At 57.8% G+C, this 113471-nt stretch carries 110 protein-coding genes, 2 pseudogenes and 1 riboswitch (1 of these 113 running past the window's edge); of the genes and pseudogenes, 46 read left to right on the top strand and 66 right to left on the bottom strand.

All coding sequences use genetic code 11. The annotated features are described in order from the left end of the window. Window positions 1-261, top strand: partial view of a flagellar brake protein YcgR gene (gene ycgR, locus AB6V08_RS16040; protein ID WP_368543815.1) — the 3' end only. Its footprint begins 471 nt before the window's first position; only the last 261 of its 732 coding nucleotides appear in the window; its start codon lies beyond the left edge, outside the window; it ends in the stop codon at window positions 259-261. 39 nt (window positions 262-300) lie between these two features. Here the strand turns inward: ycgR and emtA are convergent, their stop codons facing one another. Next, on the bottom strand, window positions 301-912 hold the full coding sequence (gene emtA / locus AB6V08_RS16035; RefSeq protein ID WP_234674550.1) for a membrane-bound lytic murein transglycosylase EmtA: 612 nt from the start codon (window positions 910-912) through the stop codon (window positions 301-303). Between the two features lie 108 nt (window positions 913-1020). Here emtA and ldcA point away from each other — a divergent pair, with 108 nt between their 5' ends. After that, the gene (gene ldcA / locus AB6V08_RS16030; RefSeq protein WP_368543814.1) at window positions 1021-1935 is read left to right on the top strand and encodes a muramoyltetrapeptide carboxypeptidase; all 915 of its coding nucleotides are present in this window, start codon (window positions 1021-1023) and stop codon (window positions 1933-1935) included. A 97-nt stretch (window positions 1936-2032) separates the two neighbouring features. Next, a complete protein-coding gene (locus AB6V08_RS16025) occupies window positions 2033-3766 on the top strand; it encodes a potassium/proton antiporter (RefSeq protein WP_368543813.1) in 1734 nt (577 codons plus the stop codon). Here AB6V08_RS16025 and AB6V08_RS23255 read toward each other — a convergent pair. The 3 genes and pseudogenes from AB6V08_RS23255 to AB6V08_RS16015 all read right to left on the bottom strand — a co-directional run. Beyond that, window positions 3698-3850 (bottom strand): annotated as a pseudogene (locus AB6V08_RS23255) (hypothetical protein); the annotation flags it as partial. The gene AB6V08_RS16025 and the pseudogene AB6V08_RS23255 overlap by 69 nt on opposite strands. Beyond that, window positions 3811-4881 carry a catabolic alanine racemase DadX gene (gene dadX / locus AB6V08_RS16020; protein WP_368543812.1) on the bottom strand — a complete coding sequence of 357 codons (1071 nt, stop codon included), beginning with the start codon at window positions 4879-4881 and terminating at the stop codon, window positions 3811-3813. The pseudogene AB6V08_RS23255 and the gene dadX, both read right to left, overlap by 40 nt. Window positions 4882-4890: 9 nt before the next feature. Then, window positions 4891-6189: a D-amino acid dehydrogenase gene (locus tag AB6V08_RS16015; RefSeq protein WP_368543811.1), complete on the bottom strand. Its 1299-nt coding sequence runs from the start codon at window positions 6187-6189 to the stop codon at window positions 4891-4893. Between the two features lie 321 nt (window positions 6190-6510). Between AB6V08_RS16015 and AB6V08_RS16010 the strand changes: the two genes are divergently transcribed. Continuing rightward, entirely contained in the window at window positions 6511-8043 is a 1533-nt protein-coding gene (locus tag AB6V08_RS16010) for a SpoVR family protein (protein ID WP_368543810.1), read from the top strand. Between the two features lie 77 nt (window positions 8044-8120). On the opposite strand, the gene fadR is transcribed toward AB6V08_RS16010, so the two are convergent. Next, a complete protein-coding gene (gene fadR / locus AB6V08_RS16005; RefSeq protein ID WP_368543809.1) occupies window positions 8121-8840 on the bottom strand; it encodes a fatty acid metabolism transcriptional regulator FadR in 720 nt (239 codons plus the stop codon). 200 nt (window positions 8841-9040) lie between these two features. On the opposite strand from fadR, the gene nhaB reads away from it, so the two are divergent. After that, a complete protein-coding gene (gene nhaB, locus AB6V08_RS16000; protein WP_368543808.1) occupies window positions 9041-10579 on the top strand; it encodes a Na(+)/H(+) antiporter NhaB in 1539 nt (512 codons plus the stop codon). Between the two features lie 143 nt (window positions 10580-10722). Next, on the top strand, window positions 10723-11253 hold the full coding sequence (dsbB, locus tag AB6V08_RS15995) for a disulfide bond formation protein DsbB (protein WP_368543807.1): 531 nt from the start codon (window positions 10723-10725) through the stop codon (window positions 11251-11253). A 124-nt stretch (window positions 11254-11377) separates the two neighbouring features. Here the strand turns inward: dsbB and AB6V08_RS15990 are convergent, their stop codons facing one another. From AB6V08_RS15990 to AB6V08_RS15980, 3 genes are all read right to left on the bottom strand, one after another. Then, the gene (locus tag AB6V08_RS15990) at window positions 11378-11818 is read right to left on the bottom strand and encodes a YcgN family cysteine cluster protein (protein ID WP_368543806.1); all 441 of its coding nucleotides are present in this window, start codon (window positions 11816-11818) and stop codon (window positions 11378-11380) included. Between the two features lie 93 nt (window positions 11819-11911). Continuing rightward, window positions 11912-12571: a fumarylacetoacetate hydrolase family protein gene (locus tag AB6V08_RS15985; protein WP_368543805.1), complete on the bottom strand. Its 660-nt coding sequence runs from the start codon at window positions 12569-12571 to the stop codon at window positions 11912-11914. Window positions 12572-12618: 47 nt separating this feature from the next. Further along, complete coding sequence (locus AB6V08_RS15980) at window positions 12619-12894, bottom strand: YcgL domain-containing protein (protein ID WP_368543804.1); 276 nt, start codon at window positions 12892-12894, stop codon at window positions 12619-12621. 124 nt (window positions 12895-13018) lie between these two features. Here AB6V08_RS15980 and minC point away from each other — a divergent pair, with 124 nt between their 5' ends. The 3 genes from minC to minE are packed head-to-tail and all read left to right on the top strand — an operon-like array spanning window position 13019 to window position 14832. Then, on the top strand, window positions 13019-13726 hold the full coding sequence (gene minC, locus AB6V08_RS15975) for a septum site-determining protein MinC (RefSeq protein WP_368543803.1): 708 nt from the start codon (window positions 13019-13021) through the stop codon (window positions 13724-13726). A gap of 23 nt (window positions 13727-13749) precedes the next feature. Further along, window positions 13750-14562, top strand: a complete 813-nt coding sequence (gene minD, locus AB6V08_RS15970) for a septum site-determining protein MinD (protein ID WP_234674499.1) — start codon at window positions 13750-13752, stop codon at window positions 14560-14562. Between the two features lie 3 nt (window positions 14563-14565). Then, window positions 14566-14832 (top strand): cell division topological specificity factor MinE, encoded by a 267-nt coding sequence (minE, locus tag AB6V08_RS15965; RefSeq protein ID WP_003859937.1) that lies wholly within the window; start codon window positions 14566-14568, stop codon window positions 14830-14832. 84 nt (window positions 14833-14916) lie between these two features. Here the strand turns inward: minE and rnd are convergent, their stop codons facing one another. From rnd to AB6V08_RS15940, 5 genes are all read right to left on the bottom strand, one after another. Further along, the gene (gene rnd / locus AB6V08_RS15960; RefSeq protein ID WP_368543824.1) at window positions 14917-16044 is read right to left on the bottom strand and encodes a ribonuclease D; all 1128 of its coding nucleotides are present in this window, start codon (window positions 16042-16044) and stop codon (window positions 14917-14919) included. A gap of 71 nt (window positions 16045-16115) precedes the next feature. Then, on the bottom strand, window positions 16116-17801 hold the full coding sequence (gene fadD, locus AB6V08_RS15955) for a long-chain-fatty-acid--CoA ligase FadD (RefSeq protein WP_368543802.1): 1686 nt from the start codon (window positions 17799-17801) through the stop codon (window positions 16116-16118). 203 nt (window positions 17802-18004) lie between these two features. Next, window positions 18005-18586 carry a Slp/YeaY family lipoprotein gene (locus tag AB6V08_RS15950; protein WP_368543801.1) on the bottom strand — a complete coding sequence of 194 codons (582 nt, stop codon included), beginning with the start codon at window positions 18584-18586 and terminating at the stop codon, window positions 18005-18007. 37 nt (window positions 18587-18623) lie between these two features. Then, window positions 18624-19319: a tRNA (adenosine(37)-N6)-threonylcarbamoyltransferase complex dimerization subunit type 1 TsaB gene (gene tsaB, locus AB6V08_RS15945; protein WP_368543800.1), complete on the bottom strand. Its 696-nt coding sequence runs from the start codon at window positions 19317-19319 to the stop codon at window positions 18624-18626. Between the two features lie 66 nt (window positions 19320-19385). Continuing rightward, the gene (locus AB6V08_RS15940) at window positions 19386-21296 is read right to left on the bottom strand and encodes an ATP-dependent DNA helicase (protein ID WP_368543799.1); all 1911 of its coding nucleotides are present in this window, start codon (window positions 21294-21296) and stop codon (window positions 19386-19388) included. A gap of 132 nt (window positions 21297-21428) precedes the next feature. On the opposite strand from AB6V08_RS15940, the gene AB6V08_RS15935 reads away from it, so the two are divergent. After that, entirely contained in the window at window positions 21429-21773 is a 345-nt protein-coding gene (locus AB6V08_RS15935; protein ID WP_023312193.1) for a RidA family protein, read from the top strand. Window positions 21774-21775: 2 nt separating this feature from the next. Here the strand turns inward: AB6V08_RS15935 and AB6V08_RS15930 are convergent, their stop codons facing one another. Continuing rightward, on the bottom strand, window positions 21776-21958 hold the full coding sequence (locus AB6V08_RS15930; RefSeq protein ID WP_368543798.1) for a YoaH family protein: 183 nt from the start codon (window positions 21956-21958) through the stop codon (window positions 21776-21778). Between the two features lie 61 nt (window positions 21959-22019). On the opposite strand from AB6V08_RS15930, the gene pabB reads away from it, so the two are divergent. From pabB to AB6V08_RS15910, 4 genes are all read left to right on the top strand, one after another. Beyond that, on the top strand, window positions 22020-23348 hold the full coding sequence (gene pabB, locus AB6V08_RS15925) for an aminodeoxychorismate synthase component 1 (RefSeq protein WP_368543797.1): 1329 nt from the start codon (window positions 22020-22022) through the stop codon (window positions 23346-23348). Window positions 23349-23351: 3 nt separating this feature from the next. Next, on the top strand, window positions 23352-23930 hold the full coding sequence (locus AB6V08_RS15920) for a CoA pyrophosphatase (RefSeq protein ID WP_368543796.1): 579 nt from the start codon (window positions 23352-23354) through the stop codon (window positions 23928-23930). A gap of 184 nt (window positions 23931-24114) precedes the next feature. Continuing rightward, window positions 24115-25479, top strand: a complete 1365-nt coding sequence (gene sdaA, locus AB6V08_RS15915) for an L-serine ammonia-lyase (protein WP_368543795.1) — start codon at window positions 24115-24117, stop codon at window positions 25477-25479. 132 nt (window positions 25480-25611) lie between these two features. Beyond that, window positions 25612-27210, top strand: a complete 1599-nt coding sequence (locus tag AB6V08_RS15910; RefSeq protein WP_368543794.1) for an EAL domain-containing protein — start codon at window positions 25612-25614, stop codon at window positions 27208-27210. Window positions 27211-27216: 6 nt separating this feature from the next. On the opposite strand, the gene yoaE is transcribed toward AB6V08_RS15910, so the two are convergent. Then, the gene (gene yoaE, locus AB6V08_RS15905) at window positions 27217-28776 is read right to left on the bottom strand and encodes a CNNM family cation transport protein YoaE (RefSeq protein ID WP_368543793.1); all 1560 of its coding nucleotides are present in this window, start codon (window positions 28774-28776) and stop codon (window positions 27217-27219) included. Then, complete coding sequence (locus tag AB6V08_RS23250; protein WP_439649888.1) at window positions 28764-28922, bottom strand: protein YoaL; 159 nt, start codon at window positions 28920-28922, stop codon at window positions 28764-28766. Before AB6V08_RS23250 ends, yoaE begins: the two co-directional genes overlap by 13 nt. 316 nt (window positions 28923-29238) lie before the next feature. Between AB6V08_RS23250 and manX the strand changes: the two genes are divergently transcribed. The 5 genes from manX (at window position 29239) to mntP (ending at window position 33396) form a co-directional block, all read left to right on the top strand. Next, window positions 29239-30201, top strand: coding sequence for a PTS mannose transporter subunit IIAB (manX, locus tag AB6V08_RS15900; protein ID WP_368543792.1), 963 nt, complete (start codon window positions 29239-29241; stop codon window positions 30199-30201). A 47-nt stretch (window positions 30202-30248) separates the two neighbouring features. Continuing rightward, window positions 30249-31049, top strand: a complete 801-nt coding sequence (locus AB6V08_RS15895) for a PTS mannose/fructose/sorbose transporter subunit IIC (protein WP_368543791.1) — start codon at window positions 30249-30251, stop codon at window positions 31047-31049. Window positions 31050-31061: 12 nt separating this feature from the next. Further along, window positions 31062-31913, top strand: coding sequence for a PTS mannose transporter subunit IID (locus tag AB6V08_RS15890; protein WP_006810994.1), 852 nt, complete (start codon window positions 31062-31064; stop codon window positions 31911-31913). 56 nt (window positions 31914-31969) lie between these two features. Next, on the top strand, window positions 31970-32428 hold the full coding sequence (locus AB6V08_RS15885) for a DUF986 family protein (RefSeq protein WP_368543790.1): 459 nt from the start codon (window positions 31970-31972) through the stop codon (window positions 32426-32428). A 198-nt stretch (window positions 32429-32626) separates the two neighbouring features. After that, a riboswitch (yybP-ykoY riboswitch) is annotated at window positions 32627-32828 on the top strand. 1 nt (window position 32829) lies between these two features. Beyond that, window positions 32830-33396, top strand: coding sequence for a manganese efflux pump MntP (gene mntP, locus AB6V08_RS15880; RefSeq protein ID WP_368543789.1), 567 nt, complete (start codon window positions 32830-32832; stop codon window positions 33394-33396). On the opposite strand, the gene rlmA is transcribed toward mntP, so the two are convergent. The 7 genes and pseudogenes from rlmA to mgrB all read right to left on the bottom strand — a co-directional run bounded on the left by rlmA (window position 33393) and on the right by mgrB (window position 38623). Next, entirely contained in the window at window positions 33393-34208 is an 816-nt protein-coding gene (gene rlmA / locus AB6V08_RS15875) for a 23S rRNA (guanine(745)-N(1))-methyltransferase (RefSeq protein WP_368543788.1), read from the bottom strand. The two genes, mntP and rlmA, sit on opposite strands and share 4 nt — an antisense overlap. A gap of 67 nt (window positions 34209-34275) precedes the next feature. Then, a complete protein-coding gene (gene ftsI, locus AB6V08_RS15870) occupies window positions 34276-35994 on the bottom strand; it encodes a peptidoglycan glycosyltransferase FtsI (protein ID WP_368543787.1) in 1719 nt (572 codons plus the stop codon). A 218-nt stretch (window positions 35995-36212) separates the two neighbouring features. Then, the gene (gene cspE / locus AB6V08_RS15865) at window positions 36213-36422 is read right to left on the bottom strand and encodes a transcription antiterminator/RNA stability regulator CspE (protein WP_001062678.1); all 210 of its coding nucleotides are present in this window, start codon (window positions 36420-36422) and stop codon (window positions 36213-36215) included. A gap of 12 nt (window positions 36423-36434) precedes the next feature. Further along, window positions 36435-36579 (bottom strand): annotated as a pseudogene (locus tag AB6V08_RS15860) (DUF2627 domain-containing protein). 525 nt (window positions 36580-37104) lie between these two features. Next, the gene (locus AB6V08_RS15855) at window positions 37105-38094 is read right to left on the bottom strand and encodes an MBL fold metallo-hydrolase (RefSeq protein ID WP_368543786.1); all 990 of its coding nucleotides are present in this window, start codon (window positions 38092-38094) and stop codon (window positions 37105-37107) included. 23 nt (window positions 38095-38117) lie between these two features. Then, window positions 38118-38405, bottom strand: coding sequence for a YebO family protein (locus AB6V08_RS15850; RefSeq protein WP_368543785.1), 288 nt, complete (start codon window positions 38403-38405; stop codon window positions 38118-38120). Between the two features lie 74 nt (window positions 38406-38479). After that, window positions 38480-38623 carry a PhoP/PhoQ regulator MgrB gene (gene mgrB / locus AB6V08_RS15845; RefSeq protein ID WP_368543784.1) on the bottom strand — a complete coding sequence of 48 codons (144 nt, stop codon included), beginning with the start codon at window positions 38621-38623 and terminating at the stop codon, window positions 38480-38482. 159 nt (window positions 38624-38782) lie between these two features. Here mgrB and AB6V08_RS15840 point away from each other — a divergent pair, with 159 nt between their 5' ends. Next, window positions 38783-39022, top strand: a complete 240-nt coding sequence (locus AB6V08_RS15840) for a YobH family protein (protein ID WP_368543823.1) — start codon at window positions 38783-38785, stop codon at window positions 39020-39022. A gap of 62 nt (window positions 39023-39084) precedes the next feature. Here AB6V08_RS15840 and kdgR read toward each other — a convergent pair whose 3' ends face one another. Beyond that, window positions 39085-39876 (bottom strand): DNA-binding transcriptional regulator KdgR, encoded by a 792-nt coding sequence (gene kdgR / locus AB6V08_RS15835; protein WP_368543783.1) that lies wholly within the window; start codon window positions 39874-39876, stop codon window positions 39085-39087. 177 nt (window positions 39877-40053) lie between these two features. On the opposite strand from kdgR, the gene AB6V08_RS15830 reads away from it, so the two are divergent. Further along, on the top strand, window positions 40054-41427 hold the full coding sequence (locus tag AB6V08_RS15830) for an MFS transporter (RefSeq protein ID WP_368543782.1): 1374 nt from the start codon (window positions 40054-40056) through the stop codon (window positions 41425-41427). A 49-nt stretch (window positions 41428-41476) separates the two neighbouring features. Here AB6V08_RS15830 and htpX read toward each other — a convergent pair whose 3' ends face one another. The 4 genes from htpX to AB6V08_RS15810 form a co-directional block, all read right to left on the bottom strand. Continuing rightward, complete coding sequence (gene htpX, locus AB6V08_RS15825) at window positions 41477-42358, bottom strand: protease HtpX (protein WP_368543781.1); 882 nt, start codon at window positions 42356-42358, stop codon at window positions 41477-41479. Between the two features lie 193 nt (window positions 42359-42551). Continuing rightward, window positions 42552-44600, bottom strand: a complete 2049-nt coding sequence (prc, locus tag AB6V08_RS15820; protein ID WP_368543780.1) for a carboxy terminal-processing peptidase — start codon at window positions 44598-44600, stop codon at window positions 42552-42554. Window positions 44601-44619: 19 nt separating this feature from the next. Continuing rightward, window positions 44620-45309 carry an RNA chaperone ProQ gene (gene proQ, locus AB6V08_RS15815; RefSeq protein WP_368543779.1) on the bottom strand — a complete coding sequence of 230 codons (690 nt, stop codon included), beginning with the start codon at window positions 45307-45309 and terminating at the stop codon, window positions 44620-44622. A 96-nt stretch (window positions 45310-45405) separates the two neighbouring features. Beyond that, window positions 45406-45903 carry a GAF domain-containing protein gene (locus AB6V08_RS15810; RefSeq protein WP_368543778.1) on the bottom strand — a complete coding sequence of 166 codons (498 nt, stop codon included), beginning with the start codon at window positions 45901-45903 and terminating at the stop codon, window positions 45406-45408. A gap of 133 nt (window positions 45904-46036) precedes the next feature. Between AB6V08_RS15810 and yebS the strand changes: the two genes are divergently transcribed. From yebS to AB6V08_RS15790, 4 genes are all read left to right on the top strand, one after another. Then, a complete protein-coding gene (gene yebS, locus AB6V08_RS15805) occupies window positions 46037-47320 on the top strand; it encodes a membrane integrity lipid transport subunit YebS (RefSeq protein ID WP_368543777.1) in 1284 nt (427 codons plus the stop codon). Beyond that, a complete protein-coding gene (locus tag AB6V08_RS15800; protein ID WP_368543776.1) occupies window positions 47289-49922 on the top strand; it encodes a PqiB family protein in 2634 nt (877 codons plus the stop codon). The genes yebS and AB6V08_RS15800 overlap by 32 nt, the downstream gene beginning before the upstream one ends. A 76-nt stretch (window positions 49923-49998) precedes the next feature. Continuing rightward, the gene (gene rsmF / locus AB6V08_RS15795; protein WP_368543775.1) at window positions 49999-51441 is read left to right on the top strand and encodes a 16S rRNA (cytosine(1407)-C(5))-methyltransferase RsmF; all 1443 of its coding nucleotides are present in this window, start codon (window positions 49999-50001) and stop codon (window positions 51439-51441) included. Between the two features lie 106 nt (window positions 51442-51547). Continuing rightward, window positions 51548-51787 (top strand): YebV family protein, encoded by a 240-nt coding sequence (locus AB6V08_RS15790; protein ID WP_368543774.1) that lies wholly within the window; start codon window positions 51548-51550, stop codon window positions 51785-51787. 34 nt (window positions 51788-51821) lie between these two features. Here AB6V08_RS15790 and pphA read toward each other — a convergent pair whose 3' ends face one another. Next, a complete protein-coding gene (gene pphA / locus AB6V08_RS15785) occupies window positions 51822-52466 on the bottom strand; it encodes a protein-serine/threonine phosphatase (protein ID WP_368543773.1) in 645 nt (214 codons plus the stop codon). A gap of 178 nt (window positions 52467-52644) precedes the next feature. Between pphA and AB6V08_RS15780 the strand changes: the two genes are divergently transcribed. After that, entirely contained in the window at window positions 52645-53586 is a 942-nt protein-coding gene (locus AB6V08_RS15780) for a VirK/YbjX family protein (protein ID WP_368543772.1), read from the top strand. A 42-nt stretch (window positions 53587-53628) separates the two neighbouring features. Beyond that, window positions 53629-53859 carry a hypothetical protein gene (locus AB6V08_RS15775; protein WP_368543771.1) on the top strand — a complete coding sequence of 77 codons (231 nt, stop codon included), beginning with the start codon at window positions 53629-53631 and terminating at the stop codon, window positions 53857-53859. Window positions 53860-54011: 152 nt separating this feature from the next. Here AB6V08_RS15775 and AB6V08_RS15770 read toward each other — a convergent pair whose 3' ends face one another. The 3 genes from AB6V08_RS15770 to yobA are packed head-to-tail and all read right to left on the bottom strand — an operon-like array spanning window position 54012 to window position 55613. Continuing rightward, window positions 54012-54350 (bottom strand): YebY family protein, encoded by a 339-nt coding sequence (locus AB6V08_RS15770; RefSeq protein WP_368543770.1) that lies wholly within the window; start codon window positions 54348-54350, stop codon window positions 54012-54014. A gap of 14 nt (window positions 54351-54364) precedes the next feature. Then, window positions 54365-55237 (bottom strand): copper homeostasis membrane protein CopD, encoded by an 873-nt coding sequence (gene copD, locus AB6V08_RS15765; protein ID WP_368543769.1) that lies wholly within the window; start codon window positions 55235-55237, stop codon window positions 54365-54367. Window position 55238: 1 nt separating this feature from the next. Further along, window positions 55239-55613: a CopC domain-containing protein YobA gene (gene yobA, locus AB6V08_RS15760; protein WP_368543768.1), complete on the bottom strand. Its 375-nt coding sequence runs from the start codon at window positions 55611-55613 to the stop codon at window positions 55239-55241. A gap of 137 nt (window positions 55614-55750) precedes the next feature. Here yobA and AB6V08_RS15755 point away from each other — a divergent pair, with 137 nt between their 5' ends. From AB6V08_RS15755 to exoX, 3 genes are all read left to right on the top strand, one after another. Beyond that, window positions 55751-55981, top strand: a complete 231-nt coding sequence (locus tag AB6V08_RS15755) for a DNA polymerase III subunit theta (protein WP_368543767.1) — start codon at window positions 55751-55753, stop codon at window positions 55979-55981. Between the two features lie 110 nt (window positions 55982-56091). Then, a complete protein-coding gene (locus tag AB6V08_RS15750) occupies window positions 56092-56742 on the top strand; it encodes a nitrilase-related carbon-nitrogen hydrolase (RefSeq protein WP_368543766.1) in 651 nt (216 codons plus the stop codon). A gap of 24 nt (window positions 56743-56766) precedes the next feature. Beyond that, window positions 56767-57429 carry an exodeoxyribonuclease X gene (exoX, locus tag AB6V08_RS15745; RefSeq protein WP_368543765.1) on the top strand — a complete coding sequence of 221 codons (663 nt, stop codon included), beginning with the start codon at window positions 56767-56769 and terminating at the stop codon, window positions 57427-57429. Here exoX and ptrB read toward each other — a convergent pair. Then, on the bottom strand, window positions 57411-59486 hold the full coding sequence (gene ptrB / locus AB6V08_RS15740; RefSeq protein WP_368543764.1) for an oligopeptidase B: 2076 nt from the start codon (window positions 59484-59486) through the stop codon (window positions 57411-57413). The two genes, exoX and ptrB, sit on opposite strands and share 19 nt — an antisense overlap. A gap of 87 nt (window positions 59487-59573) precedes the next feature. Further along, window positions 59574-60224, bottom strand: coding sequence for a tellurite resistance TerB family protein (locus tag AB6V08_RS15735; protein WP_368543763.1), 651 nt, complete (start codon window positions 60222-60224; stop codon window positions 59574-59576). A 171-nt stretch (window positions 60225-60395) separates the two neighbouring features. On the opposite strand from AB6V08_RS15735, the gene purT reads away from it, so the two are divergent. Next, window positions 60396-61574: a formate-dependent phosphoribosylglycinamide formyltransferase gene (gene purT, locus AB6V08_RS15730; protein WP_368543762.1), complete on the top strand. Its 1179-nt coding sequence runs from the start codon at window positions 60396-60398 to the stop codon at window positions 61572-61574. 50 nt (window positions 61575-61624) lie between these two features. Here the strand turns inward: purT and kdgA are convergent, their stop codons facing one another. The 3 genes from kdgA to zwf all read right to left on the bottom strand — a co-directional run bounded on the left by kdgA (window position 61625) and on the right by zwf (window position 65825). Further along, on the bottom strand, window positions 61625-62266 hold the full coding sequence (gene kdgA / locus AB6V08_RS15725; RefSeq protein WP_368543761.1) for a bifunctional 4-hydroxy-2-oxoglutarate aldolase/2-dehydro-3-deoxy-phosphogluconate aldolase: 642 nt from the start codon (window positions 62264-62266) through the stop codon (window positions 61625-61627). A gap of 38 nt (window positions 62267-62304) precedes the next feature. Further along, window positions 62305-64116 carry a phosphogluconate dehydratase gene (gene edd / locus AB6V08_RS15720; RefSeq protein WP_368543760.1) on the bottom strand — a complete coding sequence of 604 codons (1812 nt, stop codon included), beginning with the start codon at window positions 64114-64116 and terminating at the stop codon, window positions 62305-62307. Between the two features lie 233 nt (window positions 64117-64349). Beyond that, entirely contained in the window at window positions 64350-65825 is a 1476-nt protein-coding gene (zwf, locus tag AB6V08_RS15715) for a glucose-6-phosphate dehydrogenase (RefSeq protein ID WP_368543759.1), read from the bottom strand. Between the two features lie 355 nt (window positions 65826-66180). On the opposite strand from zwf, the gene AB6V08_RS15710 reads away from it, so the two are divergent. Continuing rightward, window positions 66181-67050 (top strand): MurR/RpiR family transcriptional regulator, encoded by an 870-nt coding sequence (locus AB6V08_RS15710; RefSeq protein WP_368543822.1) that lies wholly within the window; start codon window positions 66181-66183, stop codon window positions 67048-67050. Between the two features lie 114 nt (window positions 67051-67164). Beyond that, entirely contained in the window at window positions 67165-68607 is a 1443-nt protein-coding gene (gene pyk, locus AB6V08_RS15705) for a pyruvate kinase (protein WP_368543758.1), read from the top strand. A 45-nt stretch (window positions 68608-68652) separates the two neighbouring features. On the opposite strand, the gene lpxM is transcribed toward pyk, so the two are convergent. The 3 genes from lpxM to znuA form a co-directional block, all read right to left on the bottom strand. Then, complete coding sequence (gene lpxM, locus AB6V08_RS15700; RefSeq protein WP_368543756.1) at window positions 68653-69624, bottom strand: lauroyl-Kdo(2)-lipid IV(A) myristoyltransferase; 972 nt, start codon at window positions 69622-69624, stop codon at window positions 68653-68655. A 119-nt stretch (window positions 69625-69743) separates the two neighbouring features. Further along, window positions 69744-71063 (bottom strand): murein DD-endopeptidase MepM, encoded by a 1320-nt coding sequence (mepM, locus tag AB6V08_RS15695; protein ID WP_368543755.1) that lies wholly within the window; start codon window positions 71061-71063, stop codon window positions 69744-69746. Between the two features lie 15 nt (window positions 71064-71078). Then, window positions 71079-72023 carry a zinc ABC transporter substrate-binding protein ZnuA gene (gene znuA / locus AB6V08_RS15690; protein WP_368543821.1) on the bottom strand — a complete coding sequence of 315 codons (945 nt, stop codon included), beginning with the start codon at window positions 72021-72023 and terminating at the stop codon, window positions 71079-71081. 77 nt (window positions 72024-72100) lie between these two features. On the opposite strand from znuA, the gene znuC reads away from it, so the two are divergent. Next, the gene (gene znuC, locus AB6V08_RS15685) at window positions 72101-72856 is read left to right on the top strand and encodes a zinc ABC transporter ATP-binding protein ZnuC (RefSeq protein WP_368543754.1); all 756 of its coding nucleotides are present in this window, start codon (window positions 72101-72103) and stop codon (window positions 72854-72856) included. After that, on the top strand, window positions 72853-73638 hold the full coding sequence (gene znuB, locus AB6V08_RS15680; RefSeq protein WP_368543753.1) for a zinc ABC transporter permease subunit ZnuB: 786 nt from the start codon (window positions 72853-72855) through the stop codon (window positions 73636-73638). Before znuC ends, znuB begins: the two co-directional genes overlap by 4 nt. Window positions 73639-73697: 59 nt before the next feature. Here znuB and ruvB read toward each other — a convergent pair whose 3' ends face one another. From ruvB to aspS, 6 genes are all read right to left on the bottom strand, one after another. Next, window positions 73698-74708: a Holliday junction branch migration DNA helicase RuvB gene (gene ruvB, locus AB6V08_RS15675; protein ID WP_023312235.1), complete on the bottom strand. Its 1011-nt coding sequence runs from the start codon at window positions 74706-74708 to the stop codon at window positions 73698-73700. Window positions 74709-74716: 8 nt separating this feature from the next. Then, the gene (gene ruvA / locus AB6V08_RS15670; RefSeq protein WP_368543752.1) at window positions 74717-75328 is read right to left on the bottom strand and encodes a Holliday junction branch migration protein RuvA; all 612 of its coding nucleotides are present in this window, start codon (window positions 75326-75328) and stop codon (window positions 74717-74719) included. Window positions 75329-75531: 203 nt separating this feature from the next. Further along, a complete protein-coding gene (gene ruvC, locus AB6V08_RS15665) occupies window positions 75532-76053 on the bottom strand; it encodes a crossover junction endodeoxyribonuclease RuvC (RefSeq protein ID WP_006176048.1) in 522 nt (173 codons plus the stop codon). 34 nt (window positions 76054-76087) lie between these two features. Continuing rightward, window positions 76088-76828, bottom strand: coding sequence for a YebC/PmpR family DNA-binding transcriptional regulator (locus AB6V08_RS15660; protein ID WP_047345933.1), 741 nt, complete (start codon window positions 76826-76828; stop codon window positions 76088-76090). A gap of 27 nt (window positions 76829-76855) precedes the next feature. Beyond that, complete coding sequence (gene nudB / locus AB6V08_RS15655) at window positions 76856-77299, bottom strand: dihydroneopterin triphosphate diphosphatase (RefSeq protein WP_368543751.1); 444 nt, start codon at window positions 77297-77299, stop codon at window positions 76856-76858. A 1-nt stretch (window position 77300) separates the two neighbouring features. Next, window positions 77301-79073, bottom strand: coding sequence for an aspartate--tRNA ligase (gene aspS / locus AB6V08_RS15650; RefSeq protein ID WP_368543750.1), 1773 nt, complete (start codon window positions 79071-79073; stop codon window positions 77301-77303). Between the two features lie 266 nt (window positions 79074-79339). On the opposite strand from aspS, the gene AB6V08_RS15645 reads away from it, so the two are divergent. Genes AB6V08_RS15645 through cmoB form a run of 5 tightly spaced genes read left to right on the top strand, consistent with a single transcriptional unit; the run spans window position 79340 to window position 82920 of the window. After that, window positions 79340-79906, top strand: a complete 567-nt coding sequence (locus AB6V08_RS15645) for a hydrolase (protein WP_368543749.1) — start codon at window positions 79340-79342, stop codon at window positions 79904-79906. Continuing rightward, on the top strand, window positions 79903-80721 hold the full coding sequence (locus AB6V08_RS15640; RefSeq protein WP_368543748.1) for a DUF72 domain-containing protein: 819 nt from the start codon (window positions 79903-79905) through the stop codon (window positions 80719-80721). The genes AB6V08_RS15645 and AB6V08_RS15640 overlap by 4 nt, the downstream gene beginning before the upstream one ends. A 51-nt stretch (window positions 80722-80772) precedes the next feature. Further along, entirely contained in the window at window positions 80773-81168 is a 396-nt protein-coding gene (locus tag AB6V08_RS15635) for an MAPEG family protein (protein WP_368543747.1), read from the top strand. A gap of 40 nt (window positions 81169-81208) precedes the next feature. After that, a complete protein-coding gene (gene cmoA, locus AB6V08_RS15630; protein ID WP_368543746.1) occupies window positions 81209-81952 on the top strand; it encodes a carboxy-S-adenosyl-L-methionine synthase CmoA in 744 nt (247 codons plus the stop codon). Then, window positions 81949-82920 carry a tRNA 5-methoxyuridine(34)/uridine 5-oxyacetic acid(34) synthase CmoB gene (cmoB, locus tag AB6V08_RS15625; protein ID WP_368543745.1) on the top strand — a complete coding sequence of 324 codons (972 nt, stop codon included), beginning with the start codon at window positions 81949-81951 and terminating at the stop codon, window positions 82918-82920. The genes cmoA and cmoB overlap by 4 nt, the downstream gene beginning before the upstream one ends. A gap of 258 nt (window positions 82921-83178) precedes the next feature. Here the strand turns inward: cmoB and cutC are convergent, their stop codons facing one another. Continuing rightward, window positions 83179-83922, bottom strand: coding sequence for a copper homeostasis protein CutC (gene cutC / locus AB6V08_RS15620; RefSeq protein ID WP_368543744.1), 744 nt, complete (start codon window positions 83920-83922; stop codon window positions 83179-83181). Between the two features lie 69 nt (window positions 83923-83991). Beyond that, window positions 83992-84561: a VOC family protein gene (locus AB6V08_RS15615; RefSeq protein WP_368543743.1), complete on the bottom strand. Its 570-nt coding sequence runs from the start codon at window positions 84559-84561 to the stop codon at window positions 83992-83994. A gap of 239 nt (window positions 84562-84800) precedes the next feature. Between AB6V08_RS15615 and argS the strand changes: the two genes are divergently transcribed. Then, complete coding sequence (argS, locus tag AB6V08_RS15610) at window positions 84801-86534, top strand: arginine--tRNA ligase (RefSeq protein ID WP_368543742.1); 1734 nt, start codon at window positions 84801-84803, stop codon at window positions 86532-86534. 46 nt (window positions 86535-86580) lie between these two features. On the opposite strand, the gene AB6V08_RS15605 is transcribed toward argS, so the two are convergent. From AB6V08_RS15605 to flhB, 7 genes are all read right to left on the bottom strand, one after another. Continuing rightward, window positions 86581-87018, bottom strand: coding sequence for a DUF3421 domain-containing protein (locus tag AB6V08_RS15605; protein ID WP_368543741.1), 438 nt, complete (start codon window positions 87016-87018; stop codon window positions 86581-86583). Window positions 87019-87064: 46 nt separating this feature from the next. After that, the gene (locus AB6V08_RS15600; RefSeq protein ID WP_368543740.1) at window positions 87065-87352 is read right to left on the bottom strand and encodes a hypothetical protein; all 288 of its coding nucleotides are present in this window, start codon (window positions 87350-87352) and stop codon (window positions 87065-87067) included. Window positions 87353-87565: 213 nt separating this feature from the next. Beyond that, complete coding sequence (bglB, locus tag AB6V08_RS15595; protein WP_368543739.1) at window positions 87566-88705, bottom strand: beta-galactosidase BglB; 1140 nt, start codon at window positions 88703-88705, stop codon at window positions 87566-87568. 4 nt (window positions 88706-88709) lie between these two features. Next, window positions 88710-90293: an MFS transporter gene (locus AB6V08_RS15590; RefSeq protein WP_368543738.1), complete on the bottom strand. Its 1584-nt coding sequence runs from the start codon at window positions 90291-90293 to the stop codon at window positions 88710-88712. Between the two features lie 258 nt (window positions 90294-90551). Then, entirely contained in the window at window positions 90552-90944 is a 393-nt protein-coding gene (gene flhE, locus AB6V08_RS15585; protein WP_368543737.1) for a flagellar protein FlhE, read from the bottom strand. Further along, window positions 90944-93025 carry a flagellar biosynthesis protein FlhA gene (gene flhA / locus AB6V08_RS15580; RefSeq protein ID WP_368543736.1) on the bottom strand — a complete coding sequence of 694 codons (2082 nt, stop codon included), beginning with the start codon at window positions 93023-93025 and terminating at the stop codon, window positions 90944-90946. The genes flhE and flhA overlap by 1 nt, the downstream gene beginning before the upstream one ends. Then, window positions 93018-94169, bottom strand: coding sequence for a flagellar biosynthesis protein FlhB (gene flhB / locus AB6V08_RS15575; protein ID WP_368543735.1), 1152 nt, complete (start codon window positions 94167-94169; stop codon window positions 93018-93020). Before flhB ends, flhA begins: the two co-directional genes overlap by 8 nt. Window positions 94170-94666: 497 nt before the next feature. On the opposite strand from flhB, the gene AB6V08_RS15570 reads away from it, so the two are divergent. The 4 genes from AB6V08_RS15570 to AB6V08_RS15555 all read left to right on the top strand — a co-directional run bounded on the left by AB6V08_RS15570 (window position 94667) and on the right by AB6V08_RS15555 (window position 99733). After that, window positions 94667-95200: a fimbrial protein gene (locus AB6V08_RS15570; protein ID WP_368543734.1), complete on the top strand. Its 534-nt coding sequence runs from the start codon at window positions 94667-94669 to the stop codon at window positions 95198-95200. A 143-nt stretch (window positions 95201-95343) separates the two neighbouring features. After that, window positions 95344-96036, top strand: coding sequence for a molecular chaperone (locus tag AB6V08_RS15565; protein ID WP_368543733.1), 693 nt, complete (start codon window positions 95344-95346; stop codon window positions 96034-96036). Window positions 96037-96045: 9 nt separating this feature from the next. Beyond that, window positions 96046-98598 carry a fimbria/pilus outer membrane usher protein gene (locus AB6V08_RS15560; protein WP_368543732.1) on the top strand — a complete coding sequence of 851 codons (2553 nt, stop codon included), beginning with the start codon at window positions 96046-96048 and terminating at the stop codon, window positions 98596-98598. Beyond that, entirely contained in the window at window positions 98588-99733 is a 1146-nt protein-coding gene (locus AB6V08_RS15555; RefSeq protein ID WP_368543731.1) for a fimbrial protein, read from the top strand. The genes AB6V08_RS15560 and AB6V08_RS15555 overlap by 11 nt, the downstream gene beginning before the upstream one ends. 46 nt (window positions 99734-99779) lie before the next feature. Here the strand turns inward: AB6V08_RS15555 and cheZ are convergent, their stop codons facing one another. From cheZ to AB6V08_RS15500, 11 genes are all read right to left on the bottom strand, one after another. After that, a complete protein-coding gene (gene cheZ / locus AB6V08_RS15550) occupies window positions 99780-100424 on the bottom strand; it encodes a protein phosphatase CheZ (protein WP_368543730.1) in 645 nt (214 codons plus the stop codon). A gap of 10 nt (window positions 100425-100434) precedes the next feature. Continuing rightward, window positions 100435-100824, bottom strand: a complete 390-nt coding sequence (cheY, locus tag AB6V08_RS15545; RefSeq protein WP_368543729.1) for a chemotaxis response regulator CheY — start codon at window positions 100822-100824, stop codon at window positions 100435-100437. A 17-nt stretch (window positions 100825-100841) separates the two neighbouring features. Continuing rightward, entirely contained in the window at window positions 100842-101891 is a 1050-nt protein-coding gene (locus AB6V08_RS15540; protein ID WP_368543728.1) for a chemotaxis response regulator protein-glutamate methylesterase, read from the bottom strand. After that, a complete protein-coding gene (cheR, locus tag AB6V08_RS15535) occupies window positions 101888-102754 on the bottom strand; it encodes a protein-glutamate O-methyltransferase CheR (protein WP_368543727.1) in 867 nt (288 codons plus the stop codon). Before cheR ends, AB6V08_RS15540 begins: the two co-directional genes overlap by 4 nt. Window positions 102755-102773: 19 nt before the next feature. Then, window positions 102774-104375, bottom strand: coding sequence for a methyl-accepting chemotaxis protein IV (gene tap, locus AB6V08_RS15530; RefSeq protein WP_368543726.1), 1602 nt, complete (start codon window positions 104373-104375; stop codon window positions 102774-102776). 44 nt (window positions 104376-104419) lie between these two features. Beyond that, window positions 104420-106087: a methyl-accepting chemotaxis protein II gene (gene tar / locus AB6V08_RS15525; RefSeq protein WP_368543725.1), complete on the bottom strand. Its 1668-nt coding sequence runs from the start codon at window positions 106085-106087 to the stop codon at window positions 104420-104422. Between the two features lie 84 nt (window positions 106088-106171). Then, a complete protein-coding gene (locus AB6V08_RS15520; protein ID WP_368543724.1) occupies window positions 106172-107137 on the bottom strand; it encodes a spore coat protein U domain-containing protein in 966 nt (321 codons plus the stop codon). Further along, the gene (locus AB6V08_RS15515) at window positions 107134-109518 is read right to left on the bottom strand and encodes a fimbria/pilus outer membrane usher protein (protein WP_368543723.1); all 2385 of its coding nucleotides are present in this window, start codon (window positions 109516-109518) and stop codon (window positions 107134-107136) included. Before AB6V08_RS15515 ends, AB6V08_RS15520 begins: the two co-directional genes overlap by 4 nt. Then, a complete protein-coding gene (locus AB6V08_RS15510; protein WP_368543722.1) occupies window positions 109494-110198 on the bottom strand; it encodes a molecular chaperone in 705 nt (234 codons plus the stop codon). Before AB6V08_RS15510 ends, AB6V08_RS15515 begins: the two co-directional genes overlap by 25 nt. 73 nt (window positions 110199-110271) lie before the next feature. Further along, the gene (locus AB6V08_RS15505) at window positions 110272-110820 is read right to left on the bottom strand and encodes a spore coat U domain-containing protein (protein ID WP_368543721.1); all 549 of its coding nucleotides are present in this window, start codon (window positions 110818-110820) and stop codon (window positions 110272-110274) included. A gap of 14 nt (window positions 110821-110834) precedes the next feature. After that, window positions 110835-111407, bottom strand: a complete 573-nt coding sequence (locus AB6V08_RS15500) for a spore coat U domain-containing protein (RefSeq protein WP_368543720.1) — start codon at window positions 111405-111407, stop codon at window positions 110835-110837. Between the two features lie 430 nt (window positions 111408-111837). On the opposite strand from AB6V08_RS15500, the gene AB6V08_RS15495 reads away from it, so the two are divergent. Next, window positions 111838-113097: a dicarboxylate/amino acid:cation symporter gene (locus AB6V08_RS15495; protein ID WP_368543719.1), complete on the top strand. Its 1260-nt coding sequence runs from the start codon at window positions 111838-111840 to the stop codon at window positions 113095-113097. Window positions 113098-113471: the final 374 nt, after the last annotated feature.

Genomic DNA, 113471 nt, shown 5'->3' with positions numbered 1-113471 from the left:
GTTAAACCCGAAGGGCTGGTCGAGGGAATGCGTTTCTCGCAGGTGGAGCTGGATATGGGCGGCTGGGGGCGGTTCTATTTTGATGCCCAGCTGATTGCCATCAGCGAGCGCAAGGTGGTCGACAGCAAAAACGAAACCATTACCACCCCGCGGCTGAGCTTCCGCTTTCTGAACGTCGGGCCGGGCGCCGAGCGCGAACTACAGCGCATTATTTTCTCGCTGGAGCGAGAAGCGCGGGAACGAGCGAATAAAGTGCTTTAACGGAGGTCGGGCAGCATCACCTGCCGCCCGACGGCGGGATTACATGGCATCCATCGCTTTCTGAACTTTCCAGATGTAGCGCGGAGCCTGCGGTGCCGGATGGTTTTTCACCACGTGGTCGAAGAACTCGTCCTTGTCCATGCCGTTGATCTCTTCAATCGCCTCTTTGCGATCCGAGGAGAAGGTTCTGAGCAGCGCGCCCGCGCCGTTAACGTAAGAGACCACCAGCGCGTACTGCATCACCTCAGGATCTTCAATGCCTTTCAGAATGCCGTGTTCCAGAATGCTCAGATACGCGGTGCCCATGGAGATGTTGCGCTCCGGGTTTTTCAGCTCGCTGGTGGACGGCTGCCCGCTCCAGCCCATATAGCGGTAAACCTCTTTCCCTGCGGTGGAGGCTTTCAGCTGCATCAGGCCCACCGCGTTAGATTTACTGACCAGCGTCGGGTTACCGCCCGACTCCACCGCAATGATCGCCGTCACCAGACGCGGGCTGACGCCCCAGGCTTTACCGGCTTGCTCACTTATCGGCATCCACTGCATCGCCCGCTTCACGGGCACTTCAGGGTTCCACGGCGGATTTTGATAGTCATGTTTTGAACTACAGCCAGCGAGCAACACAATCAAAAAAGCAAACCATCTCAATTTCACGTCATCTATCCTTATAGCCGATCGTCGCGGTGACTCTGCCCCTTGAAGCGGGACACGTACAGGCGGCATGATATAGGCATTTAGTTTCTCATTCAGCAAGGAATTGCCATGTCTCAGTTTCATCTCATCGCGCCGTCGGGCTACTGCATTAATCAGGACGCCGCCGCACGGGGAATTCAGCGCTTACTGGAATCGGGTCATCGGGTAGAAAATCAGACGATTGTACCCCGCCGGTCGCAGCGTTTTGCCGGAACGGAGACGCAAAGGCTGAGCGATATCAACGGGCTGGTGAACCTGAAGGGTGAGAACACCATCGTGCTGGCGGTGCGCGGCGGCTACGGCGCCAGCCGCCTGCTGGAGAGCATTGACTGGGCGGGGCTGGCGACGCGTCAGCAGCAGGATCCGCTGCTGATCTGCGGGCACAGCGATTTTACGGCGATCCAGCTTGGTCTGCTGGCCCTGCATAACGTCATCACCTTTAGCGGGCCGATGCTGGCGGGCAATTTCGGCGCCCCGGAGCTGGACGCCTTTACGCAGGAGCACTTCTGGCGCGCCCTGCAAAACCCGACGTTCAGCGTTGAATGGCAGGGCAACGGGCCGCACTGGGAGTGTGAGGGGCAGCTGTGGGGCGGTAACCTGGCGATGCTGGTGTCGCTTATCGGCACGCCGTGGCTGCCGCAAATCGAGGACGGCATCCTGGTGCTGGAAGATATCAACGAGCATCCGTTCCGCGTCGAGCGAATGCTGCTCCAGCTTTATCACGCGGGCATTCTAGGCCGCCAGTCGGCGATCGTGCTGGGCAGCTTTAGCGGCTCTGCGCCCAATGATTACGACGCGGGCTATACGCTGGAGACGATGATCGATTTCATTCGCTCCCGGCTGGATATTCCGGTGATTTCCGGGCTGGATTTTGGTCACGAACAGCAAACCGTCACCCTGCCGCTGGGCGCGCAGGCGGCCCTGATCCACAATAATTCGGGCACCCGGTTAACAATCAGCGGTCATCCGGTCATAAAGGCATAAAAAAGCCGTTAAACCGCCTTAATAAAACGCTGTTTCTGTCGTTAATATGTTAGGGTTTTTAATAACAGATTCAGCTTAAGGTGGGAGTAAGACAACATTGGATGCCGCAGCGATAATCAGCCTGTTCATTTTGGGTTCCGTACTTGTAACCAGCAGTATTTTATTAAGTTCATTCTCATCGCGTCTTGGCATACCCATTCTGGTCATTTTCCTTGCCATCGGCATGTTAGCCGGGATTGACGGCATCGGCGGTATTCCCTTCGATAACTACCCTTTCGCCTACATGATCAGTAACCTCGCGCTGGCGGTCATTCTGCTCGACGGCGGAATGCGCACCCAGGCGAGCTCGTTCCGCGTGGCCCTGGGCCCGGCGCTGTCGCTGGCGACCGTGGGCGTGCTGATCACCTCCGGGCTGACGGGGATGATGGCGGCCTGGCTGTTCCACCTGAATATCATGGAGGGGCTGCTGATCGGCGCCATCGTCGGCTCAACGGATGCCGCGGCGGTCTTCTCCCTGCTCGGCGGAAAGGGGCTGAACGAGCGCGTGGGCTCGACCCTTGAAATTGAATCCGGCAGTAACGATCCGATGGCGGTGTTCCTGACCATCACCCTGATTGAGATGATCCAGCAGCACGAAAGCGGCCTGAGCTGGATGTTCGCCTGGCATATCCTGCAGCAGTTCGGCCTCGGGATTATCATCGGCCTCGGCGGGGGCTATCTGCTTCAGCAGATGATCAACCGCATCTCCCTGCCAGCGGGCCTGTACCCGCTGCTCGCCCTGAGCGGCGGGATTTTGATTTTCGCCGTCACCACCGCGCTGGACGGCAGCGGCATTCTGGCGGTCTACCTGTGCGGCTTCCTGCTCGGCAACCGCCCGATCCGCAACCGCCACGCCATTTTGCAGAACTTTGACGGACTGGCCTGGCTGGCGCAAATCGGCATGTTCCTGGTATTGGGCCTGCTGGTGACGCCGTCCGACCTGCTGCCTATCGCCATTCCGGCGCTGATCCTCTCGGGCTGGATGATTTTCTTCGCCCGCCCGCTGTCGGTCTTTGCCGGGCTGCTGCCGTTTCGCGGGTTCAACCTGCGCGAGCGCGTATTTATTAGCTGGGTGGGGCTGCGCGGCGCGGTGCCGATCATCCTTGCGGTCTTCCCGATGATGGCGGGGCTGGACAACGCCCGACTGTTCTTTAACGTTGCGTTCTTCGTGGTGCTGGTGTCGCTGCTCTTCCAGGGAACCTCCCTCGGCTGGGCGGCGAAAAAGGCCAAAGTGGTCGTTCCTCCGGTCGGCTGGCCTGTCTCCCGCGTGGGGCTGGACATTCACCCGGAAAACCCGTGGGAGCAGTTCGTCTACCAGCTGAGCGCCGACAAATGGTGCGTGGGCGCGTCGCTGCGCGACCTGCATATGCCTGCCGAAACCCGCATCGCCGCCCTGTTCCGCGACAATGTTCTGCTCCACCCGACGGGCAGCACCCGCCTGCGCGAAGGGGATATTCTGTGCGTGATTGGCCGCGAGCGCGATTTGCCCGCCCTCGGCAAGCTGTTCAGCCAGTCACCGCCCGTGGCGCTTGACCAGCGCTTCTTCGGTGATTTTATTCTGGAAGCCAACGCCAAGTTTGCCGACGTGGCGCTGATTTACGGTCTGGACGAGGGGCTGGAGTATCGCGACAAGCAGCAAACGCTGGGCGAGATTATCCAGCAGCTGCTCGGCGCCGCACCGGTCGTGGGTGACCAGGTGGAGTTTGCCGGGATGATCTGGACGGTTGCCGAGAAGGAAGATAACGCGGTGCGTAAGGTCGGCGTCAGGCCGATGGAAGAGGAATCCGAGTAGCGAAGTTTTGCCGGGCGGCGTTCGCGCCGCCCGGCCAGCTAACGTTACACCGTCACAACCGGCACTCTCGGTGCCAGCGCGCACATCAGCTCATACCCCACCGTACCCGCCGCAGCGGCCACGTCGTCGATTTTCACCTCGTTGCCCCACAGCTCCACCGGGGAACCAATGCCCGCCTGCGGGCACGGGGTTAAATCTACCGCCAGCATGTCCATTGAGATGGTGCCCACCGTCCCGGTGCGCACGCCGTCCACCCACACCGGGGTTCCCGTCGGCGCGACGCGCGGATAGCCGTCGGCATAGCCGCCCGCCACAATCCCGATGCGCTGTTCGCCCGCGGCGCGGTAGCGGCTGCCGTAGCCGACCGTGTCCCCCGCTTTGAGCGTCTGAACGCCGAGGATCTCGCTGCGCAGGGTCATGACCGGCTTCAGGCCGCTGTTGGCAACGTCCTGCCACTGCCCGGACGGGGACGCGCCGTACAAAACGATCCCCGGACGCACCCAGTCAAAGTGCGCCTCCGGGTGCCAGAGCGTCGCCGCGGAGTTAGACAGCGAGCGCGGGCAGTTCAGCCCTTCCGCCGCCTGCTCTACGCGCACCATCGCCTCGTCAATGCCGTCCGGTTTTTCCGCATCGGCAAAGTGCGCCATCAGCGTCATTTCGCCGACGTTTTTCAGCGCCCGAAGCTGCTGCCAGACGGTATGCACGCGCTCGGGCTGGAAGCCCAGGCGGTTCATCCCGCTGTTCATCTTGAGATAAATATCGAGCGGCGCGTGCAGCTTCGCGTCCTGCACCGCCTTGATTTGCCAGTTGCTGTGGATGCTGGTGGTCAGTCGGTACTTATCGAGCAGCGGCAGGTCGTCGGCGTGGAAGAAGCCTTCCAGCAGCAGGATCGGCCCTTTCCAGCCGCGCTCGCGCAGCAGAATCGCCTCTTCCAGATTCAGCAGGGCAAAGCCGTCGGTCGCCCCCAGCGCGCTCCAGACGCGGTCGATGCCGTGACCGTAGGCGTTGGCTTTTACCACTGACCATACGCGTGAGCCTGGCGCAGCCCGGCGGACAATCTGAAGGTTATCCTTCAGAGCCTGAAGATCCAGCTGGGCCAGAATAGGACGGGACATAACAGCTCCTTAATTATGCGCGCCGTGCAGGTGCTGGACGCGGGACGGGGTAAACCCCGATTGATAGCGCGCGGCACTTAAATCGTCAAACGGAATGGCAGGCGTGCGCCCGGAAATCAGGTCGCTCAGCAGCTGGCCGGAGCCGCAGGCCATCGTCCAGCCGAGGGTGCCGTGCCCGGTGTTGGTCCACAGGTTTTTATACGGCGTGCGGCCAACAATCGGCGTGCCGTCCGGCGTCATCGGGCGCAGGCCGGTCCAGAACGTCGCCTGCTCGACAAAGCCGCCGCGCGGGAAGAGATCGCCCACCACCATCTCCAGCGTTTCGCGACGCGGCTGCAGCAGCTCGGTGTTAAAGCCAACGATCTCCGCCATGCCGCCGACGCGGATGCGGTTATCGAAACGGGTAATGGCGATCTTGTAGGTTTCATCCAGAATGGTGGAAACCGGCGCGCCGCTCTCCTCTTTGACCGGGATGGTCAGCGAGTAGCCTTTCAGCGGGTAAACCGGGATATCGAGAATGCCTTTCAGCATGGCGGTGGAGTAAGACCCGAAGGCCATCACGTAGGCATCAGCTTTGATCACCTCTTCGCCGCACTTCACGCCGTAAATCTTTTCCCCTTCCGACAGCAGCTTGTCGACGGAGGTGTTGTAGCGGAATTTTACCCCCGCCTGCTCGCACATGGCCGCCAGACGCTGGGTAAACAGCTGGCAGTCGCCGGTTTCGTCGTTCGGCAAGCGTAAGCCGCCCGTCAGCTTGTGCGCCACTTCCGCCAGCGCCGGTTCAACCTGCGCCAGCTGGCTGGCTTCCAGCAGCTGATACGGCACGCCAGCGTCTTCCAGCACGGCGATATCGCGGGTGGCGTTTTCATACTGCTGCGCGGTGCGGAACAGCTGTAAGGTGCCGCCCTGACGCCCTTCGTACTCAATCCCGGTCGAGGCGCGCAGCGCTTTCAGGCAGTCGCGGCTGTATTCGGCCAGGCGCACCATGCGGCCTTTGTTTTGCATGTAGTGGCGGGTGTCGCAGTTGCGCAGCATCTGCCACATCCATTTGAGCTGGAACTGCGTGCCGTCGAGGCTGATCGCCAGCGGCGCGTGGCGCTGGAACATCCATTTGATGGCCTTTAACGGCACGCCCGGCGCCGCCCACGGTGCCGCGTAGCCCGGCGAGATCTGTCCGGCGTTCGCCGCACTGGTTTCCAGTGCCGGGCCGGGCTCCCTGTCGATGACGGTCACCTCGTGTCCCGCCTGACTTAAATACCAGGCGCTGGTCACGCCAACGACGCCACTTCCCAGTATGACAACACGCATAGCCACTCCATAATGTGCAAAAGAACAATCTTCTAATTACAGATTGATAACCTAGTTGAAAATATTATTCAACATACGACTTTTTTATGGTGACTTGCCTCACATCTTCCGCGGCCTGCGGGGATGGGGCTTATTTGGGATCTCCTGCTGCGCGTTATTTTTAACCAGTATAAAGTTCTGAGAAGGCGCCCTTTTTTACGGGATCAAAAACGCGAAATCGCAAAGAAAAAATTTCTGCGCCAGCACGCTTTTGAATGCGGTGTTCTATGCTTGAAAAGAGGCTCTCCAGACAGAGAGAGCACCAACAACGAGGGCGCGCTAATGGCTACTATTGATTCCATGTCTAAGGACAGCACCCGTCTGAGCGATGGACCCGACTGGACCTTCGAGCTGCTGGATGTCTACCTGGCCGAGATCGACCGGGTGGCGAAACTGTATCGCCTGGACACCTATCCTCATCAAATTGAAGTCATTACGTCCGAACAGATGATGGACGCCTACTCCAGCGTCGGGATGCCGATTAACTACCCCCACTGGTCGTTCGGGAAAAAATTCATCGAAACCGAGCGGCTGTACAAACACGGTCAGCAGGGTCTGGCGTATGAAATCGTCATTAACTCCAACCCGTGTATCGCCTATCTGATGGAAGAGAACACCATTACCATGCAGGCGCTGGTGATGGCCCACGCCTGCTACGGGCATAACTCGTTTTTCAAGAACAACTACCTGTTCCGCAGCTGGACGGACGCCAGCTCCATCGTCGATTACCTGATCTTCGCCCGCAAATACATTACCGACTGCGAAGAGCGCTACGGCGTGGACGAGGTGGAGAAACTGCTCGACTCCTGCCACGCGCTGATGAACTACGGCGTTGACCGCTATAAGCGTCCGCAGAAGATCTCGTTGCAGGAGGAGAAAGCGCGGCAGAAAAGCCGCGAGGAGTATCTGCAAAGCCAGGTGAATATGCTGTGGCGCACCCTGCCGAAGCGGGAAGAGGAGAAAACCGTGGCGGAGGCGCGTCGCTATCCGTCCGAGCCGCAGGAAAACCTGCTCTACTTTATGGAGAAAAACGCCCCGCTGCTGGAGCCGTGGCAGCGTGAGATCCTGCGCATCGTGCGCAAGGTGAGCCAGTATTTCTATCCGCAAAAGCAGACCCAGGTGATGAACGAAGGCTGGGCGACGTTCTGGCACTACACCATCCTTAACCATCTGTATGACGAAGGGAAAGTCAGCGAGCGGTTTATGATGGAGTTCCTGCACAGCCACACCAACGTGGTGTTCCAGCCCGCCTACAACAGCCCGTGGTACAGCGGCATTAACCCCTACGCCCTCGGGTTTGCCATGTTCCAGGACATTAAGCGCATCTGCCAGTCGCCGACGGAAGAGGATAAGTACTGGTTCCCGGACATCGCCGGTTCCGACTGGCTGGAAACGCTGCATTTCGCGATGCGCGACTTTAAGGACGAGAGCTTTATCAGCCAGTTTATGTCGCCGAAAATCATGCGCGACTTCCGCTTCTTCACGGTGCTGGATGACGATCGCAATAACTTCCTGGAGATTTCAGCGATTCACAACGAAGAGGGCTACCGGGAGATCCGCTCTCGCCTCTCGTCCCAGTACAACCTGAGCAATCTTGAGCCAAATATTCAGGTCTGGAACGTGGATCTGCGCGGCGACCGTTCGCTGACGCTGCGCTACATTCCGCACAACCGCGCGCCGCTGGATAAGGGGCGTAAAGAGGTGCTGAAGCACGTGCACCGTCTGTGGGGCTTTGACGTGCTGCTGGAGCAGCAGAACGAAGACGGCAGCGTGGAGCTGCTGGAGCGCTGCCCGGCGCGGCTGAATACGCTGTAGCGCCACCGGGCCTACAAGACACGTAGGTCTGGCCGCCACCCGACGAAAAAAAACCTCTCACATGAGAGGTTTTTCTTTTAGCGGCTCTGAATCGCTAAATCACCCGGCAGCGTTTTCTGCATCCGGTGCCAGATTTCACCGGAGTCGCGCCCGTAGCGGCGCACGGTGTCATACACCTGGTCGTGCTGGCCGGAAGAACAGACTTCGCTCAGCTTGTGATAGAACCCCAGCGCGAGGCTGCGCGCTTCCGGGTTGGCAAAGTAGTGGCGACCAATGCGGGTATACAGCCCTTTCATGCCGTTCAGGATCAGGCCGTAGATCGGGTTGCCGGAGGCAAACGCCAGGCCGCGGAACACGTTGTAATCGAGGGTGGCAAACGCATCTGCGTGATCTTCCACCTCGTTCGCTGTAGCCAGCACCGCAAGGGCGTCTTCCGGATGCTGACGGAACGCGGTGCGGATAAAGATGGTGGCGATGTTGGTACGCACGGACAGCAGGTTGTCGATAAGCTGCGGAACGCTTTCGTGATCCAGACGCGCGAGGGTTTCCAGAATGTTCAGCCCGGAAGTTTCCCAGAAGTTGTTCACCTTGGTCGGCTTGCCGTGCTGAATCGTCAACCAGCCGTCACGCGCCAGGCGCTGTAAAACTTCTCTCAGCGTGGTACGAGTGACGCCAATCAGTTCAGAGAGTTCGCGTTCAGCTGGCAGAATGGATCCAGGAGGGAAACGATTATTCCAGATACTTTCAATGATGTACTCTTCCGCGAAACCCGCCGGGCTCTGCGCCTTAATGACCATAGTGAGATTTCCATTACACAGCTTTAGCAAATGGCACTCATCATACCAGAGGCACGGAAAGGCAGATAGCGCGGCAGCGAGAGAAAAAGGGATCGCCGTTTCATTTTTGTGAAATTTACAAATCCGCCTTGTTACCTCTTGCTGAACAATTTTTGCGTATACTCTGTGTCTGGTTTAATTGACGGTGAAGGACGTCTGTCGTGGAAATATCATTTGGGCGCGCGCTGTGGCGCAATTTTTTAGGTCAATCACCGGACTGGTACAAACTCACTCTGCTGGTCTTTCTGGTCGTTAACCCCGTCGTTTTTCTTCTGAGCCCGTTTACCGCCGGCTGGCTGCTGGTGGTGGAGTTTATCTTTACCCTCGCCATGGCGCTGAAATGCTACCCGCTTCTGCCGGGCGGCCTGCTGGCCATCGAGGCGGTGGTTATCGGGATGACCAGCGCCGAACACGTAAAAGCAGAGCTGGCCTCGAATCTGGAAGTGCTTATGCTGCTGATGTTTATGGTGGCGGGCATCTACTTTATGAAGCAGCTGCTGCTGTTTATTTTCACCCGGCTGCTGCTGAGCATTCCTTCTAAAATCGCGCTGTCGCTGGCGTTTTGCCTCGCAGCCGCGTTTCTTTCCGCCTTTCTGGACGCCCTGACGGTCGTGGCGGTGGTGATCAGCGTCGCCGTGGGGTTTTACGGGATTTATCACCGCGTGGCCTCGTCGCGCCAGGATGACGATTTGCAGGATGACAGCCACGTGGATCGTCACCACCGCGAGGTGCTGGAGCAGTTCCGCGCGTTTCTGCGCAGCCTGATGATGCACGCGGGCGTGGGCACGGCGCTAGGCGGCGTGATGACGATGGTGGGCGAGCCGCAGAACCTGATTATCGCCAAAGCGGCGGGCTGGAATTTTACCGAGTTTTTCCTGCGCATGGCGCCCGTCAGCGTGCCGGTTTTCGTCTGCGGCCTGCTGACCTGCTTCCTGGTTGAGCGGTTTAAAATCTTTGGCTACGGCGCAACGCTGCCCGAACCGGTGCGCCAGGAGCTGCATAAATTTGACCAGCAAAGCCGCAGCCAGCGCACCCGACAAGATACCCTGCGGCTGCTGGCGCAAGGCGTTATCGGCATCTGGCTGATCGCTGCCCTGGCGTTTCACCTGGCCGAGGTCGGGCTCATCGGGCTCTCGGTGATCGTTCTGGCCACCTCGTTCTCCGGCGTGACGGATGAACACGCCATCGGCAAAGCCTTTACCGAAGCGCTGCCGTTTACCGCGCTGCTGGCGGTGTTTTTCGCGGTCGTGGCGGTGATTATCGATCGGCAGCTCTTTTCCCCGATTATAGCGTTCGTCCTGCAGGCGGCGCCCGACGCCCAGCTCTCCCTCTTCTATCTGTTTAACGGCCTGCTGTCGTCGATTTCCGATAACGTGTTTGTCGGGACGGTGTACATCAACGAGGCGAAAGCGGCAATGGAGCATGGCGCCATCAGCGCCGGTCAGTTCGAGCTTTTGGCGGTGGCAATTAATACCGGCACCAACCTGCCGTCGGTCGCCACGCCTAACGGACAGGCCGCGTTCCTGTTCCTGCTGACCTCTGCCCTCGCCCCACTTATACGACTTTCTTATGGAAGAATGGTGTGGATGGCGCTGCCCTACACCCTGGTGTTAACCCTGACAGGATTGCTGTGCGTCAAAATTACCCTCATTCCTTATACGCAGTGGTTGATACAAGCAGGTATACTTGCGGCGCAGTAAGGCAGAGATATCGGGCAGTTAGCTGCCCGTTTGCGTTTTCGCATGATAAACATCCGATTACGCTTTATTTCGCAAGGCACAGGTGGCGCAGGAAACGAATTCGTTTACACTGCGCTTTCTAAGCATGTTCCAGGGAAATGATTATGTTGAGATTTTTAAACCAGTGCTCGCGCGGTCGCGGAGCGTGGTTGTTGATGGCCCTGACCGCCTTTGCGCTGGAAATGGTCGCTCTGTGGTTCCAGCACGTGATGGGTCTTAAGCCTTGCGTACTGTGCATCTACGAGCGCTGCGCGCTGTTCGGCATCATGGGCGCGGGCCTGGTTGGCGCGATTGCGCCAAAAACCCCGCTTCGCTACGCCGGGATCGCTATCTGGATCTACAGTGCCTGGAAAGGCATTGAGTTGTCCTGGCAGCACACCATGATGCAGCTGCATCCGTCACCGTTCATGACCTGCGATTTTGCCGCCCGCTTCCCGAGCTGGCTGCCGCTGGACAAATGGCTGCCGCAGGTGTTCGTGGCGTCCGGCGACTGCTCCGTGCGCCAGTGGGAATTCCTGACGCTGGAGATGCCGCAGTGGCTGGTGGGCATTTTCGCGGCGTACTTCGCGGTCGCGCTGCTGGTGCTGATTGCCCAACCGTTCAAGCCGAAGAAACGCGATTTGTTTGGTAGGTAAAAGCATAACGGCAACCGAGGTTGCCGTTTTTTGTGTTTGCGCCCTCTCCCGTGGGAGAGGGTTGGGGTGAGGGCATCAGGCCGCACAAACAAAATTAAAACCCGCCTCGGCGGGTTTTTTACTGTCAGCGGTTAGGGTGATTCATGATGTGATCTTCCCAGTCCCGCACCTCGGACTCTTTCACCGCGATGTGGCGCACGGAGATGCGCTCGCCGTGCATCGCCGCTTTGGAGCCGGTCAGCAGCGGATGCCACTCCGGCAGCCCTTTCCCTTCCGCCAGCAGGCGATAGGCGCAGGTGTGCGGCAGCCATTCAAAGGTCGGCAAATTATCGCGGGTTAATTTGATGCAGTCCGGCTCAAACTCGAAGCGGCGCTCGTAGTTGCGGCACTGGCAGGTTTTAATGTTCAGCTGTTTGCAGGCCACGTTGGTGAAATAGATTTCGTCCGTGTCTTCATCCATCAGCTTGTGCAGGCAGCACTGCCCGCAACCGTCGCACAACGACTCCCACTCTACGTCGGTCATTTCATCGAGCGTCTTGCTTTGCCAGAAAGGGATTTCGTTCATCAGGATGTCCACACGTCAAAAGAAAGCGCACCTTATAACGAGTCTGGCACGTTGATGCAAGTTTTGCCGCCTTTCGCAGGCGGCAAGATGCTTTTACAGCACGCGGGTTTTCAGCGACTGGCCGTCAAAGCTGACGTCCAGCTCGTCGCCGCTGTTAAGGGGGCCAACGCCTTCCGGCGTGCCGGTGAGGATCACGTCACCCGGCTTGAGGGTAAAGAAGCGGCTCATGTAGGCAATCAGCGGCAGGATCTTGTGGATCATGTCGGCGGTGCTGCCCTGCTGGCGGATCTCGCCGTTAACCTTCAGGGCAAGCTGCGTGTCCTGCGGATTTCCGGAAAACTCGCTCACCGGGATAAAGCCCGAAATCGGACAGGAATTATCAAAGCCTTTCGCTTTTTCCCACGGCTGCCCGGCTTTTTTCATTTTGCCCTGCACGTCACGCAGGGTGAGATCCAGCGCCACGCCGTATCCGGCAATGGCTTTTTGCACGTGCTCTTCAGAGGCCTGGCGCAGGGTGGCGCCAATCAGCACGGCAAGCTCTACTTCGTGATGAACGGAGCCGAGACCCTGCGGCAGCGCCAGCGGCTGGCGGATATCGCAAAGGGCTGTCTCGGGTTTAATAAACAGAACCGGCTCTTCTGGCGTGGCGCTGCCCATCTCCTGAATATGCTTTGCATAATTGCTGCCCACGCAGACAACTTTGCTGACGGGATAATCCAGTAATGCACCTTGCCAGTTATGATGTTGATACATTTACGACCCCTGAACGGTTGATGTGTTGTTCCCGAGCGCACCCGGGGTTATTTCGCTCCGTTACCCTCAAGATGCTGTTTTAATAAATTCTCGGGTGGTGGCGGAAGCTGTAAATAATAGCCTTGTTCAGATAATGCTGATTTAACTTTTTCGAGATCGGCATTCACCAGTTTCTTACGCCCGTCCAGCGGCAGCAGCATCGCCAGCTGTGGACGACCGAAGCTTTTCATTAATTCTTCAGGCAAGCGGGAAAAATCGTCTTTCTTTTCGACATAAAGGTAGGTCTGGTCGCGGCTTGTACTTCTATAGATCACACAAAACATGTTTTTACTCTGAAATAATGGGTGGTTGCTTGCCTCAATATACTCCTGACTATAACATGCCTGGTACTCTTCGGAATATCGCAACGACCGCGTTGTGGTTAATAGCAAATTGAGTAAGGCCAGGATGTCAAACACGCCCATCGAGCTTAAAGGCAGTAGCTTCACCTTATCAGTGGTTCATTTGCATGATGCAAAACCCGAGGTTATTCGTCAGGCGTTAGAAGACAAAATCGCGCAGGCTCCCGCTTTTCTGAAGCACGCCCCCGTCGTGGTCAACGTTGCAGGTCTTGATGCCCCGGTGAACTGGAAACTTCTCCAGCAGGCGGTGACATCTACCGGGCTGCGCATTGTCGGCATCAGTGGCTGTAAAGACGCTGAGCTTAAGGCCGAAATTGACCGCGCCGGTCTGCCGATCTTAACGGAAGGTAAAGAAAAAGCCCCGCGTCCGGCACCCGTTGCCGCCGTCGCGCCCCCTCCTCCGGTGCAAAACGTTACCCCCGTCACAAAAACGCGATTGATTGATGTGCCGGTTCGTTCCGGTCAGCGAATTTATGCACCAAACTGTGATCTGATTGTTACAAGCCACGTCAGCGCTGGCGCTGAACTCATTGCAGACGGCAATATTCACGTTTACGGTATGATGCGTGGACGCGCACTCGCGGGCGCAAGTGGCGATCGGGAAGCACAAATATTTTGTAGTCACCTGACGGCGGAACTGGTTTCCATCGCAGGTGAATATTGGCTGAGCGATAAAATCCCAGCCGAATTTTATGGCAAAGCGGCTCGTCTGCGACTGGCAGACGACGCGTTGACCGTTCAACCGTTGAATTGATCCCTTTTTAACAAGGAATTTCTATGGCACGCATTATTGTTGTTACTTCGGGTAAAGGAGGCGTTGGCAAGACCACCTCCAGCGCGGCCATCGCTACTGGTTTGGCCCAGAAGGGAAAGAAAACCGTCGTTATCGATTTCGATATCGGCCTGCGTAACCTGGACCTGATCATGGGCTGTGAGCGTCGTGTGGTGTATGACTTCGTGAACGTCATTCAGGGCGATGCCACGCTTAACCAGGCGCTGATTAAAGACAAGCGCACTGAGAACCTCTACATTCTCCCGGCTTCCCAGACGCGTGATAAAGACGCCCTGACCCGCGAAGGCGTGGAAAAGGTGCTCGACGATCTGAAGAAAATGGAGTTCGACTTCGTGGTCTGCGACTCCCCTGCCGGTATCGAAACCGGCGCGCTGATGGCGCTCTACTTCGCCGATGAAGCGATCATCACCACCAACCCTGAAGTTTCGTCCGTGCGTGACTCTGACCGAATTCTCGGTATCCTCGCCTCCAAATCCCGCCGCGCGGAAAATGGCGAAGAACCGATCAAAGAGCACCTGCTGCTGACCCGCTACAACCCGGGTCGCGTGAATAAAGGTGACATGCTAAGCATGGAAGACGTACTGGAGATCCTGCGCATCAAACTGGTTGGCGTTATCCCGGAAGATCAGTCCGTGTTGCGCGCATCAAACCAGGGCGAGCCGGTTATCCTGGATGCAACGGCAGATGCAGGTAAAGCTTACGCCGATACCGTTGATCGTCTGCTGGGAGAAGAACGTCCTTTCCGCTTCATTGAAGAAGAGAAGAAAGGTTTCCTCAAACGCCTGTTCGGAGGATAAGTTATGGCATTACTGGACTTTTTTCTCTCGCGGAAAAAAAGCACCGCCAACATCGCAAAAGAACGCCTGCAAATCATCGTCGCGGAGCGTCGTCGTAGCGACGCCGAGCCTCACTACCTGCCGCAGCTGCGTAAGGACATCCTGGAAGTGATCTGTAAGTACGTGCAGATTGACCCGGAGATGGTCACCGTGCAGTTGGAGCAAAAAGACGGGGATATTTCGATTCTGGAGCTGAACGTGACGCTGCCAGAAGCGGAAGAGTCGCGTTAATCCGTTTGTAGTTTTAGGCCGGACAAGCATCGCGCCGCCCGGCAATCCCCCCGGTGGCGCTACGCTTACCGGGGGGACAATGCTTTAGCGTGGATACCCTTCCAGCAGCTTATTCAGGCGATCGGCCATCAATTCTCCGCGCCAGCCCGCCACCATTTCCGGCAGTCCATTCTGCGGCTTCAGCTTCCAGTGCCAGTTCAGCAGCTGATTAATCTGGCGACGCGACGCCAGCAGTTCAGCCCCGAGCTTGCTTTCTGCCGCCACGTCCTGCACCAGCGCTTTGATATCTTTAAACGCCTTGCGGTAACCCGGCATGTCCATCAGGTTCAGCAGCGGCTCAGGCAGCGCCTCATCCGGCGTTTGCTGGGCTTTTTCCACCAGCGCCAGCAGCGTTTTACCGTGGAAGCGGATCTCGCTGCCGGACAGGCCGATGCTGTCCAGCTCGCCCATGCTGCCCGGCATATAGCGCGCCACGGCCCACAGGTGCTCTTCGCGTACCACAAAGTTAACCGCCAGGTCGCGCTCGCGGGCTTTACGCAGGCGCCAGTCGGCCAGCAGCTGTAAGCAGGCCAGCTGACGGGTGCGCAGCTGCCAGGCGTTGCTGATTTCGCGCCAGGCGTCTTTCGGGTCGAGGATCTCCTGACGACGCTGCTGCGTCATGCGGCATTCGTCGAGCGCCGCAGACAGCCAGCCGGACGCCTCGGCTTCCTGCATCAGCTTCCCGGCAATCGGCAGCAGATAGAACACGTCCGCCGCCGCGTATTCCAGCTGACGTTCGGTCAGCGGACGCGCCAGCCAGTCGGTGCGGGATTCGCTCTTATCCAGCGCGATGCCGGTGTACTCCTCCACCATCGCCGCAAAGCCCCAGGAGAGCGGACGATTGCTGAACGCCGCCAGGATCTGAGTATCAATCAGCGGCTGCGGCATGATGCCAAAGGTGTTAAGAAACACTTCCAGATCTTCACTGCCCGCGTGCAGGTACTTGGTGACGCGGGTGTCGAGCAGCAGCTCGCGCATTGGCGACCAGTCGGTGATGCCGAGCGGGTCGATCAGCGATACATGTTTTCCGTCGTACATCTGGATCAGACCTAGCTGCGGGTAGTACGTCCGGGTGCGGACAAACTCGGTATCCAGGGCGATGGCAGGAAAGTCGCGCGTAACCTCGCACAGCGAAGCCAGCTCGTCGTTGGTGGTGATCATCTGGTAATTCAAAACGGTTTCTCTTTTGTTTGCGCCCATAAAAAACGCCGGCTAAACCGGCGTCAGGGCGATTAGCATGAAGCTTATGCCTTATTGTCTACTTTGGCACGGGCTTCGTCACGTAATTCTCGTCGTAATATCTTCCCGACGTTGGATTTCGGCAGCTCGTCGCGGAACTCCACCAGCTTCGGCACCTTGTACCCGGTCAGCTGGCGACGACAGAAGGTTATCAGCTCTTCTTCGGTCAGGGAGGAATCTTTTTTGACGACAAAAATCTTCACCGCCTCGCCGCTGCTGCCGGAAGGCACGCCAACCGCCGCCACTTCCTGCACGCCGTTGTGCTGCATCACCACGTCTTCAATCTCGTTAGGATAGACGTTGAAGCCGGACACCAGGATCATGTCTTTTTTGCGGTCGACGATGCGCAGGAAACCTTCGTCGTCCATCACGGCGATATCCCCGGTATGCAGCCAGCCGTCTTTGATGATTTCATCGGTAGCGTCCGGGCGCTGCCAGTAGCCGAGCATCACCTGCGGGCCTTTCACGCACAGCTCGCCCGGCTCGCCCGGCGGCACTTCGTTGTCGTCGTCGTCCACCAGCCTGGCTTCCGTCGACGGCACCGGCAGGCCGATGCTGCCGCTGTGATAGTCGATATCGTGCGGGTTGACGCTCACCAGCGGCGCGCACTCCGTCAGGCCGTAGCCCTCCAGCAGATATTGCCCGGTCAGCTTCACCCAGCGCTCCGCCACCGCCTGCTGCACCGGCATACCGCCGCCCGCAGAGAGATGCAGCGTGGAGAAATCAAGCTGCTGGAACTCTTTGTTGTTCAGCAGCGCGTTGAACAGGGTATTTACCCCGGTCATGGCGGTGAACGGGTATTTCGCCAGCTCTTTGACCAGCCCCGGAATATCGCGCGGGTTGGTGATCAGCACGTTCTGCCCGCCCAGCTCGATGAACAGCAGGCAGTTCATGGTCAGGGCGAAGATGTGATACAGCGGCAGCGCGGTGATCACCAGCTCTTTGCCCGGATGCAGCAGCGGCCCGTAGGTCGCATTCACCTGCTCAAGGTTCGCGAGCATGTTGCGGTGGGTCAGCATTGCCCCCTTCGCCACGCCCGTGGTTCCGCCGGTGTACTGCAGGAACGCGAGATCCTCTGCCACCACTTTCGGCTTAACGTACTGCATCCGGTAGCCCGCATGAAGCGCGCGGCGGAAGGAGATGGCGTCCGGCAGATGGTATTTCGGCACCAGGCGCTTGACGTATTTCACCACGAAGTTAACCAGCGTCCCTTTCGCGGTGGAGAGCTGATCGCCCATGCGCGTCAGGATGACGTGTTTAACCTGGGTTCTGTCGACGACTTTTTCCAGCGTGTGGGCAAAGTTCGAGACAATCACAATCGCCGCGGCACCGCTGTCGTTCAGCTGGTGCTCCAGCTCGCGCGGGGTGTAGAGCGGGTTAACGTTGACGACAATCATTCCCGCTCTCAGGATCCCAAACAGCGCCACCGGGTATTGCAGCAGGTTTGGCATCATCAGCGCGACGCGGTCGCCCTTCTGCAGCCCCAGGCCTTCCTGGAGATAGGCCGCAAATGCCCGGCTGCGCTCCTCCAGCTTGCGGAAGGTCATGACTTCGCCCATGTTCACAAACGCGGGCTGGTCAGCGTAGCGCCGCACCGAGTGCTCAAATAATTCCACCAGGGATTGATAACGGTCAGGATTGATCTCCGCAGGCACATCTGCGGGATAACGGTTAAGCCAAACCTTCTTCAATGCATCACCTCTGAAATGAGTATTCGTCGTCATCACAGCCCCGATAATAAACAGTTTGTTAACATTATATTAACTCAGCGTACCAGTTTATTAATTGTTCGGATTTAAGGTTGCGAAGCGCGTCACTCTTTTTTTCTGCTTTGTCCGTAAAAAAACAGAGACAGCGGCTGGGCCGCTGTCTCTTTCCTACTAATAACAGTAACTTATTCTGTTACGATGGTTTGAACCTGCGCGGGACCCGGGTTGTACCAGCCCCAGCCGGGGTAGCCATAGCGGTAAGGATGCGGACCCCACATCCACGGATCGATAGGCTGCGGCGGCATAATAACCTGCTGCGCAAGGTGCCAGCGCTTGTATCCGTTCACCTGCATGGTCATGAATTTATACGGCGTGTTGCCGATTTTGCCCTGCGCCGTGCCGGTGATCGGGCCGACCACCGTGACCAGCTGACCGCGGAAATCGACCGGGTCAAGGAAGCCGCTGACGTCGGCATAGATACGTCCGCGCGACGCTTCACCCAGCATCGGACGCGCGCCGTCGTCCAGCGTCACGGTGGCGATTTCCAGACGGGTTTTGCCCTGCTGGTTAACCACCTCAACCACTTTGCCGCCAAAACGCGCTTCCTGGCCGACGTACAGCTCAGGCGCATTCATCACGCGCACCAGATCCTGCTGAGGCGTTGGGCTCGATCCCTTAATCGCATCAGGAACGGTAACGCACCCGCTCAGTGCTACAGCAACAGCCCCCGCCAGTAAAAGGCGTACTACCTTCGTTTGAACCGCCATGGTGCGACTCCTTTTTCTCAGTTCCTGTTACTGAGATTCACTCGCGGCCCGGAAGTTTCTTCCACGCGACGGTGTTTCGCAAATAAACTGGCTCAGCCTGTTCAACTGCAACGGTTTTTCCGGCGGCGAACAGCTGGCAGGCAAGCGGCAGCATGTCTTCTGCGGCGGGCAGCAGGATCTCGCCGTCAACGAGCGTAATCCCGGTATCCTTCGCCATTTCCGGCCAGGCAGGCCAGCCGGTGCCGACGGTTGCCCATTCCCCTGACAGATTTTTCAGACGTTCGGTGACCGCTTCCGGTTTGAGCACGGCTTCGGTCTCTTCCCCGTGCCAGACGCCCTGCTCGTCGCGGGTATATTCCGCCCAGTAGACTTCGCCCATGCGCGCGTCGATAGCCGCCAGCACGCGGGTTGCGCCGGTTTTGCGCCATGCGCCCTGGGCCATTGTCGCGAGGGTAGAAACGCCGATCATCGGCAGTTCGGCGCCAAGGGCCAGTCCCTGCGCGATGCCGATTCCGATACGCACGCCCGTAAAGCTGCCCGGGCCGCGGCCATAGGCCAGCGCATCAAGGTCGGTTAAGGCGGTATTGCCCCGGGTGAGGATCTCTTTTACCAGGGGCAGAATTCGTTGGGTGTGTTCCCGTGGGCACTCTTCGAAATGAGCACACATAGCACCGTCGTTCCACAGGGCTGCTGAGCAGGCCTCTGTGGCGGTATCGATAGCCAGAATTCGCATGAGTCGTCGCGCTCTCGCAGTGGTCAGTCACAAAATGGCGCGCATCTTAGCACACTCCGGGGAAAATTACTCCGCCGTTGGGTTCGCGAGGAAGCGAACCGCGCGTTTAATATCCCGGGTGCGCGGCGCCGGAGGCAAGCTCGCGAGGAAGGTCGCGCCGTAAGGACGCATCACCAGACGGTTGTCGCAAATCACCAGCACGCCCCGGTCGTCCACGTCGCGAATGAGTCGCCCTACCCCCTGCTTGAGCGTAATCACCGCGTCGGGAAGCTGCACTTCGTCAAAGGGATCGCCGCCGCGCAGACGGCAGTCTTCCATTCGCGCCTTGAGCAGGGGGTCGTCCGGAGAGGTAAACGGCAGCTTGTCGATGATCACCAGCGACAGCGCATCTCCGCGCACGTCCACCCCTTCCCAGAAGCTGCTTGTCGCCACCAGCAGCGCGTTGCCGGCGCTGACGAACTGCTGCAAAAGCTGCCCCTTGCTGGTTTCCCCCTGAAGCAGGACGGGAAGCGTCATGGTGGCGCGGAACTGCTCGGCCAGGTCGCGCATCATGGCGTGGGAGGTGCAGAGCATAAAGCAGCGGCCGTTGTTGGCCTCGATCATCGGCTTCAGCATCGCCGCCAGATGCCGCGCCGCGCCGGGCTGGTTGGGCAGCGGCAGGTTGCGCGGAACGCAGAGCAGCGCCTGCTTTTGGTAGTCAAACGGGCTCGGCAGCAGCAGGGACTCGGCATGCTCGATGCCCAGGCGCTCGGTAAAGTGGTGCAGATCGTCGTTCACCGACAGGGTCGCCGAGGTGAAGATCCAGCTTCCCGGCTTCTCTGCCATCACCTCTTTGAACTTATCCGCCACGCTCAGCGGCGTCAGCGCCAGCGTGAAGTGTCGCGAGGTGCATTCGTACCAGTAGCTGAACCCCGGCTGGTTGATCTCTTTGAGCCGCTTGAGACGCCCGCGATAGACCGCCGCGCGCTCAAAGGCGGCATCCAGCAGCGCGGAACGCCCGAGGGACAGTTTTGCCACGTCGTAGCACAGCTCCAGGGCGTCATCGAGCAGCAGCAGCGCCCGCTGGATGTTTTTATCCGCCAGCAGCTCCCGCAGGTTGCCGCGATAGCCCGGCTCCCCAAGCTGCAGGCGGAAGTCCTGCGCGCTTTGCGCCAGGCGGTCGGCGCATTTTTGCAGCTGCTGGGTGTCTTTTAACTCCGTGCGGTAGGCGATGGTGAAATCTTTGGCTAAGTCCAGCAGCTGGCGGCTGGAGATCGACTGGCCGAAATACTGGCTGGCGATATCCGGCAGCTGGTGCGCTTCATCGAAGATCATCACGTCGGCTTCGGGAATCAGCTCGCCAAAGCCGCTGTCTTTTACCACCATATCAGCGAGGAACAGATGGTGGTTTACCACCACAACATCGGCCTCCATCGCGGTTTTACGCGCCTTCACCACAAAGCAGTCTTTATACAGCGGGCAGTCGCTGCCGAGGCAGTTGTCGTTGGTGCTGGTGACCAGCGGCCAGGCCTGGGAATCTTCCGCCACGCTCGCGCAGGTGCTGATATCACCGTCTTCGGTCTGATTGGCCCAGGCGCGCAGCACGATCACGTCGCTCAGGGTTTGCACCGGGAGATCGCCCCCGGCCAGCGCCTGCTGCTCAAGCCGTTCCAGGCAGAGATAGTTCGAGCGCCCTTTCAGCAGCGCCAGGCGGCCTTTGTACTTCAGCGCCTTCGCCACCGTCGGCAGGTCGCGGCTGTAGAGCTGGTCCTGCAGCGCTTTCGAGCCCGTAGAGACGATCACTTTCTTTTTTGCCCGCAGCGCAGGGGCGAGATACGCGTAGGTTTTGCCCGTACCGGTGCCCGCCTCAACCACCAGCGGCTGCGCGTTTTCGATAGCGCGCGCAACGGCGTGCGCCATATTGCGCTGCGGCTCACGCGGCTTAAAGCCGGGGATTGCCTGCGCTAACTGACCCTCTAAGGAAAAATCGTCTGCCACGGTGCTCTCTCACTGTATTTTTGCACAGGGATTATGTCAGTCCGCCCTCGCCAGTGCCACCCCAAATAGTGACGAGGGAAGAACAATATGGCAGTCTTGCCGCCTGAAACGAAAAATAACGAGGAAACGTTTATGACAATCGTGCGCATTGATGCCGAAGCCCGCTGGTCAGATGTGGTCATCCATAACCAGACGCTCTACTACACCGGCGTGCCTGCAAACCTGGACGCGGATGCCTTCGAGCAGACCGCTAACACCCTGGCACAGATTGACGCGGTGCTGGAAAAACAGGGCAGCGATAAATCCAGGATTCTGGATGCGACCATTTTCCTGGCCAATAAAGAAGATTTTGCGGCGATGAACAAAGCCTGGGACGCGTGGGTCGTGGCGGGTCACGCGCCTGTACGCTGTACCGTACAGGCCACGCTGATGAAGCCAGAATATAAGGTTGAGATTAAGATTATCGCAGCCGTCTAAGGCTACTCTTCGTCTTCATCTTCAAAACGCGCCACGATCCGCTCGCCGGTATGGGTGGCGCGCAGTTCATCGGCAACCTGGGCGATTGCCTGGCCGCTGCTCATGCCCTGGGACATCAGCTCCTGAATTCGCTCAACCGCTTTCTGCTGCTGGTCGTGGCTCAGAGAAGGTAAACCTGCAAACATCGTCAACTCCTGCTAAATTATTCGCGCTAATTATTTCACGCTGCCCGGTAGTATGCCACACATGAACATGCGCTCCCCCACTGTTATTACCTTACCCTGGCGCTCTGACGCCGCCGAGTTCTGGTTTGCCCGTCTGAGCCACCTGCCTTTTGCGATGCTTTTGCACTCCGGTCACGCGGATCATCCCTACAGCCGCTTTGATATTCTGGTTGCCGACCCGGTGCAGACGATAACCACCGACGGCCTGTCGGCAGCGGACGATCCGCTGGCGCGGCTTCAGCAGGCGGTCGATGCGCTGGGTCTCACCGCGACGCCGAATCCCGATCTGCCGTTCCAGGGTGGCGCGCTCGGCGTGTTTGGCTACGATCTGGGGCGTCGCTTTGAAAAGCTGCCTGACATCGCCCAGGACGATATCCCGCTGCCGGACATGGCCGTGGGGCTGTACGACTGGGCGCTGATTGTGGATCACCATAAACAAACGGTGTCTCTGCTCAGCCATCGCGATGCTCATGCGCGCCTGGCGTGGCTCGAGGTGCAGGCGCCCGCCGCCGCGCCTGATTTCAGCCTGACCTCTGCGTGGCGCTCGAACATGAGCGCGCAGGAGTACGCGGATAAATTCGCCCGCGTTCAGGCCTATTTGCAGAGCGGCGACTGCTATCAGGTGAACCTCGCCCAGCGTTTTCAGGCGACGTATCGGGGCGACGAGTGGCAGGCGTTTACCCGCCTCAACGCCAGCAACCGCGCGCCGTTCAGCGCCTTCGTGCGCCTTGAGCACGGCGCGATCCTGAGCCTGTCGCCGGAGCGGTTTATCCATCTGGCCGAGGGGACGATTCAGACGCGCCCGATCAAAGGCACCCTGCCGCGGCTGGCGGATCCGCAGGCCGACCGCCGGCAGGCCGAAACGCTCGCCGCGTCGCCGAAAGACCGGGCGGAGAATCTGATGATTGTCGATCTGATGCGTAACGACATTGGCCGCGTTGCCGAGCCGAGCAGCGTGCGCGTTCCCGAGCTGTTCGTGGTGGAGCCCTTCCCGGCGGTGCATCATCTGGTGAGCACCATTACCGCCCGCCTTCCGGCGGCGCGTACCGCCTGCGATCTGCTGCGCGCCGCGTTTCCGGGCGGCTCCATCACCGGCGCCCCCAAGGTGCGGGCGATGGCGATTATCGACGAGCTTGAGCCGCACCGTCGCAACGCCTGGTGCGGCAGCATCGGCTACCTGAGCCTGTGCGGCACCATGGATACCAGCATTACCATCCGCACCCTGACCGCCTGCGGGGGAAATATCTACTGCTCGGCGGGCGGCGGCATTGTTGCCGACAGCCAGGTCGATGCGGAATATCAGGAAACCTTTGATAAAGTTAACCGGATCCTGAAACAACTGGAGAAATAACGGGTGGAGAAAGACAACCTCACGCTGGATGATTTCCTGTCGCGCTTTCAGCTTTTACGTCCGCAGGTGAACCGGGAAACGCTGAACCAGCGCCAGGCGGCGGTGCTGATCCCGGTGGTGCGCCGCGAACAGCCGGGCCTGCTGCTGACCCAGCGCTCGGCGAATCTGCGCAAGCACGCCGGACAGGTGGCCTTCCCCGGCGGCGCGGTAGACAGTACCGACGCCTCCTTAATCGCCGCCGCCCTGCGGGAAGCCCAGGAGGAAGTGGCGATCCCGCCCGACGCGGTGGAGGTTATCGGCGTACTGCCGCCGGTAGACAGCGTGACCGGTTTTCAGGTGACGCCGGTGGTCGGCATTATTCCCCCCAACCTGCAATACCATGCCAGCGTGGATGAGGTCTCTGCGGTGTTTGAAATGCCGCTGGAAGAAGCCCTGCGTCTGGGCCGCTATCACCCGCTGGATATTCATCGTCGCGGGCACGATCATCGGGTGTGGCTTTCCTGGTATCAGCATTATTTTGTCTGGGGCATGACGGCGGGGATCATTCGTGAGCTGGCGCTGCAAATCGGCCTGAAGCCTTGACTATACTTTACATTTGACCCGCATCGACCCGATTTGCGATCCCTGTCGCGCTATTAGCAAAACAGGTGTTAAGCATTAGTTTAATTCATGTGAATAGTTAAGCCGAGGTCGGTGTTCCCTCTTACACTATGCGCAGTTATAACATCGTTACTGGAACCCCGGTAACCCTGTCAGGAGTGTGAAAGTGATTAGTATATTCGACATGTTCAAAGTGGGAATTGGCCCGTCTTCTTCCCACACTGTAGGCCCAATGAAGGCCGGTAAACAGTTCGTCGATGATCTGGTCGAAAAAGGATTACTGGAAAGCGTTACCCGTGTTGCCGTGGACGTCTACGGCTCCCTGTCCTTAACGGGTAAAGGCCACCACACCGATATCGCCATTATTATGGGTCTGGCAGGCAACATGCCGGACACTGTTGATATTGATGCCATTCCGGCATTTATCCGCGACGTTGAAACCCGCGGTCGCCTGCTGCTGGCTAACGGCAAGCACGAAGTGGATTTCCCGCAGGATGACGGGATGCGTTTTCGCAGCGACAACCTGTCCCTGCACGAAAACGGCATGACCATCCACGCCTTTAGCGGCGATAACGAGATTTACCGCAAAACCTACTACTCCATCGGCGGCGGCTTTATCGTTGACGAAGAGCATTTCGGCAAAGACAGCGTGGGCGATGTGTCCGTGCCGTATCCGTTCAAATCCGCGGCCGAAATGCTGGGGTACTGCAAAGAGACTGGCCTGTCGCTTTCCGGCATGGTGATGCAGAACGAGCTGGCGCTGCACAGCAAAAAAGAGATCGAAGACTATTTTGCCAACGTGTGGCAGGCCATGCGCGCCTGTATCGATCGTGGTATGAACACCGAAGGCGTGCTGCCTGGCCCGCTGCGCGTGCCGCGCCGCGCCTCTGCCCTGCGCCGTATGCTGGTGACGACCGATAAGTTCTCCAACGATCCGATGAACGTAGTGGACTGGGTGAACATGTTTGCCCTGGCCGTGAACGAAGAAAACGCCGCGGGCGGTCGCGTGGTGACTGCGCCAACCAACGGCGCGTGCGGGATCGTCCCTGCGGTGCTGGCCTATTACGACCACTTCATTGAGCCCGTGACGCCGGATATCTATATCCGCTATTTCCTCGCGGCGGGCGCGATTGGCGCGCTGTACAAAATGAACGCGTCTATCTCCGGCGCGGAAGTTGGCTGCCAGGGCGAAGTGGGCGTGGCCTGTTCTATGGCGGCGGCGGGTCTGGCCGAGCTGCTGGGCGCGAGCCCGGAGCAGGTATGCGTGGCGGCGGAAATCGGCATGGAGCACAACCTCGGTCTGACCTGCGACCCGGTTGCCGGTCAGGTTCAGGTGCCGTGCATCGAGCGTAACGCGATTGCCTCCGTTAAGGCGATCAACGCCTCTCGTATGGCGATGCGCCGCACCAGCGAGCCGCGCGTTTCGCTGGATAAGGTTATCGAAACCATGTACGAAACCGGTAAAGACATGAACGCCAAGTACCGCGAAACCTCGCGCGGCGGCCTTGCCATCAAGGTGCAGTGCGACTAACGCTCTCCTCCTCGCCCATCCGCAGCGGATGGGCGAATTTATTTCTGCCCTCTCGTCGCGGTTCCATTTCCCCACTACACTTTCTCTGTTGCTTCCGGCTTTGGGTGCTGGTGGCGTATCAGGCGATTGTTCATGCAAACTGCGCAGACGATCATAAAAAACTACCGCCGAAAACGCGTTATCGTCTGTGTCACGGTCGCGCTTCTTACGCTCATCCTCACGCTGGGCATTCGCTTTATTTCACAGCGTAATTTAAATCAGGAACAGATCCTCAGCTTTACCCGCCACACGGTGCACTCCCTTGATAAGGTAATGCTTTCCCTCGAAACCCGTCGCGAAGCGCTGGTGTCGCTGGTGGGCCAGCCCTGCGCGCAGGCGCATCTTGAGCTGCGAAAGCAGGCCGCCATTTTGCAAACCATCCGCGCTATAGCCCTGGTCAAAGACGGCGTGCTGTACTGCTCAAGTATTTTCGGCAGCCGGGACGTGCTGGTGCGCCAGGTTCAGCCCCGCCTGCCCGCCAGCGAGCCGCAGCTGTTTTTGTCCACCGACCATATGCTGCTTAAGGGCAGCCCGATCCTTATCCAGTGGTATCCCATATCGCCAGGCGGTGAAGACGGGGTGATGGAGATCGTGAATATCGACCTGATTACCCAAATGATGCTCGAGCCGCAGCGCCCGCTGATCACCGACGTGGTGCTGACGGTGGGCGATCGTTCCCTGCGCTACGGGCAGAAGGTGACCGATACCGCGAACGCCGGCGAGGGCGACGCGCTGCTGAGTAAAACCTCGGCGCGCTTCCCCTTTAGCGTCACGGTGAGCGGCCCGGGGCCGGGCAGCCTGGCGCTGAAACATCTGCCGACCCAGCTCCCGCTGGCGCTGATGCTAAGCCTGCTGCTGGGGTACGTCGCGTGGCTTGCCACCGCCCGGCGCATGAGCTTCACCTGGGAAATCAACATGGGGCTGGCGGCGCGGGAGTTTGAGCTGTTCTGCCAGCCGCTGGTAAATGCCCGCACGCAGGACTGCGTGGGGGTAGAAATTTTACTGCGCTGGAATAATCCGCGTCAGGGCTGGATCTCCCCGGAAGTGTTTATCCCGCTCGCCGAGGAGCACAACCTGATCGTGCCGCTCACCCGCTACGTGATTGCTGAAACGGTGCGCCAGATCGGCTATTTCCCCGCGTCGCCCGGCTTTCATATCGGCATCAACGTGGCGGCCAGCCATTTCCGCCGCGCCACGCTTTTGCAGGATCTCAACCGGGGCTGGTTCAGCGCTCACCCGGTTCAGCAGTTGATTGTCGAGCTGACCGAGCGCGACGTGCTGACCGACGTGGACTACCGCATCGTGCGGGAGCTGCACCGTAAAGGGGTCAAGCTGGCTATCGACGATTTCGGCACCGGCAACAGCTCGCTCTCGTGGCTGGAAAAGCTGCATCCGGATGTGCTGAAAATCGATAAGTCATTCACGACGGCTATCGGCACCGACGCGGTGAACTCAACGGTGACGGATATCATTATCGCGCTGGGGCAGCGGCTGAACATCGAGCTGGTGGCGGAAGGGGTAGAAACCGAGGAGCAGGCGCGGTATTTGCGGCGCCACGGGGTGCATATCCTGCAGGGATTTTTCTATGCGCGGCCGATGCCGCTGCGGGAGTTTCCGAAGTGGCTGGCGGAGAGTAGCCCTCCGCCAGCGCATCATAACGGGCACATCGTGCCCCTGATGCCGTTACGCTAGAGCGCGTTATTCTTCTTCATCGTGCGCGGATTGCTCTTTAACAATACGCACCAAATCAACGCGATAGTCGTTGGCTTCAACGATCGTAATGTGCAGCGGCGGCAGTTCAATCACGTCGCCCACGCGCGGAATTTGACCGTTAACGGAGATAACCAGACCCGCCACGGTGGCAATGTCTTCTTCGTCGTTAACGACGTTTTCCACGCCCAGCGTGTGGGACAGCGCGTGAAGGTCGGTCGCCCCTTTGACCAGCCAGCCGTCGCCGTCGGCAACGATTTCCGGCGTTTCGTCCGCGTCCGGGAATTCACCGGCGATGGCTTCCAGCACGTCCAGCGGCGTAACCAGCCCCTGCACCACGCCAAACTCGTTGGTCACGATCACGAAGCTGCCGCGGGCACGACGCAGCACGCCCAGCAGGTTGATAGGATCCAGCGTTTCCGGCACCACAATCGCAGGCGAGGCTGCGGCGATGGCTTCGACGTTACCGCCCTCTTCCAGCGCGACCAGCATCTCTTTCGCACGCACAACGCCGACAATCTCGTCCAGCTCGCCGCGGCAGACCGGGAACAGGCTGTGCGGAGAAGAGAGCAGCTGCTGGCGAATTTCCGCTACGCTCAGATTGGCATCCACCCAGCTGATTTCGCCGCGCGGCGTCATGATGCCGCGCAGGGAGCGGGAGGCCAGCGAAAGCACGCCGTTGATCATATAGCGTTCTTCTTCAACAAATGCCCCTTCCGGCACCGGCACGTGGCTACGGTTTTCCGAATCCGGCTGAACGTTAACCTGACGGCGACCGCCCATCAGACGCAAAATGGCGTCGGCGGTACGGGCGCGCAGCGGTTGGGTCGACTGCTGCTTAATAAAGTTACGACGCGCAATCTGGTTAAACAGCTCGATAAGAATCGAGAAGCCGATCGCCGCGTACAGGTAACCTTTCGGAATATGGAAGCCAAACCCTTCTGCGACCAGGCTCAGGCCGATCATCAGCAGGAAGCTCAGACAGAGTACAACGACCGTCGGGTGCTGGTTGACGAAACGCGTCAGTGGCTTAGACGCCAGCAGCATTACCGCCATCGCAATCACAACGGCAGCCATCATCACCGGCAGGTGGTTCACCATGCCGACCGCGGTAATTACCGCATCCAGCGAGAAGACCGCATCAAGCACCACGATTTGCAGGACAACGACCCAGAAGCTGGCATAGCCTTTCCCGTGCCCGTCATCGTGCTGGCGGTTTTCGAGCCGTTCATGCAGCTCGGTTGTCGCCTTGAAGAGCAAGAATATCCCCCCCACCAGCATGATCAGGTCACGGCCGGAGAAGGTGTAATCCATCACGGAGAACAGCGGTTTGGTGAGCGTGACCATCCACGAGATCACGGACAGCAGCGCCAGTCGCATAATCAGCGCCAGCGACAGGCCGATCAGACGCGCTTTATCACGCTGCTTCGGCGGCAGTTTGTCCGCAAGAATGGCGATAAACACCAGGTTGTCGATGCCGAGAACGATCTCCAGCACCACCAGCGTGAGTAATCCCACCCAGATTGACGGGTCCATTAAGAATTCCATGACAAGCTCCTGCTAAAGGAATGACGAAACGGTGCCCCAGACAAAGTGGGCAAATCAATAGTAGACAGAATCGATGCGTGGCGAGAATCGCCGGTGAATGAGGCTCGAGATGGCCTGAAAGGTGACTGACGTCGGTGACGGTCCATACGGTGGGCTAGGCCCTATACTCCTGATCGGTTAAACGGAGGCTAAACATATCAGAGGCAATGAGATTTTGGCAAAGATTTACTTTCCTTTGCAAACATCTGTAACACAAGTGCATTACCGTACAGAAAAATCTGTAATGCGTGGCTAAATTACGGATCTTCATCACATAAATTATTTTTTCACTATCTAAAATAAATCGCGGAAGTCTTAGTTAATTTAACTCGAACCCTTATCTGAATCGATTCGGTTAGCCAAATACGATTCTCAGTACGACTGCCTGGCAGACGTATAAATGATAATAAAAGGAGGTAGCAAGTGACCATTGCTATTGTCATAGGCACACATGGTTGGGCTGCAGAACAGTTACTCAAAACGGCAGAAATGCTGTTGGGCGAGCAGGAAAACGTCGGCTGGATCGATTTCGTTCCCGGTGAAAACGCCGAAACGCTGATTGTGAAATACAACGCTCAGCTTGAGAAGCTGGATACCAGCAAAGGCGTGTTATTTCTCGTCGATACATGGGGCGGCAGCCCGTTCAACGCTGCAAGCCGCATTGTCGTCGATAAAGAACATTACGAAGTCGTCGCCGGGGTGAATATCCCCATGCTGGTGGAAACCTTCATGGCGCGTGACGATAACCCAAGTTTTGATGAGCTGGTGGCTCTGGCTGTTGAAACCGGTCGCGAAGGCGTGAAAGCGCTGAAAGCGCAGCCGGTGGTAAAAGCCGCCCCTGCTGCTGCCGCACCAAAAGCCGCGGCGCCAGCGAAGCCAATGGGCCCGAACGATTACATGGTCATTGGCCTGGCGCGTATCGATGACCGTCTGATCCACGGACAGGTTGCCACACGCTGGACCAAAGAAACCAACGTTCAGCGCATTATCGTGGTCAGCGACGAAGTTGCCGCTGATACCGTTCGCAGCACCCTTCTGACCCAGGTTGCACCGCCGGGCGTAACCGCGCACGTGGTGGATGTCGCCAAGATGATCCGCGTTTACAACAACCCGAAATATGCCGGTGAACGCGTGATGCTCCTGTTTACTAACCCGACAGACGTCGAGCGCATTGTTGAAGGCGGCGTGAAAATCACCTCCGTTAACATTGGTGGTATGGCTTTCCGTCAGGGTAAAACCCAGGTGAACAACGCGATTTCAGTCGATGCGAAAGATATCGAGGCATTCAACAAGCTGAATGCGCGCGGTATTGAGCTGGAAGCCCGTAAGGTTTCCACAGACCAGAAACTGAAAATGATGGATTTGATCGGCAAAGTAGGGAAATAAGCCCGCGCCGGTTTTTCACATAATGTTTATGTAATAGGAGAAGTACAATGGAGATTACCACTCTTCAGATTGTGCTGGTGTTCATCGTCGCGTGTATTGCGGGTATGGAATCCGTACTTGATGAATTTCAGTTCCACCGCCCGCTGGTGGCCTGTACGCTGATTGGTGCCGTTCTCGGTGATATGAAAACCGGTATCATCATCGGTGGTACGCTGGAAATGATCGCCCTCGGCTGGATGAACATCGGTGCGGCGGTTGCGCCTGACGCCGCGCTGGCATCCATTATTTCTACCGTTCTGGTTATCGCCGGTCACCAAAGCATCGGTGCAGGTATCGCCCTGGCCATCCCGCTGGCGGCCGCAGGTCAGGTTCTGACCATCATCGTGCGTACTATCACCGTTGCGTTCCAGCACGCGGCAGATAAGGCGGCGGAAAACGGCAACCTGACGGCGCTGTCCTGGATCCACGTTTCCTCCCTGTTCCTGCAGGCCATGCGTATCGCTATCCCGGCGGTCATCGTGGCTATCTCTGTCGGTACCAGCGAAGTTCAGGGTCTGCTGAACGCCATCCCTGAAGTCGTGACCAGCGGTCTGAACATCGCCGGTGGCATGATCGTGGTGGTAGGTTATGCGATGGTTATCAACATGATGCGCGCAGGCTACCTGATGCCATTCTTCTACCTTGGCTTCGTTACCGCTGCCTTCACCAACTTCAACCTGGTTGCGCTGGGTGTGATTGGTGCGGTCATGGCTATCCTGTACATCCAGCTCAGCCCGAAATATAACCGCACTGCGGGCGGCCCGGTACAGGCAGCAGCGAATAACGATCTCGATAACGAACTGGACTAGCAGGTGAGCGAAATGGTTGATATGACAAAAACTACCACTGAGAAAAAACTCACTCCGGGTGATATTCGTGGCGTGTTCATTCGTTCAAACCTGTTCCAGGGTTCATGGAACTTCGAACGTATGCAGGCGCTGGGCTTCTGCTTCTCGATGGTGCCGGCGATCAAACGTCTGTATCCGGAAAACAACGAAGCACGTCGTCAGGCGATTAAGCGTCACCTGGAATTCTTCAACACCCATCCCTACGTTGCAGCCCCGGTTCTGGGCGTAACCCTGGCGATGGAAGAGCAGCGCGCTAACGGCGCAGAGATCGACGATGGTGCCATTAACGGTATCAAAGTGGGTCTGATGGGGCCGCTGGCAGGCGTGGGCGACCCAATCTTCTGGGGTACCGTTCGTCCGGTCTTCGCGGCACTCGGCGCGGGTATCGCGATGAGCGGCAGCCTGCTGGGCCCGCTGCTGTTCTTCATCCTGTTCAACGCCGTGCGTCTGCTGACCCGTTACTACGGCGTGGCATACGGCTACCGTAAAGGCGTGGACATCGTTAAGGACATGGGCGGCGGCTTCCTGCAAAAACTGACCGAGGGGGCGTCAATTCTCGGCCTGTTTGTGATGGGGGCCCTGGTAAACAAGTGGACGCACGTGAACATCCCGCTGGTGGTATCGACCATCACCGGTCAGGATGGCCAAACTCGCGTCACCACCGTGCAGACCATCCTGGACCAGCTGATGCCGGGCCTGGTGCCGCTGCTGTTGACCTTCGCCTGTATGTGGCTGCTGCGTAAGAAAGTTAACCCGCTGTGGATTATCGTTGGCTTCTTCGTCATCGGTATCGCGGGCTACGCTGTCGGCCTGCTGGGTCTGTAAGACATTGCGTGTCATGCCGGGGGCTTCTGCCCCCGGTTTTTTTATCTGGAGGATGAATGATTGCCACGGACATCGTACTGGTTCTGTTTATAGCCGCCCTTCTCGCTTACGCCATTTATGATGAGTTCATCATGCCCCGTCGCCACGGTGAAACACTGCTCACCATCCCTCTTCTGCGCCGTAATCGTATTGATGCCGTTATCTTTGCCGGTTTACTGCTCATTCTGATTTACAACAACGTCATGAGCCACGGTGCTTTATTAACCACATGGTTATTATGTGCACTGGTATTAATGGCGGTCTATTTGTTCTGGGTGCGCGCGCCGAAGATAATCTTTAAAAGTCAGGGATTCTTCTTTTCTAATGTGTGGATAGAATATAACCGTATTAAAGAGATGAATTTATCTGAGGATGGGGTGCTGGTGATGCAATTAGAACAACGCCGCCTGCTCATCCGCGTTAAGAATATTGACGACCTGGAAAGAATATACAAATTACTCGTTAAAACTCAATGAGTTGAATTTATAGCAGTGGCTATATATTGCGTTAATTTCGCGCAATCAATATAGCCTTAGCTATATTAAACGCGGCAATATACTTATATTTATTAACGTTAAGTTTACGCTTAAATCTAAATGAAAATCGTTATCAACAACGATCGGGAAATAATACCCGCGCATTGTTGTTTTATATTCTAAAAATATGTTAAGGTTGCGCCCGTCGTTGGGGAGTAGCCGATTTCCTGTCTGCCAGGAAATGTACGTGTCAACATACTCGTTGAAAAACGTGGCACGTACGGATCGTTTCTGCACGCTGGCTGTGTACGAAATGTTCAGGCGAGACCATAGATACATTAACTGCTGTTTACTGGGGGCAGTGATGTGTCATATGGATATTTCCCGGTCTGGACGCTCTTATGAATATCTCAGCAACAATTCTTCTCGCCTTCGGCATGTCGATGGATGCATTCGCAGCATCTATAGGTAAAGGCGCCACGCTGCACAAACCAAAATTCTCAGAAGCACTCCGCACGGGCTTAATATTTGGCGCCATTGAAACGCTGACCCCGCTGCTTGGCTGGGGCCTTGGCATGCTGGCAAGCCAGTTCGTTCTGGAGTGGAACCACTGGATCGCGTTTGTGCTGCTGGTTTTCCTCGGCGGTCGAATGGTCATCGAAGGTTTTCGCGGCAACGGCGACGAAGACGAAGAGCCGCAGCACCGCCACGGCTTCTGGCTGCTGGTCACCACAGCTATCGCAACCAGCCTCGACGCCATGGCGGTTGGGGTAGGTTTAGCCTTCCTTCAGGTCAATATCATCGCCACTGCGCTGGCCATCGGCTGCGCCACGCTGATCATGTCCACGCTGGGTATGATGGTCGGTCGTTTTATCGGCCCGCTGCTGGGCAAACGCGCCGAGATCTTAGGGGGTATCGTGCTGATTGGCATTGGTGCCCAAATCCTGTGGGCACACTTCGCCGGCTAAACCTCGCGCTGCCAGCAGTGGATGCTGAAATCCGTCTGGCAGCGAAACATCTCCTGCTCCGCTAACGTTTCCCACACTTCAGGCTTTGCGCGCCAGGCGAATGGCGTCATTTGCAGCAGCGCGACCGCTTCGTCCCCTTTCAGGTTCATCTCGTACGCAACCGCATGCTCCTGCTCCAGGCTAAAGCCCGGCAGTTGCTCCGAGTGCGGAGCGTGCAGGCGCACCTCGTCGTAAATCAGCCCTTTCAGCTCCATCAGATGCCGCGGTCCCGGCGTGACGGTCACAACCCAACCGCCAGGCTTCACCACGCGCGCCAGCTCTTCGGCCTTGCACGGGGCATAAATGCGGACAATCGCGTCCATGCTGGCGTCGTCAAACGGCAGACGGTGGCTGGATGCCACGCAGAACGTCACGGCAGAATAGCGTTTTGCCGCCGCCCGGATCGCCACTTTAGAGACATCCAGCCCAAAGGTTTCAGCACCTTTCGCGCGCACCACCTCTGCAAACGTCGCCGTGTAGTAACCCTCACCGCAGCCGATATCCAGCATTGCCGTCGGGTTTGCCGTCAGGCTTTCCGCCAGTATCTGTGCCACCTTGTCCCGCAGGGGCTGGTAATGACCGGCGTCCAGAAACGCGCGGCGCGCCTGCATCATCTCCGCGCTGTCGCCCGGATCCCGGGAGCGCTTGTGCTGCACCGGGAGAAGATTCACATACCCCTCTTTCGCCATATCAAACTGATGTCCCTGCGGACAGGTAAAGCTTTTATCAGAACGCGACAACCGCGCGTGGCAAAGTGGACAACTGAAGGACATGGACGCTCCGGGGCAATCATAAAGGGCGAAAGTGTACCGCTATTCGCCGGGGTTATAAACGCCTGGCTTAACGCATGACGATCAGGTGGTCAGAATCCGGCGCTAAACCATCCGGTTTGACGTTCTCAAGGCGGAGCACGTTGCCCATGATTTCGCTGAAAACGGGTGCCGACACCGCGCCGCCGTAATAATCGCCGTTTTGCGGATCGTTAATCACCACCACCAGCGCGAAGCGAGGATTGCTGGCGGGTGCCACGCCTGCGGTGTAGGCCACGTATTTATCGACATATTTACCGTCGTCACCGATTTTCTTCGCGGTGCCGGTTTTCACCGCCACGCGGTAGTCGCGCACGGCGGCCTTGATCCCGCCGCCGCCGGGCAGCGCGACGCTCTCCATCATATGTTCAACTTCGTGGGCAATCTCCTCGGACATCACCCGGTGGCCGATCACCGGCGGGTCGATGCGGGTTATCGACAGCGGACGCTCAAGGCCGAAGCTGCCGATGGTGGCGTAAACGTGGGCAAGCTGCAAAGGCGTGACCATCAGGCCGTAGCCAAACGCGAAGGTGGCGCGATCGAGCTGGCTCCAGTATTTGCGCTGGGGCAGCAGGCCGGCGCTTTCTCCGGTCAGGCCAAGCCCGGTGTTGGTGCCAAAACCGAAGTTTTTATAGGTGTCGAGCAGCCGCTGAATCGGCATCGCCAGCGACAGGCGCGACACGCCCGTATCGCTCGATTTTTGCAGGATCCCGGTCATGGTCAGTTCCGGGTAATAACCCACATCCCGGATCCGGTGCCCGTCCAGCGTGTACGGATGGGTATCTATCACGCTGTCTGGCTGAACGAGCCCCTGCTGCAGGGCGGTCATCAGCACCAGCGGCTTAACGGTGGAGCCGGGCTCGAAGGTGTCGCTGATGGCGCGGTTGCGGAAATCATTCAGCGTTGCGCCATCGCGGTTGTTGGGGTTGAAGTCCGGGAAGCTCGCCATCGAGAGGATTTCTCCCGTCTGCACGTCAATCAGCACCGACGCGCCTGATTCGGCTTTGTTCCACGCGACGGCGTTGTCCAGCGCGTCCTCGGTGATGGTTTGCAGGCGCTCGTCGATGCTCAGCTGAATGTTGTGCGCAGGCACCGCCGCCACTTCGGTGAGATTCTCAACAACGCGTCCGTAGCGGTCTTCCCTCACCTGCCGCACGCCGGGTTTCCCCTGCAGTTGGGCGTTAAAACTCTTCTCCACGCCCTCAATGCCCTGACCGTCGATATTGGTAAACCCAATGAGGTTGGCGGCGACGTGCCCGGCGGGATAAAAGCGTCGCGATTCGTCGCGTAAATTGATACCGGGAAGATGAAGCTTATCGATCCACTGCGCCTGTGAAGGATCAACCTGGCGCGCCAGATAGATAAAGCGCCCCTGAGGATTGCTGTTTATGCGCGCAGAAAGCGTGCCGAGAGAGAGATGCAGCGCACTGGCCAACGCCTGCCAGCGATCGTCATAGCCCACGCCCCCTTTCGCCAGCACCGTTTTGGGATCGGCCCACACGGCTCTGACCGGCACGCTGACCGCCAGGGGGCGATTTTCCCTGTCAACAATCATCCCGCGGGGCGCGTCAATCGCCACCTCGCGCAGCGAACGCATATCTTCCTGCTTGACGAGATTATCGGGTTTGATGATTTGCAGCCAGGCAACGCGGCCCAGCAGGAAAGCCAGACTACAAAAAATAGCGAGACAAAGCAGAGCAAAACGCGCCGGGGTAAAGTTACCGGCAGTCGTTATCGTTTTCTTTTTCACCAGAACCCCAGGTCCGTTAAATAACGCCCTGATTTAACGGGAAAAGGCAGGCTGACGTAGCGAAAACAATGCTAATAACCTCGCAGCTTTGCAACAAGTTACTAACGAGGCGCACATTCGTAATATTTTGAAAGATAAGGCAATAAAAAAGCCCCGCACAGGCGAGGCTTTATATCTGAGATCGAAGCGCATACGCACTTCAGTCAGCAGTGGTTCGATCAGATAGCAGTTACGTTAACTGCAGCTGGGCCTTTCTGGCCGTCCTGAATTTCGAACTCAACGTTCTGGCCTTCAGCCAGAGTTTTGAAGCCGTTACCCTGGATTGCAGAGAAGTGTACGAACACGTCTTTGCTGCCGTCAGCAGGAGTAATGAAACCAAAACCTTTAGACTCGTTGAACCACTTAACTTGACCTTTAATCTTTGCCATTTGCAAAATTCCTTAGAGTGTTTTCTTAGCCCGCAGGCATTGACTTAGATAAAACTGAGACATTACTGCTTGAGGCACTAATATAAGGTTCGGCAGAGAAGCGGTATTCAACGACAACGTGTTTACTCAGGACTTCTTTACTGAAAATGCCACACATAAACAGAACTGTACCTCGTTTGACCCAAAACGTGTTATCACATACAACGTTAATTATGGCAAGCCATTTTTAAACGTGTCTCGATCCGCCGCACAAATTCAGGCATGGCCCTGCTACTCTCTGCACAATTATGCGCAGGGCTAGCAAGACACAATGCCGGACCTCACTGCCACAGCGCTGCATCCGCAACCGCTGTAATCTAAGACTTTTTTACCATAGCTCATACATTTGAGATCGTCCAGTTTTGGCAAAACTTTCCTCAGCGTAATGATTGAGTTAGAACAATTTGTGAAAAGTTATGCTTAAATCATTGCAACGCAACAGCGCAGGTTTAATCAAAAAACATGTTAATAAGTTCTTTCTGACTGTATTAAATTTCGCCATTTAATAAATAACGTTATGCACCAAAATAATGAAATTTTTATGACTCTGCCTCAAAAGAAGGCAAGAAAAACGTTTCGATAAAAATAGAACTCTTGTTGAGACTTTAAAATACAGAATATATGTAGCGAAGCGGCATTCCGTTTAAAAGGATAAATATTCGCCAATTTTCAGTATCCTGAATGAATGATTAACTGGTGCTAAATTATCAAGGGCGATAGTTAACTCCTGCACAGGTTCTTCGAGCGATTCGTCCCCCAGTTCAAACACGCCCCAGTGGATAGGAAACGCCAGCGGAGCCCCCAGCTGTTGCCACAGTGCCACCGCGGATTGCGGATCCATATGATGGACGGACATGAACCAGCGTGGTGCATACGCCCCGACGGGTAGCGCCGCGGCGTCAATATTGCCGAGCCTTTCCGGAATGGTGAGAAGCTCCGGGGTGTACCCCGTATCGCCGCTAAACCAGAAGCGATGGCGTCGACTTTCAAAAACCCATCCGCACCACAGGGAGCGATTGCGATCCCACGGGGTGCGCATACTCCAGTGCTGCGCGGGAACCGCGGTGACGGTCATGCCCTGCCAGCTTAAGCTCTGCCACCAGTCGAGCTCGACCACCTGCTTTGCGCCACGACGGCGAAACCAGCTGCCGAGGCCTAACGGGACAAAGAGGTTCAGATCGGGAAAGCGGCGCAGAAGCTGCCGGACGGTGGCGGCATCAAGGTGATCGTAATGGTTATGCGAAATAACCAGGGCGTCCAGCCGTGGGAGGCCGTCGACGGTTATCGCAGGCGGCGTTTTACGCTCCGGTCCCGCAAAACGCAGCGGCGAGGCACGGCGGGAAAAGACCGGGTCAATCAGGAGATAGTTACCGTCCATGCGCAGCAGCGTGCTGGCATGACCGAGCCACCAGACGCCGTCTTCATTCAGGGTATTTATTTCGGCAGGCTGCCACCACTGGCGGATAAACGCGTCGTAGCCGAGTGCAGGCGGTTTGGGTAAGCCGGCCAGCTTACGTTCGTTACGCCAGCGCTCGACGTCGCCTTTTTGATGGCCTGCGGGGAGGGTATTGCGAAAACCAGAGGAGGTGTGATGCTTCAGGGAGGGGTCATACCAGGGATTTTTCCAGACCACAGCCACCTCCCGTGAATGACGCTTTAGCGTTCCGCCACCAGGCGAATAAAATCGTCTTCTTCTTTCTCTTCAACGGCCGCCGCTTTTGGCGCGTCTTTTTCTTCTGGTTCGTTTGCTTCACACAGACGACGCAGGAGCGCAGTCTGACGTTTCTGCTGATCGAGCAATGCTTCCAGTAATTCGATCTGCTCGTTGGTGCGTGAGCTGGCGCGATTAACGAAGAACCACAGAACCAAACCCACAACCAGCACGACCAACGACATCACCAGGGACGCCAGACTCAGCAGCCCTGAACTCAGTAACTCACCCATTTCACCACCTCAATAAAAACGTCCATTTTACCACTGGCGCGAAGGAAGGAAATCACCTTGAGAAAAAATGCGTCTTACCACGGAATAAATTTATTGATCGCACAAACGCCACTGAAAAACTGTACATCCTGATCGCACATCACATTTATCGTCTGCGTCCACAAGACCACGCACGCTATCAATACGACGACCAGAATTACCCAGCGTATTTTTTTCACTCCACACTCCGTCTTATGACCTGATGTAACCAGGTTATCACGGTTATCTTAAACAGCGGCTAACTGTACCGTCATCAGCGGCTTTTAGGAATTCTGCACTTGTTACAAATAGCAAACCGTTTACGCTTACTGTATGACAACTAAGAAAAAGAGGCGATGATGCGTTTAATCATTCGTACTATTATTGCGCTGGCCATTGTCTGGATTGGTCTTTTATTAACGGGTTATGGCGTGCTTGTGGGAAGCACCGAAAATGCCGCAGGTTTAGGTATCCAGTGTAAGTATTTAACCGCCCAGGGAATGAGTACAGCACAGTACATTCATTCCGACAGCGGTATTATTGGGCTAACGAACTGCCCGGTACTGCGTAAAACCGCCGTAGTGATTGATAACGGCTAACCTCAGAAACGTGAACCATAAAAAACGCCGCGCAAGACGCGGCGTTTTTACGTTATCAGGCATTAAAACGGATAGTCGTTATAGCCCATCTGCTCGGAGATTTTACGCGCTGCGGTGTGCAGCATCGCAACGTACTCGTGCAGACGCTCCTCAGAGAAACGCAGCGTCGGGAAGGAGATACTCAGCCCGGCGATAACCACGCCGAAGCGGTCAAACACGGGTACGCCGATGCAGCGCAAGCCTTCTTCCTGCTCTTCGTTATCTTCACCGTAACCCTGCTCACGCACTTTATCGAGAACCGTTAACAGCTCGTCCGTGGTGGTGATGGTGCGCTCGGTGCTGCGTTTGTACTCAACGCCTTCGAGGATCTGCTCGACTTCTTCGCGATCGCGCCAGGCCAGCAGCACTTTACCAATGGCGGTGCTGTAGAGCGGGTTGCGGCGACCGATGCGAGAATACATGCGCAGGTTGTACATGGAGTCGATTTTGTGGATATAGACAATGCTGTCTTCGTCCAGCGCGCCCAGGTGTACGGTCTCTTTCGTCAGGCGGGAAAGCTCGCGCATCTGAATATCCGCGCTGCGAATCAGATCGACGTTTTGTAACGCGCGGGCACCCAGTTCGAACAGCTTCAGGGTCAGAGAATACTTCTCAGATTCGCCTTCCTGCGCGACGTAACCTAAGGACTTCATGGTTTGCAAAAAGCGATAAACGGTGCTTTTCGACATCATCACGCGCTGCGATAACTCTGTAATACCAATTTCACGCTCTTCTCCGAGCGCCTGCAAGATGCCAAACACCTTCAGCACGGAAGAAACAGAATCTGGCTGCTTATCCAAATCTGCGATTGCCATTTATCACCTCATGGAGAGTGTTTTATAAAAATCAGAACCTGTTTTTATTATAAATTCCCGTCATGCTACCTGCAATCAATCCTCGTTTACTTCGTTACAAATCTGCGACATAAACCGAAATAACAATGCTAAAATAGTTACTCTGAGAATAATTTCACCTTGAGCTTTTCATTTTCCATGGAAAAAAATCCTTCTGATGGACTGCCCCTACCCCAGCGGTACGGCGCCATTGCGACCATTATTATTGGTATTTCGATGGCCGTTCTGGACGGTGCCATCGCCAACGTTGCTCTGCCAACCATTGCCAGCGACCTCCACGCATCACCCGCCAGTTCAATCTGGATCGTGAATGCCTATCAGATTGCGATTGTCGTTTCCCTTCTTTCGCTCTCGTTTCTGGGCGATATGTTTGGCTATCGCCGGGTCTACCAGTGCGGCCTGGTGGTCTTCACCCTGACCTCCCTGTTCTGCGCCCTCTCTGATTCGCTGCATATGCTTACCGTCGCGCGTATCGCGCAGGGCTTCGGCGGCGCCGCGCTGATGAGCGTGAACACCGCGCTGATCCGCCTTATCTACCCGCAGCGCCACCTCGGGCGCGGGATGGGGATCAACTCGTTTATTGTGGCGGTTTCGTCAGCCGCCGGGCCGACCATCGCGGCGGCGATATTGTCCGTCGCGTCGTGGCAGTGGCTGTTCGCGATTAACGTCCCGCTGGGCATTATCGCGATTATTTTTGCCCTGCGTTATCTCCCGGCCAACGGCCCGAAAAGCGCCATGCCGAAATTTGACCTGCCAAGCGCGGTCATGAACGCGCTGACCTTTGGTCTGCTGATCACCGCCCTCAGCGGCTTCGCTCAGGGGCAGTCGCTGACCCTGATTGCTGCGGAAATTGCCGCCATGCTGGTTATCGGCTTCTTCTTCGTGCGCCGCCAGCTGTCCCTGCCGGTGCCGCTGCTGCCGGTCGATCTGCTGCGCATCCCGCTGTTTTCCCTCTCTATCTGCACCTCAATTTGCTCCTTCTGCGCGCAGATGCTGGCGCTGGTCTCCCTGCCCTTCTTTTTACAGAGCGTGATTGGACGAACGGAGGTAGAAACCGGGCTGCTGCTGACGCCGTGGCCGCTGGCAACGATGGTGATGGCCCCGCTGGCGGGCTATCTGATTGAGCGGGTCCATGCCGGGCTGCTGGGCGCGCTCGGTCTGCTGGTGATGGCGGCCGGGCTTTTCGCCCTGGCGCTGCTGCCGTCTTCCCCTTCCGATCTGGATATTATCTGGCGCATGATCCTCTGCGGCGCCGGTTTTGGCCTCTTCCAGTCGCCTAACAACCACACCATTATCACCGCCGCGCCGCGCCACCGCAGCGGGGGCGCCAGCGGAATGCTCGGCACGGCGCGCCTGCTTGGGCAAAGCACCGGCGCCGCGCTGGTGGCGCTGATGTTTAACCTTGCCGGGCAAAACGGCACCCACATTGCGCTGTTTACCGCAGGCACCCTGGCGACAATCGCCGCGATTGTCAGCGGGCTTCGCGTGATCCAGCCCCGCGTGCAGGCATAAAAAAAGCCGGGCGGATTTTCGTCCGCCCGGCTTCTGTTCACTTTTCGTATTACTTCAGATATGCACCACTGCGCAGCGCTTCGATACGTTTATCCAGCGGCGGGTGGGACATGAAGAGTTCGCTCAGCGATTTCGATTTACCGTTGATGCAGAACGCCATCATGCTGTTCGCTTCCTGCGGCTCATAGCTGGTTTTCAGACGCTGCAGCGCGGCAATCATCTTCTCACGACCGACCAGCTTCGCAGAGCCTGCATCCGCATGGAATTCACGGTGACGCGAGAACCACATGGTGATGATGCTTGCCAGAATACCGAACACCAGCTCCAGCACCATAGACACCGCGAAGTAAATTAACGGGTTACCGTTGCTCTCTTCGCCTTCGTCGCGGTTACCGCCCATAAAGCCGGCGGCAATCTGCGCCAGAATGCGCGAGATAAAGATAACGAAGGTGTTCACCACGCCCTGAATCAGGGTCATGGTCACCATGTCGCCGTTGGCGATGTGGCTGATTTCGTGAGCGATGACCGCTTCAGCTTCGTCACGGCTCATGTTTTGCAGCAGACCGGTGCTGACCGCAACCAGGGACGCATCGCGTCGCGCGCCGGTGGCGAACGCGTTGATGTCCGGCGCGTGGTAAATCGCAACCTGCGGCATTGCGATGCCCGCCTGCTGCGACTGCTGCGCCACGGTGTTCATCAGCCAGCGTTCCATATCGTTACGCGGCTGCTCGATAACTTCACCACCCACAGATTTCAGCGCCATCCACTTAGACATCAGCAGAGACACGAAGGAGCCACCAAAACCAAACAGCAGCGCCATAATCAACAGGCCCTGAACGCTGCTCGACTGAATTCCCGTCAGGCTTAGCACCAGCCCGAATACCACCATAACCGCCAGGTTGGTGACCAGGAAAAGCGCGATTCGCATCATAATTTTCTTTTAACCTCAGTTTAACAAAACGCACTATGCGATTACCCACATCGTATGGGTATTGCGGCTATTTTCAAGGATTCAGAGGGCGTAAGTCACCAGAAAGACACAACTTTACACAATTGAAAAGGAGGTTGACGGGAGGATGCAGAACTAAAAAGAACAGGCACAATTGCTTGTGCCTGTTGGGAGATTATTTTGCCGGAGCGGGTTGCACGGCAGGCCTGTCTTTTTCCAGATTCGCCAGGTCGAGCGCTATATGCACAGTCTCGTCAAGGTACGGATCCGGCTCCTGGTAATCTTTAGGCAGATCGTCCAGTTTCTTAAGCAGAGGCTTACCTTCGCGCTTGAAGCGATCGTTGATACGCGCAAGACGGGTTGCATCATCCTCGTTGTTCTCTTTCTCACGCTGGGCGTAGTTCAGAGACACAATGTTCCGTTTTTCTTTCATGGCATTGAAACGCGCAATGTCCTTCATGATGTACTGGAACTCAGGATCTTTCGCGATGCGATCGTTATGGTCTTTTAACAGCTGCGGACCAAACTGCGTCATATCACCGGATTTCACAAACGTAGCGGCGTTAATGCTATCCCACGGCAGCGCGTTATCTTCAAACTTCTCGCCAGTCTCGGTCTCTTCGGTGCCTGTCGGCATCATGATGTCCGGCGTGACGCCTTTACGCTGCGTACTGCCGCCGTTCACGCGGTAGAACTTCTGGATGGTGTACTGGACTGAACCCAGCGCAGGCCATTCAGGACGCAGCATCTGATCGTAAATACGGTTCAGAGAACGATATTGCTGAACCGTACCTTTACCGAAGGTGGGTTCACCCACAATCAGCGCGCGACCGTAGTCCTGCATCGCAGCCGCGAAGATTTCAGACGCGGAGGCGCTGAAGCGGTCAACCAGAACCACCAGCGGGCCTTTATAGTAAACCACGCCATCGGTATCGGCATCTTCACGCACTTTACCGTTGTTATCACGCACCTGCACCACCGGGCCAGACGGGATAAACAGACCGGACAGCGAAACCGCTTCGGTCAGTGCCCCACCGCCGTTGCTGCGCAGATCGATGATAATGCTGCTGACGTTTTGCTTGTCCAGTTTCTGCAACTGCACTTTCACATCGTCAGTCAGGCCAACGTAGAAGCCAGGGATATCCAGCACGCCCACCTTCTGTTTACCCACGGTTTTCACCGACATTTTCACCGCGCGGTCTTCCAGACGGATACGCTCGCGGGTCAGGGTAACGATACGGGTTTTAGTGCCTTTACCGGCAGGCAGGATTTCCAGACGGACTTTGCTGCCTTTCGGGCCCTTGATCAGGGCGACGACGTCATCCAGACGCCAGCCGATCACATCAACCATGTTCTGCCCGGTCTGGCCAACGCCCACAATGCGATCGCCTACGCTAATCGCTTTGCTTTTCGATGCAGGGCCACCCGCCACCATGGAGTTGATCACGGTGTAATCGTCGTCCATTTGCAGCACCGCGCCGATACCTTCCAGAGACAGGCTCATTTCGGTATTGAACTGTTCGGTGTTACGCGGGGAGAGATAGTTGGTGTGCGGGTCGATTTCGTGAGCAAACGCGGTCATCGCCAGTGAGAAAACATCTTCACTGTTGGTTTGCGCCAGACGGCGAATGGCGAATTTATAGCGACGCGTCAGCGTTTCACGAATCTCTTTTTCGTCTTTGCCAGCCAGCTTAAGGCTCAGCTCGTCGTATTTGACTTTTCCGTCCCACAGCGCGTTCAGCTCGGCTTCATCTTTCGGCCAGGGCGCTTTGCTGCGATCCAGATTAAAGGTGTCAGTACCGGTGAAGTCCATTGGACGTTCCAGCACTTTCAGAGCGTATTGATAACGCTCGAAGCGGCGCTTCTGGGCCTGGTTATACAGGTCGTAGAACAGATCCAGCTTACCGGAGCGCAGCTCGTCGCCCACGTCGGTTTTACGTTTTGCGAACTGTTCTACGTCGCTGGCCAGCAGCACGTTATGGCTGTAGTCCAGCAGGTTCAGATAGCGGTCGAAGATTTTGGCCGAAAAGGCCTGATCGAGATCGAACTGACGATAGTGCGAACGAGTAAAACGCGACGTCACACGCTCACTCACCGTCGCGTGTTGAGTCTCTTCCTTTAACACCGGAATTTGATCAACACGCGTAATATCGTCCACAGCGAAGGCGTGACCTGTTATGGCAAACAGGCCCGCCAGCGCGGTGAGCTTAAAAAAAGTGTTCATGCCAGGCTTGGCCTCCGTTTCAGAACAACAAGTGTTCTGCGCGTACAATCATTGACATACCAGAAGTCAGCTGTACACGAACGCCATCTTTGGTGATTTCCAGTACGGTGGCGTCCATCGCATTGTTACCCGCTTTCACCTTCAGCGCCTGACCGACGCTCAGGGCGTTGATGTCAGAAACTGGCGTGTGCTGCTGCTCTTCGCGAGGCGCACGCGGGGCTTTTGCGGCTGCTGGTTTGTCAGTACGCGGTTTGCGATCGTTATTATCGTTGCGGCGTGGTGCAGGACGCGGCTTGCGCTCACGGCGTGGCGCTTCTTCCTGACCGTTTGCCGCTGCGGCTTCGCGTTTTTTCGCTTGCTGCTCTGCGCGCTGTGCCTGAACACGCGCTTTGGCTTCTTCAAGCTGCTTGCGAGCGTGCTCTACGTGCTGCTCGTCCAGCTCACCACACGGGTTGCCGTCGAGGTCGACACGGGTCGCGCCCGGCTTGATACCGTACAGGTAACGCCAGCTCGAAGTATAAAGACGTAAGGCAGAACGCAGCTGAGTTTTGCTGAGATTCATCTCACCTTCAACGCGTGCTACCAAATCCTGAAAAATACCGACTTTCAGGGGACGAGCTTCGCCTTCAGCGCTGAAGCACTGTGGGAAACGCTCGGCCAGAAATGCGATAACTTCTTTACTGCTATTCAACTTAGGTTGATTTTCCATGAAATTTCCTGATTACAACGGACGTTGCCAACAAGCGCAGGCATGAACAGGCGACATTATAATGACGCCATCAGTAATTGCTACGTTATCCGTTGATTATCCTGCGACGCTCGCAAAGAATTTTTGATAATCGGTGGCTGACAGCACCTCTTGCAGATGAGCAACCAGCTCGCGCAGCCCCTGCTCGTCCTCCGCCGTAAAGCGGCTGAAGACCGTACTGTCGATGTCCAGAACGCCAATAATCTGATTTTTGACGACCAGCGGAAGGACGATTTCTGAATTGCTGGCAGCATCGCACGCAATGTGGCCGTCAAAGGCGTGGACGTCTTCGACACGCTGAACCTCATTTTTTGCAACGGCTGTCCCGCACACGCCACGCCCCACAGGAATACGCACGCAGGCGATTTTCCCCTGGAATGGCCCGAGCACCAGCGTTTCACCTTCCAGAAGATAGAAACCTGCCCAGTTCACGTCAGAGAGACGCTCGAACAGTAATGCGCTTGTATTTGCCAGAGTCGCTAAGAAGCTGGTTTCACCCGCCATCAATGCCTGAAAGTCGCGGTTCAGATCCGCGTAGAATTCTGTTTTGTTCATTATTCAATCACTTGGTTGTCTTACAAAATTACCGCATAGCCTATTAAAATAAGCATTAAATGCGCTCATGCTCAAGATGAATCAATTCATGAGTTAATATAAGCTTCAACAATACTTATTCTGTGCGCGACTGATGGCCTTAAAAACACCCAAAATTACGCTGGCAAGAAAGATAACAGTCCATGCGGTGAGCGATGCGCTGCCTCGAGCACATTATCAGCGTTGCCCTCAGTGCGATACGCTTTTTATGTTGCCGAAGATGAAATCGCACCAAAGTGCGTTTTGCCCTCGCTGCGATGCAAAAATTCGCAGCGGGCGCGACTGGTCTTTGACGCGCCTCGCCGCGATGGCGGTAACCATGCTGCTGCTGATGCCCTTCGCCTGGAGCGAGCCGCTGCTCAAGCTCTACCTGCTTGGCGTGCGCATCGACGCCAATGTGCTTCAGGGGATCTGGCAAATGACGCGTCAGGGCGACCCGCTGACGGCCGCCATGGTGCTGTTTTGCACCATTGGCGCGCCGCTGATCCTGGTCGCCGCCATCGCCTATCTTTGGTTTGGCAACATACTGGGCATGAACCTCCGCCCCGTGCTGCTGATGCTGGAAAAGCTGAAAGAGTGGGTGATGCTCGACATCTACCTGGTCGGCGTGGGCGTGGCCTCGATTAAGGTTCAGGACTACGCCTTTCTCCAGCCGGGTATTGGCCTGGTGGCATTTATCGCCCTGGTGCTGCTGAGCATCCTGACTATGATTCATCTGAACGTTGAACAGCTCTGGGAGCGGTTTTATCCCCAGCGCCCGGCGACTCGCCCGGATGAGAATCTGCGCGTGTGCCTGGGCTGCCACTATACGGGGCTGCCGGACGCCCGCGGGCGGTGCAGACGCTGCCATATTCCGCTGCGCTATCGGCGCAATAACAGCCTGCAAAAATGCTGGGCGGCGCTGATTGCCTCGCTAGTGTTCCTGATCCCTGCGAACATGCTTCCAATTTCAGTGATCTACGTTAACGGTGGCAGGCAGGAAGATACTATTCTCTCCGGCATTATCTCGCTCGGTCACAGCAACATTGGCGTTGCGGCTATCGTTTTCATCGCCAGTATTCTGGTGCCCTTCACCAAAGTGGTGGTGATGTTCACGCTGCTGATCAGCATCCACTTTAAGTGTGAGCAGGGGCTGCGCACGCGCATATTGCTCCTGCGGTTTGTGACCTGGATTGGCCGCTGGTCAATGTTGGATCTGTTCGTGATTTCATTGATGATGTCGCTTATCAATCGCGATCAGTTACTTGCTTTTACAATGGGACCCGCGGCTTTTTATTTCGGCTCTGCGGTGATATTGACTATTCTTGCAGTGGAATGGCTGGACAGCCGCTTACTTTGGGACGCACATGAGTCAGGAAACGCCCGCTTCGCCGACTGAAGCGAGAATTAAAACAAAACGCCGCATTTCGCCATTCTGGTTACTGCCCGTCATCGCACTGATGATTGCGGGCTGGCTCGTCTGGACCAGCTATCAGGATCGCGGCAGTACCATCACCATTGATTTCCAGTCTGCGGACGGCATCGTCGCCGGGCGAACCCCCGTTCGCTTCCAGGGGGTCGAGGTCGGTACGGTTCAGGATATTACGCTGGGCAAGGGGCTGAATAAAATTCAGGTTCGCGCCAGCATTAAATCCGACATGCAGGATGCGCTGCGCAATGAAACGCAGTTCTGGCTGGTCACGCCGAAAGCCTCTCTGGCCGGCGTTTCCGGGCTGGATGCGCTGGTGGGCGGTAACTACATCGGCATGATGCCGGGCAAAGGCGAACCGCAGGATCATTTCGTCGCGCTGGATACGCAGCCGAAGTATCGCCTTAACAACGGCGATTTGATGATTCACCTGCAGGCGCCCGATCTGGGCTCGCTGAACAGCGGCTCGCTGGTCTATTTCCGTAAAATTCCGGTCGGGCGCGTCTACGACTACGCAATTAACCCCAACAAGCAGGGCGTGACGATTGACGTCCTGATTGAGCGTCGGTTTACCAACCTGGTCAAAAAAGGCAGCCGCTTCTGGAACGTTTCCGGCGTCGATGCCGATCTCAGCCTGAGCGGGGCTAAGGTGAAGCTCGAAAGCCTGGCCGCGCTGGTTAACGGCGCAATCGCCTTCGACTCGCCGGAAAACTCAAACGCTGCAACCGCGGACGATACCTTCGGCCTGTACGCTGACCTCGCGCACAGCCAGCGCGGCGTGATCGTGAAGCTGGTTCTGCCGGACGGCAAGGGCCTTAAGGCCGGCTCTACCCCGCTGCTGTACCAGGGGTTAGAGGTCGGTCAGCTGACCAAAATGACGCTTAACCCGGGCGGCTCCGTCACCGGGGAGATGACCGTCGACCCAAGCGTTGTCGACCTTCTGCGCGAGAAAACGCGCATTGAGATGCGCAGCCCGAAACTGTCTCTTAACGATACCAGCCTCAGCAGCCTGTTGACCGGCAATACCTTCGAGCTGATCCCCGGCGAAGGCGCGCCGAAGAATGATTTTGTGATTGCGCCAGCGGATAAAGCCCTGCTGCAAAAGCCGGGCGTGGTCACCGTGACGCTCAACGCCCCGGAAAGCTACGGTATTGAAGCCGGCCAGCCGCTGATTCTGCACGGCGTACAGGTCGGCCAGGTGCTAGACCGCAAGCTGACGGAAAAAGGGGTCACCTTCTCCGCGGCGGTCGATCCGCAGTACAGCGACCTGGTGCGCGGCGACAGCAAGTTCGTGGTGAACAGCCGCGTTGACGTTAAGGTCGGGCTGGACGGCGTGGAGTTTCTCGGCGCCAGCGCCAGCGAATGGGTAAACGGCGGCATTCGTATTCTGCCTGGGAGTAAAGGCCCGCTGCGCGACAGCTATCCGCTTTACGCCAATCTGGATAAGGCTATCGAAAACAGCCTGAGCGACATGCCAACTACCACGCTGACGCTTAGCGCGGAAACGCTGCCGGACGTGCAGGCCGGTTCCGTAGTGCTTTACCGTAAGTTTGAGGTCGGGGAAGTGATCACCGTTCGCCCGCGCGCGGACGCATTTGATATCGAACTGCACATCAAACCGGAGTACCGCAAGCTGCTCACGCCAAACAGCGTGTTCTGGGCAGAAGGCGGAGCGAAAGTGCAGCTGAACGGCAGCGGGTTGACCGTTCAGGCCTCCCCGCTCTCCCGCGCCCTGCGCGGAGCCATCAGCTTCGATAACCTCAGCGGTGCGGGCGCCAACCTGCGTAAAGGCGATAAGCGTATTCTCTTCCCGTCTGAAACCGCGGCGCGCGCCGTTGGCGGCCAGATTACGCTCCACGCCTTCGATGCGGGCAAGCTCGCAGAGGGGATGCCGATCCGCTATCTGGGCATCGATATCGGGCAGATCCAGAAGCTGACGCTGATCACCGCGCGAAACGAAGTGCAGGCCACCGCCGTGCTGTACCCGGAATACGTGCAGACCTTCGCCAGAACGGGCAGCCGATTCTCCGTGGTAACGCCGCAGATCTCCGCCGCGGGCGTTGAGCATCTGGACACCATCCTGCAGCCCTATATCAACGTCGAGCCGGGCCGCGGCAACGCGCGCCGTGATTTCGAGCTGCAGGAGGCAACCATCACCGACTCCCGCTATCTCGACGGCCTGAGCATCGTGGTTGAAGTGCCGGAAGCGGGCTCGCTGAACATCGGTACGCCGGTGCTGTTCCGCGGGATTGAGGTAGGTACGGTGACCGGGCTGACGCTTGGCACGCTGTCCGACCGCGTGATGGTGGCGCTGCGGATCAGCGAACGCTATCAGCACCTGGTGCGCAATAACTCGGTCTTCTGGCTGGCATCCGGCTATTCGCTCGACTTTGGCCTGACGGGCGGCGTGGTGAAAACCGGCACGTTCAATCAGTTCATTCGCGGCGGTATCGCCTTTGCGACCCCGCCGGGTACGCCGCTGGCGCCGAAGGCCCAGCCGGGCAAACACTTCCTGCTGCTGGAAAGCGAACCTAAAGAGTGGCGCGAATGGGGCACCGCCCTGCCGCGCTAATCTGACGGCTCCGGTGTCAACGCACCGGAGCCTTTATGGTACACTGCGCGCCTGAATGATTCCCTGTGGTGTGCCCGTGGCTCAAAACTCCGTTTATCTCCCTGAACAATTCCTGGCGCAAATGCGCGAGGCTCTCCCTTCTCACCTGTCCCTGGACGATTTTATCGCCGCCTGCCAGCGCCCTTTGCGCCGCAGCATTCGCGTGAATACGCTCAAAATCAGCGTGGCCGATTTTCTGGCGCTGGTGTCGACCTACGGCTGGAAGCTGACGCCGGTTCCCTGGTGCGAAGAAGGATTCTGGATCGAGCGCGATGACGAAGAAGCCCTGCCCCTGGGAAGCACGGCCGAGCACCTGAGCGGCCTGTTCTATATTCAGGAAGCCAGCTCAATGCTGCCGGTTGCCGCTCTGTTTGCCGACGGCAATGCGCCCGAGCGCGTTATGGACGTCGCCGCCGCGCCGGGCTCAAAAACCACGCAGATTGCGGCGCGTATGGGCAATCAGGGCGCGATCCTCGCCAACGAATTCTCCGCCAGCCGCGTTAAGGTGCTTCACGCCAACATCAGCCGCTGCGGTATTCACAACGTTGCCCTGACGCATTTCGACGGCCGCGTATTCGGTGCGGCGTTGCCCGAAGCCTTCGACGCCATCCTGCTGGACGCCCCTTGTTCCGGCGAAGGCGTGGTGCGTAAAGATCCGGACGCGCTGAAAAACTGGTCGGTTGAAAGCAATCTGGAGATCGCCGCCACCCAGCGTGAGCTGATCGACAGCGCGTTTCACGCCCTGCGCCCCGGCGGCACGCTGGTGTATTCCACCTGCACGCTTAACCGCGACGAGAACGAAGCGGTCTGCCTGTGGCTTAAGGCGCAATACCCGGACGCCGTGGAATTCCTGCCGCTGGATACGCTGTTCGACACCGCCAAAGCGGCGTTAACGCCCGAGGGCTTCCTGCACGTTTTCCCACAGATTTATGACTGCGAAGGCTTCTTCGTCGCCCGCCTGCGCAAAACCCAGGCCGTTGACCCGCTGCCCGCGCCAAAATTTAAGGTGGGCAACTTCCCCTTCGCCCCGCTTAAAGGCCGCGAAGCCGCGCAGGCCGAAGAGGCAGCCCGCAGGGTCGGGCTTTCGTGGGGTGACAACCAGCGCCTGTGGATGCGCGATAAGGAGATTTGGCTGTTCCCGACCCACATTGAGCCGCTGATCGGCAAAGTGCGTTTTTCCCGTATCGGGATCCGCCTTGCCGAAGTGCATAACAAAGGCTATCGCTGGCAGCACGAAGCCGTTATCGCCCTGGCGGGTGACGCGAATACTTTTGCGCTGACCCATCAGGAGGCCGAAGAGTGGTATCGCGGACGGGATGTTTATCCGCAGAATTCACCGTCAAATGATGAAGTGATAGTGACCTATCAGGGCTACCCGCTGGGACTGGCGAAGAAAGTCGGGTCGCGCCTGAAAAACAGCTACCCGCGCGAGCTGGTGCGGGACGGACGTCTGTTTACCGGTAACGATCTCACCGCCTAAAAAAAGCGCACTTTTTTACTGGCGATTTTGCTCTCCTTGACTAGGCTAAAAAATGGGTGACCTACTGGTCATACCAGATTTTTTTGGCGGAAAACCGGAGAGCAATATGACTAAAACCAGCGTGCGTATCGGCGCTTTTGAAATCGACGACGCAGAATTGCGCGGCGAAACGCAGGGCGAGCGAACGTTAAGTATCCCCTGCAAATCCGACCCGGATTTATGTATGCAACTGGATGCCTGGGATGCAGACACCAGCGTCCCGGCACTACTTGATGGAGAACATTCAGTCCTTTACCGCGAGCATTATGACAGTAAAACCGATGCCTGGGTCTTGCGCCTTGCCTGACCTAAAGAGAACCCGCCCGAAGGCGGGTTATTTATTACTGCAGCTGTGCCAGCGTGAAGTACCCGTCAAAAACCGCCCCGGTATCGATATAGTGCAGGTTGTTAAAATCATAGCGTTTATCCAGCGGCGTATGCCCGAACCAGAAGTGATCCGCGCCAGCAATTCCCTGCCCTTTGCCCACCATAAACCCCATGAGTCGGTCGCGATCCCACAGCACGCGATGGACGCTAACCGGTTTGTTCCACGCGTAGTCGTCTGAGGGGTAGTCCGCATGGGCGATAACGTTCAGTCCGTTTGCGCAGCGTATTTCAATAATCAGCGGTAAGGCCCGGCACGCGTCCAGCAGGTCCAGCGCCTGCTTTTGTTCCGCACGTTCGAGTCGGGAAAACCAGATCCCGCCGTTCATCGTCCACAGCGCGAAATCATTGCCGTCGAGGCCGTCGAGCGCCATCTGCTCGTGGTTTCCGCGCACCGCCCGGAACCATTTTTCGCGCGTCAGGGCGAGGCACTTCACGCTGTCCGGGCCGCGATCGATAAGATCCCCTACTGAAATCAGCAGATCCTCATCAGGGTTAAAATGGCGACACTTAAGCTCGTCCATCAGCCGCTGATAGCAGCCGTGAATATCGCTGACCACCCAGATATGGCGCCATTGCGCACCGTCTATTCGTTGATACATAACGCCTCCTCTCTGGAGTATAGCCTTCGCCCAAGACCCGGGAGGGACGGCGACGCGCTGCCGCTTTGCCAGGAAGCTAAACAAACAGTAAACTAGTGCAAAATAAATTTCTCACCAGTATTAATCCACTTTTGCATGCCCCCTAAACTATGCAATGCATAAAATCTGAGGTTTTCACGTGTCCAATTCGCGCCTGCAAAACGATGTCGCACATTCGCATCGCACAACTATTATTTCCGATCTGGTGAAAGGTAAACGCGTTCCAGGCCCTATCTGGCAAAAGCGCGAGTATCGTCTTAAGTTTCTGCTGCGTTCCCTTTTGTTCTGGTCGTCAACCAACCGGATGCTGCAAACGCTGTCCCGCCGCAACGATTTCGATCAGCTGCTGGCGTCGCAAATCACCCTTCCGAGCAAAACCCATCGCCAGTATCTGATGCGCGGCATGAACGCAAACGATCGTGCCGAAGCCATCGTCAGCCACTATGAGTGGATTGATTCCCTGAAAGATGCGGGGCTGATCGCCGCCCTAACCGGGTCGCAGGAGCAATCCATCGTTGAGTTTCACGCCAAAGATGGCGTGAGCTACCGCGTCAATGCCATGAACGCCAGCAAAGCGGAGCGCGAAGGCGAATGTACGCTGTGGCTGCGCGACAACGAAAACACCCTCCTCGCGAGCGTGACGTTTTGCGTGGCCCGCGAAAACGGAGAATACGTGCTGGTGATTGGCGGTCTTCAGGGCCCGCGCCGCAGCGTATCCCGCGATGTGATCAAGCAGGCAACCCGCGCCTGCCACGGTCTGTTCCCGAAGCGCGTATTGATGGAAGTGCTTTTCCAGATCGCAACGCTTTCCGGCATTAAAGCCATTTACGCGGTCAGCGACGAAGGGCATATCTTCCGCGCGCTGCGCTATCGTCTGAGCAAAGGCCGCCATTTCCACGCCAGCTACGATGAGTTTTGGGCGTCAATCGACGGTAAAAAGCGCTCAACCTTCAGCTGGCAGCTGCCGCTGCAGATGGAGCGTAAATCCCTGGAAGAGATCGCCAGTAAAAAACGCGCCGAGTACCGCCGTCGCTTTGAACTGCTGGATGAGATTGAAGCGGCGATCAAATCGCGGTTCTAAGCCCGCAGTGAAAATGCGGTTGTCCAAAGAGCGCTCGAAACGGTGTTAAAAAATGACCGAAAAGTGCTTGGATGTCAGACCGAAAGTGTTTACATTGTTGTAACAGGCGCTGAGAACCGAGGCTGTACAGATATAGGTTTAGGTGCCGTGCTTGATACTGCAATGCAGGATAAAGCACATAAAAAGAGACCGAATACGATTCCTGTATTCGGTCCAGGGAAATGGCTCTTGGGAGAGAGCCGTGCGCTAAAAGTTGGCATTAATGCAGGCTAAGTCGCCTGACCCTTTAAGAATAGATGACCGCGCCAGGTTTTCCAGTCCACAGCAAAAGTGGTCGGAAAAAAAGCGTGAGAACATCATAAAAACTGAAAAACCGCAGGGCTTACGCAAGCGACTGCGGTTTTTTATTATTGGAAACCAGAAGGCTAGCAGAGCTTCTCGGCTCGCTCGATAAAGGGGGCCAGGCTCATTTTCTGCCCCGGGTTGGCCGGGTCGTCAATCTGGATCACGCTGATAGGCTTGCCGCTGCTTTTGCCGCTGGCGACCTGCTGTTCGGCAATATCGTTAAGCGGGTATTGCACCAGCGTGCTGGGGTTAATAGCGTACAGCGCGTGGCCTGGACGGCAGGTCAGCATCACCTCTTCGCGGTCGAAGGCCCATTTCTCTTTACCCACTTCAAACCGGCTGACCGTAATAACCTGCGGCGCCGCCAGGGCGCTTCCCGTACAGGCCAGCAGTAAAAGCGAAAGTAGTGTCTTTTTCATATGTTTTAACCTTGTCAGAAGGGTTCCCAGGTCGCGAACAGGCTGACCGTGGCCAGCACCAGCGCGCCCAGCACAACCTCTGCCTGCGTCATCCTGATAAAAATCTGCTGCTCCCGTCCGGCGTTCGCACGAAAGCGTGGCACCAGAAAATACCGATTCATCAGCGCAATTGCCACCATCATTGCCACCAGCGCACATTTGATCAACAGCAGCTGCCCATATTCTGTCCGCCAGGGGGCGTTGAACCCAAGAATAAACAGCGCGTTGACTATCCCGGTGAGGATCACTCCCGCCACCGCGTAATGCCCCACGCGCGAAAAGCGCATCATGGTGTAAATCGCGGCCACGTTCCAGCGCCCCTTCGCCAGCTGCATACAGTAGAGCAGCGGCAGCAGGCCGCCGATCCAGGTCGCGGCGCAGAGCAGATGAACCGCGTGGTTGATGCGCTGCACTCCCCCCGCCGCGCCTTCGTTCATGGCGGCATGACCAACGCCCGCCAGCAGAAGAAACTGCCCCATCGCCAGCAGCAGCAAGCGCCGCGCGCCCTTCTGCGGCGCAATCCAGGCGGCTGCAGCGGTAATCAGCGCAAGGACGATCTGCCACAGCCAGACGCTTCCAAACTGCGTTCCGGCCACCGTGCGCCAGATATCCGGGCGCAGCACATCGCCCCAGCCGTTGCCCATCTGGCCGCCCTGGAGGGCAAACATCAGCAGCGCGGTGACCAGGCCGATCGTCGCCGCGATTTTTTGCTGCCGCTGAAACCGCCGCGTCATCAGACGCTGTAGGGAAAAAGGGGCAAGCCAGGCGCTGTAGAGGGCGTTACCGAAGATCAGCATCAGCGCCGCGAAGTGCAAAAACCGCAGAACAACGTAGCTTAACGCCAGCATCTTATTTCACGCTGAAACGGTAGCTGCCCTTCGTTTTGTGGCCATCAACCGACACCACATGCCACTCTACCCGGTATGTCCCTGCGCTCAGCGCCTGATCAAGCGGAACGGTGAGCTGCGTTTTGTCTTTGTCATCAAGGCTAATCGCGCCCGTTTTGATGGTTTGCTTATCCTCGCTGGTCACGGTCACGCCGCTAAAGGCGGGTTCGATACCTTCAGAGAATTGCAGCGTCAGCGCCTGAGGCGCGACCGCCACCTGTGAATCCGCCGCGGGGGATTGCTGTTTAAGGTGCGCGTGAGCCAAAGCGGAAGGCGCTACTGCTGATGAAAGCAGAAAAGCCAGCGCGCACGCCGTGCGAGTCGAGGAAAAAGCCATCAGAATCATTCCTTTTTGTTATGTCTATTTAGCAGAGGATAACTCTGTATAATAAATGAGTCGAGGATCATCCTGCGCCCGCTTGTCATCGCCCGGCAATCGCGGTAACGTTGCCGCCGCAAAAAAAGGAGAAGGAAATGAAGATCAATCTGGCCGCCCTTCCTCAGGACGAGATGGACAAAGTGAACGTCGATCTCGCCGCCGCGGGCGTTGCGTTTAAAGAGCGTTACAACATGCCGGTGGTTGCCGAAGTGGTAGAACGGGAACAGCCCGCGCACCTTCGCGACTGGTTTCGCGAACGCCTTATCGCGCACCGTCTGACCTCGGTCAATCTTTCGCGCTTACCCTACGAGCCTAAAGTTAAGTAACCTTAAGGACGTGTTACATTTCCTTACAACCATTGTGGCAATATAAGAATTCCCTTAGAAGTATGGGTGTATTCTTTAAACCCTGCGACTCTGTGTATAAGGATGTCACGATGTCTCGATGGAATATTGCTGCTGCCCAGTACGTCCGCCAGGACGATTGCGTGGATTCCCACGTTGCGCACCATTTACGGTTCATTGCCGAAGCCGCACGCCACCAGTGCGATTTGCTGGTCTTCCCTGAACTTTCCCTTACGGGCCCTGGCGATACAACCCTCCCTCCCCCTCCCGGCGATCGGCAGCTGGAACCTATTCTGAACGCCACTCGCCAGCACCGCATTACCGTGATTGCCGGAATAACCGTCGATAAGCTCGGTCAGCGTCAGAAAGGCCTGGCGCTGTTCAGCCCGTGCAGCGATACCATTCATCGCTATCCGCAGGGAAGCGGCGCGAGTCTGATCCCGGGCGAGAAACAGCTCACGATTATTGATACCGACGCCGACGCGCCGAACCTCGATCCGCTGGCAACGCTGTTTGCCAGCAGCCAGGACGTGGGGGATAACCGCTGGCGTCAGTCCATCAACGCCCTGCAGCGCTTTGCGCATAAATACGCCATCGCGGTTCTGATGGCTAACGCGCGCAGCGGGAGCGCGCTGTGGGATGAAAAAGGACAGCTCATCGTTCGGGCGGACAAAGGCGAGCTGCTGTTGACCGGCTCGCGGGACAGACGGGGTTGGCAAGGCGATATCATTCCATTAGGCTAAACGTTTTAGGGTCAGGAGCGATCAATGCTGCGCGTAATCGATACCGAAACTTGCGATCTTCAGGGCGGGATAGTGGAAGTGGCCTCTGTGGACGTGGTGGACGGTAAAATCGTCAACCCCATGAGTCACCTGGTGCGCCCGGATCGTCCAATCAGCCCGCAGGCGATGGCCATTCACCGCATCACTGAGTCCATGGTGGCGGACAAACCCTGGATTGAAGAGGTGATCCCGCACTATTACGGCAGCACCTGGTACGTGGCGCACAACGCCAGCTTTGACCGCCGCGTGCTGCCGGAGATGCCCGGCGAGTGGATCTGCACCATGAAGCTGGCGCGCCGCCTGTGGCCGGGGATCAAATACAGCAACATGGCGCTGTATAAATCCCGCAAGCTCAGCGTGAAAACGCCGGAAGGACTACATCATCACCGCGCCCTGTATGACTGCTATATCACCGCCGCGCTGCTGATCGATATCATGAATATCTCAGGCTGGACGCCCGATGACATGGCCAACATCACCGGGCGACCGGCGCTGCTGACCACCTTTACGTTTGGCAAATACCGCGGCAAAGCGGTGTCGGAAATCGCCGACAAAGATCCGGGCTATCTGCGCTGGCTGTACAACAACCTCGACAGAATGAGCCCGGAGCTGCGCCTAACGCTCAAACATTATCTCGGCGAAGCCTGACGTTCCGCCTGGCCTGGCAGCGTATTCTGCGCCAGGCCAATCAAAAAGGCGTACTCCAGCGCCACCCCTTCGTACGATTTAAACCGCCCTGATTTCCCCCCGTGCCCGGAATCCATGTCGGTGCAGAGCAGCAGCAGATTATCGTCGGTTTTCAGCTCGCGCAGCCTGGCGACCCACTTGGCGGGCTCCCAGTACTGCACCTGGGAGTCATGCAGCCCGGTGGTGACCAGCAGGTGCGGATAGGCTTTCGCTTCAACGTTGTCGTAGGGGCTGTACTCTTTCATATAGCGATAGTAGGTTTCGTCCTGCGGATTCCCCCACTCCTCGAACTCCCCCGTGGTCAGCGGGATAGACTCGTCCAGCATCGTGGTGAGCACATCGACAAACGGCACCTGCGCCACGACGCCTTTGAACAGGTCAGGACGCTGGTTGATCGCCACCCCCATAAGCATTCCCCCCGCGCTGCCGCCCATGCCAAAGCAGAGCGACGGATCGCCATAGCCCTGGGCAATCAGCGCATCGCAGACGTCGAGGTAATCGTTAAAGGTGTTTTTCTTGCGCAGAAACTTGCCGTCTTCGTACCAGTGATGGCCAAGCTCGCCGCCGCCGCGCACGTGAGCGATGGCAAAGACAAAGCCGCGATCGAGCAGGCTGAGCCTGCTGCTGCTGAAGTCGGCGTCCATGCTGGAGCCGTATGAGCCGTAGCCGTAGACCAGCAGCGGATTTTTGCCCTTGCGGAAAGCGTCGCGGCGATAGACCAGCGAGACCGGGACTTCGACGCCGTCCCGCGCCTTCACCCACAGGTGTTCGCTGCGATAATGTTCAGATTCAAACCCGCTGACCGCCGCCTGCTTCAGCACCTGCCGCTGCCCGGTATCCATGTCCAGCTCAAACAGCGTGTCCGGGGTGGTCATTGAGGAGTAGCCGTAGCGCAGGCGGGACGACTCCGGCTCCGGGTTAAAGCCTATCCACGTCACGTAGGCCGGATCGTCAAAGGCAATCCCCACCACTTCGCGGGTTTTACGGTTGATTTGCCGCAGGCTGGTCAGCCCGCGCTGGCGCTCCTCCACCACCAGCCAGTCGGTAAACAGGGTGAACCCTTCGAGCATCACCTGATCCCGGGCGGGGATCAGCACTTCCCATTTGCGTTCGTCGCGGACCTTGGTCTTATACAGGCCGAAGTTTTTCCCTTCGCGGTTGGAGCGCAGGTAAAAGCTGTGCTGGAAGTGATCCAGGCTGTACTCGTGATCTTTGCGGCGCGGCAGGAAGCAGAGCGGCTGGGCGTCCGGCAGTTCGGCATCCAGCAGCAGCACTTCAGAGGTGGTCGCGCTGGCGAGGAAGATAATCACGTAGTGCCGGGAGGTGGTTTTATGCAGGCTGACGTAAAAGGTTTCGTCTTTCTCCTCGTAGACCAGCTCGTCGTGCGCGGACGATGTCCCGACGGTGTGGCGCCAAACCTGATACGGCAGCAGCGTCGAGGCGTGTTTTTTAACGTAGTAAACCGTTTCCGAATCATTGGCCCAGACGAAGTCCGGCGAGACATTGTCCAGCATCTCCGGATACCAGTTCCCGGTATCAAGATTGCGGAAGCGCAGGCCGTACTGGCGGCGCGAAAGGTAGTCCTCCGCCAGCGCCATGATCGCGTTATCCGGGGAGATGGACATGCCTCCGAGCGTGTAAAACTCGCTATGGGCGGCGCGCTGGTTGGCATCCAGCAAAATGTCCCAGTCGTCCCATTCGGCGCTCAGCGCGGACTGGCGCTGATAAATGGGATATTCATTGCCCGGCTCATAGATGTGGCGATACCGGTAGCCATTTTTGGTCCAGGGCGCGGAAATATCGCGCTGGGGGATGCGCTCCACCATCTCTGCCAGAAGCTGATCCTGGAGCGCCTGCTGGCTGGACATGACCTTTCGGCCATAGTCATTTTCCTGATGAAGATAATCGAGCACCTCTGGCCGGGAACGCGAGTCGTCCCGCAGCCAGTAGTAGTTATCTATGCGCGTATCGCCATGCGTGGTGATGGCATACGGCTTGCGTTGGGCTTTTGGCGACATGTTCGTTATTCGTTTTGGTTTTACACCTTATAAGGTTGGCAAAACACACGCATGATGCAAGCGAAACATGGCCACCATTCAGAATCATTACCCCTTTAGCGCCTGTTTTTGCTGCTTTATGTCCTGCTCAATGCCTTCCCGCACCTCCTGCGGAATGTTAAGCGCGTCGCCCAGCGCATTCAGATAGCTGCGCTCCATAAAGTGATCGATATCCACCGCGGCGCAGCTCAGGAAATAGAGCTCCAGCGCCTCCTCTTCGTTTTTCACGCTCTGCGCCAGGCGCTGCGGGTCGAGCGGCTGTTCGATGGCCTGCGCCACCAGCGCTCTCCCCTGCTCCTCAACGCCCGCCTCCTGGAGCTGGTGCTCAATCGCCGAGCGCTCTTTGTCGTCAATATGACCATCGCTTTTTGCCGCAAAAACCAGGGCGAGGATCAGCCGCTCGGTGCGGATGTCCATCGGCGAGGTGTGTTCGCCGTAGTGCGGCTCATCCTGATGCGCGGCGCGAACCTTATCCTTGTATTTGTTCCACAGCACCGTCCCGGCAATCGCGCCACCGCCGGCCAGCAGCGCGCCCGTACCGTATTTGGCGAGCAGCTTGCGCGAGGATTTATTGGCGACCAGCAGACCCGCCAGCCCGCCCAGCGCCCCCGGCACCAGCAGCTTGCCGAGCCCCTGCTCGCCGGAAGACGCCCCTTTTTGACCTAACATGGATTGCAATTGATTCAGCCAGCCTGACATGATTTTCCTCACTTAACCGTGGATATGCCTCTCAGACTAAGCGAGCGGGCGTCAGGAAATGTCTGTTCGTGCTAAAGAAGCGCAAATTCTTACCCTCCTCGTCCTGGCGCAGACAAGACAGACGCAAACGTTTTCGTTTATACTGCGCGCAACTTTTTCAGGGGGATTGTTATGACTCGTTTAGGAACTGCGCTGCGTCCGGCAGCCACTCGCGTAATGCTGCTGGGCTCGGGGGAGCTGGGGAAAGAGGTTGCCATTGAGTGCCAGCGTTTGGGCGTGGAGACGATTGCGGTTGACCGCTATCCGGATGCCCCGGCCATGCACGTTGCCCATCGCGCGCACGTCATTAACATGCTGGACGGCGACGCCCTGCGCGCGCTGATCGCACAAGAAAAACCGGATTTCGTGGTGCCTGAAATCGAAGCCATCGCCACCGATACGCTGGTTGCCCTTGAGCAGGAAGGCCAGCAGGTTGTGCCGTGCGCCCGCGCCGCGAAGCTCACCATGAACCGCGAAGGCATTCGCCGTCTGGCGGCGGAAGAGCTGGCGCTCCCGACGTCAAGCTACCGTTTCGCCGACAGCAAAGAGGCCTTTCTTCGCGCCGTGGAGGAGATTGGCTACCCGTGCATCATTAAGCCGGTGATGAGCTCCTCCGGCAAAGGCCAGAGCTTTATTCGCGACGCCGCCACGCTCGACAGCGCCTGGGACTATGCCCAGCAGGGCGGTCGCGCGGGCGCGGGCCGCGTCATCGTGGAAGGCGTGGTGAAGTTTGACTTCGAAATTACTCTGCTGACCGTCAGCGCCGTCGACGGCGTGCATTTCTGCGACGCCATCGGGCATCGTCAGGAAGACGGTGATTACCGTGAATCCTGGCAGCCGCAGCAGATGAGCGCCCTGGCGCTGGAGCGCGCGCAGGAGATTGCCCGCAAGGTTGTGCTGGCGCTGGGCGGCTACGGCCTGTTTGGGGTTGAGCTGTTTGTCTGCGGCGACGAGGTGGTGTTCAGCGAAGTCTCCCCTCGCCCGCACGACACCGGAATGGTGACGCTGATTTCTCAGGATCTCTCCGAGTTCGCCCTGCACGTTCGCGCCTTCCTCGGCCTGCCGGTGGGCGGGATCCGCCAGTACGGCCCGGCGGCATCGGCGGTGATCCTCCCGCAGCTGACCAGCCAGAACGTGACGTTCGACAACGTCCAGGGGGCGGTTGGCGCCGGGTTGCAGGTGCGCCTGTTCGGTAAGCCGGAGATTGACGGCACGCGTCGCCTTGGCGTGGCGCTGGCAACCGGGAACGACATCGATGAGGCCGTGGCGAGAGCCAAAAGCGCGGCCGCGGCGGTTAAGGTCGCAGGATAAAAAAAACGGGCCATTCGGCCCGTTTTTCATATTGCCCTGAGGCAAAAAGCTTACTGCTTCGCGCCTTCAACCGCTTCGCGAGCCAGCTTAGTGATGCGATCCCAGTCGCCCGCTTCCAGCGCATCCGCCGGAACCAGCCATGAACCGCCGATGCACAGCACGCTTTTCAGTGCCAGGTAGTCACGGTAGTTCGCCGGAGAGATCCCGCCGGTTGGGCAGAAACGTACCTGAGAGAAGGGACCCGCAATCGCCTGCAGCGCTTTGGTGCCGCCGTTGGCTTCGGCCGGGAAGAATTTGAACTCTTTCAGACCGTAGTCCAGACCCAGCATCAGTTCAGATACGGTGCTGATACCCGGGATCAGCGGGATAGTCCCTTCGGTTGCCGCTTTCAGCAGAGGCTCAGTAAGGCCAGGGCTGATGGCGAACTGTGCGCCCGCTTCGGTCACTTCTGCCAGCTGCTGTGGGTTCAGTACGGTGCCCGCACCGATAATCGCTTCAGGCACTTCTTTAGCGATGGCGCGGATAGCGTCCATTGCACATGCGGTGCGCAGGGTCACTTCCAGAACGCGAACGCCGCCGGCAACCAGCGCTTTCGCCATTGGCACAGCGTGTTCCAGCTTGTTCACTACGATCACCGGCACGACAGGGCCAGTTTTCAGGATTGCTTCTGCACTTGTTTTCCAGTTTTTCATCAGAGTTTTCTCTCGCCAGATCGATAATTCAGTTCGTCTTAAAACGTAATACAGGTCGCGCCCTGCTCCGCGCCGGAGAGCTTTTCGCGCAGCGCGCTGAACATTTCGCGCCCGGTGCCGACACGGGACGCGCGCAGGTCAGGAATATGTGGCTGACGGGCAGCAAGTTCGGCCTCATCCACCAGCAGGGTTAACTCACCTGTCTGGCCGTTAACGCGAATCATGTCGCCATCGCGTACTTTCGCCAGCAGTCCACCGTCGTAGGCTTCCGGGGTGACGTGGATGGCAGAAGGCACTTTACCTGATGCGCCGGAGAGTCGTCCATCCGTAACCAACGCAATTTTGAAACGGCGGTCCAATAATACACCAAGCGGCGGCATAAGTTTATGTAATTCTGGCATTCCGTTCGCTTTTGGCCCCTGATGACGAACCACAACCACGCAATCCTTATCGAGCAGACCCGCGTCGAAGGCCGGTAATACGTCGTGCTGGCTTTCGAAGACCACCGCCGGCGCCTCGATAACCTGGTTCTCTTCCGGCACCGCGGAGGTTTTCATTACCGCGCGTCCTAAGTTGCCGCTCAGCACTTTGGTGCCGCCGTGGTGGGAGAATGGCTGCTCAATGGTGGCGATAACCTGCGGATCCAGAGAGCCTGCCGCGCCGTCGCGCCAGTCCAGCTCGCCGTTGTTCAGCCACGGCTCCAGGGTGTAGCGCTGCAGGCCAAAGCCCGCCACGGTGTTGACGTCTTCATGCAGCAGACCGCCTTTAAGCAGTTCGCGCATCAGCACCGGAACGCCGCCCGCCGCCTGGAAGTGGTTGATGTCTGCCGGGCCGTTCGGATACAGGCGCGCCATCAGCGGCACCACGGACGAGATATCGGAGAAATCATCCCAGTTGATCAGAATGCCCGCCGCGCGCGCCATCGCCACCAGGTGCATGGTGTGGTTGGTTGAACCCCCGGTCGCCAGCAGCGCAACGATGCCGTTGACGATCACTTTTTCGTCAACCATTTTGCCCATCGGCATCCACTCGTTGCCGTTACCGGTGAGACGGGTCACCTGGCGAGCGGCCGCTTCGGTCAACGCCTGGCGCAACGGTGCGTCCGGCTGAATGAAGGAAGAGCCCGGCAGCTGCATCCCCATAAATTCCACCACCATCTGGTTGGTGTTGGCGGTGCCGTAGAAGGTGCAGGTGCCCGGCGCATGGTAAGAGGCCGCTTCGGCTTCCAGCAGCGCCTGACGGTCAGCCTTGCCTTCGGCATACAGCTGGCGGATACGCACTTTCTCTTTGTTCGGCAGGCCGCTTGCCATCGGGCCAGACGGCACGAAGATCGCAGGCAGATGCCCGAAGGAGAGCGCCGCCATCACCAGGCCCGGGACAATCTTGTCGCACACGCCCAGGTACAGCGCGCCGTCGAACATGTTGTGGGACAAACCAACCGCCGCAGACATGGCAATCACTTCGCGGCTCAGAAGGGAAAGTTCCATCCCGTCCTGACCCTGCGTCACCCCGTCGCACATGGCCGGTACGCCACCCGCCACCTGCCCTACGGCGTTGGCTTTGTGCAGCGCTTTACGGATGATTTCCGGGTAGTGCTCGTACGGCTGGTGGGCGGAGAGCATGTCGTTGTAGGAGGTGATGATCGCGATATTGTTACGCAACATGCTTTTCAGCGAGGCTTTGTCATCAGGCTGGCAGGCGGCAAAACCGTGGGCCAGGTTTCCGCACGCAAGCTGGGAACGGTGAACGGTGTCGCTTTTGGCCTGTTCGATACGGGCGAGGTAGGCGGTACGGGTCTCTTTCGAGCGCTCGATGATGCGCTGTGTTACGCGTAACAATGTCGGATTCATAAAAGCTCCTCAAATTTATCTGTCCGGGCTCGGGAGTTTACAAAGTGTACGGCAGTCGTTAACAACGCTGAAACGCTTGGTGTCCGGAGCTCAGGGGCAAAATCACTTCCGGCAGTGTAATAAAAAAAGCTCCGTGGGTGAATCCACACGGAGCTTAAATTAAGAAAATAATGTCACTGTCTGTGCCAGATCATGTTACCGGTAAAATAACACCTCCGGGTTACAGGATAATCTTACTCAAACTCGTTCCAGGAGCGGCCATCGCGGGTGATCATCGCAACCGATGCGACAGGTCCCCACGTGCCCGCCTGATACGGTTTTGGCGCATCCTGATCGGCAGCCCAGGCTTCGGTGATGGAGTCGACCCATTTCCACGCCTCTTCCACTTCGTCGCGACGCACGAACAGCGCCTGGATACCGCGCATGGTTTCCAGCAGCAGACGCTCGTAGGCATCGGCCAGGTGCGTTTCGTTGAAGGTTTCGGAGTAGCTCAGGTCAAGCTTGGTGGTTTGCAGGTTGTGCTTGTGATCCAGACCCGGCACTTTGTTGAGGATCTGGATATCCACGCCCTCGTCCGGCTGCAGACGAATGGTCAGCTTGTTCTGCGGCAGCTCCTGCCAGGACTCTTTGAACAGGTTTAGCTCTGGATTTTTGAAGTACACCACCACTTCTGAACACTTGGTTGGCAGACGCTTACCGGTACGCAGGTAGAACGGCACGCCGGCCCAGCGCCAGTTATCGATATCCACGCGGATTGCCACGAAGGTCTCGGTGTTGCTGGACTTGTTCGCGCCCTCTTCTTCCAGGTAGCCAGGGACTTTTTTACCCTGCGCAAAACCGGAGGTGTACTGACCGCGCACGGTTTTTTCACGCACATTTGAGCGATCGATACGACGCAGGGACTTCAGCACTTTTACCTTTTCGTCGCGGATGCTGTCGGCGGTCAGGTCCGACGGCGGTGACATGGCGATCATGCACAGGATTTGCAGCAGGTGGTTCTGGATCATATCGCGCATCTGGCCGGCCTGGTCGAAGTAACCCCAGCGGCCCTCAATGCCCACCTCTTCCGCCACGGTAATTTCCACGTGGTCGATAGTGCGGTTATCCCAGTTGTTCACAAACAGGGAGTTGGCAAAGCGCAGCGCCAGCAGGTTCAGCACGGTCTCTTTACCGAGATAGTGGTCGATACGGTACACCTGGCACTCTTCGAAGTACTCACCCACCCGATCGTTGATTTCGCGGGAGGTGGCGAGTGAAGTGCCCAGCGGTTTTTCCATGACCACGCGCGCAGGCTTCGCGTTCAGCTTCGCTTCGCCCAGCCCTTTGCAGATGGCGCCGAAGGTGCTTGGCGGCATGGCGAAGTAGTTAATGGTGACGCGATTTTTTTGGTCTAACATCTCACCCAGACGGGTAAACGCGCTAACGTCGTTCACGTCCAGGTTGCAGAAATCGAGGCGTCCGCTCAGCGTGTCCCACAAACTTTCATCGATCTTCTCTTTCATGAAAGTTTCGAGCGCTTCACGCACGACTTTGGTATAAGCGTCCTTGTCCCAGTCGGCGCGCCCAACACCCAGGATACGGGTATCCGGATGAAGCTGGCCCGCTTTCTCCAGTTGATACAGGGAAGGCAGCAATTTACGGCGTGCAAGATCGCCTTTCGCGCCGAAAATGACCAGGTCACATGCCTGGGCTGTTTGCGTTACCGCCATGTCATTCTCCTCAGTTGGATAACCTGGTACTTCTGCCAGGTATCGTTGTAATTTTATTACAATGCACTGTACTGCTTTTACGTCATTCCCGAAACCATTAGCGCTTAACGTAGCGTGCGAAACCGTGATTTTTCGCCTGCTTACGGCTTATGATTCGCAAACTGCATCAGAACCGTTGAATCTTTGTACGCCCGGGTCACTGCAAAACCCGACAGCGATCAAGTAATGAAAAAAAACAACAACATTTCTTGTCGTACATTACCCTTTAGAGAGACCCGAGGGGTAATATCGGCTAAATCGAATCAGGATTTCATCTCTCGGTGAAATCGTTTCCCCCATGAGCGCCTTGTTAACAATGAACATGCTGGAAAAAATCCAGTTTCAACTGGAACACCTTAGCAAATCCGAGCGAAAAGTGGCTGAAGTTATTCTCGCCTCGCCCGCTCAGGCAATTCATTCGAGCATCGCTGCGCTGGCGCAGGAGTCGGGTGTCAGCGAACCGACCGTGAACCGATTCTGCAGAAGCCTGGAAACCCGCGGCTTCCCCGATTTTAAACTGCATCTGGCACAAAGTCTGGCAAACGGCACGCCGTATGTTAATCGCAATGTGGATGAAGACGACAGCGTTGATGCCTATACCGCCAAAATTTTTGAATCCGCGATGGCCACGCTCGACCACGTGCGTCAGTCGCTGGATATGACGTCGGTTAACCGCGCGGTGGATTTACTCACTCAGGCCAAAAAGATTGCCTTCTTCGGCCTGGGGTCGTCCGCGGCGGTCGCCCACGACGCCATGAACAAATTTTTCCGCTTCAACGTTCCGGTGATTTACTCCGATGACATTGTCCTGCAACGCATGAGCTGTATGAACTGTAGCGAAGGCGATGTTGTGGTGCTCATCTCCCACACCGGGCGAACGAAAAGCCAGGTTGAGCTGGCACAGCTGGCGCGGGAAAACGACGCAATGGTGATTGCGCTCACTACCGCCGGCACGCCGCTGGCCAGAGAAGCGACGCTTGCCATCACCCTCGACGTGCCGGAAGACACCGACATGTATATGCCGATGGTGTCGCGCCTGGCGCAGCTTACGGTGATTGACGTGCTGGCGACCGGCTTTACCCTGCGGCGCGGCGCAAAATTCAGAGATAACTTGAAGCGGGTCAAGGAAGCGCTCAAGGAATCGCGTTTTGATAAAGAATTGCTTATAAAGAGCGATGTTCCCTAATAACTACGATGTTCGATTTACGGCATTCGGTCCTCTCTCTTCGGCCTTGCCCTTGATGAAGTCCGATTCTATCTTCACGCAACACCAAAGTTGTTTCAGTCAACGGAGTATTACATGTCCAGAAGGCTTCGCAGAACCAAGATCGTAACCACCTTAGGCCCGGCTACCGATCGCGATAATAACCTCGAAAAAATTATCGCCGCAGGCGCCAACGTGGTGCGTATGAACTTCTCTCACGGTACGCCAGAAGACCATAAATTACGTGCAGACAAGGTCCGTGAGATCGCGGCAAAACTGGGTCGCCACGTGGCTATCCTCGGCGACCTTCAGGGGCCTAAAATCCGCGTATCGACCTTTAAAGAAGGCAAAGTGTTCCTCAACGTTGGCGACAAGTTCCTGCTCGATGCCAACCTGAGCAAAGGTGAAGGCGATAAAGAGAAAGTGGGTATCGACTACAAAGGTCTGCCTGCTGACGTGGTGACCGGCGACATCCTGCTGCTCGACGACGGTCGCGTTCAGCTGAAAGTGCTCGAAGTCCAGGGGATGAAGGTCTTCACCGAAGTCACCGTCGGCGGCCCGCTCTCTAACAACAAAGGCATCAACAAGCTCGGCGGCGGCCTCTCAGCGGAAGCGCTGACCGAAAAAGACAAAGCCGACATCGTCACCGCGGCGCAGATTGGCGTCGATTACCTGGCCGTCTCCTTCCCGCGCTGCGGTGAAGATCTGAACTACGCCCGCCGTCTGGCGCGTGACGCAGGCTGCGACGCGAAAATCGTTGCCAAGGTTGAACGTGCCGAAGCGGTTTGCGATCAGGATGCGATGGACGACGTTATCCTGGCGTCGGACGTGGTGATGGTAGCCCGTGGCGACCTGGGTGTTGAAATCGGCGATCCGGAACTTGTCGGGATCCAGAAAGCGCTGATCCGTCGCGCGCGTCAGCTGAACCGCGCGGTGATCACCGCCACGCAGATGATGGAATCGATGATCACTAACCCAATGCCAACCCGTGCGGAAGTGATGGACGTGGCAAACGCCGTGCTGGATGGTACCGATGCGGTAATGCTGTCTGCGGAAACCGCCGCAGGCCAGTACCCGGCGGAAACCGTGGCGGCAATGGCGCGCGTTTGCCTGGGCGCGGAGAAGATCCCAAGCATCAACGTGTCTAAACACCGTCTGGACGTGCAGTTCGACAACGTGGAAGAAGCGATTGCGATGTCGGCAATGTACGCCGCTAACCACCTGAAAGGCGTGACGGCGATCATCACCATGACCGAGTCAGGCCGTACCGCGCTGATGACGTCCCGTATCAGCTCTGGTCTGCCAATCTTCGCGATGTCCCGCCACGAGCGCACGCTGAACCTGACCGCGCTGTACCGCGGCGTAACGCCGGTTTACTTCGACAGCAACAGCGACGGCGTTGCCGCCGCGAACGATGCCGTGAACCTGCTGCGCGACAAAGGCTACCTGGTGTCTGGCGATATCGTTATCGTGACCCAGGGTGACGTAATGAGCACCATCGGCTCGACCAACACCACGCGCGTGATGACCGTCGAGTAATCCGCGCAGTGTGAAAAAGCCCTCTCCGTTAAGAGAGGGCTTTTTTTATTTCTTCGGGAAAAGCTCTTTGCGTTTGTACGGCTCTTTTTCGCCGGGCTTGCGCGTTTTAAGCAGCTTGAGGATCCAGGTGTACTGCTCCGTATGCGGCCCCACCAGCAGCTCCACCTCTTCGTTCATTCGGCGGGCGATGGTGTTGTCGTCTGCGGTCAGCAGGTCGTCCATCGGCGGGCGCACTTCAATGCTCAGGCGATGCGTTTTGCCGTCGTAGACCGGAAACAGCGGGATAACGCGCGCGCGACAGACCTTCATCAGGCGGCCAATCGCGGGCAGCGTGGCTTTGTAGGTCGCGAAGAAATCCACAAACTCGCTGTGCTCCGGGCCATGATCCTGGTCCGGCAGATAATAGCCCCAGTAACCCTGGCGCACGGACTGAATAAAGGGCTTGATGCCGTCATTGCGCGCGTGGAGGCGGCCGCCAAAGCGACGGCGAACGGTATTCCACACGTAATCAAAGATTTTATTGCCCTGATTGTGGAACATCGCCGCCATTTTTTGCCCCTGTGAGGCCATCAGCATCGCCGGGATATCTACGCCCCAGCCGTGCGGCACCAGGAAGATCACTTTCTCGTCGTTGCGACGCATCTCTTCAATGATTTCCAGCCCTTTCCAGTCCACGCGGTCGAGCAGCTTTTCCGGCCCGCGCAGCGCCAGCTCCGCCATCATCGCCATGGCCTGCGGCGCGGTGGTGTACATGGCGTCAATGATCGCTTCACGCTCGGCGTCGCTTTTTTCCGGGAAACAGTAATAGAGGTTAATTTGCGCACGACGGCGGGCGCTTTTGCCCATGCGTCCGGCCAGACGGCCTATCTTGCCGAGAATAGGGTCGCGCACGGAAGCAGGCAGCAGCGCGATACCGGCAAAGGCATAAACGCCCAGCCAGGCGCCCCAGTTGCGCGGGTGGCGAAACGACGGCTCAAACTCAGGAATGTACTCACTGTTATTTTTTTTTGTTTCCATGCTGGTTCCAGGAAAGTGACGCGAAAAAAGAATAATGCCGATAGTGTAGCGAGGCTGGCGCTCTGGCACAAAAGAAAAAGCCGGCGCACAGGGGCGCCGGCTTGTTGATTAACAGGACATTAGTCGAAGCGCAGCTGCGGCATCACTTCTTTTACCTGCGCCAGGTAGTCAGTACGATCTTTCCCGGTCAGGCCTTCGGTGCGCGGCAGTTTCGCCGTCAGCGGGTTGACCGCCTGCTGGTTGATCCACACTTCATAGTGCAGGTGCGGGCCGGTTGAACGCCCGGTATTGCCGGAGAGCGCAATACGGTCGCCGCGTTTCACTTTCTGACCCGGCTGCACCAGCAGCTTGCGCAGGTGCATGTAACGGGTGGTGTAGGTGCGGCCGTGGCGCACGGCAACGTAGTAGCCTGCTGCCCCGCTGCGTTTCGCCATCACCACTTCACCGTCACCGACCGCCAGCACAGGCGTACCCTGCGGCATGGCGAAGTCCACGCCGCGGTGCGGCGCAACGCGACCGGTCACCGGGTTCAGACGGCGCGGATTAAAGTTGGATGAAACGCGGAACTGCTTCGCCGTCGGGAAGCGCAGGAAGCCTTTCGCCAGGCCCGTGCCGTTACGGTCGTAGAACTTGCCGTCTTCGGCGCGGATTGCGTAATAGTCTTTGCCGTCAGAGCGCAGGCGAACGCCGAGAAGCTGGCTCTGTTCGCGCTTGCCGTCCAGCATTTCGCGGGACATCAGCACGGAGAACTCGTCGCCTTTTTTCAGCTTACGGAAGTCCATCTGCCACTGCATCGCTTTGATAACCGAGCTAATTTCTGCGCTGGTGAGCCCCGCATCGCGCGCGGCGGAGACAAAGCTTCCGCCCACCGTGCCTTTCAGCACGCTGTTGACCCAGTCGCCCTGCTGCATTTCACTGCTCATTTTGAAACCGTTTGCAGTGCGGTCGTAGGTGCGGGTTTCACGGCGGGACATTTCCCACGTCAGACGCTGCAAATCACCGTCGGCGGTTAATGTCCAGGAGAGCTGCTGGCCGATTTTAAGATTGCGGAGGTCTTTATCCGATGCGGCAAGCTGGCTGATATCACCCATATCGATGCCGTACTGGTTCAGCACGCTGCTCAGGGTATCGCCCGTCGACACCACGTATTCGTGGATCCCTGCTTCGTTTTGCGTTTTGTCGTCCAGCTCATCCTGAGGGATGGCTTCGTCTTCCTGGGCAGCCTGATCGATTGGCTCGCTGGCCTCAGGCAATAACGAACGGATCTCGCTTTTCTCAAGCTCGATGGTTTTGATGATTGGGGCAGAACTCGGGTGGTAAACATAGGGCCGCCAGACGGCGACCGCTAAGGTGAGAACTGTAAGAGACCCCAGCATAACGCGATGGGGTCGAGGCAGATTGTTAAATGCCAGAGCGACAGAGCGGGCTATCTGTTGCACGTATTCACTTCCTCGTTAATCTCCTTTCAGGCAGCTCGCATACTGATTCGCCAGTTGGCTGAGGAACTGCGAATAGCTCGCTTTGCTCAACTGGATATTCGTACCTAGCGGGTCAAGGGTTCCCATGCGCACGGATGTTCCCCTGGCCACGGCTTCTACGACCGCTGGCCTGAACTGTGGCTCAGCAAAAACGCACGTCGCTTTCTGCTCAACCAACTGTGTTCTGATTTCATGTAAACGCTGCGCACCAGGCTGAATTTCCGGGTTGACGGTGAAGTGACCCAGCGGGGTCAGACCGTAGTGTTTTTCGTAGTAGCCGTAGGCGTCATGAAAAACGAAATACCCTTTTCCTTTCAGCGGTGCGAGCTCGTTACCCACCTGCTTGTCGGTTGCGGCTAAGGAAGCCTCAAAATCCTTCAGGTTGGCGTCTAGTTTGGCTCGACTTTGCGGCATAAGTTCCACTAATTTGTCGTGGATTGCAACCGCCGAAAGCCGCGCTATCTCTGGGGACAACCAAAGATGCATGTTGTACTCGCCGTGATGGTGATGGTCGTCACCTTTTTCAGCTTCGCTGCTTCCATGGTCATGTTCGTCACCGTCGTCGTCAGCCCCTTTCATGAGCAACGGTTTCACGCCGGAAAGCTCGGCAATGGTCACCTGCTTCTGCGCCGGAACCTGTTTCGCCGACTTCTGCATGAAGGCTTCCATTTCCGGGCCAATCCACACGACTAAGTCCGCGTTTTGTAAGCGTTTTACGTCGGACGGGCGCAGGGAGTAATCGTGCTCGGATGCACCATCAGGGAGCAAAACTTGCGTTTCAGTGACCCCATCAGCGATGGCTGATGCGATGAATCCAAGCGGTTTAAGCGAAGCGACAACGGCGGCGTTAACATCTTGTGCTGTTGTACCCCAAAGGGCAGCGGATAATGCTGCGAAAAGAAGCGTATTTTTATGTAACATAATGCGACTAATCATCGTAATAAGTTCGGTGAATGTGATATTATAACATTCGATGACTTCTGCAAGCTTAAATTGACATGACGACTTTGGTTACTCTCGAAAATATCTCGGTCTCTTTTGGCCAGCGCCGCGTCCTCTCTGACGTGTCCCTGGAACTCAAACCCGGCAAAATTCTGACGCTGCTCGGCCCTAACGGTGCGGGTAAATCCACCCTGGTGCGCGTGGTTCTCGGCCTGGTAGCACCTGATGAAGGGGTGATCAAACGTGACGACAAGCTGCGTATCGGCTATGTGCCTCAAAAATTACACCTCGACGCCACGCTGCCGCTGACGGTGAGCCGCTTCCTGCGCCTGCGTCCCGGCACGCGCAAGGCCGATATTCTGCCCGCGCTGAAGCGCGTCCAGGCCGGACATCTGGTTGATGCGCCGCTGCAAAAGCTCTCTGGCGGCGAAACCCAGCGCGTGCTGCTGGCTCGCGCGCTGCTGAGCAGCCCGCAGCTGCTGGTGCTCGACGAGCCAACCCAGGGCGTCGACGTCAACGGTCAGGTGGCGCTGTACGATTTGATCGATCAGCTGCGCCACGAGCTCAACTGCGCGGTGCTAATGGTTTCCCACGACCTGCATCTGGTCATGGCAAAAACCGACGAGGTGCTGTGCCTTAACCACCACATCTGCTGCTCCGGCACGCCGGAAGTGGTGTCGATGCATCCGGAATTTATCTCTATGTTCGGCCAACGCGGCGCCGAACAGCTTGGCATTTATCGCCACCATCATAATCATCGCCACGATTTACAGGGACGAATTGTCCTGCGCCGGGGAAATGGACGCTCATGATTGAACTGTTACTGCCCGGCTGGCTGGCCGGGATTATGCTTGCCTGCGCCGCGGGCCCGCTTGGCTCGTTTGTGGTGTGGCGCAGAATGTCCTATTTCGGCGACACCCTGGCTCACGCCTCTCTGCTGGGCGTGGCCTTTGGCCTGCTGCTGAACGTGAATCCGTTTTACGCGGTGATCGTCGTTACCCTGTTGCTCGCCGCCGGGCTGGTCTGGCTGGAAAAGCGCCCTCACCTCGCTATCGATACCCTGCTCGGCATTATGGCGCACAGCGCGCTGTCGCTTGGCCTGGTGGTGGTGAGCCTGATGTCGAACATCCGCGTCGACCTGATGGCCTATCTGTTTGGCGATTTGCTGGCGGTAACGCCGGAAGATCTGATCTCTATCGCCATTGGCGTGGTGGTGGTGCTGGCTATTCTGCTCTGGCAGTGGCGTAACCTGCTCGCCATGACCGTCAGCCCGGATCTGGCGTTTGTTGACGGCGTGAAGCTCCAGCGCGTGAAGCTGCTGCTGATGCTGGTCACGGCGCTGACCATCGGCGTGGCGATGAAGTTTGTCGGGGCGCTGATTATCACTTCGCTGCTGATTATTCCGGCTGCCACCGCGCGCCGCTTTGCCCGCACGCCGGAGCAGATGGCGGGTGTGGCGGTGATTATCGGCATGATTGCGGTGACGGGCGGACTAACCTTCTCGGCGTTTTACGACACGCCCGCGGGGCCGTCGGTGGTGCTGTGCGCGGCGCTGATGTTTATTCTCAGCATGATGAAGAAGACGGCAAGTTGACATCGAGGGCGCTGATGCCCTCACCCTGACCCTCTCCCACAGGGAGAGGGAATTAAGCATTACGGCATTGCCGGAGGCGTAATGCCGAAGTGATTCCACGCCCGCACCGTCGCCATGCGACCGCGCGGCGTGCGCTGCAGGAAGCCCTGCTGGATGAGATACGGCTCCAGCACATCCTCGATAGTTTCTCGCTCTTCCCCAATAGCCGCCGCCAGGTTATCCAGCCCGACAGGGCCGCCGAAGAACTTGTCCAGCACCGCCAGCAGCAGCTTGCGGTCCATATAGTCAAAGCCTTCCGCATCGACGTTAAGCATATCCAGCGCCTGAGCGGCAATCTCTGCCGAGATGGAGCCATCGTGCTTCACCTCCGCGAAATCACGCACGCGGCGCAGTAGGCGGTTGGCAATACGCGGCGTACCGCGAGAGCGCTTCGCCACTTCAAACGCCCCCTCTTCGCTCATCTCCAGCCCCATATAGCGCGCGCTGCGCCCGACGATATGCTGGAGATCCGCCACCTGATAAAACTCCAGGCGCTGAACAATGCCGAAACGGTCGCGCAGCGGTGACGTTAACGACCCGGCGCGGGTTGTCGCGCCAATCAGGGTAAACGGCGGCAGGTCGATTTTGATGGAGCGCGCCGCTGGCCCTTCACCGATCATGATATCCAGCTGGTAGTCTTCCATCGCCGGATAGAGCACCTCTTCCACCACCGGAGAGAGGCGGTGGATCTCATCGATAAACAGCACGTCGTGGGGCTCAAGGTTGGTGAGCATCGCCGCCAGGTCGCCCGCCTTCTCCAGCACCGGGCCGGAGGTGGTGCGCAGGTTGACGCCCATTTCGTTGGCGACAATGTTTGCCAGGGTGGTTTTACCCAGGCCCGGCGGGCCAAAAATCAGCAGGTGATCGAGCGCATCACCGCGCAGCTTTGCCGCCTGGATGAAAATTTCCATCTGGGAACGAACCTGCGGCTGGCCGATATACTCGTCAAGCAGCTTCGGGCGGATCGCGCGATCCACCACATCATCTGCCTGAATAGTGCCTGCCGAAACCAGGCGGTCTGCTTCAATCATCCTTTACCTCACAATGCGGCGCGGAGCGCTTCACGAATCAGGGTTTCACTGCTGGCGTCCGGTTTGGCAATTTTGCTTACCATACGGCTGGCTTCCTGAGGTTTATAGCCCAGAGCCACCAGCGCAGCAACCGCTTCCTGCTCGGCGTCATCGGACGCAGGCGCGCCCGGAGAGGTCAACACCAGGTCGGCAGCCGGAGTAAACAGATCGCCATGCAGCCCTTTGAAGCGGTCTTTCATTTCGACAATCAGGCGCTCTGCCGTTTTCTTGCCGATGCCCGGAAGCTTAATCAGCGCGGCAGGATCTTCACGTTCAACGGCATTCACAAACTGCTGCGCGTTCATGCCGGAGAGGATCGCCAGCGCCAGCTTCGGGCCAACGCCGTTGGTTTTGATCAGCTCCCTGAACAGCGTCCGCTCCTGCTTGTTGTTGAAGCCGTACAGCAGCTGGGCATCTTCACGGACAACAAACTGCGTAAAGACAATCGCTTCTTTACCCGCGTCCGGCAGCTCGTAGAAGCAGGTCATCGGCATGTGGACTTCATAGCCCACGCCGCCGACTTCCAGCAGCACTAACGGGGGTTGTTTTTCAATGATGATGCCTCTGAGTCTGCCTATCACGTGACGCTCCTGCGTTCTGGGAAATTTTTGCTGTCGACATATACCCTAAATAATTCGAGTTTCAGGAAGGCGGCAAGGGAGTGAATCCCAGGAGCTTACACCAGTAAGTGACTGGGTGAGCGAGTGCAGCCAACGCACATGCAACTTGAATTATGACGGGTATAATAAAAAAAGGCTGGATGTTTATCCAGCCTGATTTCTTATTATCGTAACCTGCCTCGCGCCAGATTAAGACGCGACTCGCTCATCTGCATCGCGTTCTGGCTGACGTGACAGTGGGTGATGGCGATGGCCAGCGCATCGGCGGCATCGGCCTGGGGGTTTGCGGGGAGCTTTAACAGCGTACGCACCATGTGCTGCACCTGGCTTTTCTCCGCGCTGCCAATCCCGACCACCGTCTGTTTCACCTGTCTTGCCGCGTATTCGAACACGGGCAGATCCTGGTTTACCGCTGCCACAATCGCCACGCCGCGCGCCTGACCAAGCTTCAGCGCGGAGTCCGCGTTTTTCGCCATAAAGACCTGCTCGATGGCGAAATAGTCAGGCTGAAACTGGGTGATGATCTCCGACACGCCTGCATATATGAGCTTCAGGCGCGACGGCAGATCGTCCACCTTCGTGCGGATACAGCCACTGCCGAGGTAGGTTAACTGGCGTCCAACCTGACGGATGACGCCATAGCCGGTGATGCGTGAGCCGGGGTCAATCCCGAGGATAATCGACATCACGCTTCTCCCGTAAACGGTTTATACGCTCTCATCAGAGAGTCGCTGCAACCTCATCAGAGATTTCACCGTTGTGATAAACTTCCTGCACGTCGTCGCAGTCTTCGAGCATGTCGATCAGACGCAGCAGTTTCGGTGCCGTTTCGGCATCCATGTCCGCTTTGGTGGATGGGATCATGGAGACTTCAGCGTTGTCCGCTTTCAGACCCGCCGCTTCCAGCGCGTCGCGCACGGCACCCATCTCTTCCCACGCGGTGTACACGTCGATAGCACCATCGTCGAAGGTCACAACGTCTTCCGCACCCGCTTCCAGCGCGGCTTCCATGATCACGTCTTCGTCGCCTTTCTCGAAGGAGATCACGCCTTTTTTGCTGAACAGGTAGGCTACGGAGCCGTCAGTCCCCAGGTTGCCGCCGGTTTTGGTGAACGCGTGGCGCACTTCGGCAACGGTACGGTTACGGTTGTCAGACAGACATTCAACCATGACCGCAGTACCGCCAGGGCCGTAACCTTCATAAATGATGGTTTCCATGTTCGCGTCTTCATCACCGCCCACGCCGCGTGCGATTGCACGGTTCAGGGTGTCACGCGTCATGTTGTTGGACAGCGCTTTATCTACCGCCGCGCGCAGACGCGGGTTAGAAGCCGGATCGCCGCCGCCCAGACGCGCAGCCGTGACCAGCTCACGAATGATTTTAGTAAAGATCTTACCGCGCTTGGCATCCTGTGCCGCTTTACGGTGTTTGGTGTTGGCCCACTTACTATGACCTGCCATAGAAATATCCTCAGAAATCGCGCCTTCTCAGGCTACGTTAATTACAAATTCTTCAATCGCCTGCCGGTTGCTCCACGACTTGGTCAGTGCAGCGGCATCCGCCGCATTCACCCAGCGGTAGGTCAGGTGTTCCGTGAACACGATCTCCCGTTCGTGGGGGAGCGCGAGACAGAACCACGATTCCGTATTGCGCTCGATACCCGGAGCATAGCGATGACGTAAATGGCTAAAAATTTCAAACTCCACCGTGCGCTGACAGTCCTTCAGGGTCAGTTGCTCGCGAGCAACATCAATGGTGACCTCTTCCTTTACTTCACGCGCGGCGGCCTGCGGCGCAGTTTCACCCTCTTCCAGGCTGCCGGTAACCGACTGCCAGAAATCAGGGTCGTCGCGCCGCTGCAACATCAGCACCCGCTTCGTGTCCTGGGCGTAAATTACAACTAAGACAGAAACGGGACGCTTATATGCCATATCAGTTTTTCTCTTCCTTCTTGACCACTTCAATGCCCAGCTCGGCCAGAGAGGCCGGGTTAGCAAAGCTTGGCGCTTCGGTCATCAGACACGCCGCAGCCGTGGTTTTCGGGAATGCGATAACATCACGAATGTTGTCGGTGCCGGTCAGCAGCATGGTCAGACGGTCAAGACCGAATGCCAGACCCGCGTGCGGAGGCGTACCGTATTTCAGCGCGTCCAGCAGGAAGCCGAACTTCTCGCGCTGCTCTTGCTCGTTGATGCCCAGAATGCCGAACACGGTCTGCTGCATTTCACCGTTGTGAATACGCACAGAGCCGCCGCCCACTTCGTAGCCGTTGATCACCATGTCGTAAGCATTAGCGACCGCGTCTTCCGGTGCAGCCTTCAGCTCTGCCGCGCTCATGTCTTTTGGCGAGGTGAACGGGTGGTGCATTGCGGTCAGGCCGCCTTCACCGTCGTCTTCAAACATTGGGAAGTCGATAACCCACAGCGGCGCCCATTTGCTTTCGTCGGTGAGGTTCAGATCTTTACCCAGCTTCAGACGCAGCGCGCCCATCGCGTCGGCAACCACTTTCTTGTTGTCCGCGCCGAAGAAGATCATATCGCCGTCCTGCGCGCCGGTGCGCTCAAGGATCGCTTCAATGATTTCTGCGTTCAGGAATTTCGCCACCGGGCTGGTGATGCCTTCCAGACCTTTCGCACGCTCGGTCACCTTAATATAGGCCAGACCTTTGGCGCCGTAGATCTTAATGAAGTTGCCGTAGTCGTCGATCTGCTTACGGCTCAGCGCCGCACCGCCAGGAACGCGCAGCGCAGCCACGCGGCCTTTTGGATCGTTAGCCGGGCCAGCGAACACCGCGAACTCAACGGATTTCAGCAGGTCAGCTACGTCCACCAGCTCCATCGGGTTACGCAGGTCTGGCTTATCAGAGCCGTAGCGACGTTCCGCTTCGGCGAAGGTCATGATTGGGAAGTCGCCCAGCTCAACGCCCTTCACGTCGTTCCACAGGCCGCGCACCAGCGCTTCCATCACTTCACGCACCTGCTCGGCGGTCATGAAGGAGGTTTCGACGTCGATCTGGGTGAATTCAGGCTGACGGTCAGCGCGCAGGTCTTCGTCACGGAAGCATTTAACAATCTGATAGTAGCGGTCGAAGCCGGACATCATCAGCAGCTGTTTGAACAGCTGTGGAGACTGCGGCAGCGCGTAGAATTTGCCTTTATGAACGCGGGACGGGACCAGGTAATCGCGCGCGCCTTCCGGCGTGGCTTTGGTCAGCATCGGGGTTTCGATGTCGAGGAAACCGTGGTCGTCCATAAAGCGGCGCACCAGGCTGGTGATTTTCGCACGGGTTTTCAGGCGCTGGGCCATTTCCGGGCGACGCAGATCCAGATAGCGGTATTTCAGACGCGCTTCTTCGGTGTTGACGTGGTTAGAGTCCAGCGGCAGTGCTTCTGCGCGGTTGATGATAACCAGGTCAGACGCCAGCACTTCGATTGCGCCGGTCGCCATGTCTGCGTTGATGTTTTTCTCGTCACGCGCACGCACGGTGCCGGTGACCTGAATGCAGAACTCATTACGCAGCTCAGAAGCCAGCTTCAACGCCTCGGCGCGATCCGGATCGAAGAACACCTGCACGATACCTTCGCGGTCGCGCATATCGATGAAGATAAGGCTACCAAGATCACGACGACGATTGACCCAACCACACAGGGTGACCTGCTGCCCGACGTGGGACTGACGCAGCTGCCCGCAATATTCTGTACGCATGAGATATCCCTTAATTAGCCGCAGGCTGATTGTCGCCTCTGTTTCAGGCTACTTTGTCGCAGCTTTAACTGTATGTCACAACTGGATGAAAAAAGGCGGCTATTATACTGGAAATTCCGCCAGACGATAAGAGTGAAGCACGGCCAGACGCACGTTTGCTGTGCTCTTATTGCGCATTCTCACAAAAATTAACAAAATTATCCGACCGATAACAGGCAAGAACATCGTAAGGTGTTGCCCAGGCTGTTTATTTAACTGGAGTTACTATGTTCACACTCGATACCGCTAAAACCGCCCTCGTGGTAATTGATTTGCAGGAAGGGATCCTGCCTTTTGCCGGTGGCCCGCACACCGCTGACGAGGTGGTCACCCGCGCCGCTCGCCTGGCAGAAAAATGCCGCGCCAGCGGTTCGCCTGTCATTATGGTGCGCGTCGGCTGGTCGGCTGATTTCGCCGAAGCGTTGAAACAGCCCGTTGACGCCCAGGCCGCAGGCCACGCGCTGCCGGAAAACTGGTGGATCTATCCGGTTTCGCTGGGCAAGCGCGACAGTGATATCGAAGTGACAAAACGCCAGTGGGGCGCATTCTACGGCACCGACCTGGAGCTGCAGCTGCGCCGTCGCGGCATCGACACCATTATCCTGTGCGGCATCTCCACCAACATCGGCGTGGAATCCACCGCCCGCAACGCCTGGGAATTAGGCTTTAACCTGGTAATTGCGGAAGACGCATGCAGCGCCGGCTCCGCCGAACAGCACCAGGGCAGCATGACCCATATATTCCCGCGCATTGGCCGCGTGCGCAGCACCGAAGAGATTTTAAGCGCCCTATGATGTACGTGGGCCTGCCCCAGTGGTCGCACCCAAAGTGGGTGCGCCTTGGCATTACCAGCCTTGAAATCTATGCCCAACACTTCAACTGCGTTGAGGGCAATACCACGCTGTACGCCCTGCCCCGGGCGGAGATCGTCGAACGCTGGCGCGAGCAGACCACCGATGATTTCCGCTTTTGCTTTAAATTTCCGGCGACCATCTCCCACACCGCCGCGCTGCGAAACTGCGGAGATTTAACCGAAGAGTTCTTCACCCGCATGTCACCGCTGGCGAACCGGATTGGGCAGTACTGGCTCCAGCTCCCTGCCGCCTTTAGCCCGCGCGACCTGCCCGCCCTGTGGCAATTCCTCGACGCACTCCCCCGTGAATTTACCTACGGCGTGGAAGTGCGGCACCCTGAGTTTTTTGCGAAAGGCGAGGCTGAAAAAGCGCTGAATCGCGGTCTGCATGCGCGCGTGGTAAACCGCACAATCCTCGACAGCCGGCCGGTGCACAGCGCCGTTGCGCACAATGAAGCCATTATCGACGCGCAGCGTAAGAAGCCAAAGGTGCCGGTACACGCCGTTGTGACCGCGCATAACCCGATGGTGCGGTTTATCGGCAGCGACAATATGCAGCAAAACATCGAGATGTTCGCCGTCTGGCTGCAAACGTTAGCGAAATGGGAACAAACCACCACGCCGTATCTGTTTTTACACACGCCGGATATCGCCCAGGCCCCTGAACTGGTCGATGCTCTCTGGCAGGCCTTGCGGAATGCGGTTCCGTCGGTGGGCGACGCTCCAGCCATCCCACAACAATCTTCTCTTTTCTGATATCACCCCCTATCATATAGACGTGCCATCTGCCAAAAACAGGGAGTTAGTATGGTCAGCGCGCTCTATGCGGTGTTAGGTGCATTACTGCTGATTAAGTTTTCGTTTGACGTTGTGCGCCTGAGGATGCAGTACCGCGTTGCCTACGGCGACGGTGGATTTTCCGAGCTGCAGGTGGCGATCCGCGTCCACGGCAATGCCGTTGAGTACATTCCCGTCGCATTGATCCTGCTGCTGTTTATGGAAATGAACGGCGCCGAGACCTGGATGATTCACGTCTGCGGGCTGCTGCTGATTTCCGGTCGGTTAATGCATTATTACGGTTTTCACCATCGCTTATTCCGCTGGCGTCGTTCCGGCATGAGCGCAACCTGGTGCTCGCTTTTGCTGATGGTGCTGGCTAACCTTTGGTATATGCCGTGGGAGTTGGTTTTCTCCTTCCGTTAGCGCACAATACGCCACTTTATTTTTCCCGGATTTTTACGTTATGTCTGATCGCGACACGCTTTTTTCCGCGCCTATCGCCAGCCTGGGCGACTGGACCTTTGATGAACGGGTAGCCGAAGTCTTCCCCGACATGATCCAGCGCTCTGTCCCAGGTTACTCCAATATTGTTTCTATGATTGGGATGCTGGCTGAGCGCTTCGTTCAGCCCGGCACGCAGGTTTATGACCTGGGTTGTTCGCTTGGCGCAGCAACGCTGTCGGTACGTCGTAACGTTCATCACGAAGGCTGTAAAATCATCGCCGTTGATAACTCTCCGGCGATGGTTGAACGCTGCCGTCGCCATATCGACGCCTATAAAGCCCCGACGCCGGTCGAGGTTGTTGAAGGCGATATCCGCGATATCGACATCAACAACGCGTCCATGGTCGTGCTGAACTTCACCCTGCAGTTCCTGGTGCCGGAAGATCGCCAGCTGCTGCTGGATAAGATTTACAAAGGGCTGAATCCTGGCGGCGCGCTGGTGCTGTCCGAGAAGTTCAGCTTTGAAGATGCCGACGTGGGCGAGCTGCTGTTCAACATGCACCACGATTTCAAGCGTGCCAACGGCTACAGCGAGCTGGAGATCAGCCAGAAGCGCAGCATGCTCGAGAACGTGATGCTGACCGACTCCGTCGAAACCCACAAAGCGCGCCTGCGCAGCGCCGGTTTTGAGCATAGCGAACTGTGGTTCCAGTGCTTTAACTTTGGCTCTCTTGTGGCGCTGAAAGACGGGGATGCGGCATGATCGAGTTCGGTAATTTCTATCAGTTAATCGCCAAAAATCACCTTTCCCACTGGCTGGAAACCCTGCCCGCGCAGATCGCCACCTGGCAGCGCGACCAGCAGCACGGCCTGTTAAAGCAGTGGGCAAACGCGGTGGAGTTTTTACCCGAGCTGAAGCCGCATCGTCTGGATCTGCTGCACAGCGTGACCGCCGAAAGCGAAGAGCCGCTCTCCGCCGGGCAGACCAACCGCATCGAAACGCTGATGCGCAACCTGATGCCGTGGCGCAAGGGGCCTTTCTCCCTGTACGGTGTGAACATTAATACGGAATGGCGTTCTGACTGGAAGTGGGATCGCGTGTTGCCTCACCTGTCCGATCTCAGCGGTCGTACCATTCTGGACGTGGGCTGCGGCAGCGGTTACCACATGTGGCGCATGATTGGCGCAGGCGCGCATCTGGCGGTCGGCATCGATCCGATGCAGCTGTTCCTGTGTCAGTTTGAAGCGGTGCGTAAGCTGCTTGGCAATGACCAGCGCGCGCACCTGCTGCCGCTGGGGATTGAGCAGCTCCCGGCGCTTAAGGCTTTTGATACCGTGTTCTCGATGGGCGTGCTGTACCACCGCCGTTCTCCGCTGGAGCATCTGTGGCAGCTGAAAGATCAGCTGGTCAGCGGCGGCGAGCTGGTGCTGGAAACGCTGGTCGTTGAAGGCGACGAAAACACCGTTCTGGTGCCCGGCGATCGCTATGCGCAGATGCGTAACGTGTACTTTATTCCGTCCGCGCTGGCGCTGAAAAACTGGCTGGAGAAGTGCGGGTTTGTGGATGTGCGTATCGCGGACGTGAGCGTGACGTCCATCGAAGAGCAGCGCCGCACCGACTGGATGATTACGGAATCGCTGGAGCAGTTCCTCGACCCGTCGGATCATAGCAAAACCATTGAAGGGTATCCGGCACCGATGCGCGCGGTGCTGATTGCGACGAAGCCGTAGTTTTGTGCCGGGTGGCGGCTGCGCCTTACCCGGCCTACTCGTATGCTTTCTCCAAAATAGTTCAAGCTGCAGCAAGGCGGCAACGCAGCGAATCCCCGGGAGCTTACACGAGTAAGTGACCGGGGTGAGCGAGGCGGCCAACGCGGCTGCGGCTTGAAATATGCAGGAGAAAAAAAGGCCCCTGTTGAAATTGCAGGGGCCTGGTACAAGCAAGCATCATATTGGGCGACATGATGCGCGGTAAAAATCGGTACGTTGCTACACGTGGTGACGTTCAATCATCGATTTCATTACCGCAACCGACTCTCCATCTACACCGTAACGTGAATACTCATCCGCTTCGGCATCCGTCGACATAGACAACCCTGTATTGCGATAACGCATGGGCGATGGCGTCCACTTGCCTGCGGAGCTATGCAGCTCCTCTACCCCTGCGTTTAAAAACAGTTCCAGATTGCTGGCGCGAACTCCTGCGCCTGCCATTATTTTTAGAACACCGGAATGTGCCTTTAGTTCCGTAATTAATTTCAATCCTTTTTCAGCAGACGACTGCTGGCCCGATGTCAGGACGCGCGCCACACCCAGTTCTGCCAAATTATCAAAGGCTTGCAGCGGGTTTTTGCACATATCAAAAGCGCGATGGAAAGTGACCGCCAGCCCGCCTGCCGCCGCCATAACCTGACGCATTCGCGGCATATCGACGCTGCCGTCTTCCTCAAGCAGGCCAATCACCAGCCCGGGAAAGCCGAGGTCGCGAACGAGGGCGATATCTTCAAGCATGGCACTGAACTCGCCCGCCGTGTAACAAAAATCACCGCCCCGCGGGCGGATGATGGGGTGAACCGAGATTGAAACGTGCTGACGTGCAGATTTCAGCATTCCGTATGAGGGCGTTAGCCCTCCTTCTTTCGGGGCCGCGCACAGTTCGATACGATCGGCTCCCCGCTCTTGCGCCGTTACGGCACACTCCACGCTGTAACAGCAAATCTCCAGCAGCGCCATTCAATCCTCCTTAAATTCAACTCAACGAATCATCATGCCACGCACGCGGTTTTTGATCCCGGCGTGAACTCACATCTCGTCCGCTTCACTGGCTACGATCTGTTCAATCGTCCAGGGATGAAACTTCACCGTCACCTGCCCGTCCGTCACCGCAAGGGTTGGGTTCGGCAGACGTTCGCGCTCGCCCTTCGGAGAGCTGGTTTTAACGAAGGTGCCCGGCTTGCTCAGCCCGTCGTCTGACAGCAGCGCCAGGGCGCGGGCGTTGAGGGTCTCCGGCTCGCCCGGCAGGACGATTTCGATGTGCTCCCAGCCTTCGTGCGGGTAGCGCTTTTCACCCGGCCAGGGCAGCTCCACCACGCTGAACTGCCAGTGCGCGACGCACACCGGTTCGTGCAGCTTGAACAGGCAGATCGGGCGTCCGTTGATGATGTTCTCGGAGAGCAGTTCACCGCACTGCTCGAAGCCGCGACGCCAGCGCTCTGCGGTCGCATTCTGGTGGCAGCGCAGGGAAATGTGATCGGCTTCAAGCGGCGCAATGTCCAGTCCCAGGCGGGTGGAAAGTTCTGTGAACGCCTGGGTGAAACGCGGGAGATCTGCGGAAATATCATGCAGTTCGTCAATTGATTGCCAGTTCGCCATAAAAAAGCCTCTCAGGGTGTCGCAAAGCCGCTAATTTACTCTGTTGCGCCGCGGCAACCAACCGCCGATTGACGGTTTTTATGACTGCATGATTATGCACGCTGTCTTAGCCTGGATTCTGTACAATCTTCGCCCCGCGCAGTGCTGACGCCAGAGGGCATTTGCAGTATACTCCCGCCCTAAATTCTTAAACGGGTGCGGGTGTTCGTGAATTCGCATCAAAAACGTAAGGTATCCAGGTGAATATTCAGGCTCTTCTCTCAGAAAAAGTCAGTCAGGCACTGATTGCCGCAGGCGCCCCTGCGGATTGCGAACCGCAGGTTCGTCAGTCAGCAAAAGTACAGTTTGGCGACTATCAGGCTAATGGCGTGATGGCAGTGGCTAAAAAACTGGGCATGCCACCGCGACAACTCGCTGAGCAGGTACTGACTCATCTGGATCTGGCCGGTATCGCCAGCAAAACTGAAATTGCCGGTCCGGGTTTTATCAATATCTTCCTCGACCCGGCGTTCCTCGCCAGCAACGTTGACGCGGCGCTGAAATCAGAGCGTCTGGGCGTAACGAAGCCAGAACCGCAGACCATCGTGATCGACTACTCTGCGCCAAACGTGGCGAAAGAGATGCACGTAGGCCACCTGCGCTCGACCATCATCGGCGACGCGGCCGTGCGCACGCTGGAGTTCCTCGGTCATAAGGTGATCCGCGCGAACCACGTGGGCGACTGGGGCACCCAGTTCGGGATGCTGATTGCCTATTTAGAGAAGCAGCAGCAGGAAAACGCGGGCGAAATGGCGCTGGCGGATCTCGAAGGTTTCTACCGTGAAGCGAAGAAGCACTACGACGAAGACGAAGCCTTCGCCGAGCGCGCGCGCAGCTACGTGGTGAAGCTGCAGGGCGGCGACCCGTACTTCCTCGAAATGTGGCGCAAGCTGGTCGACATCACCATGTCGCAGAACCAGCTGGCCTATACCCGTCTTAACGTCACCCTGACCCGTGACGATGTGATGGGCGAAAGCCTGTACAACCCAATGCTGCCGGGCATTGTGGCGGATCTGAAATCCAAAGGTCTGGCGGTTGAGAGCGAAGGCGCAACGGTGGTGTTCCTTGATGAGTACAAAAACAAGGAAGGCGAACCGATGGGCGTCATCATCCAGAAAAAGGATGGCGGCTACCTCTACACCACCACCGATATCGCCTGCGCGAAGTATCGCTACGAAAACCTTCACGCCGACCGCGTGCTGTACTACATTGACTCCCGCCAGCACCAGCACCTGATGCAGGCGTGGACTATCGTTCGTAAAGCGGGCTATGTGCCTGATTCGGTTCCGCTGGAACACCACATGTTCGGCATGATGCTGGGTAAAGACGGCAAGCCGTTTAAAACCCGCGCGGGCGGTACGGTGAAGCTGTCTGACCTGCTGGACGAAGCGCTGGAACGCGCGCGCCGTCTGGTTGCCGAGAAGAACCCGGATATGCCTGCTGATGAGCTGGAAAAACTGGCGAACGCGGTGGGTATCGGTGCGGTGAAATACGCGGATCTCTCCAAGAACCGCACCACCGACTACGTGTTCGACTGGGACAACATGCTGGCGTTTGAAGGTAACACCGCGCCGTACATGCAATACGCCTATACCCGCGTGCTGTCCGTGTTCCGCAAGGCCGACATCGACGAAAGCGCGCTGGCGAATGCCGCGGTGGTGATTAGCGAAGATCGTGAAGCCCAGCTGGCCGCGCGTCTGCTGCAGTTCGAAGAAACGCTGGCGGTGGTTGCTCGTGAAGGGACGCCGCACGTGATGTGTTCTTACCTGTACGACCTGGCGGGCCTGTTCTCTGGCTTCTACGAACACTGCCCTATTCTGTCTGCCGAAAACGAAGGCGTTCGCAACAGCCGCCTGAAGCTGGCGCAGCTGACGGCGAAGACCCTGAAGCTGGGTCTGGATACCCTGGGTATCGAAACCGTAGAACGTATGTAATAAAAACGTCCGCCTCCCGGGGCGGACGTTTCTCTTTCGCTGATAGTTACCCGGCTACAAGCACTTCGTAATCATCTACGTCCCACTCTTTATCCTGATAGCTAATGCTGCCGCCTTTGCGCAGGTGTGTACCCGCTTTGCCCACAAACAGCCCATTCGCGAATTTTGCCCTTGCGACGTAGAGCGGTTTGCCGTCGGCTTCGCGTCCAGCCTCAATCGCCCCTTTGGGGATCGCATGCCCTTTCACGGGAACCCATTTCACCGGCCCCACGTAAAGTTCAAATTCGCGACAGCTGTGTTCAGACCCGCCCCAGGGAATATAGGCGCCAAACCCATAAACCAATTTACCCGGATGAATACCGCCATTAAATTTGGCACGAATAATATAAAGAGGAATCGCTTTATTTGTACCCGGCGCATTATTTTCATAACCCGCTACCGGTGAATCCATTGCAATACAAATATCAGTAGATAACTTCCACATAATAACACTCCTTATTTAATTGCACTTCATTCGCGAGGGACGACGATTAAATATCAGTGATAGTATTAATTGAAATGACGTTATCAGGATGCTGCCAGATGACCACTTTAGCCAGCGAGGCCTGCGACCCCGGATAGATTGGGCGTTTTGAGGCGATATAGGTATGAAGGACGCCGGCTACCACCTGCGACCCTACGTACATATACGGGAAAACTTCAAGGCCATCAATATCGGCGAATGCACGCTGGAAAATATCGATTTGTTCATCAGACATTTTTTCCGCATTCATATTTACCGCAGGAGTAATGTTCACACCACCAACTGAATGACTCATAATACTTCTCCTTGTATTTCATTGAGAACTTTCTCTTAAGGCGAAATAAAAATACGGCAGATACTTAATTCATATTGTGTGTGAAATCACACTTCATCATATAAAACTTAATTAATTCGCAAACTCATTAACAGTGAAAATATATTTAGCAATTCACATTCACACCACCAATAAAAAAGCCTCTTTTTAAAAGAGGCTTTCGGTATTCTGAATTCAGAAATACTTCCGTAAATATTCCGTCAGGCACAGTATCGCCATCGCCTGCCCGTAGGGCATCGAGGTGAGCGGGATCTGGCGATAAAACTCAAGGTCGCTGCCCATCCCCGTCCCGAAGGACGTTTGCAGCAGCTCCCCTTCCGGGGAAATATTCTTCACAATGCCGCGAATCGCTTTTTCGGCAACCTCCGCGTATTCCGCCCCGACGTAGCGCTTGCGCACGGCTTTCAGAATGCCGTAGGCAAACCCGGCCGTGGCGGAGGCTTCGAGATAGGAGTTCGGATCGTCGAGCAGCGTGTGCCACAGCCCGGAGTCGTCCTGACACTGGGCCAGCGCCGCAATCTGCGCGTTCAGCACCTGAACCAGATAGCGGCGCACGGCGCTGGTTTCCGGTAAATCCACCAGCTCGAGGAAGTCCGGGATAACGATCGTCAGCCAGCTGTTCCCGCGCGCCCAGCGGGCGTTAGCGAAGTTGTGCTGCCCGTCGTAGCTCCAGCCGTGGAACCACAGTCCGGTTTCCCGATCCATCAGGTTTTGCACATGCAGCAGGAACTGGTAAATCGCCTCTTCAACGTACTCCGGCCTGTTGAGCAATTTACCGATCTTCGCCAGCGGCAGTACCGTCATCATCAGTGTGTCATCCCACATCTGCTGATGATTCTCTTCCGCCAGGGTGATGTGCTGCATACCGCCGTGAACGGTGCGCGGCATCTCGTTCATCGCCCACTCCGCCCAGCTCTCCAGCCACGGCAGCCAGGCTGGGTTTTTGCTCTCTTCATAGCGATACGCGAGGGTCAGGAACGGCGACATGGTATTGACGTTTTTGGTGGTCGCCCCTTCGGCAAAGCGGTCGGCGAACCAGCGGTCAATGATGTCGCGCATCTGCTCGTCGCCGGTCTGGCAGTAGTACTGCCAGATACCGTAAAGCCCGACGCCGTGCGTCCACTCCCACCCTGCCCAGCCTTTGGTGTCTATCACGCGCCCGTCGTCCAGTCGCAGCAAGAACTCACCCGTTTTATCGTGAATATTGACAAGATTGTGCGTCACTTTCTGAATCAGGGATTTCAGCTCGTCCCTGGCGATAAAGCGCTCGGGCTGACGCAGCAGCGGGCTATGTTTGACAGGCCAAACTTTCATCATCTTAACCTCTGTTGTATGTCGAATTCAGTACCGCGCGATCCTTCAGGGACGGCGCCGCAGGCTTATTACGATTCAGATAACCAATGTTGTTATTGCCCCACAGCGACTCAAACGGCATACCGGCCAGCAGTTCGACCGTTGCCCGCGCCTGCGGCGTGGCCGTCTCCGGCATCACCCGGCCAGACTCGCGCATTTTGGCCGTCTCCTCGCGCAGGACGCTGTGGGTGTGTAAGTTCAGCTTGAAGCGCAGGGAGACCAGGAAGCCGCAGAACAGCACGAGGATGGTTCCCACGCTCAGGATCATCAGAATGGTATGGCTCACCTCGGCAGGCTGGACCTTCTGCCCGCTCACAAAGCCGGACATCTGCATCACGATGCCCACCAGCATTACCGCGCCCGCCTGAGAGGCTTTGCGCGTCAGGGTCATGATGCCCGCGAAGATCCCCTCGCGGCGCTGGCCGGTGATCACTTCATCCACGTCAGCAATATAGGTGTAGGTGTTCCACGGCACGTAGTTGATCCCGCCGCGTCCAAGCCCCGCCACCGCAGACACCAGCAGCAGAAGCGAATAGACGTCGCTCAGCCCGGCGTAATAGAGCAAGGCATAGGAGAGAGAGGCCAGGCCAAACAGCACCACCACCATGCGATACGACGGCGCAGGCCCGAAGCGGATGCACAGCGGGATCATGGCGATCACGGCGATAAACTGGAAGGTCGCCATGGTGCCAAGCAGGTTTGAGGCCATTGAAGCCTCCTGCATCAGCACAAACACCACGTAGTAGGTGAAGACCGCGTTGAACACGTCCTGGGCGATATACCCGCCGAGGTACATGCCCAGATGCTGGCGGAAAATTTTAATGCGCAGGGTTGAGCTTAGCTCGACAAACAGGCGGTTCAGGCTCTGCCCGAGCGTCAGCTTTTTCTTCTCCTCTTCGGCGCGCAGCGCGGCTTCGGTCCACTCTTCGCGCGGACGCTCCCAGGTGAAGAACCAGACGAAGGTCAGCATCAGGGCGCACAGCACCGAGAAGACGAGGCTTGCGTAGAAGAACGAGATGGCGTTGTCTTTGCCGAACTGGGTCAGCAGGATCCCAGGCAGGAAAGAGGCCAGGATAGCGGACATCTGCGCCATGGAAATACGCGCGCCGGAGAACTTGGTTTTCTGTTTGAAATCGTCGGTCATTTCCGGCACCAGCGTTTCATACGGCACCAGGATCATGGTGTAGACGATATCGAACACCAGATAGGTCAGCAGGTAGTACCAGAAACTCATGTCCCCTACCCACATCAGCGAGTAGCTGAACACGCAGGGAATGCCGAGCAGGATGAAGAACTTGCGGCGGCCAAAGCGCTTGCCGAGCCAGGTGGTGCCGAAGTTATCGGTCATAAAGCCCATCAGCGGGCTGACCACCGCGTCCAGCACCCTGGCGGCAGCGAAGATGAATGTTGCCTCAATAGGCGAGAGTCCACAGAAGGTCGTATAAAAATACAAAAGCCAGGCAGCGGTCAGGGCGGTCGTCCCGGCCCCGAGGAAATCGCCTGAACCATAAGCAAGGTAGTTTGCGAGTCCGATTTTACGTTTTTTCATTGCCGTCAACCCTAATCAGTGTTGGGAGACTCCCTGTAAACAGCCTCATCCGGGAGTTTTTACACGGCTACAGTAAGAGTATCGCCCTGGGGATACCTTTCTGTTTCTGCCACCGCACCGGGGCGAATGGCAAAAATGCAAAGAGTGTCGCTACGCGTGTCACTGATTTATAAAACAGCGTTTCTTTTGTATCAAAAGGAGGGGTCAATTTTGCGAGCCAGCCATCAGAATCGCCTGATGACCGGCGTGAGGCGGGACTTAACGGTAGTTCACAATCACGGCGTTGCTCTGCACTTTCAGCGCCGGGATCAGCCGTCCGCCGCCGGGGACTTCCCAGATAAAGCGCAGCGGCTCATCGGCAGAAACGCCGCTGAAGGCTTGGGTAGTGCCGCTCTCAGCATCCACCTGGGTACAGCGGGTCTGAGAGCACAGGCGGGCGATCAGCCCGGCGGGCGTGGGGCCAATCAGCCGGTAGTTCCAGGCGACCAGGGTCATCTGGCCGGAGACCGCCTCAGACGGCGCCAGCGGGCGCGACGACATCGCCACGCCGCGGTTGCTGAGGGTCACCCCGATGCTGCTCGCCTGCCACGTCCCCTCGCCCGCGGCCTGAGCCATCAGCGGGAAGAATAAGATCCACAGACACCTGCGCATTATTTGCCTCCAATGGTCGCGGTCATGCGAATGTGGCGGTTGTCCGACAGCTCCATGTTTGACAGCACCACCAGCTGCGACAGGCTGCGGCGCAGGAAGCGCGACAGCAGCGGACGCAGGGCGTGATTCACCAGCAGCACCGGCGGCGCGCCGAGCATCTCCTGACGCGCCAGCGCCTCCTGCGTTTGCGCCAGCAGCCGGTCGGCCAGACCCGGCTCCAGACCGCCGCCGCCCTGCAGTGCCTGCAGCAGCAGACGCTCCAGCGGGGTGTCGAGGCCAATCACCTGCACTTCGCCGGTGCCCGGGAACCACTGCTGGGTGATGGCGCGTCCCAGCGCCACGCGCACCACGGCGGTAAGCTCGTGCGGATCGCTTTGCAGCGGCGCGTGCTCGGCCAGCGTCTCCAGAATGGTGCGCATGTCGCGGATCGGCACTTTTTCATCGAGAAGATTTTGCAGCACCTTGTGCAGGGTGGTCAGCGTCAGCACGCCCGGCACCAGATCTTCGGTCAGCTTCGGCATCTCCTGGGTCACGCGGTCAAGCAGCTGCTGCGCCTCCTGACGACCGAACAGCTCGGCGGAGAATTGCCCAATCAGGTGGTTCAGGTGGGTTGCTACCACGGTACTGGCCTCAACCACGGTATAGCCCTGAATTTGCGCCTGCTCTTTCAGGGCGCTCTCGATCCAGATAGCCGCCAGGCCAAACGCCGGATCGATGGTTTGCTCGCCCGGCAGCGTGCCCGCCGCCGTGCCCGGGTTAATTGCCAGCCAGCGCCCCGGGTAGGCGTCGCCGCTGCCAATCTCAACCCCTTTCATCAGAATGCGGTAGCGCGCGGGCGGGAGATCCATGTTGTCGCGAATATGAACCACCGGCGGCAGGAAGCCCATCTCCTGAGCAAACTTCTTACGAATGCTGCGGATACGCCCGAGCAGCTCGCCGTCCTGCTGGAAGTCCACCATCGGGATCAGGCGATAGCCCACCTCCATCCCCAGAGAATCCTCCAGCTGGACGTCGTTCCAGGTGGCTTCCACCGCCTGGGCGTTCTCCTGCACCTTGTTGACCGGCGCAGGCTCGGCGACCGGCTTGTTTTCACGGCCGCGCATCCACCAGGCAAGACCCAGCAGGCCCGCGGTAAACAGCAGGAACACCAGGTTTGGCATGCCCGGCACCATGCCGAGCAGGCCGAGCACCGCCGCCGCCAGCAGCATGACGCGCGGGTTGCTGAAAAGCTGCCCGACCATCTGCTCACCAACGTCCTGATCGGTGCTGACGCGGGTGACGATCACGCCCGCCGCGGTGGAGATAACCAGCGCCGGGATCTGCGCGACCAGGCCGTCACCGATGGTCAGCAGCGTGTAGCTTTCCGCCGCGTGGCCCATGTCCATTCCGTGCTGCAGCACGCCCACCAGCAGGCCGCCCACCACGTTGATGACCATGATCAGGATCCCGGCGATGGCGTCGCCGCGCACGAACTTACTCGCACCGTCCATCGAACCGTAAAAGTCCGCTTCCTGCGTCACTTCCGCACGGCGTTTTTTCGCTTCGTCTTCGGCAATCAGGCCGGCGTTAAGATCGGCGTCAATCGCCATCTGCTTGCCGGGCATCCCGTCCAGCACGAAGCGCGCGCCCACTTCCGCGATACGCCCGGCACCTTTGGTGATAACCATAAAGTTGATGATAACGAGGATGACGAACACCACGATACCGATGGCGAAGTTGCCGCCCACGAGGAAGTGGCCGAAGGCTTCAACCACCTTACCCGCCGCCGCCGCACCGGTATGCCCTTCCATCAGGATGATACGCGTGGAGGCCACGTTCAGCGCCAGGCGCAGCAGCGTGGTAAACAGCAGAATGGTCGGGAACGCCGCGAACTCCAGGGTACGCTGGGTGAACATCGCCACCAGCAGCACCATGATCGACAGGGCAATGTTGAATGTGAAAAGCAGGTCGAGGATGAACGCCGGAAGCGGCAGTACCATCATCGACAGAATCAGCAGGATGAGAATCGGCCCGGCCAGGATTTGCCATTGCGTCGATTTCATGTTGCTCGGCAGGCGCAACATTGCCACCAGATTAGCCATCAGTGTCCTTCTCGTTCATAAAATCCAGCGCTTCAGGCACTGGAAGGTTTTCAGGTTTCACAGGTCGTTGACCGCCTGCTAAACGCCAGCGTTTCAGTTGCCATACCCAGGCGAGCACTTCTGCCACGGCGGCATAGAGCTGGCCCGGGATCTGTTGTCCGATCTCCGCATGGCGGTACAAGGCACGCGCCAGCGGCGGTGCTTCAAGAATGGGAACCCGGTTTTCAGTGGCGATTTCACGAATGCGCAGCGCAATCAGCCCCGCCCCTTTCGCCACCACCTTCGGCGCGCTCATTTTGTTTTCGTCGTACTGTAAGGCCACCGAGTAGTGCGTCGGGTTGGTCACAATAACGTCCGCTTTCGGAACATCTTCCATCATGCGGCGGCGGGCGGCGGCACGCTGCATCTGGCGGATACGCCCCTTCACGTGGGGGTCACCTTCCATCTGCTTATATTCATCACGGATATCCTGGCGGGACATGCGCAGCTTCTTGATGTGGGTGTAAATCTGAAAGAAGACGTCAAAACCCACCATCGGAATGATGCTCAGCACCACCAGCAGCGCGCACAGCCCGACGAGGTTCATGGCATTGCTCATGGCGGTGAGCGGCGATTCGCTGATAAGGCGCATCATCTCCGGCCAGTTGTGCAGCAGGAAAAAGCCGGCGGCGCTGCCCATCAGCGTGGATTTCAGGATGGCTTTCAGCAGCTCTGCCCCCGTCTGGGCAGAAAACATGCGCGCGATACCCGGCAGCGGGTTGAGTTTGGAAAACTTCGGCTGCAGCGACTTAGCGCTAAAGACCAGCCCGCCCAGCATCACCGGGGAGACAATCGCGACCAGCACCACCCCGGCTATCAGCGGCAGCAGCGCAATCATGGCGCCTTTAATGAGCAAAATGATCTGGCTGAGGATCAGGTTCGGGTCGTTGACCATGCTGTGATCGAACCGCAGCCCGGTCGCGAGCATTCCCGCCAGCCTTCGGGCGAGCGCCTCCCCACCCAGCCAGATTATGCATACGCCTACTATCAGAATAAGCAGGGATGTCAGCTCTCTGGAACGGGGGATTTGCCCTTCCTCACGCGCTTTTTCGAGTCGGTGGGGTGTGGGGGCTTCCGTTTTGTCTTCGTTATCTTCTTCTGCCACAGTGCGCGCTCGCAGCCCATTACGTCACGCATATCATGCCAGAGCACCGGGCTATCAATGGGCGGAAAAGCCTCCATAACTCCGCCTTTTTAGGCTGTTTACGCCAGCGGTACTTATTGCAGCAGCGCGCCCAACCGCCCGGATAAATAGCATCAAATAACGGCGAGTGGAACATAGATATTTTTTATATATGAACTCTATTAAATTCATCTGTGATATTAACTGTGAAATATTTAGGGCGAATTTCACATTCCCAGACCTAATAACTTAAAGTAAACAGATAGCCGTCAGAAATACTGTTGCGAATCATTTTAAGTTTGATATGATCTTAATATTGAATAGACTATTTTATATAAATCAAAGGCTGTCACTCATTCAGGTGATGAGTTTTAGTTATTTATTCAATCTCCATTTGCATTCAGTACATGGATAAATTAGATAAGGAACTTCCACGTATGAAATTGACTTCAACCCTCCTCGCGGGCACTTTTTTCGCAATGGCTTCATCAAGTGTATTGGCTGCAGAAATGAATGCCGGCACCATTCACTTCACCGGCTTAATTATTGAACCCAGCTGCACCATTGTGGGCGACAACGGCACCGACAGCACCGTTCCGTTGGGGACTTTCCCGACGTCGCTGTTCAGCAAAACCGGCGATGAATCTCCGCTGGTGCCTTTCTCCATTACGCTTGCCGACTGCCCGGTGCAGAGCGACGGTTTGCCGTCAGTCCAGCTGACGTTTAACGGCACCACGGATTTAACCAAGTCCACTTCCTTACTTGACGTCAGTAAACTCTCCACCGACGGCGATACTGCGGCAACGGGCGTGGGCATCGCGATTAGCCCGGATGGAAAAGACTCGACCCTGATTACCTTTGACGGTGCGGAAGAGCAGATTTATATCCCGCTGTCGACGAAGTCCACCAATACCATTAAACAAGATTTCAACGCGCGCTATCGTTCATTCGCCGCCACGGTGACGGCGGGTCCAGCAGACGCAGATTTAACCGTTAATATTCTTTATCGTTGATAGTTCCTCAATATATATATTAATAACGGATAAATTTAATAACGGTCACAATCTCACCTGGCAGCAGATAATAAGGGTAATAATTGCGCTCGTTCGGATTATTACCCTTTCACGCCTTAATGGACACATTGCAGGTCTTATTTATGCGTTTAACTCTCATCACCCTATTACTCATTTCAGGCTTCCATTACTCCAGCGCTGATGCAGCAGGTATACAGGTCGGAAGAACACGCATTATTTACGATGCAAATAAAAAAGAGATTGCACTGCCGCTCACCAATAACGACAGCGAACTGCCGTGGCTGATTCAGGCCTGGGCCGATACCGGCGACGGAAAAACCCGCGCGCCGTTTATCGTCACGCCGCCGCTGTTTCGCCTTGACCCGCTCAAGGAACAAAGCCTGCGCATTACCTGGACCGGCGCGCCGCTGCCGGAAGACCGGGAATCGCTGTTTTACATGAACGTCCGCACCATACCTGCCGTGGCGAAAGACGACGCCGCTAAAAACGTGCTCAGGCTGGTGTATAAAACCCGCCTCAAGCTTTTCTGGCGACCGCAGGGGATCCGCGGGACGGCGAAAGAGTCGTGCAAAAACCTGGCCTTTAAGCGGCTGGGCAACACCTTACAGGTTGAAAGCAGAGGCGCGTTCCACAGCGTGTTTGACTCCCTCTCGCTCGGCGGGGTGCGGGTAAAAAATGCCGACACGCTTGCCCCGTTCAGCACCCTGTCCCTGCCTTTGCCGTCAGCGGCGAAGGGGAACACGGTGACGTGGCGCTGCATTACGGACTACGGCAACCCGTCCGAAAAATACACCGCAATTCTTAACCAGGGATGATTTATCGGCATGATGTATAAATCGAAGCCCGGTTTTCGACGGTTCACTGAGCCTGTCCCGCTGCGCATCAGCGTACTGATCGCCCTTGCGATTGTGGCCTCCTCGCAGGCGCGGGCCAGGGACTATTACTTCTCGCCCTCTTCGCTGGAAGGCGACGTGCTGGCGCAGCAGGACGTCGATCTGTCGCTGTTTTCAAAAACCAACGCCCAGCTGCCGGGGCGCTATCCGTCGCGCATCCGGCTCAACGAAACATGGCTTGACGACGTGACGCTGACCTACGTCAACGGCCCGGACGGGTATCTCCAGCCGCAGCTTACGCCGCTGATGCTGCGCCAGTGGGGCGTGAAGGTCGACAACTTCCCCGTGCTTGCCGACCTGCCCGCGAATGAACCCATTCCCAAGCGCATTGGACACTACATTCCGCTGGCCAGCACCACGCTGGAATTTTCCACCCTGACGCTGAAAATCAGTATTCCGCAGGCGGCGGTGAACGACGTCAGCCGCGGGTATATCGACCCGGCGCTGTGGGACGACGGCGTGCCGGTGATGTTTGCGGACTACGCCTTCTCAGGCCTGCAAAGCAGCAACAGCAGCACCACGACTTCCAGCCAGTATCTGAACCTGCGCAGCGGCATTAACGCGGGAGGCTGGCGCCTGCGTAACTACTCGACCTGGAGCCAGTCGCCGGATAACGCCGCCTGGGAATCCATCAGCACCTTTTTGCAGCACGATCTTGACCTGCTCAAGGCCCAGTTCACCGTCGGGGAAAACAGCACCCGGGGCGACGTCTTCGACAGCCTGCAGTATCGCGGGGTCAACCTTGCCTCTGACGAGCAGATGCTGCCCTATAGCCAGCGCGGATTTGCGCCCACGATTCGCGGCATCGCCAGTTCGAACGCCGAAGTGTCCGTGCGCCAGAACGGCTATCTGATCTATCAGAAGAACGTCGCGCCGGGCGCCTTTGAGATAACCGACCTCTATTCCACCACCAACAGCGGCGATCTGGAGATCACGGTCAAAGAGGCGGACGGCACCGAGCACCGCTTTATTCAGCCCTACTCCAGCGTGGCGGTGATGCAGCGTCAGGGCCATATGAAGTATGAAGTGACGGCGGCGCGCTACCGGGCGAACGGCTACGACAGCCATAACGAGCCCCTGTTTGCCCAGGGCAGTCTGATTTACGGTGTGAATAACATTCTGACCCTGTTTGGCGGCATCACCGCCTCGGATAAGTATCACGCCGGCAATACGGGTGCCGGGATCTCGCTGGGCCCGCTCGGCTCTATCTCCGCCGACGTGACCTTTGCCAAAGCGACGCTGGATAACGACACCACCAGCAAGGGCACCTCGTATCGCCTGCTCTATTCGGGCAAAATCGACACCACGGACACCAACTTCACCCTCGCCAGCTACCGCTATTCCACGCAGGGCTACTACAGCTTTGAGGATGCCAACCAGAAGTACGATCCGCAGGAGTCCGACTGGACGTTCCACTACAACAAGCGCAACCGCATTCAGGCCAGCATCAGCCAGTCACTGTGGGGCAGCAGCTTCTACCTCAACGGCTATCAGCAGGACTACTGGAAAACGTCCGCGCGGGAACGCAGCTTCTCCGCAGGCGTTAACACGGTGATCCGCGGCGTGAGCCTGCACCTGGCGTGGACGCACAGCAAAACCGGGGACGACAGCAAAGACAGCCGGATCTCCTTTGGCCTCAGCATGCCGCTAAGCCGCTGGCTGCCGCGCGCCTGGAGCAGCTACAACCTCAGCAACAGCAAAAGCGGCGGCACCAGCCAGAGCCTCGGTCTCAACGGCACGCTGCTTGACGATGAACGTCTGAGCTATGCCCTCCAGCAGAGCCGTTCAGGGGATGAAGGCGTGAACAACAGCAGCGTTTACGGCAGCTATCGTTCGCAGTACGCCAACCTGAACGCCGGGTATTTCACCTCCTCGGAAAACAACAGCCAGCTCAGCTACGGCGCAAGCGGCGCGCTGGTGGCGCACCCGCACGGGGTGACACTTTCTCAGCCGCTGGGCAGCCAGTTCGCGGTGATCAACGCCAACGGCGCCTCCGGCGTGCGCTTCCTTAACCAGCGCGGCATTCAGACCGACTGGCTGGGGAACGCGGTGATCCCGTCCCTGACCCCGTATCAGGAAAACACCATTCGCATAGACACCACCACCCTGCCGCCGGATGTGGACAGCACGGACACGGCGGTCACCGTGATCCCGACCCGCAGCGCGGCGGTGCGCGCCACCTTTGACGCCAGGGTAGGCTACCGGGTCCTGGTCACCCTGACCCGCCCTCAGGGTCGGCTTGTGCCGTTTGGCGCGGTCGCCACCAGCGCAGACCAGAAGCTGTCCGGCATCGTGGATGATACCGGCACGCTCTATCTTGCCGGTCTACGCGACGATACCCGGCTCTCCGTACAGTGGGGGGACAACCCCGACCAACGCTGTACCGCCGCCATTACGCTCAACGAACTCAAGCGGCCTGCCAATAAAGCAGGGATCCGCCTCCTGACTGCACCATGCCAACCGGAGAGTGCCCGTGAACCTTAATACTTCGCTTCGCTTACTTGCTCTGGCCTCCTGCGTTTCGGCCTCCTCGGGGCACGCGGCGGTGACCACGCTCAAAAACTGCTTTTCGGGCGCGGCTGATTATTCTGCGAACTATACGCGTGAGCTGTCGACTACCGAAAACACCCAGAACCGTGCGCTGGTGATCAACCATCATATTGTCGGCAGCGGCGGCGAATTAACCGCCTCCTGCGCCTGCCCGGCGAATCTTTTCGCCACCACCACGGTGCTGGAAGTCTCGCTGTCCTCCAGCCCGCTTAGCCCCGGGGTCAGCGGCTACGGTTATCTCACGGAAAACGTGGATATCGACGTCGAAGGCTACAGCAACGCGATTAATGCGCCGGACGGCGCGGGGATATTTGCCCTGCCCGTCGACACCTACCCGACACCGGTGGGCTCACGCTACAAGCTCATCGAAAACCTGAGATATCAGGAAGGCCAGGCCAGCGTCTGCAGCGACGCAACCCGACCGAAGGGCAGCACCACCACCAAACGCCGGTTCAAGTGGAACGTGATGGGCATGACCTTCTACATCAAAAAACCGATCATTGGTGAAGAGGTGATCCCCTCAACGCTGGTGGTGCAGAACTACGTCTGCCTCTATTTTGGCTCCGGGGGTAGCTGCGACTTAAACTACGCGCAGCACGTGTCTAACATCTATCTGAGCGGGGTTCTCAGCGCGCCCCTGAACTGCGTGATTAACGCCGGGAGCACTATTGAGATAGAAATGGGCAATATTGTGACCAGTAGCTTCGTCGCAAAGGGCCAGCCGCCCAGAGGCTATACCCTAAAAGATGTGAACATCTCCTGGAAATGTAACGGCTCGGAGGTTGGGAACGATGACAAAATCAAGCTAACGCTGATTGCCGATCAGGGGGTGGCGGAAGGCAGCGACGCGCTGATTGGCAAAATGCTGAACCGCGACGATCTGGGCGTCCGGCTTTATGAAAACGGCAAAGACGTGGTGCTGGACGGCAGCGTGGAGTTCCCGATAACCCTGGACGAACAGGGCAACGGCAAGTTCCAGCTCCAGGCGGCTCCGGTCAGTACCACGGCGGCAAAGCCGGCGGCGGGAGCGTTTGAAGGGAATATGACGGTCAAAATGGAGCTGCGGTAAACCTCTCCTCAGGCTGTTTTCACAGCCTGAGGAGAGGCGTTGGTCATCAGAAACCGAGGCTGTCCAGCAGGTCGTCGACCTGATCCTGGCTTGCCACCACGCCCGCTTTGGTCGCGTCGAGCTGCGGGCCGTTGAGCAGGCTTTCGTTCTCGCGCTTCGGACGGGAGGCCGGTTCCGGCATGTTCTCCAGAAGCACCATCAGCAGCTGGCGCTCGATCTCCTGAATCACATCCATCATGCGCTTGATCACCTGACCGGTCAGATCCTGGAAATCCTGCGCCATCATGATGTCCAGCAGCTGCGCGTTGGTGAAGCTGGTGTGGCCCGGCACGTCGCCGAGGAACTGGCGGGTATCCGTCACCAGCTCGCGGGCGTCCGCCAGCTCAATCGGGTTTTCAAACCACTCGTCCCAGCGCTTGCTCAGGGATTTTGCCCCTTTCTCCATCGCGTCCTGGTGCGGCTGCGAGGCTTCAACGCTGTTCAGCGCGCGCTCCGCGGCCTGAGCGGTCATCTGCACCACGTAGTCCAGACGATCGCGGGCATCGGGAATGGCTTCCGCCGCTTCGGCGATGGCCTGATCCAGCCCCAGCTCGCGCAGGCTGTCGCGCAGCATACGCGTCAGGCTGCCAATGCGGGCAATGATGTCGCTGGGTGAATGTTCTTCAACGGGTTTCATAGCAGGTTGCATCATCACTACCACCTCACATGCCGAGTTTCTCGAAGATCTTGCCGAGCTTCTCTTCCAGAGTCGCGGCGGTAAATGGTTTCACCACATAACCGCTTGCGCCCGCCTGTGCTGCCGCAATGATGTTCTCTTTCTTCGCTTCCGCGGTCACCATCAGAACCGGCAGAGAGGACATGTTGCCGTCAGCGCGAATGGTTTTCAGCAGCTCCAGACCGTCCATGTTGGGCATGTTCCAGTCAGAAATCACGAAACCGTAACCGCCCGCCTGCAGCTTGTTCAGCGCATCCACGCCGTCTTCCGCTTCTTCAACGTTGTTGAAGCCCAGCTCTTTCAGCAGGTTACGCACGATGCGTCGCATGGTGGAAAAGTCATCCACAACCAAAAACTTAAGCTCTTTATCCGCCATAAAATAATACTCCTGAGTCAAATACGTATTGCCTGTCCGGCACTGATTTTCGCCAGCATCTGCTGGCTTACCTGGCTAAGATCGACCACTTCGCTCACGCCACCCATATTGATGGCCTCGCGCGGCATGCCGAACACCACACAACTTGCTTCATTCTGCGCAATCGTCCAGGCGCCAGCCTGGTGCATCGCTAACATTCCGGCGGCGCCGTCGTTGCCCATCCCCGTCAGGATCACCCCAACGGCGTTGCGCCCCGCGTGTTTCGCCACCGAATGAAACAGCACATCCACCGACGGACGGTGCCGGTTAACCGGCGGCCCGTCATGAATTTTGATTTGATAGTTCGCCCCGCTGCGCGCCAGCTCCATATGCTTATCTCCGGGCGCGATATACGCATGTCCCGGCAGCACGCGCTCGCCGTCTTCCGCCTCTTTCACGCTGATTTGGCACAGCTTGTTCAGGCGCTCGGCGAAGGAGCGGGTAAAGCCCGGCGGCATATGCTGGGTAATCAGAATACCCGGGCTTGAAAGCGGCAATGGCTGGAGTACATGGCGAATTGCCTCTGTTCCGCCGGTTGACGCGCCAATCACTAACAGTTTTTCCGAGCTGAGCAGCGGGCCGGCCTTCAGCGTCGCGGGCGCCGCCATCGGTTTATGGGCGGCGAGCTTGGCCCGCGAGGCGGTGCGGATCTTGTCGGCGATCATCTCGCTGTAGGCCAGCATCCCTTCGCGAATGCCGAGCTGCGGCTTGGTGACAAAATCCACCGCCCCCAGCTCCAGCGCGCGCAGGGTGATTTCAGAGCCCTTCCCGGTCAGGGACGACACCATCACCACCGGCATTGGACGCAGGCGCATTAATTTTTCGAGGAAATCGATGCCATCCATGCGCGGCATTTCTACATCCAGCGTCAGCACGTCGGGGTTATATTTCTTGATTAAATCCCGCGCAACCAGCGGATCCGGTGCCGTCGCCACCATCTCCATATCGCTGTGGCTATTGATAATTTCGGTCATGATCTGGCGCATCAGCGCCGAATCATCGACTGACAATACCCTGATTTTACTCATGCTTTTTCCTTACTCAGCGCATATACCGTTTGCCCACGCAGGCTAAACTCACGCACGAGGTTGCTAAAGTTTTCCGAGTGCCCGGCAAACAGTAAACCGTCCGGCTTGAGCAACGGAACAAAGCGGCGCAGGATCTCCTGCTGCGTCGTTTTATCAAAATAGATCATCACGTTACGGCAGAAGATGGCGTCAAACGGCCCCGGAACGTTGTACTGCTTGTCCAGCAGGTTTACGGGGGCGAACTCCACGCAGTTCGCCAGCTCCTGACGCACGCGCACCAGCCCTTCGTGCGGGCCGGTGCCGCGCATGAAGTAACGCTGAAGCTGCTGCGGCGACAGGGTTTTCAGTTCGTCCTGGCGATAGACGCCGTTGCGGGCCTTCTCCAGCACTTCGGTGTCGATGTCGCTGGCGTAGACCTTCCAGCGCCCCGGCGCCATGCCGAGGGTGTCGGCCAGGGTGATCGCCAGCGAGTACGGCTCTTCCCCGGTCGAGGCCGCCGCGCTCCAGACGCGATACTCGCCGCTGCGGCGGCGGGCGTGCTCCGCCAGCACCGGGAAGTGGTGGCCTTCGCGGAAGAACGCGGTCAGGTTTGTGGTCAGCGAGTTAATAAATGCCTGCCACTCGGCGCTGTTCTGGTTCGCTTCGAGCATGCTCAGATAGCGACCAAAATCGTCCAGCCCCAGGGTGCGCAAGCGCCGCACCAGACGGTTGTAGACCATGTCTCGCTTATGATCGGCAAGCACGATCCCCGCACGCTGGTAGATCAACTGACATATCCGACGAAAATGCGCGTCGGACAGCGCGAGGCGCTGTGTCATCTGCAACAGTAATGACGTTTGCCCTGAGGGCATTGGTGATGTCATAGCGCCTTCTTAATCACATTCAGGATACAACTGGCACGGCCTGCGACCGCCCGACTTCTGTTACTGCTTCAACGTGCTCGTTGACGTTAAACACCGCTACCAGCCCGGTCAGACGATCCGCCTGATTCGCCAGCTGATCGGTGGCGGCGGCCGCCTCTTCAACCAGCGAGGCGTTCTGCTGCGTGACCTGATCCATCTGGCTGACGGCCTGGGCCACCTGCTCGATGCCGCGACGCTGCTCATCGGACGCCGAGGCGATTTCGCCCATGATGTCGTTCACTCTTGTTACTGAGGTGACGATCTCGGTCATGGTTCTGGCCGCCGTGTCCACCAGCGCCGAGCCCTGCTCAACCCGGGAGACCGATTCTTCAATCAGCACCTTAATCTCTTTCGCCGCATTGGCGCTGCGGCTCGCCAGGTTACGCACCTCGCCCGCCACCACCGCAAATCCGCGCCCCTGCTCTCCGGCGCGCGCCGCTTCCACCGCCGCGTTGAGCGCCAGAATGTTGGTCTGGAACGCAATGCCGTCAATCACGCTGATGATGTCGCCAATTTTCTGCGAGCTGGCGGCAATCTCGTGCATGGTGTCGGCGACGTGAGAAGCCTGGTCGCCCCCGCGCTTCGCGGTCAGCGCCGCCTGTTTTGACAGGTCGGACGCCTGGCGCGCGTTGTCGGCGTTCTGGCTCACCGTGGCGGTGAGCTGCTCCATGCTGGCCGCGGTTTGCGCCAGCGACGCCGCCTGCTGCTCGGTGCGCGACGAGAGATCGTTGTTGCCTGCGGCAATCTCCGAGATCCCGGTGTGCATGGCGTAGCTGCCCTGACGCACGTCGGTCACCGTTTCGCGCAGCGACCCCTGCATCGCCTTCAGGCTGGCAAAGATCGCCGAAATTTCGTTCTTCCCGTAAACCGCCACCGGACGCGCCAGGTTGCCCTTTGCGATGCTGTCAAAGTGGCTGCTGATAATCGCCAGCGGCTGCACAATCATCCTGCGCGACCACCACAGCGCGACGCCGGTCAGCAGCGCCGCCAGGATCACCACCGCGGCAAAAATCACGCCGGACATGCGGTAGCTTTTCCGGCTGTCTTCCCCCGCGCGCTCCACGAAGGTGTTGATGTCCTGCTGCCACGCGTTGAAGCTGCCGTCGAACGCCGCCTGCGAGTCCTGCACCGGCGCGGTCAGGAAGTCGGAAAGCTGGTTATTCTCAAGCCAGGTGGCCTGGTGATCGAGATCGGTATGCCACTGCTCAAAGTTCTTCTGCATCGCGGTCTTCAGCGCTTTGCCTTTTTCACTCACCGCAGCCTGGGCGTTAAACGCTTTAAACTGGGCGTCGGCCTGCTTCAGACTGTTACGCGCCGTCGCCATCAGCGCCTTAATATCGTCCGGCGGATAGCTCAGCGCGGTTAAGGTTCCCGCCTTGTTCAGCGCAGTGCTTGCCTGCAACAGCACGGCACGGGTTTGTGCCAGTGCGGAGCGCTGTTGGTTACTCGCCTCAACTTCCTGCAAATTCTGATAGCCATCGCGAAACGCCCAAAAAGACAACCCGTTACTGCCAACCTGCAACACACCACAAAGGATCAGAATCAAAAACAGTGTGGTCGAGATACGAATACGATTTAACATCCACGCTCCCAATAAGCGGCAAGCAGCCGCGGTTTAAATGTCAGTCAAAATGTTTCCCAGTTTTCATCTTGTCCGGTCACCGCGGCGCGGGAGCGAGTGGCTACCGGCGCGGGGGTGGTCTCGCTGTAAACGGCACGCGAGCCGACCGTGTTGGTATTTTTTGAAGCAAGACGGAACGCCGAGACAGCCATTTTCAGGCGGCTGGCCTGGTCTTCCAGCGCAGCGGCCGCCGCGGCGGACTCCTGCACCAGCGCGGCGTTTTGCTGCGTCACGCGATCCATTTCCGATACCGCCAGGGCGACCTGGTCGATACCACGACTCTGCTCGTCCGATGCAGAGGCGATTTCACCCATGATGTCCGTCACGCGAGTGACGGCATTCACGATGTCATTCATGGTTTCCCCTGCGCTTTCCACCAGCACGGAGCCGGTATCGACGCGGGAAACGGAATCTTCAATCAGGGATTTGATCTCTTTGGCGGCGTTGGCGCTGCGGCTGGCGAGATTACGCACCTCCCCGGCGACTACCGCAAAGCCTCTTCCCTGCTCCCCAGCGCGGGCGGCTTCCACCGCGGCGTTTAGCGCCAGAATGTTGGTCTGGAAGGCAATGCCGTCAATCACGCTGATGATGTCGGCAATCTTCTTCGAGCTGTCGGCAATTTCGTGCATGGTTTTCACCACGCCGTCCACCACGCGGCCGCCGCGCTGGGCGGTTTCGGAGGCGCTTTCGGCCAGCTTCGACGCCTGACGGGCGTTGTCGGCGTTCTGCTTCACGGTGGCGGTCAGCTCTTCCATGCTCGCCGCCGTTTCTTCCAGGGCAGAGGCCTGCTGTTCGGTGCGGGAAGAGAGATCGTTGTTGCCCATCGCGATTTCGCTGGTGCCGGTGTAGATCGCGTCCGAGCCTTCGCGGACGTTGGCGACGGTTTCAATCAGCGAGCGCTGCATGTGGTCAACGCTGTTGGCCAGCTCGGTGATCTCGTTGCGCCCGGACACGGTCAGGGTTTTGGTCAGGTCGCCGCCCGCGATCTCGCGGATATGGCCAATGACGCGGCCCAGCGGGTTAAGCAGGATATGGCGAATCCCATACCAGACCGCCACCAGCACGATCACCAGCGCCAGGGCCAGCACCGCCATCTGCCATTTGGCAAAGCGGTAGTCGTTCTGGCTTTCGGCAAAGGCGCTGCGGTAGAGGTCGCTGCTCGCTTTGGCATATTCCCCGAGCGCCGCGCCGAGGGCGTTTTGCATCCCCTGGGTTGGCTGGGCGAAGTAGGCGTCCATGTTGCCGCTTTCCAGGAACTGGATCAGCTCGGTCAGCCCGGCAAAGTAGGCGTGATATTTTTCGTCGATATTCTGGCTCACCTGCTCCATCGCAGGCTGCGGGGTGATTTTTTTGAAGGCGTCGTAGTGCTTCGCGGCGTCCGCCAGGGTGGCGCGGGCGTTTTTCAGCAGGTCGGTTTTGGCGCTGCTCTGCTGGTTGTTCGGGTCCATCATCATGCGCGCCGACGAGCGGCTCAGGTTGATGCGCGTTTGCAGCATCAGGTCCCACGTCGAGGTGAGCTCGCTTTGCTGTACCCGCAGATCGTTAGACGCGGCGAAGCTGTCCTGGTTTTGTTTTAACGACGAGAAAAACAGGCCGCCGGAAATAAGCTGAAGAAGCGCGAAAATGACCAGCACCATCATAAGCATCGTGACAACGCGAATACGGTTCAACATACAACACCTTCTCATAGATTTATTAACGGTGTTATCGGCACTGAGCACAGGAACTTTACATTTGAGAAAGGGAAAAGCGCGGGGTCAGAAGGCAACGTCAACGATCAGCGTATCGGAATAGGTTCCGGCGGGCGGCGTGGTCTGGTTGGTCAGCACTTTGGCGGTGTAGTTATAGGTGCGCAATAACCCGTCGGCGCTGACCTGCGAGGAGGCCGAGCTGGCCCAGCGCTCGCTCCCGCTGCCGCCCCAGCGGTTGGCCGTCGCCTCTTTATAGATGTCGTAGCTCATGTAGCTGGTGCCGTTCACCATACGACGAACGTTGTTCAGGGCGTTGGCGCCATTGTTAATTCCTATGGTGTAAGTGCTGCCTTTGGTGCAGGTGACGGCGATGGCCTGCGAAATGGTCGGGAAGTTCTGCACCAGCGGCGCGCTGTTGAAGTTCACGTCCGGGGTGGTCATGGCGCTGCAGTCGTTGGTGACGGTCATGTTCAGCAGGATGGTGGTGGTTGCGGTGCCGGTTTGCGGCGTCAGGCACAGCCCCGCCGCGCCCACGGAGCAGACGCTGTAGTTAATGCTGAACGTCAGCAGCACCTGGTACGGCCCCGCCGTCACGTTTTGTCCGGCGACGGTGCGAAAATAGAGCGGAATGTTGTACTGCTTCGACCCCAGCAGCCCGAGCAGCGTGCTGCCGCTCCAGGTATAGGATTTGCTGATTTGCACTTCGCTGCTTCCGGAACAGCCGGACAGCCCGCACAGCCGGGTGGGGATCGCGTCGGTAATCGTCGCGTTATCGGTGCGCTTCATGGTGGCGCGGCTGCTGGCGAAGACCGAGGCGCTGGTGTAGGTGAGCGTGACCGAGTCGTTGGTCAGCAGGTTGAGCACCGCGTCGCAGGAGACCACCAGCGTGCCGGTGGTTTCCACCTCGCTCGTGCCGCTCAGGGCAAAGGAGGTGACGCTGCCAAACGCGGCGTTCACCGTGCTGACGGTACAGGCCGCCCAGCCGCCGCCGGAGAACATCAGCAGCGCAAGGGCCAGCAGCAGGCGCCTCACGGTGCCTCCCGGCAGGTCAGCGGGCCGTAGGTTTTAAGCTTGTGCTCCGGGTTAGCGTCCACGGCGAGCGTGGCGGTGCAGCGCTTGCCGTCCGGCGTGGTGACCTCCAGCGCGTTTACGTCGCTGAGATCTTCCAGCCAGGCGATGCCGTCATAGCCCACCACCGCACTGCTGCGAGAGGCGCGTCTGACCTGGCTGCCTACCGGGATCGCCTGCCCCTGCGCGTCATGCAAAATCACGCTCGCCACCCGCTCCTGCTCCATGGGGAAATCCACCAGATAGCCGCTGTGGCGGCGAATAGCCACCCGCCGCTCGGTCTCTTTCAGACGGGTATCCGCCGGAAGATTAAGGGTGTCGATGCTGTAGCTCGCCGGATAATAGGCCGACACGCCGCTCACCAGCAGGTAGCCGTTGCGGTTGGTTTTGCCGACGGGCTGGTTTTCATAGCTGACGGGCACGTCCGGATGTCCGTCGGTGCTGATCACCACGAAGGCATCGTTGATTTTATTGGCGGCAAAGAGTTCGCCGTCCATCAGCACCAGGGAGCCCATCGCCTCGCCCCACCAGGTCATCATGTCCTGCTCGCCGTAGCCGCCCCCCTGCACCTCGACGTTGCTGTTGCGCCAGCCGAGCGTGGCCTGCTGGTAATTGCTCGAGCGCGACTGGTTCGCCCAGGCCATGTTCCAGCTAAATCCGCCGTCGGACGGCATCGAGTGGTTGTAGTTAATGCGCTGGGTATTGCCGGAGTCCGGGGTGTTTTCAAAGGTGACGGCGGCGCTGTCGCGCTCCCCGAGCGGCACCTGCAACGACATTGCCACCGTCCAGTCGCCGCGCTGCTGGTCCCGGCTGGCGGCGAGATAAATACTGCTGCTGCCCCACAGGTTGCGGCTCCAGGAGAGGTTGAGCAGCTCGGTTTTCTGGCTGTCGAAGCTTTCAACGCCAATCCACGCCGCGCCAATATTGCCGAACTGCCCCATGTTGAAGGTCAGGGAATACTGATCGGTATTGCGGCTCAGGCTGGCGACGGGCTTGTTGTTTTCATCGTAAACGGTGGGCTGGTCGTACAGCGCCAGGTTGCCAAACCCCCGGTCGCGGCGGGTGTGCTGCGTGGCGACGCTGAACTCGCTTGTGCTGTACTGGTATCCCCAGTTGATTTGTCCGCCCTCGTCCCCGCGCATCCGGCTGCGGGTGTATGACGAATTGACCACCCCAAAGCGCCCGAGCTTCACGACCGTTCCCGCCCCGCCCAGCGCCAGCTCTTCGGCCGCCTCGCCGTGGCCTTCGAGCGTCAGCCAGTCGGTTACCCCGTAGCGGTACGATCCGCTGCCCGCCGCCGGGCCGTAGTCGAAGTTCTTAATTCCGTAGTTTCGCCGCAGGCTGCCGAGGGTGACCGCCCCGTCGCTCAGCCCCGCCTTGAGCAGATCGCTGGTGACGTAAAACGGCAGCGTGGTGCTGACCTGCCGCCCGAGGGCGTCGGTGGTGATCAGCACCGCATCCCCCGCGCCGTTGATGTAGGGCAGATTGGTGAGCGTGAACGGCCCCGGCTGGAGCTGCGTCGAGCCGGAGCGATAGCCGTTAATAAACAGATCCACCGAGGTGGGCACCGCCGCTTCCCCCGAAAACTCCGGCAGCGGCCAGGTGACCAGATCCGGGCGCAGGGAGAAATCGCGGCCATAGCTGATCCCGCCCATGCGCACGCTGCTGCTCCAGCTCAGGGCGTCGCTGATCACATCCCCGGCGCTCCAGGTGGTGGCATCGTCTTCATGCGTGACCATCAGGGTGGTGTCGTACCGAACGTACCCCTCCTGCTGGCCGGCGTTCCCAGCGAAGTTTTCCCGGGCGTAGCCGGTCGAGGAGAAGGAACCGTTTTCGTTGAAGTAGCGGAACTCGTGCCACAGGGAAGCCTGGCCACCGGTATGTTCCGTGTGGTTGGTGTAGAGGTCGTAATTGAGCAGCGCGCCGGTGCCGTAGTGCGGCTTGCTCTGGGCATTTTGCCCGCTGAACGGCGTGACCCGCGCCGCGATCCAGTCGCGCGGGACCGTCAGCAGCAGGCGCTGCCCGGCGCTGTCATACTCGACGCGTACCTGGGAAAGCGTCGAAAGATTAACCTCCCCCGTCGGCACGTGCTCCGGCGGCAGCCCCGCGCGCAGCAGGTCGGCGCTGGAGATAAAAAACGCCCCGCCGCGCTGGGTCACCGGCGCAACCAGCCCGGTATCGTAGTGGTTGAGCACCACGGTGAGCTGGAATTGCGCTTCGTCGTTCAGCGCCCGGGCGTCCGGCGGCGGCGGTAGACTGTCATCGCCGGGCTCGGCCCAGGTACTTGTCGTGACGCAGAGCAGGATAATCATCGCGGGCTTCAGTTGACGGGCGTCGACTGCCATTGCGTATCCCTGGCATTAATCTGCGCGCTCATCCGGTCCGGGCGGGCTATCCCGGCGGGGATCGGCCAGCTTCGGATGCTGTCCGGCAGGACATAGCCGAGCAGCCCATCCGCAACCGTGCGTTTTTGCCCCCCCTGCTCCAGGGTCACCTGGCTTAGCCTGACGTGAACATCCCCCGTATTGCGCACCTGCAACGCGGGTTTCCCCTCCTCGTGAACCACTCGCCAGCTCAGGTTTTGCGTCTGCGCCAGCGCGTGGTGCGCCCCTTCTTTAATGGTCGGGATCCCCTGTCCATAGACGAACAGCGGAATGGAGTAGCGCATTTGCAGCTTGAGGCCAATGACGGGTTCCGCTTTGGCATCCGCCTGGGGAATTTCGTCGACGATAATGCGGTAGGCCTGTTCGACGCCCATCGGGACATCGCTTTGTTTAATAAGGCGGATAAGCTGCTTGCTGCCTTTGGCGATGGTGACGATCGGCGGGCTGGCGACCACATCCTGCTGGGCGGTGTAGCGCTCATAGCCATTTTCCTGCTTCCAGCGCACGATGCGCACCTGCATGGTGGTGGCGCTGTTGCCCTGATTTTGCACCCACAGCTCTGTCGCTTTGGTGTCCGCCGAAAGCCAGGGGTCAATCGGCCAGAGTAAAATGGTCGCCGCCGCTCTTGCGGGATTTGTCATAACCGCAGGCGCACAGCATGCGGCCAAAACGCAAACTTGCAGTAAAGATACCTTCATCCACCTTCTCCCTGTATCACCATGACAACGTCACGGTGAGCCGATCGGAATATGTACCCGCAGGGCTGAACCCCGTCAGGAGCGCCACGCCAAACAGCGGCAGCGCAATGTTGTTACTGTTGGTGTAGCTCACCGCGACGGCCTGGTTGACCCCGATCTCACTGTTGGCCGCCAGCGAACTGCTGCTGTAAAGCCGGTAGCCCACCACCTCGGTTCCGCCCGAGCGCTGCATTTGCCGCACCGACGCGTAGTGCTGCCCGCCGTCAATGCTCATGGTCAGCCCGACGCCCGGCGTGCAGGCTATCGAGAGCGACCCGTTTGGCACAAAGCTAGTATTCACCGGGGCGCTTTCAACCCCGGTGTGGGTGCCAAAATCCAGCGTGCCGAGCACGCCGCCCGTTCCGGCCGTCACGGAACATCCCGGAACGATGGTCGCGCTGACCTTAAAGTTCTGCTGCGTAACGGCCCCCGCCGGGAAGCAGATAAACGCCCCCGCCGACAGCGCAAAAAAAGCGTGCAGAAATCCCTCTGCGGCGGCGCGCAGACGTAAAAGCTTTGCCTTCATGGCGGGCTCGGGGGTTAGTAGGTCACGCTGACGTTAATGGTGTCGGTGTAGGTGCCCGGTACAACCGTGACGCTGTTGCCGCCGCCGGTGATTCGCCCGAAGAGGGTGTAGCTGTTCACCCCTCCGGCGGTGGAGGCCACCGGGATCGCCGCGTTGTTCGCGATCACGTTATTGAATCCGCTGTCGCTGTAGAGGCTGTAGGCCACCCCCTGAGCGGCGTTGGCGGTGTTGACCAGATACCGCGCTGGCGTGCCCGGCGTCCCCACCACGGTGCCCGGGGCGGTGGAGTTGGTGTTACCGGTTATCGCCACCGTGTAGCTGGCGGTGGTGCACTGGATGGTGAAGGTGTTTCCCCCGCTGGCGCCGGTGAGCTGGGTGGTGAGCGTGGAGAATGTCGCCGGATGCGTACCAAAATCGAGCGTCCCGAAGTTGATGCCGTTCTGCGTTGGCGAGCCGTTAATCAGGCAACCGTTGGTTAGCGTCAGGGTCGCGCCGATCGTCCCGCTACTGGTCACCGCCAGCGCCTGCTGGACCATGACGGCTGACAGCATGGTGCCCGTACAGATCAAAAGGAGTTTTCTTTTCATTTACTGCCCTCCAGAAGATATTTCTGCTCGCTTTTCACATTTTATTAATTGCACTCAACATGTTAGCCCCGCTTAACTTTCCTCTGAGGGGGGTTATTAGGAATTTAGTTTATGGTCACCGCTTCAACCACTCGCGCCATCCCCTGTACGACTTTTACCTTATTGACATAAAATTCACTTAAAAAACATTTGGTTAACGAATTAAAAAGTCATTAAGACGTTTCTTACTTGAAGATATATCCACAAAAACGTGATGTGAGTCACAATATATCGTTGCAGCACCAGCAACTAATTTAATAAAAATTAAAAACTAGTTGTAACTGACCCTGCTTTACTTCAATTTATGTGCTGAATGAATTCCTGTGCAGATATAAAAATTAAATATGCATTTGCACAGGAGAGATCCTAAGTGCAAAGAGGGTATTTTTTCGTGGCAAGTGCAAACAAACTCACACTCTTCATCGTGATATTCATGCTGGCGGGTATTCTTTCAGGGGCAGCGATACACGAGTACGCATCACAGGACGTGATTACCGCGTGGTCGGATAACATCACCCTTCTCACCGATATTTTCCTTCGTCTGATCAAAATGGTTATTGCCCCGCTGGTGTTCAGCACCTTAACGGTCGGCATTATGAAGCTTGGCGAAACCTCCACCATTGGCCGCGTGGGCGGCAAGGCGATGGTGTGGTTTATCAGCTCCTCCGTGCTGTCGATTCTGGTGGGGCTGTTTATCGTGACGATGGAGCATCCCGGCAGCGGCCTGAACCTGGCGATCCCGAAAGAGTCGGTGGATACCGGTCTGGCGGTGGGCGGTATGACGCTGAAAGGGTTCCTGTCCCACACCATCCCAACCAGCATTGCCGGGGCGATGGCGAATAACGAGATCCTGCAAATCGTGGTGTTCTCAATGTTCTTCGGCATCGGCGGCGCGTCGCTGGGCGAGAAATTCAACGCCCCGCTGGTTGCCGCGCTGGATGTGGTTTCCCATATCATGCTGAAAGTGACCGGCTACGTGATGTACGTTGCGCCGCTGGCCATTTTTGCCGCCATCTCCTCGGTGATTGCCACCCAGGGGCTGGGCATTCTGCTTAACTATGCGTCGTTTATCGGCGGGTACTATGTGGCTATCGTGCTGACCTGTCTGGTGCTGCTGGCGGTGGGCTATATGGTGCTGAAAAAGGAGATTTTCCGCCTGGTCAGCATGCTGAAAGATCCGGTGCTGGTGGCGTTCACCACCAGCAGTTCCGAGGCGGCCTACCCGAAAACCCTGGAGCAGCTGGTGCGCTTTGGCTGCTCGCGCAATATCGTCTCCTTCGTGCTGCCGATTGGGTATTCGTTTAACCTGGTGGGCTCGATGGTGTACTGCTCTTTTGCCTCAATGTTTATCGCCCAGGCGTACAATATTCACCTGAGCTTCTCCGAAGTGACGGTGCTGATGCTGACGCTGATGCTGGCCTCCAAGGGGATCGCGGGCGTGCCGCGCTCTGCGCTGGTGGTGCTGGCGGCGACCATTCCGAGCTTTAACATCCCGGTGGCGGGTATTTTGCTGCTGATGGGGATCGACCATTTCCTCGATATGGGGCGTTCAGCGATTAACGTGCTGGGGAACGGCATTGCGACGGCGATGCTGGCGCAGAATGAGGGGCAGATGGAGGTTGAGGCTGAGCTGGTGGAGCAGGAGGCTTAATGGGAGTTACGGTGGGGGGACGGTGGTATTGTTTCGTTCACCTCATGACCGGCAGAAAATAAGACGTTCATAGCCTGTGAACGAGATAAGGGGGCCACCGCGGCCCCCTTATCAATCCCCGCGGCCCCGCAAAAAATCGGTGCTTCGCACTGCGCTCACCTCCCGACCCTCTGCCTGCGGTCGGCTCAACTCGACATCCTGTCTCGATTCGCCTCTGGCCGCCATCCCTGGCGTCCAGCCCTTGTCATCCGGTCTCCGGTTCGCCGATTTCGGCGGGGACTTAACGCCTGAAAGCTAACGCATCGTCTGATGCCCTCACCCCAGCCCTCTCCCACGGGGAGAGGGGGTATAGACATCTTCAGACAATAACGAAG

The sequence above is a fragment of the Enterobacter soli genome (assembly GCF_964208575.1).
Classification (GTDB): Bacteria; Pseudomonadota; Gammaproteobacteria; order Enterobacterales; family Enterobacteriaceae; genus Enterobacter; species Enterobacter soli_A.
The sequence above is the reverse complement of the archived record's forward strand: the minus strand, read 5'-3'. Positions and strand labels throughout refer to the sequence as shown.

Excerpts from the sequence above, each read along its gene's own strand:
- ldcA (WP_368543814.1), top strand. The coding sequence starts at position 1,021 with ATGTCTCAGTTTCATCTCATCGCGCCGTCGGGCTACTGCATTAATCAG.
- dadX (WP_368543812.1), bottom strand. The coding sequence starts at position 4,881 with ATGTCCCGTCCTATTCTGGCCCAGCTGGATCTTCAGGCTCTGAAGGAT.
- AB6V08_RS16015 (WP_368543811.1), bottom strand. The coding sequence starts at position 6,189 with ATGCGTGTTGTCATACTGGGAAGTGGCGTCGTTGGCGTGACCAGCGCC.
- AB6V08_RS16010 (WP_368543810.1), top strand. The coding sequence starts at position 6,511 with ATGGCTACTATTGATTCCATGTCTAAGGACAGCACCCGTCTGAGCGAT.
- fadR (WP_368543809.1), bottom strand. The coding sequence starts at position 8,840 with ATGGTCATTAAGGCGCAGAGCCCGGCGGGTTTCGCGGAAGAGTACATC.
- dsbB (WP_368543807.1), top strand. The coding sequence starts at position 10,723 with ATGTTGAGATTTTTAAACCAGTGCTCGCGCGGTCGCGGAGCGTGGTTG.
- AB6V08_RS15990 (WP_368543806.1), bottom strand. The coding sequence starts at position 11,818 with ATGAACGAAATCCCTTTCTGGCAAAGCAAGACGCTCGATGAAATGACC.
- AB6V08_RS15985 (WP_368543805.1), bottom strand. The coding sequence starts at position 12,571 with ATGTATCAACATCATAACTGGCAAGGTGCATTACTGGATTATCCCGTC.
- AB6V08_RS15980 (WP_368543804.1), bottom strand. The coding sequence starts at position 12,894 with ATGTTTTGTGTGATCTATAGAAGTACAAGCCGCGACCAGACCTACCTT.
- minC (WP_368543803.1), top strand. The coding sequence starts at position 13,019 with ATGTCAAACACGCCCATCGAGCTTAAAGGCAGTAGCTTCACCTTATCA.
- minD (WP_234674499.1), top strand. The coding sequence starts at position 13,750 with ATGGCACGCATTATTGTTGTTACTTCGGGTAAAGGAGGCGTTGGCAAG.
- minE (WP_003859937.1), top strand. The coding sequence starts at position 14,566 with ATGGCATTACTGGACTTTTTTCTCTCGCGGAAAAAAAGCACCGCCAAC.
- AB6V08_RS15950 (WP_368543801.1), bottom strand. The coding sequence starts at position 18,586 with ATGGCGGTTCAAACGAAGGTAGTACGCCTTTTACTGGCGGGGGCTGTT.
- tsaB (WP_368543800.1), bottom strand. The coding sequence starts at position 19,319 with ATGCGAATTCTGGCTATCGATACCGCCACAGAGGCCTGCTCAGCAGCC.
- AB6V08_RS15935 (WP_023312193.1), top strand. The coding sequence starts at position 21,429 with ATGACAATCGTGCGCATTGATGCCGAAGCCCGCTGGTCAGATGTGGTC.
- AB6V08_RS15930 (WP_368543798.1), bottom strand. The coding sequence starts at position 21,958 with ATGTTTGCAGGTTTACCTTCTCTGAGCCACGACCAGCAGCAGAAAGCG.
- pabB (WP_368543797.1), top strand. The coding sequence starts at position 22,020 with ATGAACATGCGCTCCCCCACTGTTATTACCTTACCCTGGCGCTCTGAC.
- AB6V08_RS15910 (WP_368543794.1), top strand. The coding sequence starts at position 25,612 with ATGCAAACTGCGCAGACGATCATAAAAAACTACCGCCGAAAACGCGTT.
- yoaE (WP_368543793.1), bottom strand. The coding sequence starts at position 28,776 with ATGGAATTCTTAATGGACCCGTCAATCTGGGTGGGATTACTCACGCTG.
- AB6V08_RS23250 (WP_439649888.1), bottom strand. The coding sequence starts at position 28,922 with ATGGACCGTCACCGACGTCAGTCACCTTTCAGGCCATCTCGAGCCTCA.
- AB6V08_RS15895 (WP_368543791.1), top strand. The coding sequence starts at position 30,249 with ATGGAGATTACCACTCTTCAGATTGTGCTGGTGTTCATCGTCGCGTGT.
- AB6V08_RS15890 (WP_006810994.1), top strand. The coding sequence starts at position 31,062 with ATGGTTGATATGACAAAAACTACCACTGAGAAAAAACTCACTCCGGGT.
- AB6V08_RS15885 (WP_368543790.1), top strand. The coding sequence starts at position 31,970 with ATGATTGCCACGGACATCGTACTGGTTCTGTTTATAGCCGCCCTTCTC.
- mntP (WP_368543789.1), top strand. The coding sequence starts at position 32,830 with ATGAATATCTCAGCAACAATTCTTCTCGCCTTCGGCATGTCGATGGAT.
- rlmA (WP_368543788.1), bottom strand. The coding sequence starts at position 34,208 with ATGTCCTTCAGTTGTCCACTTTGCCACGCGCGGTTGTCGCGTTCTGAT.
- cspE (WP_001062678.1), bottom strand. The coding sequence starts at position 36,422 with ATGGCAAAGATTAAAGGTCAAGTTAAGTGGTTCAACGAGTCTAAAGGT.
- AB6V08_RS15850 (WP_368543785.1), bottom strand. The coding sequence starts at position 38,405 with ATGGGTGAGTTACTGAGTTCAGGGCTGCTGAGTCTGGCGTCCCTGGTG.
- AB6V08_RS15840 (WP_368543823.1), top strand. The coding sequence starts at position 38,783 with ATGCGTTTAATCATTCGTACTATTATTGCGCTGGCCATTGTCTGGATT.
- kdgR (WP_368543783.1), bottom strand. The coding sequence starts at position 39,876 with ATGGCAATCGCAGATTTGGATAAGCAGCCAGATTCTGTTTCTTCCGTG.
- AB6V08_RS15830 (WP_368543782.1), top strand. The coding sequence starts at position 40,054 with ATGGAAAAAAATCCTTCTGATGGACTGCCCCTACCCCAGCGGTACGGC.
- htpX (WP_368543781.1), bottom strand. The coding sequence starts at position 42,358 with ATGATGCGAATCGCGCTTTTCCTGGTCACCAACCTGGCGGTTATGGTG.
- prc (WP_368543780.1), bottom strand. The coding sequence starts at position 44,600 with ATGAACACTTTTTTTAAGCTCACCGCGCTGGCGGGCCTGTTTGCCATA.
- proQ (WP_368543779.1), bottom strand. The coding sequence starts at position 45,309 with ATGGAAAATCAACCTAAGTTGAATAGCAGTAAAGAAGTTATCGCATTT.
- AB6V08_RS15810 (WP_368543778.1), bottom strand. The coding sequence starts at position 45,903 with ATGAACAAAACAGAATTCTACGCGGATCTGAACCGCGACTTTCAGGCA.
- yebS (WP_368543777.1), top strand. The coding sequence starts at position 46,037 with ATGGCCTTAAAAACACCCAAAATTACGCTGGCAAGAAAGATAACAGTC.
- AB6V08_RS15800 (WP_368543776.1), top strand. The coding sequence starts at position 47,289 with ATGAGTCAGGAAACGCCCGCTTCGCCGACTGAAGCGAGAATTAAAACA.
- AB6V08_RS15790 (WP_368543774.1), top strand. The coding sequence starts at position 51,548 with ATGACTAAAACCAGCGTGCGTATCGGCGCTTTTGAAATCGACGACGCA.
- pphA (WP_368543773.1), bottom strand. The coding sequence starts at position 52,466 with ATGTATCAACGAATAGACGGTGCGCAATGGCGCCATATCTGGGTGGTC.
- AB6V08_RS15770 (WP_368543770.1), bottom strand. The coding sequence starts at position 54,350 with ATGAAAAAGACACTACTTTCGCTTTTACTGCTGGCCTGTACGGGAAGC.
- copD (WP_368543769.1), bottom strand. The coding sequence starts at position 55,237 with ATGCTGGCGTTAAGCTACGTTGTTCTGCGGTTTTTGCACTTCGCGGCG.
- yobA (WP_368543768.1), bottom strand. The coding sequence starts at position 55,613 with ATGGCTTTTTCCTCGACTCGCACGGCGTGCGCGCTGGCTTTTCTGCTT.
- AB6V08_RS15755 (WP_368543767.1), top strand. The coding sequence starts at position 55,751 with ATGAAGATCAATCTGGCCGCCCTTCCTCAGGACGAGATGGACAAAGTG.
- AB6V08_RS15750 (WP_368543766.1), top strand. The coding sequence starts at position 56,092 with ATGTCTCGATGGAATATTGCTGCTGCCCAGTACGTCCGCCAGGACGAT.
- exoX (WP_368543765.1), top strand. The coding sequence starts at position 56,767 with ATGCTGCGCGTAATCGATACCGAAACTTGCGATCTTCAGGGCGGGATA.
- ptrB (WP_368543764.1), bottom strand. The coding sequence starts at position 59,486 with ATGTCGCCAAAAGCCCAACGCAAGCCGTATGCCATCACCACGCATGGC.
- AB6V08_RS15735 (WP_368543763.1), bottom strand. The coding sequence starts at position 60,224 with ATGTCAGGCTGGCTGAATCAATTGCAATCCATGTTAGGTCAAAAAGGG.
- purT (WP_368543762.1), top strand. The coding sequence starts at position 60,396 with ATGACTCGTTTAGGAACTGCGCTGCGTCCGGCAGCCACTCGCGTAATG.
- kdgA (WP_368543761.1), bottom strand. The coding sequence starts at position 62,266 with ATGAAAAACTGGAAAACAAGTGCAGAAGCAATCCTGAAAACTGGCCCT.
- edd (WP_368543760.1), bottom strand. The coding sequence starts at position 64,116 with ATGAATCCGACATTGTTACGCGTAACACAGCGCATCATCGAGCGCTCG.
- zwf (WP_368543759.1), bottom strand. The coding sequence starts at position 65,825 with ATGGCGGTAACGCAAACAGCCCAGGCATGTGACCTGGTCATTTTCGGC.
- AB6V08_RS15710 (WP_368543822.1), top strand. The coding sequence starts at position 66,181 with ATGAACATGCTGGAAAAAATCCAGTTTCAACTGGAACACCTTAGCAAA.
- pyk (WP_368543758.1), top strand. The coding sequence starts at position 67,165 with ATGTCCAGAAGGCTTCGCAGAACCAAGATCGTAACCACCTTAGGCCCG.
- lpxM (WP_368543756.1), bottom strand. The coding sequence starts at position 69,624 with ATGGAAACAAAAAAAAATAACAGTGAGTACATTCCTGAGTTTGAGCCG.
- znuA (WP_368543821.1), bottom strand. The coding sequence starts at position 72,023 with ATGTTACATAAAAATACGCTTCTTTTCGCAGCATTATCCGCTGCCCTT.
- znuC (WP_368543754.1), top strand. The coding sequence starts at position 72,101 with ATGACGACTTTGGTTACTCTCGAAAATATCTCGGTCTCTTTTGGCCAG.
- znuB (WP_368543753.1), top strand. The coding sequence starts at position 72,853 with ATGATTGAACTGTTACTGCCCGGCTGGCTGGCCGGGATTATGCTTGCC.
- ruvB (WP_023312235.1), bottom strand. The coding sequence starts at position 74,708 with ATGATTGAAGCAGACCGCCTGGTTTCGGCAGGCACTATTCAGGCAGAT.
- ruvC (WP_006176048.1), bottom strand. The coding sequence starts at position 76,053 with ATGTCGATTATCCTCGGGATTGACCCCGGCTCACGCATCACCGGCTAT.
- AB6V08_RS15660 (WP_047345933.1), bottom strand. The coding sequence starts at position 76,828 with ATGGCAGGTCATAGTAAGTGGGCCAACACCAAACACCGTAAAGCGGCA.
- nudB (WP_368543751.1), bottom strand. The coding sequence starts at position 77,299 with ATGGCATATAAGCGTCCCGTTTCTGTCTTAGTTGTAATTTACGCCCAG.
- aspS (WP_368543750.1), bottom strand. The coding sequence starts at position 79,073 with ATGCGTACAGAATATTGCGGGCAGCTGCGTCAGTCCCACGTCGGGCAG.
- AB6V08_RS15645 (WP_368543749.1), top strand. The coding sequence starts at position 79,340 with ATGTTCACACTCGATACCGCTAAAACCGCCCTCGTGGTAATTGATTTG.
- AB6V08_RS15640 (WP_368543748.1), top strand. The coding sequence starts at position 79,903 with ATGATGTACGTGGGCCTGCCCCAGTGGTCGCACCCAAAGTGGGTGCGC.
- AB6V08_RS15635 (WP_368543747.1), top strand. The coding sequence starts at position 80,773 with ATGGTCAGCGCGCTCTATGCGGTGTTAGGTGCATTACTGCTGATTAAG.
- cmoA (WP_368543746.1), top strand. The coding sequence starts at position 81,209 with ATGTCTGATCGCGACACGCTTTTTTCCGCGCCTATCGCCAGCCTGGGC.
- cmoB (WP_368543745.1), top strand. The coding sequence starts at position 81,949 with ATGATCGAGTTCGGTAATTTCTATCAGTTAATCGCCAAAAATCACCTT.
- cutC (WP_368543744.1), bottom strand. The coding sequence starts at position 83,922 with ATGGCGCTGCTGGAGATTTGCTGTTACAGCGTGGAGTGTGCCGTAACG.
- AB6V08_RS15615 (WP_368543743.1), bottom strand. The coding sequence starts at position 84,561 with ATGGCGAACTGGCAATCAATTGACGAACTGCATGATATTTCCGCAGAT.
- AB6V08_RS15605 (WP_368543741.1), bottom strand. The coding sequence starts at position 87,018 with ATGTGGAAGTTATCTACTGATATTTGTATTGCAATGGATTCACCGGTA.
- AB6V08_RS15600 (WP_368543740.1), bottom strand. The coding sequence starts at position 87,352 with ATGAGTCATTCAGTTGGTGGTGTGAACATTACTCCTGCGGTAAATATG.
- bglB (WP_368543739.1), bottom strand. The coding sequence starts at position 88,705 with ATGAAAGTTTGGCCTGTCAAACATAGCCCGCTGCTGCGTCAGCCCGAG.
- AB6V08_RS15590 (WP_368543738.1), bottom strand. The coding sequence starts at position 90,293 with ATGAAAAAACGTAAAATCGGACTCGCAAACTACCTTGCTTATGGTTCA.
- flhE (WP_368543737.1), bottom strand. The coding sequence starts at position 90,944 with ATGCGCAGGTGTCTGTGGATCTTATTCTTCCCGCTGATGGCTCAGGCC.
- flhA (WP_368543736.1), bottom strand. The coding sequence starts at position 93,025 with ATGGCTAATCTGGTGGCAATGTTGCGCCTGCCGAGCAACATGAAATCG.
- AB6V08_RS15570 (WP_368543734.1), top strand. The coding sequence starts at position 94,667 with ATGGCTTCATCAAGTGTATTGGCTGCAGAAATGAATGCCGGCACCATT.
- AB6V08_RS15565 (WP_368543733.1), top strand. The coding sequence starts at position 95,344 with ATGCGTTTAACTCTCATCACCCTATTACTCATTTCAGGCTTCCATTAC.
- AB6V08_RS15560 (WP_368543732.1), top strand. The coding sequence starts at position 96,046 with ATGATGTATAAATCGAAGCCCGGTTTTCGACGGTTCACTGAGCCTGTC.
- cheZ (WP_368543730.1), bottom strand. The coding sequence starts at position 100,424 with ATGATGCAACCTGCTATGAAACCCGTTGAAGAACATTCACCCAGCGAC.
- cheY (WP_368543729.1), bottom strand. The coding sequence starts at position 100,824 with ATGGCGGATAAAGAGCTTAAGTTTTTGGTTGTGGATGACTTTTCCACC.
- AB6V08_RS15540 (WP_368543728.1), bottom strand. The coding sequence starts at position 101,891 with ATGAGTAAAATCAGGGTATTGTCAGTCGATGATTCGGCGCTGATGCGC.
- cheR (WP_368543727.1), bottom strand. The coding sequence starts at position 102,754 with ATGACATCACCAATGCCCTCAGGGCAAACGTCATTACTGTTGCAGATG.
- tap (WP_368543726.1), bottom strand. The coding sequence starts at position 104,375 with ATGTTAAATCGTATTCGTATCTCGACCACACTGTTTTTGATTCTGATC.
- tar (WP_368543725.1), bottom strand. The coding sequence starts at position 106,087 with ATGTTGAACCGTATTCGCGTTGTCACGATGCTTATGATGGTGCTGGTC.
- AB6V08_RS15515 (WP_368543723.1), bottom strand. The coding sequence starts at position 109,518 with ATGGCAGTCGACGCCCGTCAACTGAAGCCCGCGATGATTATCCTGCTC.
- AB6V08_RS15510 (WP_368543722.1), bottom strand. The coding sequence starts at position 110,198 with ATGACAAATCCCGCAAGAGCGGCGGCGACCATTTTACTCTGGCCGATT.
- AB6V08_RS15505 (WP_368543721.1), bottom strand. The coding sequence starts at position 110,820 with ATGAAGGCAAAGCTTTTACGTCTGCGCGCCGCCGCAGAGGGATTTCTG.
- AB6V08_RS15500 (WP_368543720.1), bottom strand. The coding sequence starts at position 111,407 with ATGAAAAGAAAACTCCTTTTGATCTGTACGGGCACCATGCTGTCAGCC.